This window comes from Stutzerimonas stutzeri (assembly GCF_009789555.1).
Lineage (GTDB): Bacteria > Pseudomonadota > Gammaproteobacteria > Pseudomonadales > Pseudomonadaceae > Stutzerimonas > Stutzerimonas stutzeri_R.
The window spans coordinates 3,723,413-3,835,502 of record NZ_CP046902.1; the positions used below are offsets into that span (position 1 = coordinate 3,723,413).

Genomic DNA, 112,090 nt, shown 5'->3' on the forward strand with positions numbered 1-112,090 from the left:
CTTCGACCTGCATGCGTCGCAGCGCTATTGCCGCGACCACCAATTCATGGATGGCCGTGGACGCCGGGCTGAGTGCTGCCGAATCCAGGTCGCCAAGGGCATGTTCAGCCTCATCGAGGCGCCCGGTAAGCACCAGTCGCCGAAGCGCGAGCAAGCGCGCGTGCGCCGCATTCGGCCAATCGCCCCGCGCCTCGAGCGTCGCTCTCGCATCATCGAGCCTTTTCGCTGGCCAGCCCAGGTCGCGCGAGGCCAGCGCGATCTCGGCCTCGGCAACGATGCATCGGGCGCGAGGCACCGCGTCTTCGGCCTCGAAGGTGCAGGCGGCACGCCTCAGCAAAGCCTTCGCCCGAACGAAATCCCCGAGTTGCGCCATGGCAATGCCCCGAAGCGCGAGTGCCGACGGCTCGCCGCGCAACGCGACCCTCTTGAGTGCGCCAAGTGGATCGCCGACGGCAAGTGCCTGCGCCGCGGCGGCCAGCGGCTCGTCCATCCGACTTTCGCCCACGCCGTCACCCCTTGCTTGCCATCGAATGGTCATCGAGGTCGACGGCGGTGCCGCCCGTGTTCGGCCAGCAACCCGACCCATCGACCTGGCAGGTGGTCCTTGAGTGTCCCACCTGATTAACGTCCCGCCATGCCTACCGATTCGATTGCCCCCCGTGCACCCAAGGGTTCCAATCGGTCTCTGCGCGCCTGCCGGTCACCCTGCTATTTGGTTTTTAGCCAACTGCAGGACCGTCTCGGGTGATGGACCGACAATCAGGCGCCGATAAGCGCATCTATGTCCAACGCGTTACGTGGGCATGGCGAAAGCCGAACGGCTAGCCTTTCTTGACGTGGACGGAATCTCGCATGGCTTCGCCCAGGGCCTCACGTCCACGCTCGATCAGGACCGTTGCGGCACTCTGTATATCCTCCGGAGCCTTGTTCTGGCTCAGCTTGAACTTGCCGGTGAGTCGGGTGATTTCGATCTCTATACCGACGATAGCCAGCATCATTGATGCAAGGTATTCCTTCGGCGCGTCAGTCATTTTCCACGGCTTGGGTTCGGAAGCCTCATGGGCACGGGTCAGCTTTGCGACCAGCCCCCTCACATAGCGTTCATCGTCTCGAATCGTGATGCGGCCATGTGCATGCACCACCTTGTAGTTCCAGGTGGGGACCTGCTTGTGGTGCTCGTGCTTGCTCGGATACCAGTTAGGCGAGATATAGGCTTCCTCTCCCCGAAACACGACGAGCACTTCATCACCGTTCTGAACGTCTGTCCAAACCGGATTGTTGCGTGCGACATGGGCATGCAGCGCCCCAAGCGCCCCTTGCTCTGCGGCCAATTCGAAGGGGATGTGATTGGCGTCCAGACCGCTCTCGCCCGCTGTAAAAAGCGTGCCCAACGGGTGCTGCCTGACGAGTTGGAGCATGGCCTCAGTCGAAGGGGCGCTGAAGTGTTCTGGAACGTACATATCACCACCGGATGGTTGCCGAAACCCCGCTATAAGGAGGCGATTGAAAACAAGCGAGGCGCCCCAACCTTATCGGTTAATCATAGTTCCAGATACGAGCATTTCGAATGAACACTCCGATGATGATCCTGTGTGCAGTGCTCAGCGTTGGCATTGTTGCCACAGGCGCGGTGTTGGATCTACGCGCTGCCGAGCGTGACCGCGCAGCCCGATCCACCGACTACGGCAATCCAAACACCCTCCTCACCCTTCGCCACTCGCGGGTCGAGGACGAGGCGAGCGACGCTTGAGTCTTGCCCAACACAAAGCGCTCACCCCTATCGTGCGTCCGGGCAGATCATGGTAAGCGCTGCAGTTCCTGTCCTGGCTGGACGCTCCAGGAAATGGCGGCTGGTTCATGGCGAACGTGCCCGTACCGCGCCCGGCGTTGTCTCGATCCCCACCGGGACCGGATTCCAATGGGCCTTTCGGAGGCTATATCGCTGACGTACTGCCAGCCAGCGATATAGCATCCGACACGTCAGCGGCGAGTCGCTGAATCCCGGCTCTGGATGAGATTGGAATACGCCGGCAGATGCCCCGCAAGTATCCCACCGAAACCCTCGATATCGTTGCGCCAGTCGCGGTGGAGTTCGCCCGCCATGGAGAACCAGTTCATCAGCTGGACGCCCGCCTGAGACATGCGATTCCAGGCCGCGTCGCGCACCGCCGGGCTGAAGGTGCCCGACGCATCGGTGATGACAAAGACATCGTAACCGGCCTCACGTGCCGACAACGCCGGGAATGTGACGCAGACATCGGTCACCACACCGGCAATCAATAATTGTTTCTTGCCCGTATCCCGGACGGCCTGGACGAAATCTTCGTTGTCCCACGCGTTGATCTGACCAGGACGCGCGATATACGGAGCGTTTGGAAAGGCGTCCTTGAGTTCGGGGACGATGGGGCCATTCGGACCGTCTTCGAAGCTGGTCGTGAGAATCGTCGGGATATTGAAGAACTTAGCAATATCGGCTACGGCCAACACATTATTCTTGAACTCGTCCGGACTGAAGTCACGTACCAGCGACAGTAGCCCGGCCTGATGGTCGACCAGCAACAGAGCCACGTCATCTTTGTCGAGACGCTTATAGGTATAAGTCATGATGGGCTTCCTCATATGTACATTGAAATCCGGCAGGCCGGCTGCCGGGCGCTTACGAACGCGGTAATCCCGCTGATCGTTCATTGGCCGATCTTCCCGCCGGGAAGTCGACTAAAGCTTGCTGGAGTTCCGCTTCGGTGGTGAGGAGGAACGGCCCGAGCTTTCCAGCTCGTCAATCTCAAACCCTCGATTGCGGAATGGGCGCGTGGTGCTGATTGAGGCAGCGTAGACAAGAAGCGTTACTGGCAAAAGACGGCATAATCGGACGCATCGTTCTAAAAATAGGACATCGGCATGCAGGATCTCAACGCGCTCTACTATTTCGTCCAGGTGGTGGATCACGGCGGCTTCGCATCGGCAGGTCGCGCGCTGGGCATCCCGAAATCAAAGCTGAGCCGCCATATCGCCCGTCTGGAACAGAGACTGGAGGCCCGTCTCATCAATCGCTCGACACGGCAGTTGTCGGTTACCGAGCTGGGGCTTGGTTATTACCGCCACTGCGTGGCGATGCTCGTGGAGGCGGAAGCGGCGGACGAACTGATCATGCATAACCTTGCTCAGCCTCGCGGAACGGTGAGACTGAGTTGTCCGCCGAGCCTGTTGCATTATCTGATCTCCCCGCTGCTGGTGCGCTTCATGGAACAGTGCCCGGAGGTGGAGGTGCACGTCGAGGCCACCAGCCGAAGGGTGGATGTGATCAAGGAAGGGCTAGACATGGCCATTCGAGTCCGCTTTCCACCGATCGAGGACAGCGACCTCGCCATGAAAGTGTTATCCAACAGCCCGCAGCGCCTGGTTGCGGCACCAGGGCTCTTCGTGGATCGGCCGTTGCCGCGTGGGCCGGCCGATCTGGCGGGTCTGCCCAGCCTGGACTTCGACCAGGCCGATAAGCAGCATGCCTGGCAACTCGACGGGCCTGATGGTGTGACGGCCCATGTGCCCCTTCGGCCGAAGCTCGTGACTGATAATGCAGAAACACTTCACCAAGCGGCGTTGGCGGGCCTGGGAGTGGTAAAGCTGGCGCTGTTGGTGGCCGGCCCGGACCTCCATAACGGCAGATTGATCGACGTCCTACCCGGATGGGTACCCAGAGGCGGCATCCTGCATGCCGTGTTCCCATCCAGACGCGGACTGTTACCTTCGGTGCGAGCATTGCTCGACTTCCTAGGTGACAACATCCAGGAGATTGATTTCAACAGTCGTGCCACGCCGCCTTGAGCGGGGGACATGCACGGAAAATGGGGCTGTAAGAAAGGGGAAAAGGGACGGGACGAATTCAAAGCATGCAGCAGAACGAGATCGACAGTGCGAAGCGTGGACATAACGGGACGCCGATACAGTTACTAATACCCCCATTATGAACCTTCGATATGGCGCATCGCTGGCGCAAGGTAAAGTGAGGCTCTTTTACTACGGAGCCGCTTCATGATCCTCAGCGGGAACAGCACGAATATCCAGTCAGCCCTGGCCAAAATCAGTGAATACTGGTCACCGCAGGTCATCGGTCAGGTCAATGACCAGTACATCAAGGTTGCCAAGCTCAAAGGCGAGCTGATGTGGCATTCCCATGCGGATGAAGACGAGATGTTCTTGGTGGTTTACGGCACGCTCAAGATCCAGCTGGAGGATCGGGACGTGATCCTCCAGCCCGGCGAGTTTTGTGTGATCCCCAAACAAACCCGGCACAACCCTGTCGCCGAGGAAGAGTGCGGGATCGTGCTGATTGAAACGGTCTCCACCCTGCATACCGGGGATGAAATCAGCGCGAGAAGCGTGCCCATCGAAAAGCAGCTGGGCTCTTAGGTTCAGGGAGAGTGTGCCTTGGCCGGTAGCTGTTCCTCGCGACGGCCGTTATCGGGCAGAGCAGCCGCTCGTGCGCGTCCGTATTGAAGGGCTTTCTCGGTTCTCACATAACCGCTTGGGTGAGCTGAACCAGGCGCCTGCAGCAATCCTCGACGCCGTCGTCTGGAACGTTGGTGACGCCCAGCAGTAAGCCGCTTCGGGCCTGTGTAGCGTCGGCGTACCAGATGGATAATGGTAAGGGCGCGAGCCCGACTGCAAGTGCCTGCTGGCTGATAGCGACGTCGTCGGTGCCTTGAGGCAAGTGCAACAGCAAAGCAAGCCCCGCCATCGCCTCGCTTGTGGCTGGAACGCTCAAGGCGCGCTGTAGAGCAGCCAACCGAGCGCTATAGGTGCGCTTCATTCTGCGCAGATGGCGCAGGTAATGACCCTTGCGCATGAACTCGGCGAGCGCCCATTGGCTGGCGATCGACGCCGCAGGTGCCAGCGCAGCCGCTGTGTCTGCGACCCGATTTGCCAAGGATGTCGGCGCCACGACAAACCCTAGACGCAGACCCGGATTGATCGTTTTGCTAAACGTGCCGATATGAACGACCCGGCCTGAACGATCCTGAGATGCAAGCGCAGGCGCTGCCCGACCAGCGAGTTGAAGCTCGCTCAGGTAGTCATCTTCTATGATCCAACTGCCGTTCTTATCCGCCCACTCCAGCAGGCGAAGGCGCCGAGACAGTGACAATGTCACCCCTAGAGGCGCCTGCTGTCCTGCAGTAACGACCACCAACGCCGCATTTGGCGCACGTCGGATACCTTCTTCGACGTTCAAGCCATCTGCATCGACACTGACCGGTACCGACTCGATCCCCGCCATGGAAAGCGCCGTTCGGGTCATTGGATAGCCCGGATCTTCCATCCACGCCGTCTGTCCTCGCAAGCCGAGCGCATGCAGGATCAGCCCAAGACCACCGGAGTAGCCCGAGGTGATGACGATCTGCTCTGGCGCGCAGATGACGCCTCGCGCCACTGAAAGATAGGCGGCGATTTCGGACCGCAAACCGGGCTCGCCGCGAGGGTCCGGGTAGCTGACCGGTGCCATTGCGGCTTGTCGTGCGGCGCCCGCGGCAATGCGTGACCACAGTTTGTAGGGGAAAACGTCCTGCGCGGGTATCCCCGCCTGAAACACCATGGGCGCGTTGCTGAATGGATGCTGGTAGAAGTCCGGCAATGGCGAGCGCAGGCTGCTGGCGTCAATTGGCCGGACCGCAGGCAACGGCTGCGCGACAAAGGTACCCGCAGCGCCGCGGGAGACGATCAACTGTTCGTCGATCAGTCGTTCATAGGCCGCCCGCACGGTGCCACGAGCAACGCCTAGCTGAACACTGAGGTCCCGCCAGGACGGCAAGCGAGCACCCGCGTACAGATGCCCCTCGCCGATCGATCTGCCAATGGCTCCAACAATTTGCTCAACCAGGGAAAGCCCCGCCTCGCGGTTGAGTTCAATGCGCAAATCTTCCATGCAATCTTCACCCGCTGGCATTGACGACAGACGAAAGGAGGCCTGGCGTTCGAAAGCGATATCAGGCGCACCGATGGTACAGCCAGATTTGCCATTCATGGGCCTTTTTATTGAACCTTCAATCCATATGATGAAGCACTACAACGGCCTATTTCATATCCAACCCGGTCCAGGAGCTCCCCTTGCAATCACCGTCTTTCCTCTCATTCATCAAGCAGTTCGCGGCACTGCTCGTGCTCGGTTTCGTGCTCCACTCGGCTCACGCCGACGACAGTCTCGACGATGAGGGTGAGCGGCGGGCACGCACCGCCGGCGCTTCGCTGATCGGGCAGCCTGGGCCGGTTGCTGTGCTGGAAACCATCGAAGGAAAGAAGATCGATCTGGCTGAGCTGTACGGGAAAAAACCGGTTTACCTGAAGTTCTGGGCCACCTGGTGCGTGCCCTGCCGCCAGCAGATGCCCGGCTTCGAGCAATTGCAACAGACGATGGGCGACAGGGTGCAGGTCATCGCGGTAAACACCGGCTTCAGCGACGACATTGAGTCGATCCGCGCTTACCGCAAGGAGCATCAGTTGACCATGCCGATCATGATCGATGACGGCAGCCTGGCGGCGGACCTCAACCTACGGGTCACGCCCCAGCATGTGGTGATCGGCCGAGATGGGCGGATATCCCACATCGGTCACCTTGATGATCAGGCGCTGCATGCCGCGCTGGAGCGTGCAGTATCAGAGCAAACGGCCCCCGCCAGTCGCTCAGAGACCAGCACAGCGCCCGAGACGCCGCAGTTCGCCGTGGGCGACACCGTGACCGACCTGAGCATCGAGACCCTCGACGGCCGTCAGGTGCAGCTGGGTAAGGGCGACAAACCACGTGCGCTGGTGTTCTTCGCGCCCTGGTGCGAGTCCTATCTCGAGGAAAGCCGGCCGGAGACGTCCCAGGCTTGCCTACGGGTACGCAAGGATGTGGACAACCTGATGGGCCAGAGCGACATGGAATGGCTGGGCGTTTCTTCAGGCCTGTGGGTCTCGGCCAGCGATCTGCAGGACTACAAGAACACCACGCCCACAGCCCTGCCGCTAGTGCTCGACGAGCAGGACGAGCTCTTTCGTGCCTTCGCCATTCGGGACATTCCGACAGTGGTGCTCCTGGATGCGCAGGGCCGTGTCGCCAATATCCTCAAGCCGCAGGACAGCAATCTCGTCGCGGCCGTCAAGGCGCTGCGCTGACCCGTTGCGCCCCGCGGTTACGGGAGGAGGCGCCATGATGTCTCCTCCCTGTTATCAACTCGATACTTCAGCAGGAACCGCATGCCACTGCTATCGCTGAAAAGGCTCCTGCTCTGCTTTTGTCTGAGCGTCATCGGTCTGCCTGGCTGGGCCGCCGAGATGCCTGGTCCGGACGATGTATTGATCGCCTCGTCGCTGATCGCTTCAACCGAGGCGCCTTCATCGGGATCGACCACGACATTGGCGATCCTCATGGAACCCCAGGGCGAATGGCACGGCTACTGGAAGCAACCAGGCGATGTCGGCCTCCCAGCCAAGTTCACCTGGCATCTGCCGGACGGTGTAACGGTGGGCGATCCCGCTTATCCGCTGCCGCAAACGCTGCTGATAGAAGGTCTGATGAACCATGTCTACGAGCACCCCTATGCGCTGCTTGTAGACCTGACCCTCGAAGACAACTTGCCAGACGGGACCGCACTGCCGATCCGTGTGGATATGCAGTATCTGGCCTGCCGGTATGACGCCTGCGTCCCTGAGCGCGCCTCATTGGACACAACCTTGCACGTTGGTGACGGCCGTCAGTCTCCAGACGTTGCAGCTCGCTTCGCCAGCTGGCGCCAGGCGCTGCCCAGGCCGCTAGCCGCGCCGGCCAGTTTCAGCGTGGATGGCGATCTTCTACGCCTGCGTGTGCCCCTTCCAGCCAGCGTCTCGATCCAGAATCCCCATCTGTTTTCCGCAACCAAGGGGGCGATCGACAACGCCGCCCCCCAACGCGTCGAGCGACACGACGATGAGCTGATTGTGGAAACCCGCGCGGGTGATCAAATACCCGATGCTTTCCTGGCTACGCTGAAACTGAGCGACAGCCTTGGCTTGGATATAGACGTAAGACGCGGCGGTCCGGCAAGCGCGGCCGGCAGCGGCTTGAACACCATCCTGTTTGCATTGGCCGGGGCGATTGCTGGCGGGCTGTTGCTGAACCTGATGCCGTGCGTCTTTCCTATCCTGAGCCTCAAGGCCATGAGCCTTGCACGCTCTGGCATCAGCCCGGCTATAGCTCGTCGCGACGCCGTGGCCTACACCAGCGGTGTGGTGCTGGTGTGCGTCTTGCTCGGCGCCGTTCTACTCGCCCTGCGTGCTGCTGGCGCCCAGGTCGGCTGGGCCTTCCAGCTGCAGAACGCTAGCGTGATTCTGATCCTGATGTTGCTTACCACCGCCATCGCCTTCAATCTGGCCGGGCTGTTCGAGCTGGCGGCAATTGATGCCGGTACCAAGCTAACCAACCAAAGCGGCGCCAGTGGTGCATTCTGGACTGGCGCGCTCGCTGCTTTCATCGCCACACCTTGCTCCGGCCCTTTCATGGCTGCGGCCCTTGGCGCAGCGCTGGTATTACCGACTGCCGCAGCCATGCTGGTATTCTCCGGGCTCGGCCTGGGCATCGCCTTGCCTTTTCTACTGCTGGGGTTTATCCCCGCGCTGCAGCGGCGCCTGCCCAGACCCGGACCCTGGATGGAAACCTTACGCCGCCTCCTCGCGGTGCCGATGTTCCTAACCGCACTCGCCCTCCTGTGGGTACTCAGCCATCAGGTCCCGGCCGATGCACTGGTCGCATCCCTGGGCTGTGCCATGCTGCTTGCACTTGGGCTCTGGCTGACTGGCCTCTGGCAGCAGAAACTGAAACGCAATGCCTGGTTGCCCTCTGCTCTGGCATTGATTCTGTCGCTCGGCCTAGGCTGGAGCCAGGTCTCTGGACAAACCGCGCCGGCCATCGATGTGCAGCGACGCGCATTCGACGAGCAACAACTCGCTCAACTGCGCGCAGATAAGGTACCGGTGTTTCTCTACTTCACTGCCGATTGGTGCATCACCTGCAAGGTGAACGAGCAAGTCGCCATTAACCGTGAAGCGACCGCGCAGGCTTTTGCCGCTGCCGGGGTTGAAGTGATGCGTGGCGACTGGACCAATGGCGATCCCGTCATCACCGCATTCCTTGAACGCCACGGTCGCTCAGGCGTTCCGCTGTACCTGTGGTACGGAGCGGGTGAAGCCGAGCCACGCCTACTGCCCCAGATCCTCAGACCGGATTCGCTGCCCGAACTGGTGCGAAGGTAATTCTGGATATCGAAAGACCAAGGAGTCGTTCATGGAACAATTGCTCGTCATAAATACCAGCCCGCAGCGCAGTGCCTCGTACAGTCGGCAAATGACAGAACGCTTCGTGCATCTCTGGCGCCTTCGATACCCGAGTGGCGAGATCGTCTACCGCGAGCTGGGTAACCAGCCGATTCCGCACGTCGATGAACGCTGGGTTCAGGCCGCGTTCACCCCGCCCGACGCCCGAAACCATCACCAAAATGACACCCTAGCGCTCAGCGACGAGCTGGTGAGCGAGCTCAAGCAAGCCACTCAGATCGTAATCGGCTGCCCCATGCACAATTTGTCGGTGCCCAGTACGCTAAAAGCCTACATCGACCAGATCATCCGCATGGGAGTGACGACCCGCCTGGTGCCCGGCACACCTGGTAGCCCCTACGCGGGGCTACTGCACGACAAGAAAGCGTACCTGCTGCTTGCGAGAGGCGGCCATGGTTATGAAGAAGGGGAAGCCTACGCACACATGAACTTCCAGGAGCCCTATCTGAGCGCGGTATTGGGCATGCTGGGCATTCACGACATAACAACGGTAAGCCTTGAATACACGGCTATCGGCGGTGCCCAATTCGATGACGCCGTCAAACGGGCCAATTCACGTATCGATGCGCTGATGTTTTAAGCAGATAGCTATTTGCGGTCACCAGCTGCGCATACCGCTTCAGATTCATCTACTGGATCAGCTTGCCATCGTGAGCGTCTGCTTGTGGCCCAGAGTGTGTAAAAACCCTTTCTTATCGTGCGTGCTTCAGCCCATTGCTCCTGAGCATGGCAATTTCCCGATTATTTACCGCGATCAGCGCCGGTAACGCTTCAGAGCGCGTATGAAGCGCTTTGGCACCTCTTGGGGCAGTAAAAGCTGGGCTTTTACGCCGCCATCGCCTTCAACAAGCCTTCGGTGCCGATGATTTTCATCACCCGCTTCAAGTTGTAGGCGAGCACATTCAAGCTCATTTCTGCGCTCACCCCATTCAGTTTTCGAGTCAGGAAGTGCGTTGCTCCCATCCATTGTTTGAGCGTCCCGAAGGGATGCTCAGCAGTCCGTTTTCGAACCCGCATCATCTCCGGTGCTTGGTTCAGCCGGCGTTGCATTTCCTCCAGCACCGCTTCATGTTCCCAGCGCCTTACTCGACGATTTGTGCTTGGCGTGCACTGGGTTTTCAGCGCGCAACTCTGGCACTTTGAACTCCAGTAACAGTGCATATTCATGCCTTTCTCAACGCTGGAGAATCGCCAAATCAGTGCCTCTCCAGCCGGGCATGTATATTCGTTTTTCGTCGCGTCATAAACGAAGGCATCTTTGTTGAACCGGCCATCAGCCTTGGCGCTTGAAGTCATCGGCTTTGGCACATAAGCGGTGATGTTTGCATCGTGACAGGCGAGGATTTCTTCACCCTTGAAGTAGCCTCGGTCGGCGACTACCGACAATGTTTCTGCGCCAATGGCTTCCCTAGCTTGCTTGGCCATCGAGCTGAGTTGGTCGCGATCAGAACCTCTGTTGGTGACCTCATGAGCAACAATCAAATGGTGCTGCGTATCGACCGCCGTCTGCACGTTGTAGCCGACGATACCGCTGCCGCGCGTCATCATCGAACGGGCATCCGGGTCGGTCAGCGAAACCTGTTTGTCAGGGGAATCGTTGAGCTGAGTTTCGATCCCTTGGAGCTCTTTCATCTGCGATTTGAGCTTGGCGATTTTATCTTCCAGGCTGGCAATGTCTGGCGCGGAGGCGCTAGGAATCTGTCGATCAGCCGCATCGAGCGCAGCCAAATAACGGCCGATGCTCGCCTCGATTTCTTCCATGCGCCGCTTCAGTTTGGCGCTGGTGAAATTGCGGTCACGGTTGTTCACTGCCTTGAATTTGCTGCCGTCGATGGCAACCAGGTTTTCGTCAAACAACCCCAACTGCTGGCAGAGCAAAACGAACTGGCGGCAGACGCCGCGAATGGCCTTGCTGTTGTCTTTTCGGAAGTTGGCGATGGTCTTGAAATCGGGCATCAAACGCCCGGTTAGCCACATGAGTTCGACGTTGCGCTGGGCTTCTCGCTCCAGACGTCGGCTCGATTGAATTCGGTTTAGGTAACCGTAGATGTAGATCTTCAGCAGGATCGCCGGGTGGTAGGCAGGTCTGCCGGTTTCGGCTGGAATGACGCCATCAAAACCTAGATTGGCCAAATCGAGTTCATCGACGAAAACGTCAACCACCCGAACCGGATTGGTATCGCTGACGTAGTCGTCGAGGCTTTCGGGAAGTAAGGTGCTTTGACCTCGATGTTCACCCTGGATAAACCGTTTCATGGGCGTCCCTTGCGATGAGATTCTCGGAAATCATAGCAAGGGTTTACCGGGATGTTTTTACACACTCTGGGCCGGTAGCTGCCGCTCGCGGCAGCCGAGTTCAGATAATTACTGTGCATAAATAATGCGAGGTCGCGGGATGTCGCCGTGCATGGCCCACAGTGATACGTAGTCAACACCCTCTTTCCAGACAGCGCGCAACTTGCTCAGCAGCTTTATTTGTTTACGCTCTTCGATAATTCCGTGAACAACCACCTTCTGATGGGGTGGCATCAATTCGCGGCCCTTATCCGGCCAGGTAACGGCCTGGACAAGCTCCGTCGTCGTGCAGTGGCTTGCGCTGTGGCTGATGCGTCCTGAGTGTCACAGGGGGATGCAGGCGCGCGCGTTCGAGCTGTCCTACCAGAGGCCGAGACAATTTCGCGGCGCGCATCGCAGCGGGGCTGCCCACGCCAAGCTTCCAGCCCGCCTGAGTACCGCCAGCCAGTTTGAATAGCTCGTCCTGTGCGTCATAACCCTGTTCAAGCGTTTCCGGTTTGAGTTCAGCAGGCAGCAGGGTCAACAGCTCGCCACTGCGCCACGCCTTCAACAAAACCGCTGCGGTAGCGTGTTGATCAAAAAGAGAAGTTGGCATATTGATTTTCTGGCTATTGAGCGAGCAGTCGTTGGCAGACGGCGTCAGCAAATTCGAGTGTGGAGGCCTGACCGTTCAGGTCCCAAGTTCGTACATTGTCGATATTCAAGGTTTCAGCGGCGGCGACGCGCAGCCGCAGTGCGTCTTTTTCCAGGCCAACATGAGTCAGCATCATCGCCGCGGCCAGCATCAACGAAATCGGGTTGGCGATACCCATGAACGTCCCAGTCGAATGGGCTTCCCAGCGCGTCCAGAAACCGAACAGTCGCCTCGACCACTTCCGGCCCAATGCCATCACCTGGAATCAGCGTTGCCGGTATTTTCTTTGAAGATGAATTGTCCACGATGGTTCTCTTTGGACGGTGCCGGGGTCACTGAGGATGTAGGGTGGAGCCATCGCCTGACGGGGCTGTGGCGCGAAACTCCACGCTCAGCAGCCGCTCATACACTTTGATCATCGCGCCCTTGTCACTGTCTCCATGGCCCTGGAGTATGGCGGTCTGATAGGTCGCCGTGGCGGCGGATAACACCGGTAGCGGAATGCCCATCTTCGCGCTCAACCCGGCGCCATTGATGAGATCCTTGTAGGCATGTTTAAGCGGGTATCCACTGTTGAACTGGCCAGCCAGAATATGCGGCACGAAAAACTCCGAGGCGTAGCTACGGCCGGTTCCGCTGTTCACGATCGCCGCCACTTTCTCTGCGTTGAGGCCAAGCTTGACAGCCATCGGCAAGATTTCAGCAATCGCCGCGCAGTTGATGTCGAACAACAGCTGATTGATGAGCTTGGCCAGTTGACCCGCACCTGCCGCGCCCATGTAGAGAATATTAGAGGCCATTCTTTCCAGGTGAGGAGCGACCTCGTTGAACATCTGCTCGTTCCCGCCACACATGGCAGTCAACGTCCCGTCAGCGGCGCGGGAAGGCATGCCGGAAACCGGGGCGTCCAGAAAGTGGATACCCAATGCGGCCAATCTCGCTTCGATGCGCACGGTTAGCGCATAACTGATCGTGCTGGTATCGACGACGATGCTGTCGGGACGCATCCATTGCGCGAGACCTTGAACCCCAAACAGAACCTGATCGACCACTTCATCATCGGGCAGTGACAAGAACACAAGGTCGCAGTCAGCCAGGGCGCGGCGATCATCGGTCGCGAACGCTCCCTGCCGTTCTAACTCGGCGTAGGCCCGGCCACTGGCTGTATTGACCAATAAGCCGGGGTGAGAACGCAGCAGGTTGATTGCCATGGGCCTGCCCATCTGGCCAAGCCCGATGAATGCCATTTTCATGTTGTATTCCCTGATTCGGTCAAATACGCGGAACAGCGCCATTGAGGGTCGTCGACTGTAAGAAATCAGAATCCACACCGGTGTCTGCTTGAGTGACCGGTTGCAGGAAAAACGCGTGGTAGCCACGATCGCCGGTCGGTATCACGATCGGCCTGGCTTCGGAACCGCGGCGCATTTCCTCATCCGAGGCCCGAGGTTTCACTCGAACCTTTTGGGTATCGGGAGGCAGGTCATCGTCAAAAGGCGTGGCGTCATATTCCGGTTTGCAGGTAACGCAATGTTGTGAGGCCAATGCTAGGAAGGCTTGCTTATCATGTGAAATATATTGTTATGATCATTTTCATCACAATTTGTGATGAAAATTGGAAACCCGGGCGCCTCCACCATGAATTTGAAAGCACTCAAATGCTGTGTCGAAATTGCTCGTCTCGGCAGCTTCACCAAAGCCGCTCAGTCGATGCACATCGCGCAGCCTGCATTGAGCATGGCCGTGACTCGCCTTGAGGAAGAACTGGGCGTCGTCCTGTTCAACCGTGCACCACGACAAATCACGGTCACGGCCGAAGGCCAATGCTTTCTAGCCCGTGTGAAACAGGGTCTATTGGAGCTGGAGATGGCGCGCCAGGAACTGCGCGATATGGCTCAACTGCACAGCGGCGAAATAAAATTGGGCGTGCCGCCGATGTTTGGGATCAACTACGTCCCGGACCTGCTCAGCGCCTTCCGGGACGAATATCCGGGGATCGTGATGACGGTCATGGAAGGCAGCGCCGACGCGATCAGTCAACGCCTCGAAAACCGCGAAATCGACGTGGCGCTGCTCGAGTCGCGGCGCGTGGACAGTGCCTGGGAATCGGTACTGCTTGGCAATGACGAGATGGTGCTGTGCATGAGAGCGGATCATCCACTGGCCAATGAACCCCACCTCGAAGCTCATCAGCTGCAAGGCATAGAAATGGTGGTGTTCGATCAGACATTTCTGCAACGCCATCTGCTCGACGCCTTCTGCAGGACCGCCGGCAGCACCTATAGGATCGCATTGCAAAGCAATTTCGTGTCGCTGGTGACAAAGGCGACATCCGACGGAATGGGGATATCTACGCTGCTTCGCTCAGTGCAGGAGCGCGAGCCGGGAATCGTCGGAGTGCCATTCAAACCCGCCCAGACCATGAGCTTCAGACTATGTTGGCGAGCGAACGAATACCTTTCCCTGGCGAACAAGTGTTTCGTCGACTTTTCCCAGACGGCTGGTTTCTTCAACCGACCGTAAGTTGAATGGTCCCTATTGCCCAGTCTGGCGCGCGGTAACGCGGCCTGGACGGGGGGTGGTGTCGCCTCACCAAGTGCTAGCGGCCGCCGTCAATGTTGCACGCGTGGTCTCGCTTAGCGGCCGAATCCGTTCGTACTCGTCGAGGTGCTGATCGATGATGCCTTTTATCGAAACTGCTTTGTCGTTCACGCGGGCCCGCGCACCTGGCTCGGCCAGTTCGGTCTCGCGTCGCTTGATCCACGTCTGCGCTGTCTGCTTGCGGTCGAAAGCCTGGCTTTCTTGATAAACTACCTTTCCTTCGCGCTTGATCCTGATCTGCGCGGTATACCCAACCCCGCTGCCCTTACGCGGCCGTGCCGTTATCGTCCCCTTCCCTGCGCCGGTGCTCCACGCTGAAAACGCGTCCTCAATGTGGCGCCGAGCATCAGAAAACGGGCAAAAACAGGCGAAAACGTACAGAAATCAGACAGCCATAATGCAGCCGATATCAGCATCAAAGCCCGCAAGCACGCGTCCTTCGCCCTCTCGCCGGTTCTCCGTTGCGCCGATGATGGATTGGACGGACAGGCATTGCCGCTATTTCCTGAGGCAGCTGTCCAGACATGCCTTGCTCTACACCGAAATGGTCACTACCGGTGCGCTGATCAATGGCGATGCCGAGCGTTTTCTGCGTCACGACGAGGCTGAGCATCCCCTTGCGCTGCAACTTGGCGGAAGCGTCCCGGCCGAATTGGCGGCGTGCGCGAAAATGGCGGAATCGGCGAACTACGACGAAGTGAACCTCAACGTCGGCTGCCCCAGTGATCGGGTGCAGAACAACATGATAGGCGCCTGCCTCATGGGACATCCGGCCCTGGTGGCCGATTGCGTGAAGGCGATGCGCGATGCCGTCGAGATCGACGTAACGGTCAAGCACCGCATCGGTATCAACGGTCGCGACAGCTATGCCGAGCTTTGCGACTTCGTCGGCCAGGTACGCGAAGCGGGCTGCGAGAGCTTCACAGTCCATGCACGCATCGCCATTCTCGAAGGGTTGTCGCCCAAGGAAAATCGGGAAGTGCCGCCCTTGCGGCATGACATTGCCGCGCGGCTCAAAGCGGATTTCCCGGACCTGGAAATCATCCTCAACGGCGGTATCAAGACGCTGGACGAATGCGAAGCGCACCTGCAACGCTTCGACGGCGTGATGCTCGGTCGCGAGGCGTATCACAACCCCTACCTGCTCGCGCAGGTGGACAACCGATTGTTCGGCGCCGATACAGCGATCATCAGCCGCGCCGATGCGCTGCACCGGATGCGGCCCTATATCCAGCGGCACCTGGAGGCCGGCGGCTCGATGCATCACGTGACGCGTCACGTATTGGGGCTGGGCCAAGGGTTCCCCGGTGCGCGCCGTTATCGCCAGTTGCTCTCGGTCGATATCCACAAGAGCAAGGAGCCGCTGGCGCTGTTGGATCAGGCCATCCGCCTGCTCGAAGGGCACTGATAACATTCAAGGAACACCCGGGATCATTTTCAATCCAAGTGCTGTCCGCCCGAGCCATCTGCTCATCGAGCGCTCGATGGCCGCGGGTCAAGTCATGCCAACTCACAGGATAGAGCGCCTCCATGACATCCAAGCTGGAACAACTCAAGCAGTTCACCACCGTGGTCGCTGATACCGGCGACCTCGATGCGATCGCTCGTCTGCAGCCGGTAGACGCCACCACCAACCCGTCGCTGTTGCTCAAGGCGGCTGCCCTGCCCCGTTACGAGGAACACCTGAAGTCGGCCATGACGCGCTGCAACGGCGATATCGGGCTGGGCTGCGATCTGTTCGCCGTCGCGGTCGGCCAGGAGATCCTCAAGCTGATTCCGGGCCGCATCTCCACCGAGGTCGACGCGCGGCTGTCATTCGATACCGAGGCGATGGTTCAACGCGGCGAACGCCTGATCGGCCTGTACGAACAGACCGGCGCATCCCGTGATCGCGTCCTGATCAAGCTCGCTGCCACCTGGGAGGGCATCCGCGCCGCCGAGCTCCTGGAAAAGTCCGGTATCCAGACCAATCTGACGTTGTTGTTCAGCTTTACCCAGGCAGTGGCCTGTGCCGAAGCCGGCGTGTTTCTCATTTCGCCGTTCGTGGGTCGTATCTATGACTGGTACAAGAAGCACGAAGGTCGCGACTACGCCGGCAACGAGGACCCGGGTGTGCAGTCCGTCAGCCGTATCTACGATTACTACAAAGCGCACGGCTACCAGACCGTGGTCATGGGGGCGAGCTTCCGCAATGTCGGCCAAATCGAAGCACTGGCAGGCTGCGACCGCCTGACGATCAGCCCCGAACTGCTCGGGCAGCTGGCGCAGGACGAAGGCCGCCTGGAGCGCCAGCTCTCCCCTGGCCGCGACGCCGAGCCGCGCCTCACGCTGGATGAGGGCCGCTTCCGCTGGGGGTTGAACGAGGACCCGATGGCCACCGAGAAACTGGCCGAGGGCATTCGCCAGTTCGCTCGCGATCAGGAGAAGCTCGAAGCGCTGCTCGCCTGAGTCACGGCTCGCCCGGCAATCTGGACGTCGACGGGCATGGCACCGCAACGAGCCATCGTAGGACTCGGGCGAGGCGCGGCAACGCAGCCCGGCGGTAGCATGCGACGGCTGGAGCGAACGGTCGGTTTGCGATTCAGCGCACTTGAGGCCAGCTGCTGGGTCAGGAGCGTTCCAGTGCAGTCACGAGGTCGCGGAAGGCCTCGCGATTGGACTCATTGAGGCTCATCAGGATGCGGTGAGCCTCGAGCACTTTGTTCTTCACGACTTCTTCGGATTGGTCCTGGCTCGGCAGATCGGCCAGTTGCTCGGGCGAGGGCAACGGCTGGTCGACGATGTTGAATACCTGATCGAAGCCCATCGACTGCAACAGGCGGGTGATATCGGCGTGGGTGGTCACCAGCGTGGGCAACATGCCCACCTTCTGCCGCGACAGAATCGAGAGTTTGGCCAGCAGCCCAAGCGTCGTGCTGTCGATGCTGCGGCTCTCGGTGAGATCGATCACGATCGATGAGAAATCCAGCGACGAAAATATCTTTTCGATCGTCGCATCCAACGCCGAGCATAGCGTCAGGCGGATTTCGCCGACGAATTTAAGAACGAACGTACCGTCCTGCTCGGCGAACTGGATCTTACCAGTGCTCATGCAAGGTTCCTGCTCAATACCAGCAACGCGATGTCATCAGGCATATCCTCCAGTTCGGCGAGGCCGAGCACTCGCTGAAGTCCCTCCAGCGTACCGCCTGCCTCACAGATCAGCCCGGGCAGTCCTGCTTCCTTATCTTTGAGGGCCTCGCCCGGCAAAAGGTCCAGAATGCCATCGGAAAGTAGCGTCAGGCTGAACGCCTCGGGCAATTCGATTTCATAGTTATCGTAGGTCGCTTCGACGAACAGACCAACCGGCAAACCCCGCCCCTCCAGATACCTGGCCGCCCCCGCTGTGTAGAGCACCGGCATCGGCAGGTGCCCACCGATGCTGTAGTGCAACAGGTTGCGCTCCTGATCGATGACGCCACCGAGCATGGTGACGTGCTTGCCCAGCTTGCAGTTGATCAGTCCGCGATTGATGTGATCGAGCACTTCGGACGGCTTGAACTCTCGCAGCGCCCTGCCCCGTCGGGACTCGTACAGCAAGCGCGTGGTCATGAACTTCAAGAGAACCGTGACGAACGCAGAAGATGCGCCATGACCCGAAACGTCGGCCAGATAGAAGCCGATGCGGTGTTCGTCGACCCGAAAGTAGTCGACGAAATCCCCCGAGAGATAAAGAGACGGGATGATCTGGTGGGCGAACTGGAAATCGTCGAGGCTGCACGGCGTCACCGGCAGCATGTTCATCTGCACCTGGCGACCGGCGTCCTGATCTTCCTGCAGTAGATGCAAGCTGGCCTGCAGGTCACGGTTGGCCGTCTCGAGCTGCTCTCGATAACGCCGGTTTTCCATGCGCAACCGCGAGCGATCCAGTGCGCGACGAACCGAATGCTCGAGCATCGCCAGGTCTTCGAGCGGCTTGATCAGATAGTCGGCCGCGCCCAGCCGCAGTGCTTCGACTGCATCGCTCATCACACCGGCCCCGGAAACCACGATGACCGGAAGGTCGACCTGGCGCTCGCTGATCAGCCGGATCAGCTCAAGGCCATCCATTTGTGGCATACGCAGGTCGCAGATCACCAGGTCAGGGTGCTCGGCGTCGAACAGCTCCATGCCCTGCCGCCCGTTCGGCGCCTGCAGGACCTTGAAACCGCTGTCATCCAGATAGGCCGCCAGACTGGCTCGTACCACATCGTCGTCATCTATGATCAGCAGCGTCGCGCTTGGGTTATGCATGTTCCTACCAGGCGGTATCGCCAGGATGTTGGCGAAAGCATCGGCCCCGCGCGAACGCTGGGCAAGGGATCTTTTCAAGGCGCAGACGGTACTCCCATACGACCGGCGTTTCAAGCCAGGCACCGCCGCTGCGCCTGTGCTTTACAGCTCGAATTCACGGGCGTTATAAGAACGGGCGCAAGCAGAACTTCGAGGACGAAAACCATGACCCAGCGTGACCGGGACTACAGCGAAAAACGTGACTTCATCCGCATGCAGATCGAGACGACGATCACCCTGACCCACGGCGACCAGCAGCATGAAGCGACCTGTCAGGACCTGTCCAGCACAGGCATGCAGGTCGTGGCGGCGACAAGCCTGCAGATTGGAGACAGGGTGCGGGTGCATATCCCCTCCGAACACACGGCGCTCGAAGGACTGGATGCCGAGACCGAGGTGGTACGGGTCGGCACCCATGAAGATGGCCGGCAGAGCCTCGGGCTGGCCATCCTTTCGATGGACTGAGCGAGGCCGCCCAGCGACGTGGCGATCAGCCCCCGGAGCCGACCGTCGAGGAACCGCTCGTGGCGGGCGGTAACCCGTGGCGATCAGAAATCGTCTTCGACCTCTCCGTCCATCGTGCGGAACTCACGGTTCTGCAGGTAGGCGTTGCGGATGAAGATGTAGCGGTCGCCGGTGATCATCTTCTCGGTCGAAAGCAGGCCGGCCCGCAAGTCGACGACATCCACGGCGCGGGTCACGTTGCGCGTCGGTACGTGATCCATGTACGGATAAGGTCCAAGGAAGGCGTCGGACACGCGCCCGAACGTGTCGCGTACGGTGCTCGGTCCGAGCAACGGCAACACGACATAGGGCCCGCTACCCAGGCCCCAGGCACCCAGGGTCTGTCCGAAATCCTCGTCGTTCTTCTGCAGCCCCATACGGGTTGCGACGTCGAAGAAGCCCAGCACGCCGAACGTGCTGTTGAACAGAATGCGGCTTGTGTCGATCCCGGCGTCGCGGATTTTGCCCTGGAGCAGGTCGTTGGTCAGCACCACGACGTCACCGAGGTTGCTGAACACGTTGCCGATGCCATCTTCGAGAAAATCCGGCGTGATCTTCTGGTAGCCCTGCGCGAGCGGCTTGAGGGTATAGGTATCGACCTTGTCGTTGAAGGTGAACACCGCACGATTGACGCCTTCCCATGGGTCCTCTTCGGCGGCATGCAACGACGAGGCGCCAACGACCGCCACCGCGATGACGAAGGTTCTGAAATATCCGATCCAATCCTTGCTGGTCACTTGCATCGCTGGCGTCTCCTTATTCGAATGGTGGCGTCTGCCCCGTCAAGGCGCAGCAGTATAAATCCTTTCCGGCGGTTTCCGGCAGCCGCTAGACATGCGGAACGGCATCACCGAACTTCATGGCGCCTGCTCTCATCAAACGAAGACAAGCCCCGGGCGCTGGTTTACCCTTCGCCTATCGAGCGTTGGCGAATCGATCGCCGGAACACCACAGAGGGATGAAAACATGCCGGAACATGATCTGCAGTCGCAGCTTCAGGAGCTGCGTAGTCAGCTGGCCCAGGACACGCCGCTGACCGAAGAGGAGCGCGCCTCGCTACACGCCATCGCTCAGGACATCGAGCTTCGCCTGGCTAATCAGGGCGTAGTGGACCAGAACGATTCGCTGGTCGATGGCGTCAACCTGGCGGTGGAGCGTTTCGAAGTCAGTCACCCCAACACAGCCATGACCCTGCGCAACATCATGCAGACGCTGGCGAACATGGGGATCTGAGCGAGCGCCCGTTGACTGCTCCGGAGCCGACGCCGAGCCGGGTCGACCGCGCTCGGCGTTCGCCCATCACTGTCGCACCAAGCGGCCGTTGTGGGGCGAAATGGGCGTGGTGCTGCGGTAGGGGTTGATATCCAGCCCGCCGCGGCGGACATAACGGGCATGAACGCTCAACCACTCCGGCGCAAGCAACCGCTGCACGTCCAGGAAAATGCGTTCCACGCATTGCTCGTGGAAGTCGGCGTGCTGACGGAAGCTCACCAGATAGGCAAGCAGGCTGCCGTGATCCAGCGCAGCCCCCCGATACTCGACCACCACCGTGCCCCAGTCTGGCTGGCCGGTCACGGGACAGTTCGATTTCAGCAGATGGCTGTGGAGGCATTCCTCGACCTGCCGGTCCGGGTCACAGCGCAGGAGATCGGGGCGCGGTGAGTCGTAATGACCGATGCTGACGTCCAGTTCATCGATGCAGCGTCCTCCCGGTGGCGCGATACCTTCCTGGGCGACGTCTTCCAGCGCGCGCAGGCGGACGCCCACGGCCTTGCCCGCCGCCGCCGACAGGTCCTCGACCATGATGTCCCTGAGGGCATCCCGGCTTTCGAACACCGACTGGTTCAGCGAATTCAGATAGAGCTTGAACGACTTGGACTCGATGATGTTCGGCGAATCGGCCGGGATGCTGAACTCGCCAATCGCCACCACGGGCTTGCCGGACGGCAGCAACCAGGACAGCTCGTAGCAATTCCAGATGTCCACGCCGCGATACGGCAACGTGTCGGCCGTCAGCCCCAGCTCAGCCCATTTGGGCGCGCGCGGGATCGGAAACAGCTGCTCGGGACTGTAGGTCGCGACATAGGCGCTGGTCTTGCCCAGCGGTGACAGTTCGGCGGGGTGCTGCATGACGGGAACCTGTACGAAAAACGACCGCAAGTGTATCGGTTCGCGCCCCCTTTATCACCGCGAAATTGTCCGGCGGGCGCGACCGCGCTTCGTCGGTCGTGCCGTCCGTGGGCAATGCGCCGGACGCATCGGGCGCGTCTGCGAACGAGATTCGCCGCGCAGCGCGCCTCCCGCTGCTGGTGGTAACCGGGTCTGCTCAGTTCGATGTTTCGGTTTGCGGCCACTTAGCCCTCGTCGCCGGCCTTCCGCTGCGCGATTACTGACGCATTCCACGGCCGCTCTTGAGCAACCGGATGCACCACAGGTACATCACCACCGCCGCCACGACCATGAAGCTGATGGCGATGCCGATGCGGATGTCCGAGACGCCGAGGATGCCGTAGCGAAACGCATTGACCATGTGCAGGATGGGGTTGGCCAGCGACAACGTCTGCCAGAACGGCGACAACAGGTTGATCGAATAGAACACGCCGCCCAGGTAGGTCAGTGGCGTCAGCACGAAGGTCGGGATGATCGATATGTCATCGAAATTGCGCGCGAAGACCGCGTTGATGAAGCCGCCCAGCGCAAAAATCGTCGAGGTCAGCGTGATGACCAGAAGCGTAACACCCAGATGGTGGACCTGCAGGTTGGTAAAGAACATCGACAGCAGCGTGACGATCAGCGCAACGGCCAACCCCCGCGTGATGCCGCCCAGCGCAAAACCGATGAGGATCACGTGAGGCGACACCGGCGAGACCAGCAGTTCTTCGATGGAGCGCTGGAACTTGCTGCTGAAAAAGCTCGAAACGACGTTGCTGTAGGAGTTGGTGATCACCGACATCATGATCAGCCCGGGCACGATGTACTCCATGTAGGTGAAGCCGCCCATCTCGCCGATTCGCGCGCCGATCAGATTTCCGAAAATGACGAAGTACAACACCATGGTGATGGCCGGGGGCAGCAGCGTCTGCGGCCAGATGCGCGTGTAGCGACGAATTTCGCGATGCACGATGGTCTGCAGGGCGACCAGGTTGGGCCGCAATTCAGCGTTCATTTGGCCACCTTGGGCAGATTGTTCTCCACCATCGAAACGAACAGCTCCTCCAGTCGATTGGTCTTGTTGCGCAGGCTCAGCACCTCGATGCCCTGCGCCGACAGCAGCCGAAACAGGTCTGTGATGCCCTGGCTCTTGTCCACCTGAACTTCCAGCGTGTGGTGATCGACCAGCCGCGCCGGATAGTTGTTGAGCTCCGGCGGCACCAGTTGCGATTCCTTCAGGTCGAGCAGGAAGGTCTCGACATGCAATTGCTTGAGCAGCTCGCGCATGCTCGTGTTCTTGACGATCTGGCCGTGGTCGATGATGCCGATGTTGCGACACAGTTGCTCGGCTTCCTCCAGATAATGCGTGGTGAGGATGATGGTGATGCCCTCACGGTTCAGCTCCGTCAGGAACGACCACATCGAGCGGCGCAGCTCGATATCCACGCCGGCGGTCGGCTCGTCGAGAATCAACAGGCGTGGGCGGTGGATAAGCGCGCGCGCAATCATCAGACGCCGCTTCATGCCGCCAGACAGCATGCGCGAGGACACATCGCGCTTATCCCACAGGCCCAGCTGGTTGAGGTATTGCTCGGCGCGCTCCTTGGCTACCTTGGACGGGATACCGTAGTAGCCGGCCTGCGTGACGAGGATATCGAAGGCCTTTTCGAACTGGTTGAAGTTGAACTCCTGCGGCACCACGCCCAGGCAGCGTTTCAGCCCGGCAGGGTCGCGATCCAGATCATGGCCGAACACCTCGACCGTTCCGCCCGTCTTGTTCACCAGCGTGGACAGGATGCCGATGGTGGTGGATTTGCCGGCCCCGTTGGGGCCCAGCAGCGCAAAGAAATCGCCTTCGGCCACATCCAGATCGATGCCCTTGAGGGCTTCGAAACCGTTTCCGTAGACCTTGGTCAACTGCCGAATGGACAGAGCAGTACTCATAAGAATGCACACAACGCGGAGAGATTCAGACTAGATAAGGGCAGCATCGATCGATTGCAACCGCGACGCGCGTTCGGCGAAGAACAACCGGCCGGAAAGCACCGTGCCGATCGAGTCGGCCGCACCCGAGCGCCGTGCACGCCGGATTGGCAGAATGCGTCGAGCCTCGGGCCGCTCATTGATCGGCCGCCGTCCGGCCCGGTCATCACTTGAAACCAATCGCGTCAACCGGTCCCTTCTCCCGCCTCGCCGCGACAGCCTATGCTCAAGCAGCACGTCACTCGCTCAACAAGGAAACCTCATGACCCTGCTCTGGCTGCTCGTGTTACTGCTTGGCATTGCCGTGATCGCCCACTTACGTCTTTCACCTGTGCCCGCGCTGGCGATAGTCGCGGCGTACCTGGTGCTCATGGGTAGCGCCGACGAAACCCCGACCTGGCTGATGGTGATCCTCTGGCTCGTCCTGATCGCCGTAGCGGTACCGCTGCTGGTCGCCGACCTGCGTATCAAATATTTCAGCGGCCCCATGTTCGACTGGTTCAAGAAGGTCCTGCCGCCCATTTCCGATACCGAACGCGACGCCATCGACGCCGGCAGTGTCTGGTGGGACGGTGAGCTGTTCAGTGGGCGACCGAACTGGGACACCCTCCTCGGCTACCCCAAGGCGACGCTCACCGAAGAAGAGCAGGCGTTCATCGATGGCCCGACAGAGACCTTGTGCGCGATGGTCAGCGACTGGGACATTGGCCAACGCCTGGACCTGCCGCAGGAGGCGTGGGATTACATCAAGGCAGAAGGCTTCTTCGCCCTGATCATCCCCAAGGAATACGGCGGCAAGGGCTTCTCGGCCTATGCCCATTCGCAGATCGTGATGAAGCTGGCCACGCGCAGCGGTGACCTCGCCAGCACCGTGATGGTGCCCAACTCGCTCGGGCCCGCCGAACTGCTGATGCACTACGGTACCGAGCAACAGCGCAACCATTACCTGCCGCGTCTGGCCAACGGCACAGACATTCCCTGCTTCGCCCTGACCGGCCCCTATGCCGGCTCCGACGCCGGCGCGATGAATGACAGCGGTGTGATCTGCAAAGGCCAATGGCAGGGTGAAGAAGTCATCGGTCTGCGCCTGAACTGGGAAAAACGCTACATCACGCTGGGGCCGGTCGCGACCCTGCTGGGCGTCGCGTTCAAGACATACGACCCCGAACACCTGCTCGGCGATCAGGAAGAGCTGGGCATCAGCCTCGCGCTGATCCCCACCGACACGACCGGCGTCGAGATCGGCCGGCGTCACCTTCCCCTGGGCGCCGCGTTCATGAACGGGCCGAACTGGGGCAAGGACGTTTTCGTGCCGCTCGATGCCATCATCGGTGGCAGTGAGATGATCGGCAAAGGCTGGATGATGCTGATGAACTGCCTGTCCGTCGGCCGTTCCATCTCGCTGCCGGCGACCGGCGTCAGCGCCGCGAAAACCTGCAGCTACGTCAGTGGCCGCTACGCGCAAATCCGCGAGCAGTTCAACGTGCCGCTGGCCGCGTTCGAGGGCATTCAGGAACCGCTCGCGCGCATCGGTGGCAATGCCTGGCTGATGGACAGTGCCCGCATCCTCACGGCCAACGCGGTCGACCTGGGCGAGAAACCTTCGGTCCTCTCGGCCATTCTCAAGTATCACCTGACCGAACGTGGCCGGGCCTGTGTCACCGACGCCATGGACATTCACGGCGGCAAGGGCATCATCATGGGCCCGAACAACTACCTGGGCCGTCTGTGGTTATCGGCGCCGATCTCCATCACGGTCGAAGGCGCGAATATCCTCTCGCGCAATCTGATGATCTTCGGGCAGGGCGCGATTCGTTGCCATCCCTTCGTATTGCGCGAGATGGAGCTGGTGCACGAGCCCGACCGCGATGCGGCGGTGAAGAAGTTCGACACCTTGCTGATGCAGCACATCGGTTTCGCTGTCAGCAACACCGCCAGCACGTTGGTACTCGGGCTGACATTCGGCCTCTTTGGCAAAGCCCCAGGCACCGCGCTGACCCAGCCGTACTTCCGTGCGCTGGATCGGATAGCGGCCGCCTTCGCGATGCTCGCGGACCTGTCGATGATGCTGCTCGGTGGCGAACTCAAGCGCCGCGAACGGCTGTCGGCACGCCTCGGCGATGTCCTCAGTCATCTGTATCTGGCCTCCGCCGCGCTCAAGCGCTACCACGACCTTGGCCAACCGGGCGAGCAAGAGCCGCTGCTGCGCTGGGCGCTGGAGGATTGCCTGTGCAAGGCCGAGCAGGCGTTGGCCGGCACCCTGAGCAACTTCCCCAACCGCTGGCTTGGTCACGCGCTACACCTGCTGGTCTTCCCGTTCGGTGCACGACACAAAGGTCCCTCCGATGCGCTGGATGCGGAAGTCGCCGCCATCCTCGGGCGTCCGGAAGGTGACCCGGCGCTGGAGCAGATTCTCGACGGCATTTACCGCCCGGCCAGTGCTGATGAGGCCTTAGGTGCGCTGCGTGAGGCATTCGACACGCTCGCCCTCGCGCAGCCGCTGCACAAGAAGCTGCACAGGGCCCTCAAGGCTGGAGACTTCACACCCGGTGCTGGCGAGAACCCGATCGATGCTGCCCTGGCTGCCGGCGTACTCGATGCGCACGAAGCACAGCAATTGACCGCCGCTGAAGCCGCCCGCCGCAAGGTGATCGACGTCGACGACTTCACCAAGGAGCAGCTGGAACCGAGCCCCGACAAGGTCCGCTGAGCCGACCGCCGGGTTAATTGTCGAACCCCGAGGTTGCCTTCGAGTCAACTGGAGAGGTCCACAATTAACCCGCGCGGCGCTTATACTCCCGCGCCCTAACCCGACACAGGTGAACCATGGGCAATCCCTATCACGATCACAACCTGGCACTTCTGGCCCATCTGCGCGGCATTCTGCTGGCCATGGGGGAAACCGAACAGGTATCCGAAGAAAGCCATGCGCTGTTCCTCGAACGCTTCGATGAACTGATCATGAACCTGCAGAACGTGCCCGAAGAGCGCCATATGGGGCAGGACATGATCTGTCAGGTGTTCCATCGCTACCCGCAAATAGCCCACCTGGTCCCGCGTGACCTGCTGTGGTTTTTCGGCGGCGACTGCCTGCATTTCATGCCGGATGAGGAGATCGAGATTTTCCAGCGGCTGGAAGAGCGTCGCTACGAAGCCGAGCAGAACGAAGAGCCCTTCGACTGGAACATGGAAAAGCAGCTGCTGAGCATGCCGGAAGAGAGTCCGCGGCACTGAGCCTGCGAGCCGACGCCCCGATGCGGTGAGCATTCATCGCTTCGCCCCGAAGTCGGGGCTCCCACGATTGAATAGTGTTCGTTTCGAAGCAGAGCCGCATGCCCCCAGCACGCGGCTCTTTTCGACTTACGGTTGGTTGGCCGCCTCGGCGGCTTTGATCAGATCGGCTCCGATCTCGTTTTCGAACTTCTTCCACACCGGCCGCATGGCCTCGCGCCATTGCGCACGCTGCTCCGGAGTCAATTGAATGCTCTCGGTCTTGCCTGACTCGGCGATGGTGCGCTTGGCCGTCTGGTTGAGCTGATCGGCCTGACGATTCACCTCGGCGGTCACTTCGACCATGATCTGCTCCAGCTCGCTGCGCACGTCGTCGGGCAGGCCTTTCCAGAACGTGGTGTTGGTGATGACCATATAATCGATCAAGCCGTGATCGGACTCGGTGATGTATTTCTGTACTTCATGCACCTTCTGGCTCTCGTAGTTCGACCAGGTGTTCTCGGTACCGTTGACGACGCCCGTCTGCAGGCCTTGATAGACCTCCGCGAAGCTCATCTTGCGTGGGTTCGCGCGCACGGCCTTGAACTGCTCCTCGAGCACCTGCGACGCCTGCACGCGGAACTTGAGGCCCCGAGCATCGCTCGGCTCGCGGAGCGGTTTGTTCGCCGACATCTGTTTGGTGCCGTTGTGCCAATAGGCCAGCCCCGTGATGTTCTTGTCTTCCATCGACGTCAGTAGCGCCTTGCCCTGCGGACTGCTCTGGAAGCGGTCAGCGGCAGCCAGGTCGTCGAACAGGAACGGCAGGTCATAGATCTGGATCGCTTTGGCGTAATGTTCGAACTTCGCCAGCGATGGCGCCAACATGTGCACGTCACCCAGCAGCAGGGCTTCCATTTCCTTGCCGTCGCCGAACAACGAAGAGTTGGGGTAGACCTCGACCTTCACCTTGTCGGGCAAGCGTTCCTCAGCCAGCTTCTTGAACAACAGAGCGCCCTGTCCCTTGGGCGTGTTGTCCGCAACCACGTGGGAGAACTTGATGGTGATCGGCTCCGCCTGGGCAAGGCCGACGAGAGAAAGCGAAAGCGCGCAGGCGAGCGCCTTTAGACTGGTTTTCAACATTTCGGTAGTACCCCTTTTGTTTTTGTCGGTTGGTACGTTTGCCGCGATGGCAGCGATCAGGGAACCGCTTGCCCGGCACGTTGCAACAGGCGGCGGGCGCGGCCGAGCACCGGGGCGTCGACCATCTGTCCGTCCACCACGAAGACCCCATCGCCGGATGCGCCGGCCACGAGGACGCGTTGCGCCCAGGCCAGCTCATCGGCGCTGGGCATCAGCGTTTCGTGCACCACAGCCACCTGGCTGGGGTGAATGCACAGCAGCCCGCCGAAGCCCATGTCTCGGGCGTCGCCGGTCATTCGGGCCAAGCCATGCAAATCCTTGATATCGGGGAACACACTGTCGAGCGGCGGTGCGAGATTCGCCAGTCGCGACTGCAACAACAGCGCGTAGCGAGCCTGGTCGAGCATGCGCTCGGCCCCTGGCGTACCACTGGCCAGCCCGAGGTCCAGGCCCAGGTCCAGCGCGCCGAATGACAACCGCTCGACACCCTCGGCCGCGGCGATTTCAGGTAGCGCAACCAGCCCATGAGCGCTTTCGATGATCGGCCAGACTGGCTTGCCAACGGCCGCAACCATCGCCACCTGGGCCGCATTCTCCACCTTGGGCAACAGCACACCGATCACCCCGGCAAAGGCCGCGCAGACCTTCAGGTCTTCGGCATGCTGCGCGTGCCCGGCTGCGTTGACGCGCACCAGCACACGCGCCGACGGATCGGTGGCGAGAAAGCCTGCCAGATGCCCGCGCGCCTGATCCTTGAGGTTCTCCGCCACGGCATCTTCGAGATCGACGATGACCACGTCGGCGCCGGACGCCAGTGCCTTGGGAATCCGATCCGGGCGCGTGGCGGGAACGAACAATGCGGAACGGATGATGCCTGGATTCATGTCGGTTCTCTTGGTCTGGAGTCTGGTCGTCAGGCGCGCCTACACCGCACCCTGCTCGTGCAGCCGCTGGATATCCGCTGGCGCGTAGCCGAGTTCGGCGAGCAGTGCATCGGTGTGCTGGCCGAGGGCGGGAATCGGGTCCATGCGCGGCGTGAAAGCGGCGTTGCGCCCCGGCGGCAGTAACGCTGGCAGGCGTCCGGACGGGCTGTCCACTTCACTCCAGCGCTGGCGAGCCATGAGTTGCGGGTGCGTCCAGACGCCCGCCATGTCGTTGACGTGAGCATTGGCGATGGAAGCCGCTTCCAGGCGCTCGATCACCTGTTCGGCGGTCAATGACGAAAACGCCTCGACAATGATCGCGCGCAGCGTCGAGCGATTCTCCGACCGCTTGAAGTTGGCGGAAAAACGTTCGTCATCCGCCAGCTCGGGTTGCAGCAGAACCTTCTCGCAGAACATCTGCCACTCGCGTTCATTCTGCAGGCCGAGCATGACCGTACCGCCGCCTCCCGTCGGGAATGGCCCATAGGGGTAGATGGTGGCGTGCGCGGCGCCAGCGCGCGGAGGCGGCGGCGCCCCGTCGTAGGCGTAGTACAGCGGGTAGCCCATCCACTCCACCAGACTTTCGAGCATGCTGACGTCGACGCGGCTGCCCTCTCCGGTCTTGTCGCGCAGCATCAGTGCAGAAAGCACGCCGGTGTAGGCATACATGCCCGCCGCGATGTCGGCAATCGAGCAACCGGCCTTGGCCATTTCGGTTTCACCCGGCCCGCCGGTCACCGACAGAAAACCGCCTTCGCTCTGGATCAGCAGGTCATACGCCTTTTTCTGCTCGTACGGGCCGCCTTCGCCATAGCCTGAAATGTCGCAGACAATCAGCCTTGGAAAGCGCTGGTGCAGCGCTTCGAACGACAACCCCATGCGCGCCGCCGCGCCCGGCGCAAGGTTCTGCACCAGCACATCGGCGTTGCTCAGCAATTGTTCGAGGACCTTGCCGGCAGCATCCTGCTTCACGTCGAGCGTCAGGCTTTCCTTCGAACGGTTGGTCCAGACGAAATGTGAGGCCAGGCCATCGACGCGCTCATCGTAGCCGCGTGCGAAGTCGCCGGAACCGGGCCGTTCGATCTTGATCACCCGAGCCCCGAGGTCCGCCAGTTGGCGCGTACAGAACGGCGCGGCGATGGCGTGTTCGAGGCTGACCACGGTGATGCCATCGAGCGGGCGGGGTTTGGCTGTGGTATCGGTCATATCGGTTCCTGTCAATTCGAATCAGTCGTCAGTCGATGGCGCTTCCTGCATCCCCCGGATGCCGTTCGCTGGATCGCCAGGGTCCAGCAGAGTGGCGTTTCGTCCTTTGCACGCCGCCAGAACAGCCGGCGTTCAGGCCAGTTCATCCAGCTGCTCTGTTTCACGCAGCCGCCAGACCCGGGCGATCAACTCACCGGCTTGCTCGTCGTTGCGTGCTCCCGAAAACCGCACCAGCCGGCGGAACTTGTCTTCCAGTTCGGGACGGCTCAGGGTGTTGCCCGGATCGCCCTTGGGGTCGTCGACCGCAGCGTCCAGGGTCCGGCCGTCGGTGGTCTGCAGCGTGACGCGACCCAGCCAGCGGGCCGGGTAAGCGCCGTCGACCTCGGGATCGAGCACCATCGAGACCTTGTCGCGAAAGGCCGACACCGCGGGGTCGGTGAGCGCCAGCGTATGGAATTCCGGCAGCCCGGCCTTGCCGTGCACGGCGATCAGGCCGAGCACCGTGCCCATCGAGAACTTCGCCTGATGCACGCTCTGCGGCACCGTCACGCGACCTAGCACATCGATGGCGCCCTGATGCACACGCGTCGTGACGCGGGCGATATCGTCTGCGTGCAGACCTTCTCGCTGCATCAGATCCAGCAGCGCATCGGCCGCTGGATGGGTGTGGCGGCACGAGGCATGGTACTTGAAGGAGGTTTCGGCCAGCGCCCAACGGACGCCCAGCCGGTCGGACAGCCGGCTCGGGTCTGCGTCGCTGGACATCCCGGCCGCCATTCCCTGCTCGCCTTCAAGAATGTTCTGTGCGCCGGTCAGGCCGTCGGCGGTCAGATAGGCAGCCAGCAAGCCGTCCGCGGCAGCCTTGGCCGTGTGCAGCTGTTTGGAGTCGGCCGCGTCGCGAAGGAACTCCCAGAGACCTGCGGCCTGGGTGCCGGCGCTGCCCAGCAGGTGGGTGAACTGCCGCTGATCGAAGTCCATCAGCTTGCCCACCGCCACGGCAGCCGCGAGGGTGCCCACCGTGGCAGTGGTATGAAAGATGCGGTAGTGCGATCGACCGAGGAACTCACCGATGCGAATACCCGCTTCGTAGCCTGCGACCGACGCCAGCAGCAGCTCGCGACCGGACTTGCCGAGTTCCTGCGCGGCGGCCAGTGCCGCAGGAAAGACCACCGTCGCCGGGTGCAGCACCGAGCTGTTGTGCAGATCGTCCTGCTCGACCAGATGCGAGCTGGCCCCGTTCACCAGCGCGGCGAAATAGGCCGAGCTGCCGCTGCGATTGACGAGAATGCGTGCCGGACCATCCGCCGGCCCCATCCGGGCGGCATAGCGCTCGAACAAGGGAATCGGATGCGAACCTGCGCTGGCCAGCGCCGAGCCGAGCCAGTCGAGAAAGAGATCTTCGGCGCGCGCCAGCACGGTTTCGGGCACCTGCTCGTAACGCAGGCCAGCGAGGAATTCAGTGAGCGCCTGGGTGTGCTGACTCATGTCGCAGCCTCCAGTGGATGGGCCAATGGGTTGGATAGTTCGATGAGATTGAAGTCGGGATCGCGCACATACACTGAACGGATCGGTCCGGTCGCACCCGTGCGCTGCACCGGCCCCTCGACGATCTCTACGCCGTGGCGCGCCAGCTGCTCGACCACGTCCTCCAGCGCTGTGGCAACGATGAAACACAGATCCGCCGAACCCGGCATGGGCGTCTCGGCCTTGGGTTCGAACGAGTGCCCGGCCCGGTGCAGATTGATCTTCTGCTGGCCGAACGCGAGCGCCTTGCGGCCGTCGCCAAACGCCACCGCCCGCATGCCGAGCACGCGGCAGTAGAAATCCTCGGTCGCGGCCAGGTCGCGGACCGTCAGGACAAGGTGGTCGAGATGGCTGATATGCATGACATCGCTCCTGCGTTGAGGGTGTTGCCGTGGCGCTGGACTCACGCGTTCACAGGGACCCGGCGGCCCCGCGAACCATCAGAATGAACGCGGCAACTCCAGCAGATGCTCGGCCACGTAAGACAGGATCAGATTGGTCGAGATTGGCGCGACCTGGTACAGCCGTGTCTCACGGAACTTGCGCTCGACGTCGTATTCATTGGCGAAGCCGAAACCGCCGTGGGTCTGCAGGCAGGCATTTGCCGCCTCCCAGGACGCTTTTGCCGCCAGGTACTTGGCCATGTTGGCGGCCGCTCCGGCATTCAGACCGGCGTCATACTGCTCGCAAGCCCGCCAGCGCATCAGATCGGCCGCTTCGATCTCGATATGCGCTTCGGCGATCGGAAACTGCACGCCCTGGTTCTGCCCGATGGGCCGTCCAAATACCACGCGGTCGCGGGCGTAGGCCGCCGCCTTCTCGATGAACCAGCGACCGTCGCCGATGCATTCGGCGGCAATCAGCGTGCGTTCGGCATTGAGGCCGTCGAGGATGTAGCGAAACCCTTTGCCTTCCTCGCCGATCAGGCTGCTGGCGGGAATCTCCAGGTTGTCGAAGAACAGCTCGTTGGTTTCATGGTTGACCATGTTGGCGATCGGCTGCACCGTCAGTCCGCTGCCAATGGCTTCGCGCAGGTCGACGAGAAAGATCGACATGCCCTCGGATTTCTTCTTCACCTCGGCCAGCGGCGTGGTGCGTGCCAGCAGGATCATCAGGTCCGAATGCTGGACGCGCGAAATCCAGACCTTCTGCCCGTTGATCACATAGTTGTCGCCACGGCGGACCGCGGTGGTCTTGATCTTGGTGGTATCAGTACCGGTGGTGGGCTCGGTCACGCCCATCGATTGCAAGCGCAGTTCGCCGCTGGCCAGTTTCGGCAGGTAGTAGCGCTTTTGCTCTTCGCTGCCGTTCCTGAGCAGGGTGAACATGTTGTACATCTGCCCATGGACGGTGCCGGAGTTGCCGCCGCACCGGTTCACTTCTTCAAGAATGACCGACGCCTCGGCCAGGCCCAGACCGGAGCCACCGTACGCTTCAGGGATCATCGCCGACAGCCAGCCCGCTTCGGTCAGGGCGGTGACGAAGGCTTCAGGGAATCCCTTCTGCTCGTCGATCCCGCGCCAGTACTCGGCCGGGAACCCGGCGCACAGCGCGCGCACGCCTTCACGGATGAAATTCAGTTCTTCGGTCTTGTTCGGCGTCATGTCGGTTCCTCGATTGTTCCTGTCGTTGCGCGCGCCGCGGGAGGTCGCATTCACTCCCGCCGCAGCGCCAGCGGGGATCGATCAGGCGCGATCCCCCTGCGCGTTTCGCCCTCAGTCGAATTCCAGCTCAGCCTTCTGCGCCAGGCCATTGCGATCGCCGGCCCAGAGCTCTGCCTTGCCCGGTTCGACGATGCGCCCTCCGACCTCGAAAGGGTGCGGCGCAATCAACGGGCGCAGGCCGCGATAGGCGAAGCGCTTGAGGCGAGCCTCGGGATGAGCACGGCAGAACGCACGCAGGCTCAGCGTGGCGATCAGCGGGCCATGGACGACCAGCCCCGAGTAGCCTTCGGCTTCGGTGACGTAAGGCCAGTCGTAATGGATACGGTGGCCATTGAAGGTGACCGCCGAATAGCGAAACAACAAGGTCGGCGTCGGCGTCACTGCCTCGCGCCAATGGCCAGCGACCATCGGCTCGCCGCTGCTGGCCTTGGGCGGGCTGGGCTCGCGATAGACGATGTCCTGCTCTTCGCGGATCGCCAGCCGCCCGTCCTGCAGATAGTCATGTTGTACGGTCACGAACAGCAGCGCGCCGGTCCGGCCGTGCTTTTCCTCGACCCGTTTGATGGTCGACACACGCGTTGCCTCGGCACCTGCCGTGAGGGGCTCGAAGAACTCGACTCGCCCGCCCGCCCACATCCGATTCCGGTCGTCCGCTGGCGGCAGAAATCCACCTCTTGCCGGGTGGCCGTCTTCGCCAAGGCCGCTTTCGTTCACCGGCTCCTGGAAGAAACACCACTGCCACAATGGCGGCAGCGCCTCGCCATGCCCCGGAGTGGTCTCTCCCAACGTCGCGGCGATCCGCATCAGCAGGTTGCGGCTGAGTTGGTCGTGCACTTCTTCGGTACGGCCTATCCAGGCAGTTACGTCCGTCATCGCAGGCTCCGGTTGTCTTGTTTCGCTGTAGCATGCAACCCGTTCGGCGTTCTGGGAATTTGCATTTACCGACACCGGCGTTCGGATATACTGAACGCCATATTTCCGTCGAGGAGCCCGCATGCACTTCGATCTGGCCGATCTGCGCTTGTTCATTCATATCGCCGAGTCACCCAGCCTGACCCAGGGCGCGCGTCGCGCCCACCTGTCACCGGCAGCCGCCAGCGGGCGAATCAAGGCACTGGAACATCAGCTCGAAAGCCGCCTGCTCTACCGCGACAGCCGGGGTGTCGAGCTGACGCCAGCCGGACATAAGCTGTTGCAGCACGCGCGGCTGATCATGCGCCAGGTCGAATACCTCAAAGGCGAATTCACCGAGTACAGCACCGATTCGACCGGGCATATACGCATCTTCGCCAACACAACGGCCGTCACCGAATTTCTTCCCGAGCTGCTGGCAGGCTTCCTTTCGCAACGTCCCGGCGTGACCGTCGACCTCCAGGAACGCCTGAGTCGTGACATCGTTCGCGGCGTGCTCGACGGCAGTACGGACATGGGAATCATAGCCGGGCCGGTACAGGCCGAGGGCCTGCAGATCCTGCATTTCAGCACCGACCGTCTGTTGCTGGCAGTGCCGCTCGGTCACCCGCTGGCAGCTGAAAAGCACGTCACCCTGCGCCAGACGCTGAGCTATCAGCACATCGGCCTGCATGAAGGCAGCACCCTGCTGACCTTTCTTCGGGATCAGGTAGAAAAACTGGGTGCCACCTTGTCGCTGCGTATCCAGCTCTCCAGTTTCGAAGCGGTATGCCGGATGATCGAGGCAGGCGTCGGCATCGGCATCATTCCAGAATCGGCGGCACGCCGGCATAGCCGTACCATGCAGTTGGCCATGATCGAGCTGGACGAGCCCTGGGCGATTCGCGAGCGCAGCATTCTGGTCCGCGACCTGGATGCGCTACCCGGCAGTGTACGGGCCTTGATCGGAATCCTTGTTCCGGGACAAATCTGAACGATTAGGCCAAGCTGGAGGAATGGACGGCGCGCCGCGATTCGCTGCCCCCAGGATCAACCACGGCGATGCCGGGACCACAGGGCCCCCGGACGAACGCCACAAAATGGACGATACAATGGCTCGGAGCGCTTCGCTGGAAATTACGTTTCGTTTTGAATCCTCGGACAAATGTGCTGCCCAAGCTGCATGCGCTGAAGCCATTGCCAAAAGATTCCTGAATGCTTTCAGTAACTTGAACGACAGGCGCCCCCGGCCGGGCAGCCTGCCATCACGGACTTACTAGCTTAGGGTTGTTTGCCATGACGTCGTTACTAGCCCCCATCAGCTCGCTGCTGGGTGGCGTTGCATTACTTCTGCTCGGCCACGGATTGCTGAACACGCTGCTGACGCTGCGGGGCATCGCCGAGGGCTACTCCACCGGAATGATCGGCCTGCTGATGTCGGGATACTTCGCCGGCTTTCTCGTGGGCACCTGGCTGGCGCCCTCGCTGATCCGCCGTGTAGGCCACATCCGCACCTTCGCCTTCTATGCCGCCCTGGCCTCGGTCGCCGCGCTGATGCACGTGCTGATCGTCAATCCCTGGGTGTGGCTGGTGCTGCGCGTGCTCTATGGCGTCGCCCTGGTCACTTTGTACATGGTCATCGAGAGCTGGCTCAACGCGCAGGTGAGCGGCGAGAAACGCGGCCAGGTATTCGCCTTGTACATGGCCGTGAACCTCGGTGCGCTGGCCGCCGCCCAGCAGTTGCTGAGCCTCGACAGCCCAATGAATTTCACGCTGTTCGCCCTGGCCGCCATACTGGTTTGCGCTGCGCTGATGCCGATCACCCTCACCCGGCAGGCGCAGCCCGCCCAACCGGACATGCCGGCGACGGATTTGCTGCAACTGGCGCGAATCGCCCCGCTTCCTCTGATGGCCGCAGGGATTTCCGGCCTCACGCTCGGCGGTTTCTGGGGCCTGGCGCCGGTCTATGCCTCGCAGAGCGGCTTCGATGCGTCCGGGGTGGGTCTGCTGATGAGTGTGACCATTCTCGGTGGCGCCGTTCTGCAATGGCCGATCGGGCTGTTCTCCGACAAGCATGACCGTCGGCTGGTGCTGCTCTGGGTCGTGGCCATCGCTGCGGTGCTGGGTGCGCTGATCACTCCCCTGACCTCCGGCCCGTTGCTGCTGGCCATGATGTTCCTCTGGGGTGGCCTGGCGTTTTCGATCTATTCGATCGCCGTGGCGAAGATGGTCGACCAGTTGCACCCGGACGAAATCCTCTCAGGCTCCAGCGGCCTGCTACTGGCCAACGGCTTCGGCGCCGCCTTCGGTCCCGTGATCGCCGGTGGACTGATGAGCCTGTTCGGACCCAAAGCGCTGCCTGTGTTCTTCGCCGTGACGCTGGCCTTCCTGGCGATCTACGCCTATTTCCGCTCACGCCGCGTGTTCGATCTGGTCACCGAGCCACATGGCCACTTCACGCCGATGCTGCGAACCAGCCACACCGTTCTTGAACTGATGCCCGATACGCCTGAAGGCGACTCGACCGAGACGCACGTCACCGAGCCGGACGAGGATCTGGTCGAGGAAACGGTCGTCGAGCCTCGCACCGGCACCCATTGAGGCACCGCGCGCACCAGCGCTGCCGCCAGCGTTGGTCGCGTCCGGCACGAGCCAGCAATGCGGCCGTTCGCGCAACCGGCTAGAAATCCACCTTGCCGCGCCCGGCCTTGATCGCACCGCGCTTGCTCTTGCCTTCGAGGCGGCGCTTTTTCGAGCCCAGCGTCGGGCGCGTCGGGCGTCGGGCCTTTTCCACCCTGGCAACGCTGCGAATCAGTTCGACCAGCCGATCGAGCGCATCGGCGCGGTTCTGCTCCTGGGTTCGGTACTGCTGTGCCTTGATGACGATGACGCCGTCGCCGGTGATGCGGTTGTCACGCAACGCCAGCAGGCGCTCCTTGTAGAACGAGGGCAATGACGATGCATTGATATCGAAGCGAAGGTGCATCGCGCTCGACACCTTGTTGACGTTCTGCCCGCCGGCACCCTGGGCGCGAATGGCGTTCAGCTCGATTTCGCCGTCCGGCAGTTGCACGCTGTTCGATATTTCCAGCATCGGGCCCTTCGTAAGCAATGGTCGTGCGACATTGTCCATGACCCTCATCGCTCGGACACGTTTTATATGAAATTCGCCGGTTCACCTGTCCGCCGCTTCAGCTAAGGTAGTCTCCCCGCGCGAATACGGATGCACTCATGGACTCGATTACCCAGGCCCTGCTCGGCGCCAGCGTTCAAGCCGCCGTACTGGGCCGCTGGCAGGGCCGCAAGGCACTGTTGTACGGCGCATTACTCGGCACCTTGCCCGATCTGGATGTGGTGATCGACTATGGCGACGCGGTCGCCAACATGACGTATCACCGGGGCTTCAGTCACTCCCTGTTCGTGCTCAGCCTGGTCGCCATCGGGCTGACCTGGTTAACCCGACGAATACGGCCAGATCCAGGCTATACCCCCCTGCGGCTGTTTCTCGCGATCTGGCTGGTGCTGGTGACCCACGTCCTGCTGGATGCCTTCACCAGCTACGGCACCCAACTGTTCTGGCCGCTCAGCACGCCGCCAGTGGCCTGGTCCAGCATCTTCATCATCGATCCGTTGTACAGCGTGCCCCTGCTGCTGGCGGTGCTGGCCGGCGCGCTGTTCGGCCTGCAAGGGCGCTGTCGCAACGGGCCACTGCTGGCCTTGCTCCTGTCGTCGCTGTACCTGGGATTCACCGTGGCGGGCAAGCAGATGGCCGAACGGCAGGTCGAGGCGGCAATGGCCAGCAACGGCATCGAGGATGCGCGGGTATTCAGCACCCCGACGCCGTTCAACAGCTTTTTATGGCGGGTCATTCTGGTGGAGGGCGACGTCTATTACGAAACCCTGATCAGCTGGTTCGACGATGCGCCTGCGCATCTGGTACGCATCCCCCGCAGCGAGCGACTGGCTTCGCACCTCGCCGCATCACCGCAGCACGCCCGCTTGCAATGGTTCACCGCGGGTGTACTGCGCTACGACGAGGTCGACGACCAGATCCTGGTCACTGACCTGCGGCTCGGCATGACGGGCTTCCACCCGTTCCGTTTCGCCCTGGCCGAGCGCACCGCGCAAGGGTGGCAACTGATCCCGCACGTCGAACGGCTGCCCGCCGAGCGCGGCGACATGGAGCGCCTGAAACAGATCTGGGGGCGCATCTGGCACCAGCAGCCGGACCTGCCGCTGGCTGAATGGGCGGCAGACCTCAGCGGGCGCTAGCCCGCGCGCTGCATGCAGCCTACGGGCGGCGTCGCTGCTTCTGCGGCGCCCCCGTAGCGGATTAATCCCGTTCAGCTTCGCTTCAGACAAACGCCCTAGAATCACCTCACCACGTTGAACAAAGGGATGAGGTTGACCATGAAAACCAAAACATTAGCCGCACTTCTGATCGCTTCGGCCATGACAGCGTCTGCTTTCGCCGCTGACTACAAAGGCCCTTCTGCGCCCGCGGGAGGCTACAGTGGCCCAGGCGCCGGCACGATCTCGACTGTCGCCCAAGCCAAGGACGCCTACGATGATGCGCATGTGGTGCTGGTCGGCAACATCACCAAGCGGCTCGATCGGGACGACCGTTATGAATTCACCGATGCCTCGGGGTCCATTACCGTGGACATCGACGAAGATCAATGGCCCGTCGGTCAGGCGGTCGACGAGAACACTCGGGTGCGCTTGTATGGAGAAGTCGACAAGGAAATGTTCAGCGTAGAGGTCGACGTCGATCGCGTTGAGGTCCTGCGATAGCCCCGGATCTCACCCCTTACAGCGGCCTACGGTCGAGCGAAGCGAGGCGCTCGTTGCGCGAGACGAGTCAGTTCCGCCCAAAGCAGCCGACCGTTCGGGCCAGCCTGTGGAGGGGACCCGGGATCAATTGCCTGAAACGCCTGGACGCGACCGGGCGCTCGGTTCTGCCACCCCGCTTGCGCGACCGGTGTCCGCCACCGCGTCGCGCAAGGTGAGTCATCAGGTGCGGAATCTGGCGACCAGGCCCTGCAACTCGACACCCAGGCGCGCCAGCTCGGCACTGGCACCTGCGGTCTGCTCACTGCCGCTGGCGCTTTGTTCACCGATGTCGCGCACACGGGTTACGCTTTCCGAGATGTTTTCCGCCACCGCGCTCTGCTGCTCGGCAGCCGCGGCGATCTGCTGGTTCATCTGCTCGATGGTGGATACCGACTCGGTGATACGACCGAGCGCAATGCCGGCTTCGCTGGCCAAATCAACGGTACGCTGGGTCAGGTCACGACTGGTCTGCATCTGCTCGACGGCTTTCTGCGCAACCCGCTGCAGGTTGCCGATCAGGCCTTCGATCTCCTCGGTGGAGTCATGGGTGCGGCGAGCCAGCGCACGCACCTCATCAGCCACCACGGCAAATCCCCGTCCCTGCTCGCCGGCGCGCGCGGCTTCGATCGCTGCGTTCAGCGCCAACAGGTTGGTCTGCTCGGCCACCGCCCGAATCACTTCAAGCACGCTGCCGATGCGACCACTTTCGGTGTTCAGCTCTTCGATGGCATGGGCGGAGTGCTCCACTTCGCCGGACAGGCTGTCGATCTGGCCGATGGCCTCCTGTACCACCAGATCGCCCTGGCGGGCCTGCTGGTCAGCCTGACGAGCCGCGAGCGACGCCTGCTCGGCGTTCTGCGCGACCTCCTGCACCGTGGCGGCCATCTCATGCATGGCGGTGGCGACCTGGTCCGTCTCCTCTCGCTGTTTCTGCACGCCGATGCTGGTTTGCGCGGTGACGGCCGACAATTGCTCCGCTGCAGCGGCGATCTGCCCAACGCTTCCACCGATACGGCCGATCAGCGTGCGCAGGCTTTCCGTCATGCCAGACATGGCCTGCTGCAACTGCCCAAGCTCATCACGACGCGTGACCGTCGGGGACTGGGTCAGGTCACCCTCGGCTACCCGCTGCGCCAGCTGCACCGTATACCGCAGAGGCACGACGACCATGCGTGAAATGACAATGGCCGCGGCCAGCCCGATGATCACAGCCAAAGCGGTAATCACCGTAAGCAGCAGATACGCACTGCTGCGCTGGCTCTGCATGGCGTCGTTGGCACCCGCCAGCGCCTGGCTGGCGACATCCAGCACGCGCTGCGCCTGTGCGACCATGGCGCCCTCCAGCGCAATGCGTTCGGAACGGTTGCGGCGCAGCTCGACGAAGGCTCGTTCATAAGCGGCAAGCGCGGCGAGCGCGCCGTCCATCGTGGCTTTCTGCTCGTCGTTGAGCCACGTCTTGAGGCTGGTGCCGATCGTGGTCACATCGTTGTAGGCCTCGTTCCAGCTATCGACGGCTTCCTGCGCGTTGTTGTTGAGAAAAATGTTTTCGAACGTACGCAGATCGAGAATGCGCTTGGTGAGGCCCGACGCTGCTTCAGCGATCGTCAACGGGTCGCTGCCCTTCAGATGGTCACCCTCCAGGCGCAGCACCCGGACCGCGTCGTACATGTCCAGTTCGATGTATTCGAACTCCTCACGACTCTTCTGCGCCGCCTCGCCCATGTTCCCGCGCAGCTCGACGCCCTTGCCAATCAGCGCCCGATACTGATCGAACTGTCGCGCGTAGTCGGTTGCGTCGCTGCGAATCTGTTGCAGCAGCGTCTGCTCCTCGGTGCTGGAAATCGCTGAAAGCGCATCCAGCCCTTGATCGAGCTGGTCCAGCCTGGCACGCAATGCCGCACCGGAAGCGTCGCTGCGGGTCAGGGCGAAGTCGCGCTCCTGGCCGCGGGCATCGAGAATCGCGGCGTTGATGGCCGACAGCTGATCGGTCTGGGACGAGCGGGTCACGATCGAATCCACTGCGAAGAAGCCGGTAGCAGCGACGCCCAGCGTCAGCAACAGCACCATGGCAAAGCCGAACAGCAGCTTCTTGCCCACGGAAAGGTTGGCGAACATATCGACAGACTGCATCAGAGAATCCCTAGAAAAATAAGCGCACGACATGAAATCGGCCGGAAGCGACCAAAGTTGAGCGATAAAAAGGATGCGATTTAATCAGGATCTCATGTCAAATTGCCATCTAGCGATCCATAGCATCGGACACTCGCAGCGGCATGCACCGGTTCAATGCTGCTGCAGATGCCCGTATAGCTTGGCGTAGAGCCCGCCGTCGGCGATCAGCTGTTGATGGTCGCCCTGCTCGGCGATACGCCCTCCATCGAACACCAGGACCCGATCGGCCTGCTTCACGGCCGACAGGCGGTGGGCAATGATCAGGGTCGTGCGTCCGTGCAGGAAGCGGTTCAACGCCTGGTGCAGCGCGTATTCGGTGGCAGCGTCGAGTGCCGAGGTCGCCTCGTCGAGGATCACCACCTTGGGCTCGGCCAGTACCATCCGGGCCACGGCCAGTCGCTGGCGTTGCCCGCCTGACAAGCGCACCCCGGCGCGACCGACCACGCTGTCGAGCCCGGCCGGCAACTGGCGGATGGTGTCGGCCAACTGCGCGATCTCCAGCGCCTGCCAACATGCCTGGTCGTCGCGTTCGCGCCCCATCAGCAGGTTGGCGCGCACCGTATCGTTGAACAGCGCCGGATGCTGCAACACCACCGCCACGTTGTCGCGGACCGTGTTCAGGCCGATATCCTGGATATCGACCCCACCGAAGCGAAGTTGCCCGGCTTGCGGCTGGTACAGGCCCAGCAACAGCTGCACCAGGGTGCTTTTTCCGCCACCACTGGCGCCCACGATGGCGACCTTCTCACCGGCCGCAATCGACAGGTCCAGCCCTTCCAGCACGGGCTCGTCCTGATAGGAAAAGGACAGTCCTCGCACTTCGATATCCAGGGTATCGCGTCCCGCGAAGGGGTCCTGTCCGCCGACGTACTGGGGTTCATCGGCACGTGCCAGCAGTTGGTTGATGCGGCTCAGCGCGCCGCCGGCGGCATAGAACGCGTACTGCAGATTGAGCAATTGTTCCACCGGCCCGATCATGAACCACAGGTAGCTGAACACCGCCAGCATCTGGCCGATCGAGAGGTCGGAGAGCAGTACCGTGAGCATCGCCGCGGCGCGGAAGATGTCGATGCCGAACTGGAACAGCAGCCCGCTGGCGCGGTTGGACGCATCGGTTTTCCATTGCGAGGCCACGGCATAGTCACGCACTTCCCGCGCGCGCACACCGAGGCGACCGAGGAAGAATCCCTGGCGGTTCCCGGCACGCACTTCCTGAATGGCATCGAGGGTTTCGGTAAGGGCCTGGGTGAACAGCGAGGTGCTGTCATTTTCCAGCTTCTTCAGGTGTTTGACGCGTTTGCCCAACTGCACCGTGGCGTAGATCACCAACGGGTTGAACAACAGGATCAACAACGCCAGTTGCCAATGCATCCAGACCAGGATGGCGGCCGTACCGGCTATCGACAGCAGTGCCACCAGCAGCCGGCTCAGCGTTTCGCCGATGAATTTGTCGATGGTCTCAAGGTCGGTGACCAGATGCGCCGCGACCGTACCGCCGCCGAGGCTTTCATATTCACTCAGTGCGATGCGCTTCAGCCGTTCGATCAGCCGTATCCGAATGCGATAGACCAGGTCCTTCGACAGCCGTGCGAACAGCCGTGCCTGCAGCACGTTGAAAACCAAGGCGCAGGCTCGCAGCAGCAACGTCGCGCCGAGCATCAGGCCGATGTAGCCGAACGCCGTTTGCCAGCCCGCCGGCAGCACACGGTTCATCATCTGCAATGCGGTATCGCCCTGCCCCAATAACACTTCGTCGACCAGCAACGGCAGCAGCAACGGGATCGGCACGCTGCACAGCGTGGCGAGCACCGCCACAAGATTCGCGAGGATCAGTGCCTTGCGATGATGCAGCGCGAGGCGACGAATTTCCGCCCAGCTGAGCTGATCAGGCAGGGACATTGTGTTCCAGCCAGCGATCCAGCAAAGGCGAGAGCGCTTCGAACGGCTGGTAACCGTTGGTCAACAGGGCAAGCTGACCGTCGTGTTCGGCCAGCAGCGTCGGAAAACCCGCAATGCCCAGGTTGCGGGCCCAGTCGAAATCCGCCGCGGTGGCATCGCGCACGGCCTGCGAGTCGAAACGGTCGGCGAACGCGGTGCGAGGCAGGCCTGCCTGTTCGGCCAGATCGAGCAATTGCGGCGCCCGTGTGACGTCATGTCCCTGCACGTAGAAGGCGCGCTGGATCAAGCCAGCCAGGGTCCAGCTCGCTTGTGCATCGAGGTCTCGCGCCGCCACCAGTGCCCGGCAGGCAGGCTCGGTGTCGTAGACCAGACCTTCCGGCAGGCCGGCATCGAAGTTGAACGGTTGACCGGTCGCATCGTGCACCGCGTGCCAATAGGATGCGGTGCGCTCCCGCCCGGCCCGATCCATGACGATGCGCTCCCGGCGCAGACCGCCGACCACCAGATCGGACCCGACCCCACGGGCCTGCGCCCGCGCGGCCAGCGCCTGTACCACTGGTGCGAATCCCCAGCACCAGGAGCACATCGGGTCCATCACATAGATCAATCGGGTGCGCATCGGAACTCCGGTTCTATCGAGTGGAACGCAAAACGCGCACCGTCATCGGTCAGGTGCCTTTCGCTACGCGCCCTGCTTTCGGTAGTTATGGCCGATGGGGTGCGGCTGATTGCGCTTGAGCGCCAGTTCGATCTGCTTCTGCCGTTCGCGCGCACTGGTGCGGGTCTTCTCGCTCAGGCTATTCCAGCAGTGCGGGCAACTGATACCTGGAGCGTAGTGCTCCGATTGCCGGTCCTCCAGCGAGATCGGCGTGCGGCACGCGTGGCATTGGTCGAAATCACCCTCGGTGAGGTCGTGGCGAACGGTCACGCGGTTGTCGAACACGAAGCAGTCACCGCGCCAGCGGGTCTGTTCCTGCGGCACTTCCTCGAGGTATTTGAGAATGCCACCCTTGAGGTGATAGACCTCTTCGAATCCCTCGCCGAGCATGAAGCTCGAGGCCTTTTCGCAGCGAATGCCGCCCGTGCAGAACATCGCGACTTTCTTGTGCTTGGCCGGATCGTAGTGCGCCTTGATGTAGTCGGGGAACTCACGAAAGGATTTGGTCCGAGGATCGATCGCACCTTCGAAGGTGCCGATGGCCACCTCGTAGTCATTGCGGGTATCGATCAGCAGGACCTCGGGGTCATCGATCAGCGCGTTCCAGTCCTGCGGCTCGACGTAGGTACCGACGCGCTGGTTAGGATCGACACCCGGCACGCCCAGGGTGACGATCTCCTTCTTCAGCTTGACCTTGGTGCGATAGAACGGCTGCTCCTGGCAATAGGATTCCTTATGATCGATGTCAGCCAGGCGCGCGTCGCTGCGAAACCAGGCCAGTAGCGCATCGATGCCTTCGCGGCTGCCCGAAACCGTACCGTTGATGCCTTCTTCAGCGAGCAGCAACGTGCCCTTGATACCGTTGGCATCGAGGGTTTCGAGCAGAGGCTCACGCAAGGCGACGTAGTCCGGCAGCGAGACGAACTTGTACAGCGCCGCGACGACGATATTCTGGGTCATGCGGGTATATCCCTCCAGTGGTCAGCCAACAGACCGTCGAAAACCTGCCTGCGTCGGCAGCCTGCCTCGCCTGGGTACTTCGACGGCCCCGTCAAGGGCGGACCGGGAATGCGGAAACGACAACGCCGGCGGGAGCCGGCGCGGGGCGCATTCTATCAACAAACCAGCGGCAGGCTTCAAGCGCCAGCCCAATGGCTCACTTGTGGCCGCCGGCGCAGACCGGCGAGTCGGGCGCCGCCCCCTGCCTGGCCCATTCCTCGGGGGTGTAGGTATGCAGTGCGAGGGCATGAATCTGCTGCATCAGCTCGCCCATCGCGGCGTAGGCCTTCTGATGACGCTTGACCGCATTGAGCCCGGCGAATTGTTCGCTGACGATCACCGCCTTGTAGTGGGTCTCCTGTCCTCGGCTGTGCATGTGGCTTTCATCGAGCACTTGTAGATACACAGGCTGCAGGGCTGCCTGCAGGGCGTTTTCGATCAAAAACAATCTGGACATGCGTGGCACGCTCCTCAAGGCTTCAAGGCTTCTTCTGGGTATCGAGTTCGGCCGTCATCTCGGCCAGTAGCTTGTTCACCTGAGGCACGGCGCTTTCCAGCTTGGCCTGCGTCACCTGGGCCGAGCGCGCGTTCAGCTGCGGCAGTTGAGCGAGCATCTTCTTGCCCAGGGCAGACTCGTAGAATTCATTGAGACGATCGAGTTCCTGTTCGCTGAACGCCTCGGTGTACAACACCACGAGGTCGGGCTTGACCTGCTCCCAGCCAATCGCCTTATCGAGCGCCGCGTCGGCCCTTGACTGGTAACTCTCCAGCAGCGCTCGCTTGCTCTCAGGCGCCTGGGTCTGGGCAAACCGCTCGGCAAACATCTGCTGCACCTGGGCATATACCGGTACTGCGATGCGGTCGGCATTGACCAGCTCAAGGAAGCGTTCGGCCTGGGCCTCGTGGCTGCTGTCGGCGTTGGCAGGCGCTGCCAGCATCACCATCGACAAAGCGCCGCAGAGACCGATTGCACGTAGCCTGGAGGAACTGAGAAAAGCCATTGTAGGATCCTTGCCGAGCGATTGATGAGCCTCAATGGACACATTCTGCGCGCTGAGTTCCAATCGCTCAAGGAACAACAAGCGAGAGCATACCGCGCCACGAAACGGCACTTCTCGGCGGGACCGCCGCGATTGATCGGTTTTGCGGCACGACGAAAGCTCGACGATCCGGTCGATTGAACCAGTCCCGACGGCTGACGACCTAACAGGAAGACCTCATTGAATGGAGCACGGCATGACACGCACCGAAACCGATAGCCTGGGCCCAGTGGAAGTGCCCGAACAGGCTTACTGGGGCGCGCAGACCCAGCGCTCGCTGGTCAACTTCGCCATTGGCGATCAACGCATGCCGCTCGCCGTATGCCATGCATTGGCCCTTATCAAGAAAGCCGCGGCCCGAGTCAACGACCGTATCGGCGACTTGCCGCCCGACATTGCACGATTGATCGAGCAGGCCGCCGATGAAATCCTCCATGGTCAGCACGACGACCAGTTCCCGCTGGTGGTCTGGCAGACCGGCAGCGGGACCCAGAGCAACATGAACGTCAATGAGGTGATCGCCGGACGTGCCAACGAACTGGCCGGCGGCGCTCGCGGCGGCAAAAGCCCCGTGCATCCCAACGACCACGTCAACCGCGCGCAGAGCTCCAACGATTGCTTCCCGACGGCGATGCACATTGCCATCGCCCGCGCCGTGCATCACGACCTGCTGCCAGCCATTGCCGAGCTGTCCGGCGGCATCGCCGAGCAGGCGGCGCGGCACGGCCAACTGGTCAAGACCGGCCGTACCCACATGATGGACGCGACACCGGTAACCTTCGGCCAGGAGCTTTCGGCCTTCGTCGCCCAGTTGGACATCGCCGAACAGGCGATTCGCCATACCCTGCCTGCGATATTCGAGTTGGCCCAGGGCGGTACGGCGGTCGGCACCGGCCTTAATGCGCCCCACGGGTTCGCCGAAGCGATCGCCGCCGAGCTCGCGGCGCTGTCCGGCCTGCCGTTCGTTTCCGCACCGAACAAGTTCGCAGCGCTGTCCGGGCATGAACCGCTGGTCGCCCTTTCCGGTGCGCTGAAAGCCCTCGCCACGGCACTGATGAAAATCGCCAATGACCTGCGCCTGCTGGGTTCCGGGCCGCGCGGCGGGTTCGCCGAAGTACGCCTGCCCGCCAACGAGCCGGGCAGCTCGATCATGCCGGGCAAGGTCAACCCGACCCAGTGCGAGGCGTTGTCGATGCTCGCGTGCCAGGTGATGGGCAACGACGTGACCGTGGGCTTCGCCGCCAGCCAGGGGCATTTGCAGCTCAACGTGTTCAAACCGGTGATCGTGCATAACCTGCTGGAGTCGATCCGGTTGTTGGCCGACGGCTGCCGCAATTTCAACAGCCACTGCATCGTCGGCCTGGAGCCTGACGCCGCACGCATGGCCGAACATCTCGAACGTGGCCTTATGCTGGTGACCGCGCTCAATCCCCATATCGGCTATGACAAGGCGGCGGAGATTGCCAAGAAGGCCTACGCGCAGGGCAGTACCTTGCGTGAGGCGGCACTGGAACTGGGCTATCTGACCGACGAGCAGTTCGATCAGTGGGTGCGACCCGAAACCATGCTCGAATCCAGTCGCAGTTGAACGGCCGCCACCGCGCCCATGCTCGTCGCAAAAAAAAAAGACCCGCGTCTGAGCGCGGGTCTTTCATTTCAGTACGAAGACGGGATGCGCTTTAGCGTACCGCCTCGAACAAGCCCGACGCCCCCATGCCGCCACCCACGCACATGGTCACCACGCCGTAACGCAGGTTGCGCCGCTGCAGCTCACGAATGATGTGGCCTGCCGTACGCGATCCGGTCATGCCGAACGGGTGACCGATGGAAATCGAGCCGCCGTTGACGTTGAACTTTTCGTTATCGATCTGCAGGGTGTCGCGGCAGTACAGGCACTGCGAAGCGAAGGCCTCGTTGAGCTCCCACAGATCGATATCGCTGACCTGCAGGCCCTTGGCCTTGAGCAGACGCGGTACCGAGAAGACCGGACCGATGCCCATTTCCTCCGGCTCGCAGCCTGCGACGGTGAACCCCCTGAAGAACGCACGTGGCGTGAGGCCCAGCTCCAGGGCCTTGTCCAGGCTCATCACCAGCGTCATCGAGGCGCCATCGGACAACTGCGAGGCGTTGCCGGCGGTGACCGAGCCGTCTTCAGCGAAGACCGGCTTGAGACCCGACAGGCTTTCGAGCGTGGTGTCGGGACGATTGCAATCGTCACGATCGACCACGCCTTCATGCTCGGTGCGCTCGCCGGTGTTCTTGTCCTCAGTGAAATAGCGGACGTTCATCGGCACGATTTCGTCCTGGAACAGCCCTTCGGCCTGCGCGCGCGCGGTGCGTTGCTGGCTCTGCAGTGAGTAGAGGTCCTGTTGCTCGCGCGTCACGTTGTAGCGGCGGGCCACCAGCTCCGCGGTCTGGCCCATGCTGTGATAGAGCCCAGGCACCCGCTCCTGCAGGATGGGGTTGTAAAGGTTGTCGGTGTTCTTGCTCTTGGCGGTCATGGTGATCGATTCGACACCGCCTGCGACGATGATGTCGCTACAACCGGATGCGATCTGGTTGGCGGCGATGGCGATCGATTGCAGACCGGACGAGCAGAATCGGTTGAGCGTCATGCCTGCGCACTGGATGCCGAGATTCGACAGCACCGCGACGTTACGGCCGATGTTGTACCCCTGTGCCCCTTCGTTGGAGCCGGCACCTACGATGCAGTCCTCCACGAGCTTGGGGTCCAGGTTGTTGCGCGACAGCAGCGCATTGACGCAATGGGCCGCCATGTCATCCGGCCGGGTCATGTTGAACTTGCCGCGGAAGGACTTGGCCAGGCCGGTCCGTACGCTGTCGACGATCACTACTTCACGCATGGCATACCTCGAATTGTTGGGCGGGTCATGGCGACTGCGACCCACCTGTTGACGATGGTTCGAGCATAGTTCCAGGCCTTCGCCAAAGGCGACGACCATTCAGCGGGGATATGGTCGACCATCGTCCGCCTTGCCTGCCCGCTCAACCGATGGCGGCTTCCAGCGCGTCGTTGAGGGTGCGCAGGACCTTGACCCTGGCGAAGCGCTTGTCATTGGCCTCGACCAGTGTCCAGGGCGCCAGCCCGGTACTCGTACGGTCGACCATGTCGGCCACCGCATGGCCGTAATCGTCCCATCTGGCACGGTTGCGCCAGTCCTCGTCGGTAATCTTGAATCGCTTGTGGGGCGTATCTTCACGTTCCTTGAAACGCTCGAGCTGTGTGTTCTGGTCGATCGACAACCAGAACTTGACCACCACCACGCCGGCCTCCACGAGCTGCTCCTCGAAATCGTTGATTTCGCTGTAGGCGCGCAGCCACTCGTCGGGGCTGCAGAAACCCTCGACCCGTTCGACCAGCACGCGGCCGTACCAGGAGCGGTCGAAAATGGTGAATTCGCCGCGCGCCGGCACGTTACGCCAGAAACGCCACAACCAGGGCTGGGCCCGTTCGTCCTCGCTGGGCGCGGCAACCTGCACGGTGCGATAAAGACGTGGGTCCAGCGCGCCGGTGACGCGACGGATGGCGCTGCCCTTGCCGGCCGCATCGTGGCCTTCGAACAGGGCCACTACGCCACGCTTGCGCAGACGGTGGTCGCGCAACAGTCGCGATAAACGCGCCTGCTCCTGCACCAGCTGATCCTTGTAGGCGTCCTTGTCCAGCTTCTGGTCGAGATCGAGGCTACCGAGCAGGCTCATGCGGTCCGTGTGCAGCTCGACCGGCGCGGCGTGCGGTTGTAGCGGCTGCTCATCGCCGGCCTCCAGTGCGGCGTTGAGCCCTTCGAGCAACAGCCGCCCGGCGGTCAGGCTGCGATAGCGCTCGTCACTTCCCTCGATAACGTACCAGGGGGCGAAGTCCCGGCTGCTGCGTCGCAGGATCAGTTCCCCGTATTTGACGAACCGATCGTAGGTCTTCGATTGCTGCCAATCCAACGGGCTGATCCGCCAACTGTGCAAGGGATCGTCCCGCAGCGAATCCAGGCGTTTCATCATCTGTTTCTTGGACAGGTGGAACCAGAATTTGAAGATCAGCATGCCTTCCTTGCAGAACATCCGCTCCAGGCGCTGGGCGCGATCAATGGCCAGTTCCAGCTCGGATTTACCCGTCCGCCCATGAACCCGGTCCTCGAGCATCTTGCTGTACCAGTTACCGAAGAAAATCCCGGTCTGGCCCTTGGGCGGCAAGCGGCGCCAATAGCGCCAGGCCAGCGGGTGGGATAATTCCTCATCGGTAGGCACATCGAAGCTGTCGACGCGGATCAGCCGTGGGTCCATCCACTCATTGAGCAGTTTGATCGTCTCGCCCTTGCCTGCGCCTTCGATGCCGTTGATGAGGATCAACACCGGAAAACGCGCCTGCTCTCTCAGCCGATACTGCGCTTCGAGCAACGCTTCGCGCAGCACAGGAACCTCGGCGTCGTAGGTCGCCTTGTCGATCGTATGGCCGATTTCCGCGGATTCGAACATGGTGTTCTCCAGAACAGAGGGCGGCGGCACGACTGGCAAGACGCTTGCCCCGGCTAGCGGCACGCCACGACCAGCGGCCACCCCGCCGCATAAAGAATACGCCCATGTCGATGCGACAAAGCGTATCCGCAGCAGGTTTCCCCGCCGCTGGTAGAATCGCTCCCTTTCGTCCCTTTCGCCCAGGAAGCGCCTGATGCCCGCCCACGTTACCACCGGATTCCAGCACGCCGAACTCGACTGGGACGAGAACGGCCAGCCGCAATCACGACTGTATGGCGATGTGTATTTCTCACGCGTTTCCGGTATGGCGGAAACCGCGCATGTGTTCCTGCAACCGAACCGACTCGCCGAGCGTTTCGCCGCGTTGCGCGGTGCGGCGGACTTCGTCATCGGCGAAACGGGCTTTGGCACCGGGCTGAATTTCCTCAGCGCCTGGGCGCTGTTCGAACGTAGCGCTCCGGCGGGCGCCAGGCTGCAGTTCATCAGCGTCGAGAAGCACCCGCTGACCCGAGAGGATCTTCAACGCGCGTTGGCCTTGTGGCCTGAGTTGGACGCCCAGTCAGCGCAGTTGCTGGACCAGTACGTGGCGATCAATCCCGGCTTCCAGCAGCTTCGCTTCGGCCGCGTGGTGCTCACGCTGTTGGTGGGCGATGCGCTCGAATGCCTGGCCAGCCTGGATGCCAGGATCGACGCCTGGTTCCTCGACGGCTTCGCCCCGGCCAAAAATCCGGACATGTGGCAACCCTCGCTTTTTGCGCACCTGGCGCGCCTGTCCGCCTCCGGCACGACCTTGGCGACCTTCACCAGCGCCGGCAGCGTGCGCCGAGGCCTGACGGACGCAGGTTTCGAAATCAAGCGAATCCCGGGCTTCGGCGACAAATGGGAGAGCTTGCAGGGGCGGCTGCTCCGTGCGCCGGAGGCCTTCGCCATGCCGTGGTACGCACGCCCCGCGCATAGGCCGACGCAACGCAAGGCGCTGGTGATCGGCGCCGGGCTGGCGGGTTGCGCAAGTGCCGCAAGCCTGGCGGCTCGTGGCTGGCAGGTGACCGTGTTGGAGCGCCACGGCGACGTCGCTCAGGAAGGCTCCGGCAACCCGCAGGGCGTGCTCTACCTGAAGCTGTCGGCGCACGGCACGGCGCTCTCGCAACTGGTGGTCAGTGGCTTCGGCTATACGCGCCGCTTGCTGCAGAACCTGCAGCGGGGGCGGGACTGGGACGCGTGCGGCGTATTGCAGATTGCCTTCGACGACAAGGAATCCACGCGACAAATGGCCCTCGCCGATGCCTTTTCGCCCAGCCTGCTGCGCGCCGTGAAGCGCCAGGAAGCCGAGCAGTTGGCCGGGGTGACACTGGACGACGGTGGCCTGTTCTACCCGGACGCCGGCTGGGTCCATCCGCCGGCCCTGTGCAGGTGGATGCTCGAAGGGCCCGGCATCGAATTGCTCAGGCATCGACAAGCCCTCGAGCTACGCCGCGTCGGCGACTGCTGGCAGGCATTGAATGGCACGCGAGTGCTGGCCGAAGCGCCGGTGGTTGTGCTGGCGGGCGCCGCCGATGTGGCGAATTTCAGCCACAGCGCGTGGCTACCGCTCAAGCGCATCCGCGGCCAGATCAGCGGGCTTCCGGCCACCGAGCGAAGCGGCGCCTTGCGCACCGTGCTCTGCGCCAAAGGCTACGTCGCCCCTTCGCGCGATGGGCTGCATACCCTTGGCGCAAGCTTCAATTTCGCCGACGGCGACCCGTCGCCCAGCGCAGCTGAACATCAGGCGAATCTGGACATGCTGATGGAGATATCGGCCGATCTGTTTCAGCGGTTGCAGGCCGGTGCGCGTTCGACCGATCAGTTGCAGGGCCGCGTCGCCTTTCGCTGCACCAGCCCGGACTACCTGCCGATCGTCGGTCCTTTGGCCGACGCCGTGCCGTTCGCCGAGGCCTATGCCGTGCTCGGCAAGGACGCTCGCCAAGTACCCGATACGCCCTGCCCCTGGCTGGACGGGCTTTACGTCAATACCGCCCATGGTTCGCGTGGCGTGATCACCGCCCCGCTGTGCGGCGAGTTGCTGGCCGCCTGGATCGATGGCGAGCCATTACCCGTGCCACGCGCCATCGCCGAGGCGTGCCATCCGAATCGGTTCCTGTTGCGCAAGATCATTCGCCGAGCGGACTGACTCCGGATCTGCACAACCACGCTCGGCTGGCGCGAGCCCACCGGACGTCCTACTCACCCGTCCCGCCGCGGGTCGTCCCAGAACGGCCGGCTCGCTTCCGTTTCGATATCCGCACGGCTCAGTCCGAGATCCTCGAGCATTTCATCGCTCAGGGCGGCGAGCTGCCGGCGTTGCCGGTACAGCGCGTGCCAGCGGCCGACTCGCTGCCAGCAGGCCCGTAAAAAAGCGGCCATCGCTGTCCTGCGGTTGGCGGCGAGATGAAGGGAATCGAGAACCTGAGCATGGCTTTTCATGGTGCACCTCCGGGTGGATGGCATCAGTGTCGAGCCGGGGTTATGATCAATCCAACGAATGTTGTTGATACAACCCATCTCGGAGATTGATGAATGGCCAACTATCCCAGTATCGATGCGGAGCTGCTGCGCAGCTTCGTCGCCATTGCCGACCATGGTGGGTTCACCCGCGCAGCCGATGCGGTCAATCGCACCCAGTCGGCTATCAGCATGCAAATGAAACGGCTCGAGGAAGATGTCCTGCAGCGCGCGCTGTTCGAGCGCAATGGGCGGCAGGTCCGCCTGACCGCGGAGGGTCAAGTGCTGCTTGGCTACGCCCGGCGCATCCTCAAGCTGCACGGCGAAGTGCTGACCACGTTCCGCGAGCCGCACATGGTTGGATCGGTGCGCATCGGCACCCCGGACGACTATGTCATGCGCTTTCTACCCGGCATTCTGTCGCGCTTCGCCCAGGCCTACCCGCTGGTGCAGGTCGAACTGCATTGCGAGCCGTCGTTTCAACTGCTGCAGCGCAGCGATCTGGATCTGACCATCGTCACCCGCGAGCCGGGTGCCGAGATCGGTCAACTGCTGCGCCGTGAGCGTGTGGTCTGGGCCGAGGCGCCGGGCTTCAATATCCACGAGCAACGGCCCGTGCCGCTGGCCGTGTTCAATGCCGAGTGCTTCTGCCGAGCCTGGGCCTGCAACGCACTGGACAGTCTGGAGATTCCCTATCGAGTCGCCTACACCAGTCCGAGCCTGTCGGCCTTGATGGCGGTGGTCAATGCCGGCCTGGCGGTCACGGCACAGATGCAAAGCCTGCTGGCACCCGACATGCGTCAGCTGGGTGAGGCCGAGGGGTTTCCAGAGTTGCCGATAAGCAGCATCGTACTGCTGCGCAACGAGCACAGGCGGTCGCAGGTCAGCGAGACATTGGCCGAGCATATCGTCGAAGGTTTCCGCCTCTGACCGCAATGTCCGCGGCCGTCGAGGCGCCGCGCCGCGCCGCGCAAACGCAGCGTCCGGCGCTCGAAAAACAGGGGCCATGCCTGATCGCCTCGATGACCTTCAAACGAACCTGAGCCACCGCCTGCGCGCCGCGGCATTACCGGTCTGACGGTTTGACCTGAGCCGATTTGTCTGTTTGGGTATAGGACCGGACTGACCGGACGGGACCCGATTCAGCCCGGGCCGCAAGCCCCGCCGCGTTGCGCACGCAGCGGTTCAGAGCGGTACGCACTGGTCCGAAAACCTGAACTTCGCGCTCCGCACGTCAGTCACACTCCCCAACGGCAAAACCGGTAAGGATCTTATGTGTGGCATAGCTGGCGAACTTCGCTTCGATAATCAGGCGGCCGATCTGGCCGCCGTTGAACGCATCACCCAACACCTCGCTTCGCGCGGCCCCGACGCGTGCGGCTTCAATAGCCAGGGGCCTCTGGCATTCGGCCACCGTCGCCTGAAAATCATGGATCTGTGCGAGGCCTCTGGCCAGCCGATGATCGACTCCGCGCTGGGCCTTTCGATGGTCTTCAACGGCGCCATCTACAACTACCCCGAACTGCGCGCTGAACTGGAAGCGCTGGGCTACAGCTTCTTCTCCAGCGGCGACACCGAAGTGCTGCTCAAGGGCTTTCATGCCTGGGGCGAGGCCCTGCTACCGCGCCTGAACGGCATGTTTGCCTTCGCCATCTGGCAGCGCGACACGCAGGAGCTCTTCATCGCCCGCGACCGTCTGGGCATCAAGCCGCTGTATTTCTCCAGGACCGCCGAGCGCCTGCGCTTCGCCTCCGCGCTGCCAGCCCTGCTCAAGGGCGGCGATATCGCCGGTGTGCTGAACCCGGTGGCGCTCAACCATTACATGAGTTTTCACGCCGTGGTTCCGGCGCCGGACACGCTGATCGCCGGCATCGAGAAACTGCCGCCAGGCACTTACATGCGCGTCGATGCCAGCGGCAAGACCCACCAGCATCGCTGGTGGCAACTGGAATTCGGCGCGCGTGAGGAAGAACGGCAATACACGTTCGAGGACTGGCAGGAGCGCACGCTGGCAGCGTTGCGCGAGTCGGTGGCGCTGCGTCAGCGGGCCGCGGTCGATGTCGGCGTCCTGCTCTCCGGGGGCGTCGATTCCAGCCTGCTGGTTGGCTTGCTCCGGGAAGCGGGTGCAGCGGACAACCTGTTGACCTTCTCCATCGGCTTCGAGGATGCCGGCGGCGAACGCGGTGACGAGTTCAAGTATTCCGACCTGATCGCCGAGCATTACCAGACACGCCACCATCAGTTGCGCATTCAGGAAAAGGAAATCCTCGAACGGCTGCCCGCGGCATTCCAGGCGATGAGCGAACCGATGGTCAGCCATGACTGCATCGCCTTCTACTTGTTGTCGCGCGAGGTCTCCAAGCACTGCAAGGTGGTGCAGAGCGGCCAGGGCGCCGATGAGCTGTTCGCCGGTTACCACTGGTATCCGCAGGTCGACGGCGCGCAGGACCCGGCTGCCGCCTATCTCGCGGCCTTTCGCGACCGCAGCTATGAGGAGTACGCCGAGACCCTGCAACAACAGTGGGTCAAGGGCGACTTCTCCGGCGACTTCGTGCGTCAGCACTTCGCACAGCCTGGCGCTGACGCGGCGGTGGACAAGGCGCTGCGTATCGATAGCACCGTGATGCTGGTGGACGACCCGGTCAAGCGCGTCGACAACATGACCATGGCTTGGGGCCTTGAGGCACGAGTGCCGTTCCTCGATCACAACGTCGCCGAGCTGTCTGCGCGCATCCCGGCCAAGTACAAACTGCCCGACGGCGGCAAGTACGTGCTCAAGGAAGCCGCGCGCAAGGTGATTCCCGCTGCGGTGATCGACCGGCCGAAAGGCTACTTCCCAGTCCCCGGACTCAAGCACCTGCAAGGCGAAACGCTCAATTGGGTGCGCGAACTGCTGACCGACCCGAGCCAGGATCGCGGCCTGTACAACCCGGCGATGCTCGACAGGCTGTTCAACGACCCCGAAGGCCAGTTGACGCCGCTACGCGGATCGAAACTCTGGCAACTGGCGGCACTCAACCTATGGTTGAGCGAACAAGGCCTATGACCCTCCGCTCCTGACGGCGCGTCATCGCAGGCAGGGATGACCGTCCCGCCTGCGATCCGTGGCGTCATGGCAAGCCCTAAGGAACGCACCATGCAGAAGTCTCAAGCTTACGGACAGCGATTGTTGCGCGGACAGGCCCCGACCTATGAGCGGCTGCAAGCGCGCCTTGCCGAGGACGGCCAGGAAGAACCCCGGGGCCCGGTAACGCTGCACTGCGGTTGGGGCCGGATACTGGTCGGCCATACCTACTCCGACCCGGCTGATCTGGCCGCCGACCTGTTGGATGAGCAAGCGGGCGAACGCGATATTGCACTGTATGTCGCCGCACCGCATCAGGTGCTGGCCTACGCGCCGCAACAGCTGTTTCTCGATCCATCCGACACCTTGCGTATCTGGTTCACCGACTACCGCCCCGCACGCCGCAGTTTTCGAGGTTTCAGTATTCGTCGCGCACAATGCGAGGCCGACTGGAAAGCGATCAACTGCCTGTATCAGTCTCGCGGCATGCTGCCGGTCAACCCGGAACTGTGCACCCCGCGCGAAAAAGGCGGACCGGTGTACTGGCTGGCCGAAGATGACGATTCCGGGCAGATCATCGGCAGCGTGATGGGCATCAATCACCAGACAGCCTTCAACGATCCCGAAAACGGCTCCAGCCTCTGGTGCCTGGCGGTCGCCCCGAGCTGCACCCGTCCCGGCGTCGGCGAAGCACTGGTGCGTCACCTGATCGAACAGTACATGGGGCGTGGCCTGGCCTATCTCGACCTGTCGGTGCTGCACGACAACAAGCAGGCCAAGGCGCTCTACGCCAAGCTCGGCTTCCGTGACCTGCAAACCTTCACCGTCAAGCGCAAGAACACCTTCAACCAGCCTCTGTTTCTCGGCCCTGGGCCGGAAGCCGAGCTGAACCCCTACGCCAGAATCATCGTCGACGAAGCCCGTCGCCGCGGCATCGAAATCACCATCGACGACGCCGAAGCCGGGCTGTTCACTCTCACCCAGGGCGGCCGAAAGGTGCGCTGCCGCGAATCGCTGTCGGACTTGACCTCGGCTGTCAGCATGACGCTGTGCCAGGACAAATGCCTGACCCACCGCACCCTCGCCCGGGCAGGGCTCAAGTTGCCGGCGCAGTGCCTGGCGGGCCCGGCGGAAAGCAATGCGGCGTTTCTGAAAGAGCATGGCAGCGTGGTGGTCAAGCCGGTCGATGGCGAACAGGGCCATGGGGTCTCGGTGGACCTGCGCAACATCGAGGATCTCGAACAAGCCATCGCCCGGGCCCGCCAGTTCGACCAGCGAGTGCTGATCGAGAGCTATCATTCGGGGCTCGATCTGCGCATCGTAGTCATCGGCTACGAAGTGGTGGCCGCCGCGATCCGCCGGCCCGCCGAGGTCGTGGGCGACGGCAGCCACAGCATTCGCGAACTGATCGAAGCCCAGAGCCGCCGACGCCAGGCTGCGACCAGCGGCGAAAGCCGCATTCCAATGGACGAGGAAACCCGCCGCTGCATCGAAGAAGCCGGTTTCGATTACGACACGGTCTTGCCCCACGGACAGCACCTGGCGGTTCGGCGTACCGCCAACCTGCACACTGGCGGCACCCTCGACGATGTCACCGACCAGTTGCACCCGGAGCTGATCGACGCGGCTGTTCGAGCCGCACGGGCGCTGGATATTCCGGTGGTCGGGCTGGATCTGCTGGTACCGGCCGCCGATCAACCGGATTACGTCTTCATCGAAGCCAACGAGCGTGTCGGGCTGGCCAACCATCATCCCCAGCCAACGGCGGAGCGTTTCATCGACCTGCTGTTTCCGCTCAGCCACAATAGTCACTAGGCACAGCGCCGCCCCGGGCCAGGCGGCGCGGTTCGCAGGCGGCACCACGCGCGCAATCATTCACTGCCTGGCGGCATTCATTCACGGCCCCCACGAGGAGCGAACATGACTGCAAAGCTTCCCGAACCCGATCTGAACTACCTGCAACGTGTATTGCTGGAGACGCTTGCAATCCCCAGCCCAACGGGATTCACCGACACCATCGTGCGTTACGTTGCCGAGCGGCTGAAGGAACTGGGCATTCCTTTCGAACTGACCCGGCGCGGCACGATCCGTGCGACGCTCAAAGGTCGACGCGATAGCCCGGACCGCGCGATTGCCGCCCACCTGGACACCATCGGCGCCAGCGTGCGTGAGATCCACGACACGGGCCGTCTGGGGTTGTCGCCGGTAGGCTGCTGGTCGAGCCGCTTTGCCGAAGGCAGCCGCGTCAGCGTATTCACCGACAGCGGAGTGATCCGCGGAAGCGTCCTGCCGTTGTTGGCCTCAGGGCACGCCTTCAATACCGCGGTCGACGAGATGCCCATCAGTTGGGACCACGTCGAGCTGCGCCTGGACGCGTTTACAACCAGCCGTGCCGATACGGTTGCGCTGGGCGTGCATATCGGCGATTTCGTGGCGTTCGATCCGATGCCCGAGTTCACCGACAGCGGCTATATCAGCGCCCGCCATCTGGATGACAAGGCGGGCGTGGCCGCCCTGCTGGCCGCGCTGAAAGCAGTGGTCGAGAGCGATCAGCAGTTGCCGATCGACTGCCACCCGCTGTTCACCATCACCGAAGAAACCGGCTCCGGCGCGGCCGGCGCACTGCCATGGGACGTGAGCGAATTCGTGGGCATCGACATCGCGCCGACGGCCAAGGGCCAGGCGTCCAGCGAACATGCGGTCACGGTCGCCATGCAGGACTCCGGGGGCCCTTACGACTTCCACCTGTCCCGACACCTGATCAAGCTGGCCGAAGGGCACGACATACCGGTACGCCGCGATCTGTTTCGGTACTACCACAGCGACGCGCAGTCAGCGATCGCGGCCGGACACGATATCCGCACCGCCCTGCTCGCCTTCGGCTGCGACGCCACTCACGGCTATGAACGGACCCATATCGACAGCCTCGCTGCGATGAGCCGCCTGATATGCAGCTACCTGCTGAGCCCGCCGGTCTTCGCCAGCGACGCACACGCCGGCCACGGATCGCTCGAAAGCTTCAGCCATCAACTTGAACACGACGCCCAGATGGAAAACGACACGCGCGTACCGCCGGTCGATTCGATCTTCGACAAGCGAACCGGCGACTCGTCCGATTGAGCGTCGGGTTTCATGATGTGCCGCCAAGTTGAGGCAATTGTCGATTGCGAGGCGGCTTCGATCCGGGCAAAGTCGCAAGTGTCTGAAATATATGGATGCATCAGGCGAACCTGGCTTGCCATTGGCGTTACCGAATGGCCTGATCCGCCTGCGACTTTTGCACGACTCCGGGTCCCACCATGCTGCCGCGTCTTTGCCTGGCCATCTTCCTCTCCTGCCTGTCCGCTCAGCTCTGGGCGTTCACTCCTGTAACGGTGGATTCGGAGGACTTTCGCCAGTCACTCGGCAACTGGACCTATTTCCTGCGCGATCCCGCCGCCGAACTGAACGCAACCGAAGTGCTGGGCCTGCCGGAGAAGACCTTCGAGCAGGTCGACGGCAAGCACGCCAACAAGGGTAAGAACAACGACGTCTGGTGGTTCCGTGTCGATCTGGACAGCCAGCTGAACACCCCCCTCGGGGGCTTTATCGAGATCAACTATCCGCTGCTCGATCATATCGAGCTGTATCTGCGTCACCCCGACGGCCGCATCAGCCGACAACAGTCCGGCGATCGCCATCCGTTCCGTGAACGTTCGGTCAAGGTGACCAACTTCTGGTTTCCGGTCGACCTGGAGCCCGGCACCTCGACGCTGCTACTGCGGCTGCAGAGCACCAGCACCCTGTACGTACCGCTGTATTTCAGCAGCTACGGCGCAAGCGCGGCCACGGCCGAAAACTCGATGGGCCTTGCCGGCGCGTTCTACGGCGTGCTGTTCGCGATGTTCTGCTACAACCTGTTCCTGTTCATGTCGCTTCGCGAGCCGGCGTATTTCTGGTACCTGGTCTACAACCTCAACGTCGGGCTGTTCGCACTCAGCTTCGATGGCCTGCTGGTCAAGTGGCTGAACGACGATGGCGGCCTGGTTGCCCTCGGCATCTATGCGCTGATGCTGAGCCACTGTCTGATCTCGATTCAATTCAGTCGCCATTTCCTGCATACCCGCGAGCACTTTCCGCGACTGGATTTCGCGCTGCGCGTGGCATTTCTGGTGTCGTTCGGCGCGCTGCTGTCCGGGCTGATTCTCGACCTGCAGACCTGGAGCATCCTGGCCAGTGTCATGGTGATTGCCTCCTCGATAGGCCTGTTGCTGACCGGCGCGTTCGTCTGGCGGCGCGGCGTTCGCTACGGTTTCTACTACACCCTGGCCTGGGGTGTACTGCTGGTGACCTTTGCCATCGTCACCGCCGGTTCCCTGGGCTTCAACCTGTTCGGTCTGTATGGCGCATCCATCGTCAAGGTCGGTATCGCCTTCGAGCTGATCACGCTGTCGATCGGGCTGGCCGACCGGATCAATCTGCTCAAGGAAGAAGGGTTCCAGTCACGCCAGGCCGCTGCGCGCGCGGAAAGCGAGAACCAGGCCAAGAGCCGGTTCCTGGCGAAGATGAGCCATGAGATCCGTACCCCCCTCAATGGTGTGCTCGGCATGCTGCAACTGCTGCGCGAAACCTCGCTGGACCGTAACCAGCGGTTCTATCTCGACACCATTTCCAGTTCCAGCGCCTCGCTGATGTCGGTGATCAACGACATCCTCGACTATGCACGAATAGGCGCCGGCAAGCTGGTGCTGGAGGATATCGAGTACGACCTCGAGGCATTGGCATCCGAAACCATCAGCCTGTTCACGGCCCAGGCCCTGGAGAAGGAAGTCCGGCTGCACGTGAGCCTCTCGGCAGACGTACCGCGACGCGTGCGAGGCGATCCGACCCGACTCAAGCAGGTCTTGCTGAACCTGCTCAGCAACGCGTTGAAATTCACCGAAAGCGGCTATGTCGTCCTCGAGATCGGTAGCCAGGGCCGGGGCGACTCACGCAAGCTGGTCTTCTCGGTGACAGACAGCGGCATCGGTATGCGCGCCGAAGTGCTCGCGCAGCTTTTCGTTTCCTTCGCCCAGGGCGATTCGAGCACCACCCGGCGTTATGGCGGCAGCGGGCTGGGACTGGTGATCAGCAAAGAGCTGGTGGAAATGATGGGCGGCCAGATCGACGTGCAAAGCGCACCGGGCAAAGGCAGCCGCTTCAGCTTCGCCATTGCGCTACATGAAGCCGGCGGCAACCATGATCCGCTCACCTCATTGCTGGAGGGCCGCACCGCGGTGATCGCGTCCCAGGATGTGCACGCGCTCGATGCCATGAGCAATCTTCTGATGCGCTGGGGCATGCGAGTGGTGCGCTGCGAGGAACCGCAGCGACTGCCGCGCTACCTGGACGACCACGCTACGACACCTCTGCTTGTCGTCATGGCGCCCTGGCCGGGCAAGCCACAGGACTGGCTGGCAGCGCTGGCCAACCAGCTCGAGCCGAACCAGCGGGTGATGCTGCTATGCCCGCCGCAGAGCGATTGCCTGGTACTGGCGCCAACGCTGCGACTGGTCAACTTGCCGCTACCGCTCCTGCTCGGCCCGCTGCGCGATGCGCTCCACCGGTTCTATCAACCGGTGGGCAGCCCGGCGACCGATGCAGGGATGTGTGACCACAAGGCGACGGCGCCGCGCTCGTGCATCCTCATCGCCGAAGACAATCCGGTCAGCCAGATGGTGGTTTCGGGACTGCTGCGCAAACGTGGCTATGACGTGCTGGTCGCCGAGAATGGCCGGCGGGCCGTAACGGCCTATCGCGACAATCCATCGGCCGCGCAGCTGATTCTGATGGATTGCGAAATGCCTGAACTCGACGGTTTCGAGGCAAGCCGGCAGATTCGCCGTATCGAAGCGGAACAGGGGCTCGCACCGGTGCCGATCATTGCCCTCACCGCCCATGTGCTTGACGACCACCGGCAACAGGGGCGTGACGCCGGGATGGATGACTTCATTGGCAAACCATTGGACACCGAGCAGTTGTATGCTTGCCTGGACCGCTTTCTCAAGCCGCTCGACCTATCACAGCCTCGACGCTGGCCTGTCTGAGCCAGCACTCGGGCACTCAGGCCGCCGCCCCACCCTTCTTTGAATTGAATCCATGCTCATTCCTCACGACCAACTCGAACCCGACACCCTGACCCGCCTGATCGAGGATTTCGTCACCCGCCAGGGCACCGACAACGGTGACGAGACACCGCTGCACACCCGGGTCGAGCGGGTACGGCAGGCGTTGATCAAAGGAACGGCGGTGATCGTTTTCGATGCGGATCACCAGCAGTGCCAGTTGGCGCTCAAGCGCGACGTGCCCAGGCAATGGCTGGAAGACGATTGAGCCTCAGCCGAGCACGCCGCCATCACGCTCCCACGCGCAGCGCATGCGCAGATCGCTTTGGTGAGGACTGTGCGAGCCGCTTTCGGTTTCCCAACGAAACGTGTGCGTGCCGTTGAGCTCGGTTTCCAGGTGCACCACCGCACTGGTCCAATAGAGTTCGTTGAGCAATGCCTCGAAGTTGCGCACCCACAGGGCCCATTCGTATTCGACCGCTCGATAACTGGCGCCGAAGTGAATCACCTGGGTCTGATACACGCCCTCCTGCGTGCAGCAGGCGAACATCTCCCGCCCAATGAATGGCCAGCCCTCACCCTGCGGCAGACGGTCCAGCGCACGCCGGTTTGCCGCTCGGCGCTGACGGCACTGCTCGGCATCCGCCGAGGGCCAGTCGCGAATGCTGCCATAGACGATGGATTCGGGCTCCACAGAGTCACTCCAGACGAAAGTCCGACATGTTCAACCAAATCCGCGCGACGTTCCAGCATGCCAGGCGGGTACGGTGCCTTCGTATTTCGCAGGGGTGACGCAGGCCACACCTCGCTGGGCCATCGGCGTATCAGCTCGTCTCGATAGCCGCCGCCAGGTCAGACCGTGGCGCGAGGCGCAAGGCGAGCACGACCATCAACGCCGCCATGCCCGCCAGTACGAGGAACGGCCCGCGATAGTCACCGGCGATGTCGCGTCCCAGCCCGGTCAGGACCGGCGTGAAACACGCCAGGCAATAGCCGGTGCAGAGCATCATCGCGGTCAGGCGGCTCACCGCCAGCGGGGTGCTTGCCTCGTACATCGGCAGCACCAGCGACATCGAAAACGTGCCGTTCAGGGCCACACCCAACAGCATGCAGACCACCAGCGGCTGGACCTGTGGCACCCAGGCGATGACCAGCAGACACACCGCAGCCAGCACACCGCAGCCGGCCATGAGCAGGTGCCGCTTGCCAAAACGTTGCGCCAGCCAAGGCATGGCGAAAGCGCTCGGCAGGCCGATCAGCATGAAACCGCTGAAAAACGCATTGCTCTGCAACAGGCTGAAGCCGGCTTCGTGGTAGCGCGCCACCAGCCAGGTCGCCAGGGCGTAGAACAATCCGGCCTGCAAGGCGAAATAGAGACTGAGCAGCCAGGCGCGCGGCTCGCCCCACGGCAACCCGGCGCGTTGCTCCACAGCCGCCTCCGGCTGGTTGGGCAAACGCAACCAGATAATCAGCGCCAATATCGCTGGGATCGCCCACAGCGCCAGCCCCCACGTCCAGCGGTGACCCAGCCATTGCGCCGCGGGTGCGGTCAGAACCACGCCGATGGTGCCGCCGATAGCCATACTCAGCGAGTAGAAGGCAGCGGTTTTACCCATGTGGTCGAGAAAGTAGCGCTTGATGAAGCCGGACAGCAGCGGGCCGGCCACAGCGATGCCGGCTCCGACCATCGCCGCCGTGCCGATCAGTACCGCCGCGTTTTCCCCGAACAGACGCAACAGCAATGCCACGCCGATGAGCCCCAGGCACAGACTGATGGTCCGTTCCAGCCCGAAACGCACGGCCAGGCGCGGCGCAAGCGGCGCCAGCAAGCCCATCAGCAGCACCGGCAATGCCGTGGTCAGGCTGATCAGGCCGCGGCTGAGGCTCAGCTCTTCGGCGATGCGTTCGATCAGCGGCGCGAAGGAGGTAATGGCAGGGCGTAGATTGATGGCGCCAAGCACCAGGGCCAGCATGAGCAGCCAGCGAGATGGGTTTTTCACAGTGAATCCAGAGGTCGGTCAGGCATCGGACAGGCAACCCTACTCCCGACCTCCGACCTCGGCAAGCAAAACGGACCGAACAGTCAGGTTCTGCTTTTGTTGCGTTTCTTCTCTGCCAGCGCAGCCATCTCGTCGTAGATGGCCTGCGGATTCTGCTGTTTGATTTTCCAGGCCATGCGGCCTTCATCGTGGGGCAGAATCATGAACACGCCTTCGGCTACCTGTCGGTATATGTAGTCGGCGATATCGGCTGCCGTGATCGGCGAGGCTTCGAGCAGCTTGCTGATCTGCGCCTTCATGTTCGGCGTCGGCCCACGGTAAGAGTCCATCAGGTTGGTCTGGAAGAACGACGGACATACGACGTGAACGCCCACTTCCTGCTGCTTCAATTCGACCAGCAGACTCTCCGACAGCGCAACCACGCCAGCCTTGGCCACGTTGTAGTTGCTCATGCCCGGCGCCTGCATCAGTGCAGCCATCGAGGCGATGTTGATGAACTTGCCGCGACTGCTCTGCACCAGCGGCAGGAACGCCTTGCAGCCCTTGACCACACCCATCAGATTGATCGCGATCTGCCAGTCCCAATCTTCGAGCGACAGTTCGTCGAAGAAACCGCCAGAGGCGACACCGGCATTGTTGACCACCACGTCGATACCGCCGAGCTTGGTCTCGCAGGCCTGCGCCAGCGCCGTCAACTGGCTGTAGTCGCGCACGTCGCAGCGCTGAGTGAACCCGTCGCCGCCGGCTTCGCGGACCATTCCGAGGGTCTCGGCCAGTCCGGCTTCGTTGACGTCCGAGAGCGCCAGTTGCCAGCCCTCACGTGCCCAGCGTAGCGCGATCTCGCGACCCAGACCGGAACCCGCGCCAGTGACCATCATGCGATTTTGCATCGTTTTGCTGCCTTTGTTGTGCGTTGAGTTGCAACGAGTCTAGCGAATGCAGACGCCCCCTCCGGCCTCGATCGAAATGCTGAATGACGGCCATGTTCCGAGCCCGATTGATACCATCGACACAACTGCAGATGCCGTTTGCCCAGGTCGCAAATGACAAGGGCAGCCCGAGGGCTGCCCTTGTTCAACGCACATCCGGCAATCAGTGGGCGACGGCGCCACTGGAGCCCAGACCGGTCTGCGAACGGACGAACTGCGAGAAGAAGCGCTCGCGCTCGAGACCCGCCGACTTGGACTTGTCGGTGACCGAGAAGAACCAGATCCCAACGAACGCGACGATCATCGAGAACAGCGCCGGGTATTTGTAGGGGAAGATGGCCTCGGCGTAGCCGAACACATCGACCCATACGGTGGGGCTGATGATGGTGAGGATCAACGCAGTCGCCAGGCCCAGCGAACCGCCGACCAGCGCGCCGCGCGTACTCAGGCCCTTCCAGTACATGGAGAGGAACAGCACCGGGAAATTGCAGCTGGCCGCGATGGAGAATGCCAGGCCCACCATGAACGCGATGTTCTGCTTCTCGAAGATGATGCCCAGCAGGATCGCCACGACGCCGAGGGTCAGGGTCGTGATCTTGGTGACGCGCATCTCATCTTCTTCCCTGGCCTTGCCCTTCTTGATCACGCAGGCATACAGGTCATGGGAAACGGCAGACGCGCCGGCCAGGGTCAGCCCGGCTACGACCGCGAGGATCGTTGCGAACGCTACCGCGGAAATGAAGCCCAGGAACAGGTTGCCTCCCACGGCGTTGGCCAGGTGGATGGCGACCATGTTGGTGCCTCCGATAATGGCGCCCGTTGCGTCCTTGAATTCCGGGTTGGTGCTGACCAGCAGGATCGCGCCGAAGCCGATGGTAAAGGTCAGGATGTAGAAGTAGCCGATGAAGCCCGTGGCGTAGAACACGCTCTTGCGCGCTTCCTTGGCGTCGGCGACGGTGAAGAAACGCATCAGGATGTGCGGCAGACCGGCGGTACCGAACATCAACGCCAGCCCCAGCGAAATCGCGGAGATCGGGTCCGATACCAGGCCACCGGGGCTCATGATCGCAGCGCCCTTCTCATGGATGCTGACCGCTTCGGCGAACAGGCTGCCGAAATCGAAGTTGACCGCCTTCATCACCATGACGGCCATGAAGGTGGCGCCCGACAGCAGCAGGACCGCTTTGATGATCTGCACCCAGGTGGTCGCCAACATGCCACCGAACAACACGTACATGACCATCAGCACGCCGACCAGGACCACCGCGACGTAATAGTCGAGACCGAACAACAACTGGATCAGCTTGCCGGCGCCGACCATCTGCGCGATCAGGTAGAACGCCACCACGATCAGCGAACCGAAGGCCGAGAGGATGCGGATCTGCGTCTGGCCGAGGCGATAGGACGCCACGTCGGAAAAGGTGAACTTGCCCAGATTGCGCAGGCGCTCGGCCATCAGGAACAGGATGATCGGCCAGCCGACCAGGAAGCCGATGGAGTAGATCAGGCCATCGTAGCCGCTGGTGTACACCAATGCGGATATGCCCAGGAACGACGCCGCGGACATGAAATCGCCGGCGATCGCCAGCCCGTTCTGAAAGCCGGTGATGCTTCCGCCGGCCGTATAGTAGTCGGACGTGGACGTGTTGCGTTTGGCGGCCCACTTGGTGATGCCCATGGTGAACACGATGAACACAACGAACATCGCGATCGCCGTATAGTTGACCGACTGCTTCTGCACTTCGCCAGTAATGGCATCGGCCATCAGCAAAGGCGAGGCAGCCAGCAGAACCGCTGCCATCAATAAACGCACGAACATTATTGTTGAGCCTCGTTGAGGATTTCCTGGTTGAGTCGATCGAACTCGCCATTGGCACGCTGGACGTAGACGCCCGTGAGGATGAATGCCATGAAGATGACGCCGACGCCCACTGGGATGCCCCAGGTGGTCACCGTATTGGCGGCGAGTGGAATGCCGAGCACGGCTGGCTCGAACGCAATCAACAGGATAAAGGCCAGATAAGCACCGAGCATGACGGCCGACAGCAGCCAGGCGAAGCGGCCGCGCTTGGCAACCAGTTCCTGGAAACGCGGATTGGCATGGATGCGCCGGTAGATTTCTTCGTTCTGCATTGTTATGGCTCCGATCTCAGCCCACTGATGAGGGCAAGCGGGCTACTTTAGAGCCAGGCGGTGCGAACGCCACTCGACCATGGTCTGGTTTTTATTTTCGCCAAAGCGCCGGAATAGAGCCCTCGCGACCCTTTCCGGGCCCGATATAGTCCCCGTCTATGCCGCCTATCGAGCAGCATGATTTTCAATGAGGCCAGCACGGAGCGAGACTGGATCTCAATAGAGAACAGTTCTCGAACGCATTCCGGAGACACGCCATGACCAAGACCGTTACGTTCACACTGATGCACTTCTGCATCGCCTTTTCGGTGACCTATGCCTTGACCGGAAGCCTTGCCGCTGGCGGGCTCGTGGCCGCCATCGAACCGCTGTGCAATTCGGTGGGCTTTTATTTTCACGAGAAAATCTGGCAGCGATTGGAAAAGCCCCGGCCAACGCGCCGTGAAATACCGGCTCACGCCTGGCTGCATCACCAGGCTTGACGCGCCGCGCGCGTCAGCGCCGCCGTTGACCACGCAGCGGACGCGAGCCGTCGTCGACCGGCATCGCAGGCGTGCGCAAGGGCATGGTCCGGAAGCTGCGGCGTAAGCCCGCCCCCCCCAATCCAACAGGCGTAACGCAACCCGCGGGATTAATCGCGGTCAATGGCTTACGCGCTGCGCTTCATCGACCGGAAGCATCGAGACAGGACCTGCAGCACCCATCATCGTCCGCAGAGGCTCGATACAGGATGTTCAATGCCCTCGACACCACATCGCCACGGAACCGGACGCTCGGCGCGCAGCCCAAACCCGATTCATCTACCCATCAGCGTACCGGAACGGCATCGGCGTCGGACGCGGCGGCGGTTTCTATGGCAGCATCATTGCCCCGTGGCGCACGCCCGGCCGTCTGGCGTATGCCGCCCACTCGTCTCAGGAGAGCCCCTTACATGCAATTGTTGCTGTGCCTGACCGCGCTGCTCGCGCTGGTCGTCGCGCCTGCTCACGCCGCGGATATCAGCGTCGAGCAGTATGGCTATCCCTTGAGCAATCCGTTCGAGGCGACAATCGCCACGACACCTGCGGCGTTGCGCGCAGAAGTCCCCAGCGACGATGACATCGACCAGGCCGACTATCACCTGCGGCTGCGCCCCGAACGCGAGTTCACGTTGCCGGATAACTTCTGGGCGGTGAAACGACTGACCTATCGCCTGGCCCGACAGCCCGGCCCCGCCCCGCTGATATTCATCATCTCCGGTACCGGCGCGAGTTATGCGGCCGGCAAGACCGAGTCGCTGAAACGACTGTTCTACGGAGCGGGCTATCACGTGGTGCAGCTGTCCTCGCCCACCAGCTTCGACTTCATCGCCGCCGCCTCGCGCTACGCCACGCCGGGTTACAGCCCAGACGATGCGAAGGATCTGTACCGCGTGATGCAGGCGGTCCGGGCGCAACAGCATGAACTGCCCGTGACCGAATTTCATCTCACCGGGTACAGCCTCGGTGCACTCAACGCCGCCTTTGTCAGCAAGCTCGACGAGACGCGCCAGAGCTTCAATTTCAAGCGCGTGCTGTTGCTCAACCCGCCGGTCAACCTGTACACGTCGATCGGCAATCTGGACAAGCTGGTGCAGACGCGGGTCGAGGCGATCGACAGCACCACCACCTTCTACCAACTGATCCTGGAAAAACTCACGCGCTACTATCGACTGCACGGCTCGATCAACCTCGACGAGGCCATGCTGTTCGACTTCCAGCGCTCGGACTTCGCGCTGAGCGATGAGCAAATGGCGATGCTGGTGGGCTCGGTATTCCGCTTTTCGGCAGCCGACATCGTGTTCACCTCCGATCTGATCAACCGTCGCGGCTTGATCGTGCCGCCCGACTACCCGATCGACGAGGGCACCAGCCTCGAGCCATTCTTCCGGCGCGCCCTGCTGTGCGATTTCGATTGCTATATCACCGAGCAGCTCATCCCCATGTGGCGTGCTCAGCAGGACGGTGGCAGCCTGGCGCAGCTGGTGCAGCAGGTCAGCCTCTACGCGCTGGAGGATTATCTGCGCGACAGTCAGAAGATCGCGGTGATGCACAACGCCGATGACATCATCCTTGGCGCCGGCGACCTGGGCTTTCTGCGCCGGACCTTCGGTGACCGGATGACGCTGTACCCGCGCGGAGGCCATTGCGGCAACCTCGACTACCGGGTCAACGCTCAACACATGCTGGAGTTCTTCCGTGGCTAGACGTCATCTTTTCGCACTGCTGCTGTTGGCCAGCGGTCTCGCCAGTGCCCAGACGCCGGTTCCCGACGAGGACGGTTTCACCCACCCGCTGCGTAACCTGCAATTCAACCCGGGGCTGGATCAGCGCGAGTTCGAGCGCGCCACCTTCGATGCGCTGGATATCTACGACCCCTGGGAGTCACTGAACCGACGCATGTATTACTTCAACTACCGCCTCGATCAGTGGGTCATGTTGCCGGCGGTGCGCGGCTACCGTTATGTCACCCCGCGGATCGTACGCACCGGCGTGAGCAATTTTTTCAACAACCTCGGCGAAATACCGACGCTCTTCAACAGCGTGGCGCAGTTCAAGGGCAAGCGCGCCATGAATACCACCGCTCGCCTGCTGTTCAACACGATCCTGGGCGTCGGCGGGATCTGGGACCCGGCCACACGCATGGGGCTGCCCCGCCTCAACGAGGACTTCGGCCAGACACTGGGCTATTACGGCGTCCCGCACGGCCCCTACCTGATCCTGCCGGCCCTCGGCCCGTCGAACCTGCGCGATACCGCGGGCCAGGCCATGGACTTCGGCGTCGAACGGCAGATCGACTATTTCAGCTACGCCGAGGCCAGCGGCGGCGAGTTCGGCCTGACCGCGTTGCGGCTGATCGACCTGCGGCATAGCACCAGCCTTCGCTACGGCCAACTGAATTCCCCGTTCGAGTACGAGAAAGTCCGTTACGTGTATACCCGGGCGCGGGAGCTGCAAATCGAGGAATGATTCAATCATTCGATTGGAAGCAGAGGAATTTCGCATCCTTCCATCGACAGGACGGCCGTAAGCTTCGCTCAGTTCGCACCGAGGTCACTTGCCATGTCCACCCGTGAAATTCTTTCCATCAGCACCGGCCGCGCCACTTCCGATGGCGCCGGTGTCCGCCTGACCCGCCTGTTCGGCGGCGCCGCGCCAGAGCGTTTCGATCCTTTCCTGATGCTCGACGAATTCGGCTCGGACAACCCCGACGAATACATCGCCGGCTTTCCGCCACACCCGCACCGCGGCTTCGAAACGATCACCTACATGATCGAGGGTCGCATGCGCCATGAGGATCATCTGGGCAATGTCGGCCTGCTCGAAAGCGGTGGCGTGCAATGGATGACCGCTGCTCGCGGGGTCATCCACAGTGAAATGCCGCAGCAGGAACGTGGCGTGATGCGTGGGTTCCAGCTGTGGCTGAACCTGCCGGCGAAAAGCAAGATGGGCGATCCGGGCTATCGTGACTTCGCACCTGCTCAGATTCCGCGTCTCCGGCTGCCGAACGGCATCGAAGCGGTGGTCATCGCCGGACGCTTGCAGGCCGAAGGCGTCGATCAGCCGGGTGCCGTACAACGACCCGACACCGAACCGCAGCTGTTCGATCTGATGCTGCCCGCCGGCAGCCGCATCGATCCGCAACTGGCGAACGGTCACCGAGCCATGCTCTATGTATTCGAGGGCGAGCTTTCGGTGGCCGGAAAGCCGCTCGGCAAGAACCAGCTGGCCCGTCTGTCCGAACAGGGCAGCCTGCCATTGGCGTCCGACGCTGGCGCTCGGGTTCTATTACTGGCCGGACGCCCGCTTGGCGAGCCGATCGTCCAGTACGGTCCGTTCGTGATGAACAGCCGCGCGGAAATCGAGCAGGCCCTGCGCGACTTTCGCGACGGCGTCCTTACGGCTTGACCGGCTTCTTGGGCAGTTTGCGATAGAGGCTCGGCTCCCCGGCGGGGCGCGTCTTGAAGCGGCGGTGCGCCCAGAGGTATTGCTCGGGATGCCGCCGTACCGCGTCTTCCACCCACTCGTTGATGCGCAGGCAATCGGCCTCCTCGCTTTCCCCGGGGAAATCCGCCAACGGCGCGTGGATCACCAGTCGGTAGCCGGCGCCACCGGCGAGGCGTTCCTGCGTATACGGAACGACTCGCGCCCTGCCCAACCGGGCGAACTTGGTCGTGGCCGTCACGGTTGCGGCGCTGATGCCGAACCAGGGCACGAAGAGGCTCTGCTTGCGGCCATAGTCCTGATCCGGCGCGTACCAGATGGCCCGGCCAGCGCGCAGCACCTTGAGCATCGCCCGTACGTCTTCACGCTCGATCGCGCTGGCGTCCAGGTTGTGCCGTTCACGCCCACGCCGCTGCACGAAGTCGAATACCGCATTGCCGTGTTCGCGATACATGCCATCGATGGTGTGCAACTGACTGAGCAGCGCCGCGCCAATCTCCAGCGTGGTGAAATGGAGCGCCATGAGGATGACACCCTGACCCTCGGCCTGAGCCTGTTGCAGATGCTCGAGCCCTTCGACCCTCGCCAGCTTCTGCAGCCGATCCCTGGGCCACCACCAGCTCATCGCCATCTCGAAGAAGGCAATGCCCGTCGAGGCGAAATTCTCACGCAGCAAGCGCTCCCGGTCCTTGTCGCTCAGCTCCGGGAAACAGAGCTGCAGGTTGCGTCGCGCGATGTGCCGTCTCGAGCGGGCAGTCCTGTACATCACCGCACCAAGGGCGCGCCCCAGTAACAGCAGGACCCGATACGGCAGTTGAACCACCAGCCACAACAGACCCAGGCCCAGCCATAGCAGCCAGAAGCGTGGGTGAAAAAAGGATGCGCGAAATCGAGAACGATCCATGGGCAAGCTCGAACCGGTAAAAGCGCGCATTCTAGCGATAAATCAGCCCAAGATGCGGCAGCGTCTCGATGCGCGGCATCTGTCCGATCGCCCCGGCGACACTTGCAGGCTGCGGCCTGCCCCGCTATAAGTCCTCGCCATTTACCGCAGCAGGCAGACCATGAGCCAAGCCGATCTCCCCGACCAAGCCCCCGTATTCCAGCTCAAGGGCAGCATGCTTGCCATCACCGTGCTGGAGCTGACGCAACCCGATCTGGAGCGTCTCGATCAACAACTGGCGGTGAAGGTCGCGCAGGCGCCGGAGTTTTTCAACAACACCCCTCTGGTCCTTGCGCTGGACAAACTGCCCGCCGATTGCGGTCTCGACCTGCCAGCCCTCATCGCGCTGTGCCGCAAGCACGGCCTGCGGACGCTGGCGCTGCGGGCCGGCGATCGATCGATGCTCGACGCGGCGGGCGCGCTCGACCTGCCTGTGTTGCCACCGTCCGGCGCCAGGGAACGCAAGCTGGACCTTTCCGCCAAGGCGCCCGCCGAGCCCACCAAGCCAGCCGCGACCTATCGTCCCACTCGGGTAGTGACCACACCGATCCGCGGCGGCCAGCAGGTCTACGCCCAGGGCGGCGATCTGATCGTGCTGGCCGCCGTCAGTCCGGGTGCGGAACTTCTCGCCGATGGAAACATCCATGTCTACGGTCCGCTTCGCGGGCGCGCCCTGGCGGGCATCCAGGGCGACACCAACGCGCGAATATTCTGCCAGCAGCTCGCCGCCGAGATGGTCTCGATTGCAGGCCATTACAAGGTCGCCGAAGACCTGCGCCGCGACCCGCTGTGGACTGAAGCCGTACAGATGAAGCTATCCGGCGACGTGTTGAACATCACCCGCCTTTAACGGATACTGCCGCGAATTTTCAAGCACCAAAACGGGCCTCCTGACGCCGACTCGGCTGACGGTCCCGACTTCCATATTAGGGTGAATCACCTTGGCCAAGATCCTCGTAGTCACTTCCGGCAAGGGTGGCGTCGGTAAAACCACCACCAGCGCCGCCATCGGTACCGGCCTCGCTCTGCGCGGCCACAAGACCGTCATCGTCGACTTCGACGTTGGCCTGCGTAACCTGGACCTGATCATGGGCTGCGAGCGCCGCGTGGTGTATGACTTCGTCAACGTCATCCAGGGCGACGCCACCCTCACCCAGGCCCTGATCAAGGACAAGCGCCTCGAGAACCTGTACGTGCTGGCCGCCAGCCAGACCCGTGACAAGGACGCCCTGACGCTCGAAGGCGTCGGCAAGGTCATCGATGAACTGGCCAAGACCTTCGAGTTCGTCATTTGCGACTCCCCGGCCGGCATCGAGAAAGGTGCCCACCTGGCCATGTACTTCGCCGACGAAGCCATCGTCGTGACCAACCCCGAGGTGTCCTCGGTGCGTGACTCGGATCGCATGCTGGGCCTGCTGGCCAGCAAGTCGCGCCGTGCCGAGAACGGCGAAGAGCCGATCAAGGAACATCTGCTGTTGACCCGCTACAACCCCGAGCGCGTCGTCAAGGGCGAGATGCTCGGTGTCGAAGACGTCGAGGAAATCCTGTCGATTCGCCTGCTCGGTGTCATTCCCGAATCCCAGGCAGTGCTGAAGGCTTCCAACCAGGGCGTACCGGTCATTCTCGACGACCAGAGCGACGCCGGCCAGGCCTACAGCGACGCCGTGGATCGCCTGCTGGGCAAGGATGTCGACCATCGCTTCCTCGACGTGAAGAAGCAGGGCTTTCTCCAACGATTGTTCGGAGGCCGCGAATGAACCTTCTCGACTTCTTCCGTGAGCGCAAGAAGAAAGAAACGCCGGCCAATATCGCCAAGGAGCGTTTGCAGATCATCGTCGCCCATGAGCGCGGCCAGCGCACGCAACCGGATTATCTGCCGGCCCTGCAGAAAGAGCTGGTCGAGGTGATTCGCAAATACGTCAACATCGACAGCGAACAGGTCCAGGTCGCCCTGGAAGACCAGGGCAGCTGTTCGATACTCGAGCTGAACATCACCCTGCCGGATCGCTGATCGACCGCAGTGGCCCGCTCGCTTGTGCAGCGACAGCATCATCGGCGACTTCGGTCGCCGATTGCGTTTCCGGAATCCAACGATGCCCCTGAGCAACATCCAGATCGTCCATCAGGACGCCGCCCTGCTGGTAATCAACAAACCCACCCTGCTGCTGTCCGTGCCGGGCCGTGCCGATGACAACAAGGACTGCCTGGTCACACGCCTGCAGGAAAACGGCTATCGCGAGGCACGTATCGTTCATCGACTGGACTGGGAAACCTCCGGTCTGATCGTGCTCGCACGCGACGCGGACAGCCACCGCGAGCTGTCGAGGCAGTTTCATGATCGCGAAACGGAAAAGGCCTATACCGCCTTGTGCTGGGGCGAGCCGGCGCAACAGAGCGGCAGCATCGACCTGCCGCTGCGCTATGACCCGCCAACCAAACCGCGACACGTGGTCGACCATGACCTGGGCAAGCACGCATTGACTTACTGGCGGGTGTTGGAACGCTGCGGTCACTACAGCCGGGTCGAACTGACGCCGATTACCGGACGCTCGCATCAGTTGCGTGTGCACATGCTGTCGATCGGCCATCCGCTGCTTGGCGATCGGCTCTATGCCCACGAACAGGCGCTGGCGGCCCATGATCGGCTTTGCCTGCACGCCAGCATGCTCGCACTGACGCATCCCCAGACGGGCCTGCGCATGCGCTTCGATTGCCCCGCTCCCTTCTGAATGTGCACGCGCCGGTCGGCCGGTGACCGTGAGGCTGTGGCCGCCAATACGGTAAACTCCGTGACCTTGCAGTCAGGAGCTCGTCATGCGCGAAGAACTCAATCAGGGTCTGATCGATTACCTAAAAGCGTCCCCAACACACTTCCATGCCACTCGCAGCCTCGCTCAGCGGCTTCAGGCTGCCGGTTTCAAGGCGCTGGACGAGCGAGAGACGTGGCGTACCGAGCCCGGCGGACGCTACTACGTCATCCGTAACGACTCGGCGATCATCGCTTTCCAACTGGGCAGCAAATCGCTCATCGAACATGGCATGCGCATGGTTGGCGCCCATACCGACAGCCCCTGCCTGCGTGTCAAACCCCAACCGGAACTGCAGCGCCAGGGCTTCTGGCAATTGGGCGTTGAAGTCTACGGCGGCGCCTTGCTGGCGCCCTGGTTCGATCGTGATCTCTCCCTGGCCGGCCGCGTCACCTACAGCCGTGACGGACGCATCGAAAGCCAGCTTATCGACTTCAAGCTGCCCATCGCGGTCATTCCGAGCCTGGCGATCCATCTCAATCGTGAAGCCAACCAGGGCTGGGCGATCAATCCGCAGAATGAACTGCCGCCCATTCTGGCGCAGATCGCCAGCGAAGACAGGCCGGACTTCCGCGTCCTGCTGGCCGATCAACTCAGCCGCGAGCATGGGCTGGTCGCCGACGTGGTACTGGATTTCGAGTTGAGCTTTTACGATACCCAGAGCGCTGCCGTGATCGGCCTGAATGGCGATTTCATTGCCGGGGCTCGCCTGGACAACCTGCTGTCGTGCTTCGCTGGGCTGCAAGCCCTGCTGCGTGCCGACCGCGAGGAGACCTGCGTCCTGGTCTGTACCGATCACGAGGAAGTCGGCTCGGCCTCGATGTGCGGTGCGGACGGGCCGTTCCTCGAGCAGGTGCTGCGGCGTTTGCTACCCGAGGGCGAAGCCTTCCAGCGCAGCATCAATCGCTCGCTGCTGATCTCGGCCGACAACGCCCACGCCGTGCATCCCAACTATGCCGACAAGCACGACGGCAATCATGGTCCGAAGCTCAATGCCGGCCCCGTCATCAAGGTCAACAGCAACCAGCGTTATGCCACCAGCAGTGAAACCGCGGGTTTCTTCCGCCATCTGTGTCTGGAAAACGAAGTCTCGGTGCAGAGCTTCGTCACCCGCAGCGACATGGGCTGCGGGTCGACGATCGGTCCAATCACCGCCAGCCAGCTCGGTGTCCGAACGGTCGACATCGGCCTACCGACGTTCGGCATGCATTCGATTCGCGAACTGGCTGGCAGCCAGGACCTGGCGCATCTGGTCAAGGTGCTCAGCGCGTTCTACTCCAGCGCCGAGCTGCCCTGACATGGCCGCCGGGCGCTGCGTGTGCCCGGCGCGCTCACACTAGACTGTCGTCGATCACCAGCACCGCCTTCCCGGAGACCTGATTGCTGGCCAGCGCAGCGAACGCGGTCTCCACGTCGCGGATCGGGAAGCTTCGCTCCAGGCGGGGCGAGAGGGTCTTGTCGGCGAACAACGGCCAGATCCTTCTGTGCATGTCAGCCAGCAGCTCGGCCTTGTCATCGGCGTTGCGGCTGCGCAGCGTCGAGCCGACCAACTGAATGCGCTTGGCCAACAGGGCAGCCAGGTCCATCTCGGCCTTGCGCCCGCCCATCAGACCGATGATTACCCAGCGTCCACCCGTTGCGAGCAGTTGGGTGTTGAGTGCCGCATATTTGGCACCGACCGGGTCGAGAATCATGTCGAAGGGGCCGAAGTCGCGCAGAGCCTCCAGCGAATCGCCACGCAGCACGCCGCCCTCGGCCCCCAGCGACTCGCAATAGGCCAGACGCTCTGCCGAGCCCACACTGACCCAACAGGGATTGCCAAAGGCCTTGCACAGCTGGATCGCCGCCGAACCGACACCACTGGCACCGGCGTGCAACAGGACCTTTTCACCCGTCCGTAGCGCACCGAGCCGGAACAGGTTCAACCATGCCGTTGCATACACCTCGGGGATCACGGCCGCTTCTGCCAGCGACAGGCCCGAAGGTATCGCCAGGGCATGGCGGGCGTCGACCACCACTTCCTCGGCCATCCCGCCACCGGCCAGCAGCGCGCAGACCCGGTCACCGACACGGTGGGACACGCCAGCACCGGCTTCGCTGACGATGCCCGAGCACTCCAGGCCAAGGACATCGGTCACGCCTGGCGGCGGCGGATAATGCCCTGCGCGCTGCAGCAGGTCAGCCCGGTTCAGCCCAGCGGCCGCCACACGGATCCTGATTTGCCCTTCGCCACACGCCGGAGCAGCGCGCTCCGTCCATTCGAGCTGGCCCTCGATGCCTTGCAATGCCTTCATGCTACCTCCATAGTGGTTCAGACCTGCGCCCGCTCAACCGTTACTCGCTGGCAGTGCAGGCCGCTGATAAAGTTCTGTCTCAGGTCACACAGCGATACACCGTATGCAACCATCGCTCGCCGATTCGGTATGGTGCGGTGCGTGGGTCTCGCCCTGTCATCCTGATGCGATTTCTGTCACGGCGTGCTAGCCGCCAGGTACCATCGGGCTGTTGTTATGTTCCGCCGGGCAGATCCCGCCCCGGCGCCTGATTTGATGGCCTAATATGCGTTATTACCCAGCCTCGCGTCGCCCCCTCGAAATGAAACGATCATTGACCGCGGGCTTTCTAGCCCTGCTGCTAGGCTTCCAGGCCAGCATCGCCTCGGCCAAGCCTGCCGATGGACAAAACTGGGACTATCTTCAGCCTGACCGCGATCAGGTGATCGCCAGCCTCAACGTCGTCGAGCTGCTCAAGCGCCATCACTACAACAAGCCACCGCTCAACGACGCCCGATCGGCGAAGATCTTCGATGGCTACATCAAGATGCTGGACCCGTCGCGCAGCTATTTCACCGCAGGTGATCTGGCCGAATTCGGCGCCTGGCGCAACGAGTTCGACAACTTCCTCAAGAACGGCAACCTCGAGCCCGGCTTCGCGATCTATAAGGTGCACCTGCAACGGCTGCAGAGCCGGCTTCAATACGCGCTTGGCCTGTTGGAAAAAGGCGTCGACAGTTTCGATTTCACGCTCGACGAGCAATTGCTGTTCGACCGCGAAAACGCTGCCTGGCCCAAGGATGAACAGGAACTGGATGATCTCTGGCGCAAGCGCGTCAAGGATGAGGTGTTGCGGCTGAAAATCGCGGGCAAGGAGCCGAAAGCCATCGAGGAACTGCTCACCAAGCGCTACAAGAATCAGTTGTCACGCCTTGAACAGACCCGCGGCGAAGACGTCTTCCAGACCTACATCAACGCTTTCGCACAGTCTTACGATCCGCACACGCAGTACCTGTCGCCGGACAATGCGGAAAACTTCGACATCAACATGAGCCTTTCACTCGAAGGCATCGGCGCTGTCCTGCAGAGCGACAACGAGTACGTCAAGGTCGTGCGCCTGGTCCCCGCGGGCCCCGCGGAGAAAAGCAAGCAGATTGCCCCGGCGGACAAGATCGTCGGCGTAGGCCAGGATGACGAGGACATGGTTGACGTGATCGGCTGGCGCCTCGACGAGGTCGTCAAGCTGATCCGCGGTCCCAAGGGATCGGTCGTTCGTCTGGAAGTCATTCCGGCAAGCAACGCGCCAAACGACCAGAGCAGCAAGATCGTCCCCATCACCCGTGAAGCGGTCAAGCTCGAGGAGCAGGCTGCGAAGAAGTCCGTGCTCAATCTCGAGCAGGACGGTCGCGATTACAAACTCGGCGTCATCGAGATCCCGGCGTTCTACCTGGACTTCAAAGCCCTGCGCGCCGGTGACAAGGACTACAAGAGCACCACCCGTGACGTGAAGAAACTGCTGACAGAGCTGAAGCAGGAAAACGTCGACGGCGTCGTTATCGATCTGCGCAACAACGGTGGCGGTTCGCTACAAGAGGCGACCGAGCTGACGGGCCTGTTCATCGACCAGGGCCCGACCGTCCTGGTGCGCAACAGCGACGGTCGCGTCGACGTGCTCGCCGATGAGCAATCCGGCGCCTTTTACAAGGGACCGTTGGCGGTGCTGGTCAATCGGCTGTCGGCCTCGGCCTCGGAAATTTTCGCCGGCGCGATGCAGGACTACCATCGGGCACTGATCCTGGGCGGGCAAACGTTCGGCAAGGGCACGGTGCAAACCGTCCAGCCGCTCAACCACGGCGAGCTCAAACTGACGCTGGCCAAGTTCTATCGCGTGTCCGGGCAGAGCACGCAACACCAGGGCGTGATTCCGGACATCGCCTACCCGGCGGAGGTCGATACCAAGGAGATCGGCGAAAGCGCGTTGCCTGAAGCGCTGCCGTGGGACAGCATCCGCGCGGCGATCAACCCGGACATGAATCCTTTCAAGCCGTTCCTCGAGGAACTCAAGGCGCGCCATGAAGCGCGGACCCACGAGAATCCCGATTTCGTCTTCACCCGCGATCGCCTCGCTCTGACGCAGGAACTGGCGCACGAGACGACGATCAGCCTCAACGAGGAAAAACGCCGGGCCCAGCAGGAAGGAATCGAAAAACGCCAGCTGGCTTTGGAGAACAGACTGCGCGAGGCGAAGGGTGAAGAGCCACTGGCCAAGCTCGAGCAGGAGGACGAAACGACGCCTGTGATCGAGGAGAAAAAGGTCAAACCCGAGGATGATGCCTATCTGTCGGAGAGCGGCAGAATCCTGCTGGACTATCTCGGCCTCCAGGAAGCGATGGCCAGGAACAGCTCGAACGGACGGTAGCCGGTGACGGTGTCATCAAAATGACATCATTGCATCGTGAAATACGAAAGGTCGCAATTTGTGCGGCCCTTCGCATTTCATGGCCACCACGAGACCATCATGACCGTCACCGAGCAGTTGAGCACCCTGGATAACATCCTCGCTCACGGCGACATCACCACCCTTTTCCAACCCATCGTTTCGCTTTCCGAACGGTGCGTCATCGGTTACGAAGCCCTGACACGCGGGCCTTCCAATACGTCGCTCCACTCGCCCATCAATCTACTCGCGGCTGCGCGCCACGCCGGGCGACTCAACCAGCTCGAGATGACCTGCCGCGAGAGCGCCTGTCGGCGCTACCGCCAATTGCAGCTGCAGGGCAAGCTGTTCCTCAACGTATCTCCGGAAACCCTGCTGGACACGACGCACAAGCCGGGCCGCACACTGGAGTTGCTGCATGAATACCGCATCCCGGCCGATCGGGTGGTGATCGAGCTGACCGAGCAGACCCCCACCGACGACTTCGAGTTGCTTGACGCGGCGCTGCACCACTACCGCGACATGGGCTTTTCAATCGCGCTGGACGATCTCGGTGCCGGCTACTCCGGGCTGCGCATGTGGTCGGAGCTACGGCCCGATTACGTCAAGATCGACCGTTACTTCATAGACGGCATCCACCGGGACGCGGTCAAACGTGAGTTCGTCGAATCGATCATGAAGATCGCGAGGGCCTCGCGTGCGCAAGTCATCGCAGAGGGCATCGAGCTCGGCGAGGAACTCAGAACGCTCTCGGATATGGGCGTGGATCTGGTCCAGGGCTACCTGCTCGGTCGCCCGGAAGAAGAGCCGGATGTCGACGCGGCCGTTCATCTGCCGAGCGTCGGCAATCGCGACGAGCCGACGGAGGACAACCCCGACCTCTCCGCACTGGTGCTGAAACAAGCGGCCGTGGTCGCGTCGCACCCGGTCGGGAGCGTGCTGGAGCTGTTCCGCCTGCAAGCGAACCTGAATTCCGTCGCCGTGCTCGACGCGATGAACATGCCGGTCGGCATCGTGCATAGAAGCCTGTTGTCCGACGCGTTGCTCAAGCCCTTTGCGACCGATCTGCTGGCGCGAAAACCCATCAGCCGGCTGATGAGCGACGACTTCCTCGCGGTAGAGCTTGGCCAGTCACTGCAGCAGGTCAGTCGGCTGTTGACCAGCCGAGCCCGGCAGCGCATCGACGAGGATTTCGTCATCACCGTCGATGGCCGTTATCACGGACTGGGCCGGGTGATCGACGTGCTCAAGTTGATCACCGAGATGAAGATTCAGCAGGCCCGCCACGCCAACCCGCTGACGCTGTTACCAGGGAACGTGCCAATCCAGCAATGCCTCACGCGACTGCTGCGTCAGGGTCGCGAGGCGGTGGTCTGCTACGTGGATATCGACCATTTCAAGCCATTCAACGACCTTTACGGCTATGCCAAGGGTGACGAGATACTGCTGTGCCTTGCTCACTGCCTGGACGAACAGATCGATTCGAGTTGTGACTTCGTCGGCCATATCGGCGGTGATGACTTCATGCTGGTGATCAATTCGGAGCAATGGCAGCTCAGGATCGCCCGGCTGTTCGAAGCCTTCGAACAGCGTTGCCGGCCGTTCTACCGCAACGAACACCTAGCCGAAGGATGTTTCATTGCCGAGGGCCGGCAAGGCGGGCAGCAGCGCTATCCCCTGCTCTCGCTTTCGGTGGGAGCCGTCCAGCTGAAGCCCAGTTGTACCGCGCAGCTGGATGCGGCCTCTCTCGCCGCCCTGGCGTCGGAAGCCAAGCGCCAGGCCAAGCAAGAAGCCGGCTTCAGCCTGTACGCGATTGACGCGGACCAGCAATCGCTGGGCATTCAGAATCCGAGTCTGGCGGCCAGGGCGCTGTAACGCTCAGCCTGCCGCGGGTCGGCAGCCAGCCCGTGCCCGCCAGCCGCGTAAAGCTGGGCCAGACGGGTCGCGGCCAACGGATGCCCGCCTTCGACGGCCAGCGACCACCAGCGGGCCGCCTGGACGCCGTCCGGCCCCTGGGTGGTGTCCTCCCTCAGGCACTCGACGCCCATCTGATAGGCCGCCTTGGCCTCTCCGTTCTCCGCAGCCAGGCGCAGCAAGCGTATGCCCTCCTGCCGGGCGCCATGTCCCAGCCCCCTGAACAGCAGGATGTGGCCGTAAAAGCTTTGCGCCTTCGGATCGCCGAGAGCAGCCATGCGGGCGAACTGACCTTCCATCCAACGCCACGCCTTCGGCTGCTTGACCGCCCAGCTCATCGCCATCAGCCTTCGTGCCGTCCAATAACCGACTCGCGCCCGGGCCTTGTGCAGCAACATCACGGAACCTCCGGATAATCGAACTCGAATACCCGCGCCACCTCACCCGCATGCCATGAGGCGGCAGCGGCCCCGTCCGCCGGACCTGAGAATCGCCTGAGACGCGTCGCGCACTCAAAGAAACCTGTCCTCGGTAATCGGCTGGCCCCCTGGCTGATGACCAGCGCGCTGCGCAACGGTCGATCGGCGCGGGCATCCAGCGCCGCCAAGTGCTCCAGTGCCGCCGTGAGCGTCTGCATGGCCGGCGGCGGCAGTTGGAGCCGCTCGACCAGGGCGCGATAGGTCACCAGGTGACGCTGGCGCCGGGCCTCGGTCAACTCGTCCAGCAACGCCTGCCAGTGCGGGCGGCTGATACGAATCGACGACGGCGACTCCTTCACGCTTCCGGCTCCCATCCTTCGATCTCCATTGCGCGTGCCAGGGCCCGGCGAATGGCGTCGCCGGGGTCGCGCTCCCCGCTTTCGATGAGTGCCATGTAAACCGGACTGATGCCTACCGAACGCGCCAGCGCCTCCTGACTGATCCCCTTGGCTTGCCGCATCGCGGACAACTCGCCGAAGCTCGGCAGCACAACCGCTTTACCCGCCGCTGCCGGTGCTGACTCGCGCTGCCCGCGCGCATTCAGCAATGCCTGATATTCATCCCACGGCAGCACGGCATACTCCGGCGCACCATCACGCATGATGACCTGGACGCTCATCCGCTACCCCCGTTCGTTTTCCATGAATGAAATCGGATATTAACAGTCTGGCAACGGTTTTTTTGCCTGGAGAAGCCGCACTAAAGAATGAAAGCGGCGTTCAGCGCGACACCCTCCAAAGGATTAATCCCTGTCATGTTCTGCTGCGCGCCGGACTGACGTCATCAGCCATCGGTTCGTCCGGTGAAGGTAATTGATCGATATGCGCCTGCACATCCGCCGACTGGCTGTCCTTCCAGGCCCGGAAGGCCTGCAGCTCACCGGACCATTTGCGCATGACCCAGCCCAGCACCGCCAGATCGTCGATGAAACCAAGCCCTGGAATCCAGTCGGGGATGGCGTCCATCGGCGAGAGGAAATACAGCAGGCCCGCCACTGCAGCGACCAGGGCTGGACGGCTGACGGCTCTGTATTCGCCCCGCCACCAGGCCACGCACAATGCTTGCAACAAGCCGAGGTCTTCACGCAGTCCCTTGACGAGTCCCCCTCGGGCCGAACGCTTTCGGGCAACAGCAAGCAGCACCACCGGTAACCGTCCCCGCGCGAGTACCCGTTGTGCCATAGGCAGGTATTTGAAGAATTTCCAAGGTGCTTTCATCGTCTACCTCCCCTCAAAGCCGCGCTATTGAAGAGCTTCAGGATTATCCACAGATCCTGTGGATAACCTTGTGAACAGATTCTGGATGACTGCCTCAAACGCCCGTCTGGCGCGGCTTACAAACAGATCGATGGGTTTTTGCTCAGCAACGATAAACCCTTTAAAATCAACACGTTACGATTGTCCAGTAGTTTTGATTGCGCGACTGGCGTAAAGCGCGGGCGCCGTCCTTGAAAATGTGCATAACCGTAACATGTCAACGTTTTTCTAAGGCGAATTTGGCTTCAAAACCTCTGGACATCGTGCGCTGATCGTTCTAACAGAGACAACAGGCCGACCCGCAGCGTTCCTGCGAGCCTCGATGAGTCCCTCGTGCGCGAGGTCGCACGGAGGGGGTTGAGAGACATGTCGAAACGGCGCCAACACAAGCGCCTGAAATTGAAAAGCCGGTCAATGGACCGGCTTATTTAACGGACGGGCGTTGCGCCGGTCAGTTCAGGCTCAGTCTGGCTCGGTTCTTTTCCAGCGTTGCCGCCCCGATCCCGTTGACTTCCAGCAGTTCGTCCACCGAAGCGAACGGACCGTGGGCTTTTCGATATGCCACGATCGCCTCGGCTTTGATGGCGCCGATTCCGATGAGCTCGCGGGTCAGGGTTTCAGCATCGGCCGAGTTCAGATCGACCACCGCCGCCTGGGCGACGACGGCCGTTTGTACTGAGCCAGCCGGCTCGGTTTCAGCTGCGTGACCATGAATGGAAATGCCGGTGAGCAGTGCGAAGGTCGTCGCACAGACGAAAGACTTAATCATTGTTCACTTCCCTATGAGTGTCGGACGAGCGACGCGGGACTCCATGCGCCGCACGCACACTTTTAAGCGGCGCCAGAGGCAAGTCAAATCGGGACGACCGTTCTGTGACCCATTGCCGACCGGACGGCTCAGCGCATGACGTTGAACAAGCTCAGACCGGCAATCTTCACGTAGCTCTGCTGCGCCGCCTCGAGGACCACCGTTTGCATCGATAACCGGGACAGCGCTTCGGCGTAGTCAAGCTCGCGCAATTCGGCCTGGACGCCCTTGTTGACCAGCGCCACGTCCTCGTTATCCGTTTGGGTGGTTTCGATGACGTTCAGACGCGCCCCGATGTTCCCACGCGCCTCGTCGACACTGACGATGCCGTGGTCCAGGTTGGTCAGCGCGACAGCGACGGCATCGCGCACGCCCGTGCTCCCGGTTCCGGGGTTCTCCAACGACATGCGAAGGTTCGCGATGGTGTCCAGGATGCCCTGTTTTTCCTGTCCGTTACGCTCGAGGGTGAAGGTTTCCGTACCCGTCGGTACGCCATCGATATGGATCGTCATGCCGTTGAAGACGAGCTTGTCGCTCGCATCGTCCTTGTCATCCAGACGGCCGTTGCCCAGCGCAACCGTTCCGCCCACCTCATAGATCTCATACGCCTTCGGGTCGGCGGAGTCCGAAAAGCGGACCTCGATTCCGTCAGCCGGGAAGTCGAAAGCGGCGAACGCCACCTCGTCCTCGATCAGCGGCGCTGACAACCTGACCGCGGGGGCCGTGATTGTCTCCGCAGCCGGGGTGGTCGACAGCCTGCCCGCGTTCGTTACGGCCTGGAAGACGGACTTGCCGTTATCGCTGATGGGAATGTTCAGCGAGCTGGCGATCTGCAGCTTGCGCTGGCCTTCATCTCCCGCGTAGCTGTAGCTTCCGTCCGCCGCGCGTACAAAAGGCTGCGTTTTGCCTTGAAACCCCGAAAACAGGTACTCACCCCGCGCGTTGCGCGTATTCATCAAGGACAGGAGTTCGTCCTCTCGCTCCGCCAGCTCGGCTGCGATGGCCTTGCGATCCTGCGGATCGAGCGAGCCATTGCCGGCACGCACGGCCAGTTCGCGGACGCGCTGAAGCACGGTGTTGACCGAGTTCAGCGTCACTTCCTCCTGGGTCAGGCTGTTTTTCGCGGCCGTCAGGTTGGAGTTGTACTGCCCCAGCACATTCTGCTGCTGTTCAAGTTGCAGCAGGCGTACCGAGGCAACCGGATCGTCCGCGGGGGTCAGGATGCGGTTTCCGGTACTGATCTGCTCCTGGGTACGCGTCGCATTGGCATAGTTTCGCTGGATGCCGGTCACGCCATTATTGAAGGCTTGCAAGGTCGAAATGCGCATGGGCGGGCCTGTTACCTGAAGGTGCTGATCAATGTATCGAACAAAGAGCGGGCAACTTGAATGATCTGTGCCGAGGCGTTGTAGTACTGCTCGAACTTGATCAGGTTGGCTGCTTCCTCATCGAGGTTGACGGCTGACAGCGAATCGCGGTTGTCGGTCGCCTGCTTCAGAATCGCACCGGTCGCATCGCTGTCCATTCGCGCCTGGGCCGTCAAGGTCCCGACACGCTCGACGAGTTCGCCATAGCCGTCGGTGAAGCTCTTGCCCGAACCTGGCACGTTCGGGTCGGCCCCGAGCGTCTGTTTTGTCTGCAGGTCCACCATTTTCAGTGCGTTTCGGTTATCCGAAACGCCATTCTGGTTGAACCCGATCGTGAAGGTGTCGCCTTGCTGAGGCCGGCCACTGACAGTGAACGTGAAGCTGTGGCCGTCGATGGTGATGGCCAGCTCGTTGGTCTGCCCCGGCGTAAACACCGTCGGGTCGATCTGCGTCACCCCGGGACCGCTGATGGTGGGCGGACTTCCGCTGTTGTAGGTCAGGGTGATGTCGCCCGGTAGCGCGGCCTTGAGCGCATTCATGTCCACCGAATCGGACGTGTCCGGCTGACTGATGACGCCCGTACCGATGTTCTGTAGCCCGCTCTGCGCCCGGACCGGCGCGGCGAAGGCAAGCTGGTCAGCCTGGTCGAGCACGGTTTTGATGTCAGTCGCACCGCGCCTAGTCGGTTGCAGGGAGAACTTGTCGCCCGCCTGCGCCGTGCCGCTGATCTCGACAGTAAAGCCCTGATCCTTGCCAGCGTTGTCGGCAAAGCTCAAATACGCGGGAGGACCCGCATGGGACGTGACGGTGATGGGCGCGGAGTCGCTCAAGCGCCTCGCGGTGTAATTGACGCCGTCGAACTCCAGCCGGTAATCACTGGCCGACAGGCTCGCGGTATCGGTGATCCTGAGCGACGCGTCGGCCGAGGAGGCATTGCCACTGAACGGCGTGGCCCGCAAGGCCATCAAGGCGGCCGTGTTGTAGTCACCGAAGAGCGCCGCACCGACCTCACCCTTCAGGTCGAGCCCCTGCGTCTGCTGTGCGTTGATCTGATCGCTTACCGCAAGCGCCAGCCTGCCGAGCGAATTCATGGTCGAATCCAGGACTTCTTCGCGGTAACGGATCAGGCCGCCCAGCTCGCCACCCGAGATCTGCGAGGTGATGCCCTGGCGGGACCCTCCGCTGACGAACTGTATTTCATGTCGATTGGGATCGCTCTGTCCCGGCACGACTTCCAGCCGGCTGACGCTGTTACCCACCACCAGCGGCTGTCCGGTGCCTACCGAGATATTGAAACTGTTGTCGTCCTGCGGGACCACGGTCACGCCGATATAGGTGGAAAGCTGACGCACCGCCTCATCGCGCGCATCGAGCAGGTCATTGGGCTGCTTGCCGTTCGCGGATGCCGTTGCGATCGCCTGGTTGAGGCTGCCGATGGTGCCGGCCAGACGGTTGATCTGATCGGTCACCGCCGCCATCTGCTTGTTGGTGAAACTGTTCTGTTCGGTCAACCGGTCGGAAACCGTATTGAAACGACGCGCCAGCCCTTCCGCTTCGGCCAGCACCAACTGGCGCGCCGGTATATTGGATGGATCTTCCGCAGCCGTTTGCAGTGCCGAAAAGAACTTCTGCAGCGAAGGCGTGATGCCCGTGGTGCTGCCGGCGAGCAGGGAGTCCAACTGGTCGATCTGACTTTTGTAGGCTTCGACATCGCTGCTCAGCGACGTGCTGCTGCGCAATTGGCTGGTCAGGAACTCACTGTAGGTCCGGCGAATCTCTACCAGCGTCGTGCCCGAGCCCACGTAACCTGCGCCGCTGAATTGCGGCACCCGGGTCGCCTGGGAGGCATCCTGCCGGCTGAAACCGGGCGTATTGACGTTGCTGATGTTATGGCCGGTGATCGATAGCTGGCTCTTGCTCGCGCTCAGGCCCGACAGGCCGATATTCAGTAGGTCAGCCATGATTAGCCTCTCGTCCGCATGGCGGGCGCCGAACTGGCGTCGGCGATGGTTTGATAGGTCTGCACTTTGCGAGCGATCTGGTTGATCTTGCGCGCATACTGCGGATCGGTTGCATAGCCGGCCCGCTGCAGTTCGTTGACGAAGCGCTCCGAATCGCCAGACACGCTCGCCACCTGGATGGCCGACTGGTAACGGTCGTTGTTTTCCAGCAGCCGGACGTAATCGTTGAAGCTCTGCTCGAACGAGTCGTAGGCGCGAAAGCCCGCCACCTGTTTGGTCGCTTTGCCATCGACATATTCTGTGGTGGTGACTTTGGCGGACTCACCGCTCCAGCCATTGGCCTTGATGCCGAACAGGTTGTGACTGTTGCTGCCATCCTTCTGCCGAATCATCGACTTGCCCCAGCCGGTTTCCAGGGCGGCCTGCGCCACCAGGAACCGCGGTTCAACACCAAGACGCTTCGCGGCTTTTTCTGCCATCGGCAACATGGTCGCGATAAATTCGGCCGGCGAGCTGAAACGTGTCTTGCTCGGTGCGGTCGGCTTCGTCGCCTCGACGCCATTGACGATGAGCGGTGCATCCGTGGGCGCGGCGAAAGCCGTTGCGGGCTTCCAGTCGATATTGACCAATGGTTGCACGCCATCTGCGCTCGCTTGGCTAGCCGCTTGACCAGCCTGAGGGCTCGCTGGCGTGATATTCGCCTGCGCGCGCTCGGCAACCTTGCCTGGAAATGCCAATCGACGCTGATTGAGCAACTGAGCATCGTTGCGAGCCGGATCGACTTTGGCAACCGCCGCATTGGGATTGCTCGACCATTTGGCCCCGTCGGTCTGTGCAACCTGAGCGAACGGATTCGGCTTCTCGCTGGGCGCCTGTTGCTTGCTCAACTGACGAATCAGGACATCGGCCAGGCCAATCCCGCCACCTTCCTTGGACAACGTGACGGAAAGCTGCTGGTCGTGCATGTCCTGGTATTGCTTGCTGGCCGGGCTGTTGAGCGGATTATCCTGGGACAGGACTTCGGTGGCCGCGCGCATCGATTTGAGCATCTCGTTCATAAACAAGGACTCGAACTCCTGCGCGACCTTGCGCACGTTTTCCGCGCCGTCACGGTCCTTGCCCACCTTGAGCTGATTCAAGCGATTCAGATCCGAGTAGCTGCCGCTGTCGGGCGTGCGCCGACCCTGTCCCAGACGATTTTCCATGTCCCGTTCCTCAGATCACGATCAGGTCGGCTTGTAACGCGCCGGCCTGCTTGAGCGCTTCGAGGATGGCCATCAGGTCGCTGGGCGCGGCGCCCACCTGATTCACCGCTCGCACGATCTCATCCAGCGTGGTGCCCGGGCCGAACTTGAACATCGGCTTGGCTTCCTGCTCCGCCTTGACCCGCGAGTTGGGTACGACCACCGTCTGGCCGTCGGACAGCGGATTTGGCTGGCTGACCTGCGGGTCTTCTGAAATGGTCACCGTCAGGCTGCCATGGGTGACGGCAGCCGGCTGTACACGCACGTTCTGGCCGATCACGATGGTGCCGGTCCGCGAGTTGATGATCACCTTGGCGACCGCCTGGCCCACGTCGACTTCGAGGTTTTCCAGGATCGACAGGTAATCGACGCGCTGGCTCGGGTCCAGCGGCGCGGTGATGCTGATCGAGCCACCGTCCAACGCCTGGGCGACGCCTGGACCGAGCAGCTCGTTGATGTGATCGACGATGTTCTTGGCGGTGGTGAAGTCCGGTCGATTGAGGTTCATCGTCAGGGTCGTGCCCTGGTTGAACGCGCTCGGCACCGGCCGCTCGACAGTCGCCCCGTTCGGAATCCGGCCCGCCGATGGAATGTTGACGGTGATTCGCGACCCGTCCGCCCCGCCAGCGTCGAATCCACCCACCACCAAGTTGCCCTGGGCGATCGCATAGACGTTGCCGTCGATCCCCTTGAGCGGCGCCATCAGCAGGCTGCCGCCACGCAGGCTTTTCGCGTTACCGATCGAGGAGACGGTGATGTCGATGGTCTGGCCGGGCTTGGCGAACGGCGGCAGTTCAGCGTGAATCGAAACCGCCGCGACGTTCTTCAACTGCACGTTGCCACCCGCCGGCACCTTGATGCCGAACTGGGCCATCATGTTGTTGAAGGTCTGCACGGTGAACGGCGTCTGGGTGGTCTGGTCGCCGCTGCCATTGAGCCCCACCACCAGCCCGTAGCCGATCAACTGGTTGCTACGGACCCCCTGGATGGTGGCGATGTCCTTGAGCCGCTCGGCATGCGCCGGAAAGGCTGCCAGGCAGAGCACGGCAATCATGATCGAGTTGAACAGTTTCATTGCCTGCACCTTAGAACGGCCACAACGGGCTGATGAAGAAACGGTCCAACCACCCCGGCTGGCTGGCGTCGGCGAAGGCGCCGGTGCCTGAGTATGTGATGCGGGCGTCAGCGATACGGGTCGAGGGAACCGTGTTATCGGTGGCGATATCGTCCGAACGCACCAGTCCGGCAATGCGCACCAGCTCATCGCCGGTATTGAGCGTCATCCACTTCTCACCACGCACAGCCAGAATGCCGTTCGGCAGTACATCAGACACGGTGACGGTGATCGAACCGGACAGGCTGTTGCTCTGCCCCGCCTGGCCGGAACCGGCGGTATCGCGTGACGCGTCGTACTCGGCGCCCAGGCTCATGCTGTTGCCGGTCAGCGGATTGGCCATCGACACAGCCCCGCCGAACAAGGACCCCAATCCGATGTTGGCGCTACTGTCCTTGGAAATCTTCGAATTGGAATTCTTGCTCGCCTGCGTCCTTTCGTTGAGCGTGATGGTGATGATGTCGCCGACGCGATAGGCCTTCCGGTCATCGTAGAGATTGGTCTCGAAACCCGCCTGGTAGATCGCACCGTTATTCTGCGCGGCCGGCAACGGCGTGCGTGGCAACACCGGCGCGTAGTAGGGATCGTTGGGCTTGGGCGCAGGCGCCACGCAGCCAACCAGGATCACCGCGGGGATCAGTGCAAGGACGTTCAGCAAGCGACGCATATTCACCTCAATCCAGCCGCTTCACTTACAGCTGCTGGGTAACGAAGGACAGCATCTGGTCGGCCGTGGAGATGACTTTCGAGTTCATCTCGTAGGCGCGCTGGGTGGTGATCATGTTCACCAGCTCCTCGACCACGCTGACGTTGGAGTTTTCCAGGGTGTTCTGCAGCACCGTGCCCAGTCCGTTCAGGCCGGGTGTACTGACCTGCGGCGCACCGCTCGCGGCGGTTTCCAGGAACAGGTTGCTGCCCATCGCCTGAAGGCCCGCCGGGTTGACGAAGTCCGCGGTCTGCAGGTTGCCGATAATCTGCGGCGCGGGATTGCCGAGCGTGGTCACCGATACGGTGCCATCTTCGCCGACAGTAAAGGTCTGGGTTTCCGGCGGCACGACGATGGCCGGCTCCAGCGCGTAGCCATTGGAGGTCACGATCTGGCCGTCAGCGTTCAGATGGAAACTGCCGTCCCGGGAATAGGAAACGGTGCCATCGGGCAGCAGAACCTGAAAGAACCCGCGGCCGTTGATTGCCATGTCGAGCGGCTGCTCGGTGGTCTGCAGGCTGCCGGCGGTGAACTGCTTCTGCGTTCCGACGATACGCACACCGGTACCCAGCTGTAGCCCGGAAGGCAACTCGCTGTCCTGAGTGGATTGGCCGCCCGGCTGCCGGCGGATCTGGTAAAGCAGATCCTGGAATTCGGCACGGTCCTTCTTGAAGCCCGTGGTGGATACGTTGGCCAGGTTGTTCGAAATGGTCGTCAGGTTCATGTCCTGGGCGGACAAACCGGTCTTACTTACCCACAGTGCTGGAAGCATGTTCTTCTCCTCGTACGCCGGTATTCGGGCGCGACGCGTTGTTTACTAGCTGATCTGCAAGACTCGGGCCGCAGCGGCACCGTCTTCTTCGGCGGTGCGCATCATTTTCACGTGCAGTTCGAACTGCCGGGACAAGGCCAGCATCGAGGTCATCTCGGCCACCGCATTGACGTTACTCGCCTCGAGAAAGCCCGACGTCACACGCACGGCGGCATCGGCTTCGACGGGCTGACCGTCTTTCATCCGGATAAGCCCGTCCGTGCCTTTCTCGAGCTGCTTCGGATCAGGGTTGACCAGCTTGAGCCGGTCGACCGTCACCACCACGTTGGGGCCTTCGCCAAGCGCACGGATGCTGATCGACCCGTCGGCACCGATCTCGACCTTCTCTTCTGGCGGCACGGCAATCGGCCCGGCATTGCCGAGCACCGGCAAGCCGTCGCCGGTGCGGAGCATGCCGAGGGTGTCGATATTGAGGCTGCCGGTTCGCGCATAGGCCTCGCTGCCATCCGGCGCTTGCACCGCGATCCAGCCGTCACCCTCGACGGCCACGTCCAGGTCACGCCCGGTCTCCTGTAGCGTGCCGGCGCTGAAATCGGTGCCGGGGCGCTCCGTCATGGCGTAGACGCGCGCCGGAAAACTGTCGCCGAAGACCTGCATCGATCGCGCCTGCTCGAAGTCGCGTCGAAAGCCGGTGGTCGAGATATTCGCCAGATTGTTGGCATGGGCCTGCTGGGCACGAGCGTTCTGGCTCGCCCCGGTCATGGCCACGTAGAGCATCTTGTCCATCGAACCTCCGAGACACGGGAATTGACGCTTACTGTTCTATTGCAGCTAGCTAGCAATGCGTGTGCCAAGGCGGCAAACCCTGATCAACCTGTTGATTTATAAGAAATAAACAAAACAAAAAAAGGCCCCGAAGGGCCTTCTGAATATCGAAGCGGCAGATTCCCGCCGTCGGCGGTGCCGCCGCGATCAACGCAGATTGATGATCGTCTGGGTGATCGCGCTTTCGGTTTCGATGGTCTTTGCGTTGGCCTGGTAGTTACGCTGCGCCACGATCAGATTGACCAACTGGTCCGACAGCTCGACGTTGGAATCCTCGAGCGCGCCGGCCTGCAACGAACCCAGCGTGCCGCTGCCCGGTGGGTTACGCACCGGCTCGCCCGAGTCGAAGGACTGCACCCATTGGGTCTTGCCGACCGGCGTCAAGCCCTGGACGTTGGCGAAATTGGCCAGGATGATCTGGCCCTGCACCTTGGACTGGCCGTTGGTGTAGCGAGCGAAGATTTCACCGGTCTCGCTGATCTCAAGACCTGCCAGCTCGCCAGTGGTGTAGCCGTCCTGGCTGACGCTATTGACTGCGAACGCGCTGGCGTACTGGGTCGAGCCGCGCATGTCGAGCGTCATGTTCAAGCCACCTGCCGGCGCTGCATTGTTCAGCGACCAGGTACCGTCGCTGTTCTGCATCGCAGGCTGCCAGCCGGCAATCGCCATGCTGCCGCCGGCGGGCGTCAGCAGACTTCCCGATGGGCTGAACTCGAGCGTGATCGAGCTTGGCGAGGTGCCGTTCACAGGGTCCGTAGGTGTCTGCGGATTCCGGCCGTCGATGAGGACGTTCATCTGCCAGGTGTTGGAAGTGGGCGACTTCACGAAGTACTGGGTCATGACGTGGGCGTTACCCTGCTCGTCATAGATGTTGGTAGATGTCGACGAGTTATAGCTCAGCGGATCGGCAGGATCGAACGGTGTATTGACCGGCTGCGTGTTGGTCGAATTGAGGTTGAATCCCTGCGTGACGCTGGTCGTCGCCCTCGGCTCCTGACTGGCGGTCTGGATCTTCAGATTGCTGACCTGACCGGTCTGGATATTGCCGTTGCCATCGACGGAATATCCCTGAAGGTTATAGCCGAAGTTGTCGACCAGGTTACCTTCCTTGTCCGTGCCGAAATAACCGGCACGGGTATAGCTCAAGGCACCATTGTTGCTGACCTGGAAGAAGCCGTTGCCATTGATCGCCAGGTCGAGCGCGTTTTGCGTGTAGTTGATGTTGCCCTGGTTGAACTGCTGCGACACGTTGGCCAGCAGGACACCACTGCCCTGGGGGTTCTTGCCCGTACCCAGCACAGAGGAAGCATAGACATCGGCGAATTCCGCACGCGACTGCTTGAAGCCTGCGGTGCCCGCGTTGGCGATGTTGTTACCTGTTACGTTGAGGTCTTTGCTGGCGGCACGCATGCCGCTGAGGCCGATATTGAACGACATCAATTGCTCCTGTTACCGGACGCGCCGGTAGTTACTGACCGATGACCTGGACCTGTGACAGCCCGATGCTGCCGATGCCGGCCAGGTTGAGCATCAGCTCCCCGCCGTTCTGTCCGAGCGTGACGCTGTCTACGTTGGCGGGCAGCAGGGTATACAGACCCTTGGTCTCGCCTTGGTAGGTGGCTTGTGCTTCGAATCGGTAGGTTCCCGGCGGCAGGGTCTTGCCGCTCGAGTCCTTGCCGTCCCACATGAACGAAACGTTGCCGGCTTCCTGCGGGCCCATGTTGATTCGGTTCACCACAGTGCCAGCGCTGTCGTAGACATTGACCGCGACGTTACTGCTCGAGGTGGGCAGTACCAGGCTGGCCTTGAACGTCTCGCTGGTGTCGACCACGGCCTTGTCCGTCGGCACGATCACCTTGCGACCGACCAGCGACGACGCCTGCAACGCCTGGGACGACTGATACCCCGACAGGATGGTTTCCATGCTCGAGTTCAGCTTCTCGACCCCCTCGACCGTGCTGAACTGGGCCAGCTGGGCAATGAATTCGCCGTTTTCCTGGGGCTCCAGCGGGTTCTGGTTGTTCAATTGAGTCACCAGCAACTCGAGGAACTCGTTCTTGCCGAGATCGTTGCTTTTTACTTCCCGATCCCGAACCTGATATTGGTCGAGTACCGAACCGGTACCGCCGACGCCGCCTGTTGTGCTCATGGCAATCTCTCGTAAGGGTTACTGGCCCAGGGTCAATACTTTCTGCAACATGGTCTTGGCCGTGTTCATCAGCTCGGCGTTGGTCTGGAACGAGCGGCTGGCCGAGATCATGTCAGCCATCTCCTCCACCACGTTGACGTTCGGGTAATAGACGTAGCCTTCGGCATTGGCAGCCGGGTGATTGGGCTCGTAGCGGGCCTGAAGCTCACTCTGATCCTCCACCACGCCAAGCACCTGAACGCCCGCGCCGGCCTGGTCCTGCTCGGCGAACAGGGATGAGTTCGGCGTGCCATTGGCCTGCTGCAGAACAGTGGCGAAAACCGGATGACGCGCACGGTAGGTCTGATCGACGCTGGAAGAGACCGTCTCGGCGTTGGCGATATTGCTCGAGATGGTGTTCAGGCGAGTGCTCTGGGCACTCATGCCGCTGCCGGCAATGTTGAATACGCTGCTAAGAGACATGAGTTGCGCTCCTTTTATTCGCCGCGCAGGGCGCTCATGAGCCCCCTGAACTTACTGTTGAGCAAGGTGAAGCTTGCCTGGAAATCGATGGCGTTTTCGGCATAGGCGGCTTGTTCGACCTGCGCATCGACCGTGTTCTGGTCCAGCGATGCATGCGCGGGCGTGCGGAAGCGCAATCCCGGGTCGGCGATTTCCATGCCTTGGACGGCAATGTGCTTGCTACTGGTGACCGCAACGCCGAACCCGTCCTCGGGCTGGCCCTTCTGGGCCGCGAGAACGGCACCGAACTCCAGATCACGCGCCTTGTAGTTAGGCGTATCGGCGTTGGCGATGTTGTTGGCCAACACCTCGGCACGCTGGGCGCGAAACCCGAGCGCTTTCTCGTGGATACCCAGTGCCTTATCGAAACTGATGCTCATGATCTGGCCCTCTGCCGGATACAAGTCTGCTTGGCAAACTATGAGCAAAGGCCGTGCCAGTTACATAAGTCGTTGATTAATAAGGACTTTCTAAAGGACAACCAAGTGGCAAGTGTCAAAAGCGGCAAGGCTTTTCCAGCCTGTTGCCGCTTATTCTCGCCTGAGCGACAGATTTCTGCCGCTACCGCATGCGCGCCTGGACGCGTTATTTGGCTTTATAGATGATGCCTGGGCTGCACTGGATCATCTGGTACAGCTCGGGAAGGCCGTTCAACGCCTCGGAAGCGCCCAGAAACAGGTAACCGCCTGGCTTGAGGGTGGCATGGATGCGCTTGAGGATGTCCTTTTTCACGTCGGCCGAGAAATAGATCAGGACGTTGCGGCAGAACACCACATCGAATTTTCCAAGCACTGCGTAGCTGTCGAGCAAGTTCTGGACGCGGAACTCGACGCGGCTTCGAATGGCCGGCTTGACCACCCAGCGCCCGGGCGTCTTGACATCGAAGTAGCGTTGCAGGCGCTCGCCGGACAGGCCGCGCGCAATGGCGAGGCTGTCGTACTCGGCCGCCTTGGAAGCCGCCAGCATCGTCCCGGACAACTCGGTCGCCACGATCTGCACCGCAGTTTTCGGCTGGCCAGGGCTGCTGCGTTCGTACTCATCGACTGTCATCGATAGCGAGTAAGGCTCCTGGCCCGAAGAACAGGCTGCCGACCAGATACGCAAGCGTTGCCCCGGCGCGTTTTTGAGCAGCTCCGGCAGAATGCGTGTCCTGAGCACCTCGAACGGATAACTGTCGCGAAACCACAGCGTCTCGTTGGTCGTCATCGCATCCACGACCTGCTCACGCAGGCCACTGCGCGGCTGGGCCTGGATCTTCCTGACCAAATCGCCAAGGCTCTTGAGCCCCTGCTGCTCCATCAGCTTGTTCAGCCGGCTGGACACCAGATACTGCTTGTTGCCGCCTAGCAGGATGCCGCAGGTCTTCTCGAGGAATATTCGGAACTGATCAAAATCCGGATCACCTGACACTAATAATGCCCACCAGTCTTATTGGAGAGGACCACGCCTCAATTTCCATCCGTTGCCCGGATTCGTTCTATCACTCGGTTGGCCAGATCGTCCGCCTGGAACTTGGCGAGAAAATCATCGGCGCCGACCCGCTTGACCATTCCCTGGTTGAACACGCCTGAAAGCGAAGTATGCAGCAGAACGTGCAGGTCGCGCATGGCAGGGTCCTGACGGACCTCGGTGGTCAGGGTATATCCATCCATCTCTGGCATCTCGATGTCGGAAATCATCATCACGAACTCGTCGGAGGGTTTCTTGCCTTCGGCCACCAGCTTTCGCAAGTAGGTCAGCGCCTGGCGGCCATCGTTCTGCGCGACCACCTCGATTCCCAGGTTCTGTAGACAACGAATAATCTGCTTTCGCGCAACGGAGGAATCATCGACGATAAGCACCCGACTGGACGACGCTTTACTGCTGGTTGCTTCGTCCGAGATGCGGACCGAAAGCAGCTCGGACACCGGCGCGACTTCGGCCAGCACCTTTTCGACGTCGATGATCTCGACCATCTGACCATCCACATGGGTTACAGCCGTCAGATAATGGTCGTGTCCGACACCCTTGGGTGGCGGCAGGATCGCCTCCCAGTTCATGTTGACGATCCGCTCCACCGAGCGCACGAGAAACCCCAGCACCTTGGTGTTGTATTCGACAATGATGGCAAAACTGTTAGACAGATCCTGCAGCGCCGGCTTTCCGGTAGCCAGAGACAGATCAAGGATCGAAAGCGTGCTGCCGCGTATGTTCGCAACGCCGCGAACAACCGGGCTGGACCGAGGCATGACGGTCAGCCGAGGGCATTGCAACACCTCTTTGACCTTGAACACATTGATGCCATAAAGCTGTTTGTCATCGAGCCGGAATAACAGCAACTCCAGACGATTCTGCCCGACCAGCTGAGTGCGCTGGTTAACCGAATCCAATACACCGGCCATGCCAGTTTCCTCTTGCTTGCGAAATGGGCGTTCAGATGCCACATCGCTCCGATTCGGCACGTCACTTGCTTGTGACATGCCATGAGCGAACACATGACTTTTTTCCGGCGTCCTTGCAGCACGCTGTGCCACGCAATCCTGTTAACGGTGCTATGCGGGCTGAGCCCGTTTGCTGATTCGGCAAGCGTGACACGGCCTGAACAGCTTATCGACGCGACCCGCAGTTTTCTTGAGCGTGAAGTGACCGACTATTTGCAGCGTAGCCAAATTCAGGCGCGCCACGAAATCGAGATCAACAGACTCGATCCACGGCTGCGTCTGGCGCACTGCAATCGTCCCTTGACCACGAAACTGGAAAGCCCCGCCCAACCGGTTGGTCGCGCGACCGTACGGGTCAGTTGTGAAGGTGCTTCGCCCTGGTCCGTTTTCGTTCCCGCCCAGGTCCACCTGTATCGCGCGGTGGTTGTCGCACGGCGTCCGCTTGCGCGTGAAAGCATTGTCCAGATAGATGATGTCACCCTGGCCGAGCGCGACGTCAGCCTGCTGACCCAGGGCTATCTGACCGCGTTCGATCAGGTGGTGGGCAACAAGGTCACCCGCAGCGCCCTCCCCGATCAGGTGCTCGCCCCTGGTTATGTGTCTGCCGCCGAGATCGTGCGCAAGGGCGACCAGGTCATAATCAGCGCGAACAATTCGACGATAAATGTGAGAATGCCGGGCGAAGCCCTGTCAGACGGCGCACTCAATAGTCAGATCCGGGTCCGGAACCTGCGTTCCGGGCGAACGATCAAGGCACGCGTCGTCGGGCCTGGGCAGGTGGAAGTCGCTATGTAGGCAAGGATTTCACTCCTTGCCACATTCAACCGTCAAAAAAAGCTAAAGTTTTGTGCAGCGTTGCCGAAAAGCAGGCAAGCGTCCTGACTTATTCGAGGTTTCGATCATGGCTATCGATTTCAATCGGCCCAACAGTGCCGTCAATCCACCCAGCGGTGGACGCAGTAACGGTGTCCAGAACACCGAGCGCCCGGCCCCCCAGCAGGTGCCCGCTGATGAAGTGAAGCGCACCAGCAACGCATCGGTGTCCGGTGAGAGCGTTCAGCTGAGCCCGGAAGCGCAGCGTCTTCAGCAAACCACGGAAAAGCTGGGTCAGCAGCCCGAGGTGGATGAGGCACGTGTCGCTCGGATCAAGCAGGCCATTGCCGATGGCAGCTATCAGGTCGACAACCAGCGAGTAGCGTCGAAGCTGCTAACGTTCGAAAGCCAGCGTTGAACCCTCGGCAGCCGGCGTAGCCAGGCGTCATCGCGTTAGAGGTCACCATGCAAGATACAGAATTGCTCCAGCAGCTCGTTGACGATATCGGCTCCGCCCGGACGCTTCTTGAGTTGACCAATGCCGAATACCAGGCACTGGCCGAACGTGACCTTGCAAAACTGGAACAACTGCTTACGCAGAAGCAGGCGCAGCTAGCGCTGCTCAGCCAACATGGCACGCTGCGCAGCCGGGCGCTCGCCGGGGCGGGGCTCAGAGCCGACAGGTCCGGCCTGTCCGCCTTCGCCGCAGGATCGCCATTGGCCAGCGAAATTCTCGACCAGGCACAGCAACTCGACGACCTGCTTGACGCCTGCCGAACCGCCAACGAGCGCAACGGCAAGATGATCCGCGCCAATCAGCACGTCGTCGGAAGCATGTTGCAGGTCTTGCAGGGCGGCAATCAGACGCCTGATCTCTACGACCGTCGGGGCGCCGCCGCCAGAAGCGCGAACCATCGCCCGCTGAGCCAGGCCTGAAACAGACACAGCCACGTCAAGGCAAAGTGCTATCATGGCACGGACGTTGTTAAATGCCGGAGAGCAGAGCTAAGTGTCCAATCCCTTCGCCGACAATGAAGGTCCCCAGCCACCTCAACTACTGAAAACCGCCGTTGAGGTCCATGCGAACCTGCGACTCCTGCTGGACAGCCACACGCCCCTGCTGGTCCGTTTCGCCGAACGTAACCAGCGATACCAGACCTATCTGGTCGAGATAAATCGCGAAAAGGGCTGGATTGCGCTGGACGAGCTGATACCCAGCGACGGCGAGCGCATGATGGCCTCGGGAGAACCCTTCCAGATCGAGGGCTCCTACGAGGGCGTGCGCATCGCCTGGGACAACGATCACCCTGTACACCCCAGCGAGCTGGCGGGCGCTCCCTGCTACTGGGCCGCCCTCCCCGTGCAGATCCTTTACCATCAACGGCGCAACGCCTATCGCGCCCCGCTGAGTGGGCAACCTATTGCGGTCGAGCTGAGCGGCAGGTCGATCAAGCGGCCGCTGGCCGGCAAAGTACTGGACATGTCCGCCACTGGCTGCAAATTGAGCTTCCCAGGCAACGTGCAAAGCGGCCTGCAAGCGGGCCAAGTCTATGAACAACTCTGCGCCAAACTTCCCTTCGGCACCATCACGACCGCAGCCGAGCTGCGCCATGTGATCTTCGATGAAAAGCTCGATATGACGTTCTGCGGGATGCGTTTCCATCGCGTCAGTGGGCTGACGCAGCGGCAGATCGAACGGTTCGTCTATCAGCTTCAGCGCGAAGCACGACGGGATCAGGCAAACGATCGCTTCAGCTGAGACCCACGCTGCATCAGGACGGCCCTCGTATCGAGCATCAGCAAGCCCAACGCCACACCGGCCGGGTAGCGCTGCGTTGCGCGCCCTTCACGCCCGGTGGCGTCTGGTGCGGGACGCGGGGCATTCGGAAACTGGCGTCCCAGGCGAGGTTCGAACTCACAACCTTCCCCTTAGGAGGGGGATGCTCTATCCAATTGAGCTACTGGGACGCATGAGGCGGCAGCATGTTAGCGAGACCTGACCCATTTGTCATGCCCGCCGCACCCTCCACCCCAATTGCGACGAATGCGCGCCACGACCTGTGAACTTGCGACCCGCAAAGCCCGCATTGCAATCTGCACGGCCTCGTTTTGCAGCATCATGCAAAGCGCATGACCCACTTACGGGGACGCAACATAAGCCATTGAAATATATAGGTTTTTTTAATCGAAATACTGGCACGCCGAATGCTTAAGTCTCCTGACCATCCCATGCGAAGGAGACGCCGATGCTACGCCCAGCCTACTTGTTCAGCACTGCGGTCCTCGCCGCCGTTGCCTCGATCCAGCTACAGGGTATGACGCCGGCCGTGGATCATTCACCTGCGGTATCGAAACAGCCTCACACCGTGACCGTGCCAAGACCCTCAACTTCGGCGCAGACCATCAGTAACACAGTCAGCAAACCCACACAGCCTCAGCGCTGGGTCTTTTAAAGACCCCCACGTGCGCCCATGGGTTCTATCGGAGGTACAAAATGTCTATTTACGCTTGTGTGTTCCTGGTGCTGAGCGTTGCGTGTGGTGGCCTGAGCATCGGCGCCAACCTTCCTGAAATCTGGAGTACCGTCGCCGCCGCGGGCGCGCTGCTGTTCGGCACGCTGTTCGTGATATGCCTGGTGCTTGGGCGGCGAATCAAGTTCGATCCGATACTCAGATAGCGGACCTTTCCGGGCAGAAGATCAGCGCTAGATCACAGTAAAGGCGATTTGCCACCACCTGGACCTTTACTCCTCTTCATGTCGTCGTATAATTGACGTCATTAAGCCGTCTAGTATCTTTTTTTCGGGTCGCGGAACAGCCTGTGCTGTTTGGTGTCAGACCGGTGACTAGAACGGCAATAAGCCACCATCGCCCACCTGACTAACCGGTTTACTATGCGCCCAATGAAGCAGGCAGTTTACTCCAGCCGCACGGCTGACAAATTCGTGGTTCGGCTACCAGACGGAATGCGTGAGCGTATCGCCGAGGTTGCGCGCAATCATCATCGCAGCATGAACTCGGAGATCATCGCCCGTCTGGAGCAAAGCCTTCTTCAGGAAGGCGCGCTCGATGACGACTCGACGATGCGCCTGGACAGCCCCGAACTGACGCTTCACGAGCGCGAACTGCTCCAGCGCTTTCGCCAGCTCGCCCATCGCCAGCAGAACGCGCTGATCGCCTTGATCGCTCAAGATACCGAAGCGGCAAAAGACGAAGACTGACCCTCGACGGCAGCCTGCGCTCCGATCCAACGCCTCGACACTGTCGGGGCGTTTGTCGTTTGCCGGCGTTGTCCCAGGCGGCTCCAGCGCGCCATGCACGTTGCAAGCGGGACCGGCTGCCCGGTGTGTTCTCCAATGCAAAAAAATGCCTGTATCTCATCGATACAGGCATTGGTCGTCAGTGACAATCAGCGAAGCGTGTCTCGCCTCGACTGATCTAGCCCACGAAACTCAGCAGTATCCCCGCAGCGACCGCCGAGCCAATCACCCCCGCTACGTTCGGCCCCATCGCGTGCATCAGCAGGAAGTTCTGCGGATTCGCCTCCAGGCCGACCTTGTTCGACACCCGCGCGGCCATCGGCACCGCCGATACGCCAGCCGAGCCAATCAGCGGATTGATCTTGTTGGCGCTGAACATGTTCATCACCTTGGCCATCAATACACCGGCAGCGGTACCGCCGCAGAACGCGACCATTCCCAGCAGAAGGATCCCAAGCGTTTTCAGCTGCAGGAAGGCCTCAGCGGACAGCTTGGAGCCCACCGTCAGCCCCAAGGCGATCGTCACGATGTTGATCAGCGCATTGCGAGAGGTATCGGCCAGGCGATCGACCACGCCGCACTCACGCAACAGGTTGCCAAAGGCAAACATGCCCACCAGCGGAGCAGCGTCAGGCAACAACAAGCCCACCAGCAATGCCAGCATGAGCGGAAAGACTATCTTTTCCGCCTGACCGACGTGGCGCAACTGCGTCATGACGATGGCGCGCTCTTCCTTTGTCGTCAGCGCGCGCATGATGGGTGGCTGGATCAACGGAACAAGCGCCATGTACGAGTAAGCCGCGACGGCGATCGGCCCCAGCAGATGCGGCGCGAGCTTCGCGGTGACGAAGATCGACGTCGGGCCGTCGGCGCCCCCGATGATGGCGATCGAAGCCGCTTCGCGCAGGGTGAACTCCATACCCGGCATGCCCACCGCCGCCAGGGCCAGGGCGCCGAGCAATGTAGCGAAGATGCCGAACTGCGCCGCCGCGCCCAGTAACAGTGTCTTGGGGTTGGCCAGCATCGGACCGAAGTCCGTCATGGCACCCACACCCATGAAGATCAGCAACGGGAATACGCTGGTCGGCAGGCCAACTTCGTAGAACAGATGGAGGATGCCGGCCCCTTCGCCCATGTTGGCGACCGGAATGTTGGCGAGCAGGCCACCAAAACCGATGGGGATCAACAGCAGGGGTTCGAATCCCTTGCGAATCGCCAGATAGATCAACCCCAGGCACACCACGATCATCAACAACTGACCGGGCTCCAGGTGATACAAGCCGGTGCTTTGCCACAGCTTGAGCAACTTATCCATGCGACACTCCTTAAGCGATGGTCAGCAGGCTGTCGCCCACCGACACCGCGTCGCCGACCTTGACGTTCACACCGGAGACGGTGCCGGCCTTGAATGCACGGATTTCGGTTTCCATCTTCATGGCTTCGAGGATGATCACAAGATCGCCTTCCTGAACCGACTGACCGGGCTGCACCAGTACTTTGAAGATGTTGCCAGCCAGGGGCGCAGGCTGCGGCTCACCAGAGCCGGCGGCCGGTGCGTGAGCCTCGGCAGGCGCTGCGCCTGGTGCGCCGCCGATCGGCTTGAGGCCCGCGATATCGCCACCTTCATTGACCTGGACCACGAAGGACTTGCCATTGACCTCGACGGTGTAGACTTCGGCACCGCCTGGCTCGCGAGGCGCCTGCTCCTTGCCCGTCGGCATCGGCTCGAAGGCGCCGGCGTTGCCACGGTTTTCGAGGAACTTCAGGCCGATCTGCGGAAACAATGCATAGGTCAGGACGTCGTCGATCTCGTCGCTGGCCAGCTTGATGCCTTTCTCCTGCGCCAGACCTCTGAGTTCAGTGGTCAGCTTGTCCATCTCCGGCTGCAGCAGGTCGGCAGGCCGACAGGTGATCACCTCGGCCCCATCGAGCACGCGCTGTTGCAATTCGGCATTGAAGGGTGCAGGTGCGGCACCATACTCGCCCTTCAGGATTCCGGCGGTTTCCTTGGTGATGGATTTGTAACGTTCGCCGGTGAGCACGTTGATGACCGCCTGGGTGCCGACGATCTGAGAGGTCGGAGTCACCAGCGGGATGAAGCCGAGGTCCTCGCGCACGCGGGGGATTTCCGCCAGCACCTGGTCGAACTTGTCGAGGGCGCCCTGTTCCTTCAACTGCCCTTCCATGTTGGTCAGCATGCCACCCGGCACCTGAGCCACGAGAATGCGCGAGTCGACGCCCTTGAGCGTTCCCTCGAATTTTGCGTACTTCTTGCGTACCTCGCGGAAGTACGCCGCGATCTCTTCCAACAACTCCAGATCCAGGCCCGTGTCGCGCTCGGTGCCCTGGAAGATCGCCACCACCGACTCGGTCGGCGAATGCCCGTAAGTCATCGAGAGCGAAGAAATGGCGGTATCGACGTTATCGATGCCGGCCTCGACGGCTTTGAGAATCGCGGCGGTCGACAGGCCGGCCGTCGCGTGGCACTGCATATGGATTGGAATGGACAGGCTCGCCTTCAAGCGCGACACCAACTCGAACGCCGTATAAGGCGTGAGGATACCGGCCATGTCCTTGATGGCGACCGAGTCGGCCCCCATGTCTTCGATCTGCTTGGCCAGATCGACCCACATCTGCAACGTATGGACCGGGCTGGTGGTATAGGAAATGGTGCCCTGGGCATGCTTGCCTTGCTGCTTGACGGCTCGCAGCGCGGTTGCCAGGTTACGCGGATCGTTCATTGCGTCGAACACGCGGAACACATCGACCCCGTTGACCGCCGCCCGCTCGACGAACTTCTCCACCACGTCGTCGGCATAATGCCGATAGCCCAGGAGGTTCTGACCCCGCAGCAGCATCTGCTGACGGGTATTGGGCATCGCCTTTTTCAGTTCCCGGATGCGCTCCCAGGGGTCTTCGCCGAGATAGCGGATGCAGGCATCGAAGGTTGCGCCGCCCCAGGACTCGACCGACCAGAAGCCCACCTGGTCGAGCTTGCCGGCAATCGGCAGCATGTCTTCAAGGCGAACGCGGGTCGCGAGAATGGATTGGTGGGCATCACGTAGCACCACGTCGGTGATGCCGAGCGGCTGTTTGACAGAAGTCATGAGGGAAACTCCCAGTTCTGAATCAACCGCGACGTGCGCGGTGCTGATGAATGGCGGCCTGGATGGCTGCGAGAAGGTCGGCGTCCACCTCGGGCGCGGCCACGGCCGACCTGGCGGGGACCGGCTGGGCTGTCGGCGCGGTGTCGAAGCGGCCGATCACGGAAGACATCAGGCGAATGCAGACAATCAACAAAACAAGGAAGATGAAGACAGAACCTAGGCCGAACAGCATAAGTTCCACACCTTCGAGCAGGAGTTCGCTGGGGGTCATCGGGTTTCCCTTTCAATCAGCGGCTCGGGCCGCCTGTTATTCGCTTCGGGTTCGAGGCTTCGCCAGAGCGAAACCCGCGAACAGTAGCCCGAATAACAGGCGCAAGGCAAACGCCAAGTCGCCGCAGTTGGAAGGGATTAGAGCAGAAAAAGAGTCGCCAACCCGAGAAAAATGAAGAAACCGCCGCTGTCGGTCACAGCGGTGATCATGACGCTGGAACCCAGGGCCGGGTCCCGCCCCATGCGCGCCAGCGTCACGGGGATAAGCACGCCCATCAAGGCCGCCAGCAGCAGATTGAGGGTCATCGCAGCGGTCATCACCACACCCAGCGACCAGCTGCCGTACAGCCAATAGACGACGATGCCGATCACTCCGCCCCATATCAGACCATTCAGCATGCCGACGCCTGCTTCCTTGCGCAGCAGGCGGGCGCTGTTACCCGTGCCCATCTGGTCCAGCGCCATCGCCCGAACGATCATGGTGATGGTCTGATTACCCGAATTACCACCGATACCGGCGACGATCGGCATCAACGCGGCCAACGCGACCAGCTTCTCGATGGAGCCATCGAAAAGACCGATGACGCGAGAGGCTATGAATGCCGTGATCAGATTGACCGCCAGCCAGGCCCAACGGTTGCGCAGCGACTTCCAGACTGACGCGAAGATATCTTCTTCTTCGCGCAGACCCGCCATGTTGAGCACTTCGCTTTCGCTTTCCTCGCGGATCAGGTCGACCATTTCGTCAATGGTCAGACGCCCGATGAGCTTGCCGCTTTTATCCACCACCGGCGTGGATACCAGGTCGTAGCGCTCGAATGCCTGAGCCGCCTCGTAGGCGTCTTCGTCAGGATGAAAGGTCACCGGATCGCTGGCCATCACCTCGGACACCTGCCGATCCGGATCATTGACCAGCAAGCGCTTGATCGGCAGGACGCCCTTGAGCACCCCGTCATAATCGACGACGAAGAGTTTGTCAGTGTGTCCGGGCAACTCTTTCAGGCGCCGCAGGTAACGCAGAACCACTTCGAGACTCACGTCCTCGCGGATCGTGACCATCTCGAAGTCCATCAAGGCACCGACCTGATCCTCCTCGTAGGACAGCGCTGAACGCACCCGCTCGCGCTGTTGTGCATCCAGGGTTTCCATCAGCTCGTGCACGACGTCGCGGGGCAGCTCGGCGGCCAGATCCGCCAGCTCGTCGGCGTCCATTTCCTTGGCTGCCGCGAGCAGTTCGTGATCATCCATGTCAGCGATCAGGGTCTCGCGGACGGCGTCGGAAACCTCGAGCAGGATGTCACCGTCGCGGTCCGACTTGACCAGTTGCCAGACCGTCAGACGATCATCGAGCGGCAACGCTTCGAGAATGTGAGCGATATCGGCCGGGTGCAACGCCTCCAGTTTGCGCTGCAACTCGACGAGGTTCTGGCGATGCACCAGATTCTCGACGACAGCCTGATGCTGTCCGTCCTGGCTCTGACGATGCGCCAGGTCTTCGACGATTTTGTGGCGATGAAGCAGCTCGACGACTTGCGCCAGACGATCCTGGAGGCTTTCTTGCGGCTTTTTTGCTTCTACTTCGGTCATGGCGCACTCCACCCCCAGCGGTCGGAGCGCACCAGGGGATCAATCATTCGAAACGTGATTGGCAAGCGAAAGTTCTGTACGACTACTGGGCGAATCCATGAAAGGAATCCAGGAGCCCGAAGGGGCGGACCGCGCGATAATACACCGCAACCCTAACGCCAGACCATGAAATGCAGGCAATACAACCGCTTGCGCCTCTGCCCCCGAGAGGGCCGCGTGCTATCAGTGTCGACGCATTCACGTTGCGGGAAGGCACGGCTGCGGCCCAATAAATTATTGGTTAGGCTGGTCTTCAATCGTCAAGGAGGACGACCATGCGCAAACCATTGGCTGCAGGCTGCTGCGCCCTGCTTCTTGCCAGCACTTCGCTACTCGCCGCAAACGTCTACCGCTGTACGGACGAAAACGGCAATCTCACCTTCACCCGACAAGGCTGCCCTGCGGATCAGGCCGTCCGGGTCCAGCAAGTTCGCAACCCGACGCCAGGTTCAGGCAAAGCCGTTCCCCTGGCCAAGCCTGACACGCGACGCCAGGGCTCCAGCGAACCGAGCGTCAAGCCCTTGACCGTCGTGGGCGAACCGGACGATGGGTGCGGCAACCGCATCACCGGTAGCGTCAGGCGCAATGCGATGATCAGTCAGCAAATCCGGGCGGGCATGAGCCGCGACGACATCGAAAGCATCTTCGGCACCCCAGACACCGTCACCACTCGCGATGGACAGGTTCAGTATCGCTACACGCGCGACAAGGGCAACACGCGCACCATCAGCTTCGACGAACACGGCTGCGTCCGGGGAAAGCGCTGACCCGTAGAACGAAAAAAGGGCCTGCATCGCTGCAGGCCCTTTTCGATTTGGTGCACTCAGGAGGATTCGAACCTCCGACCGCTCGGTTCGTAGCCGAGTACTCTATCCAGCTGAGCTATGAGTGCAAAGGCGCTTGTTAAACCAGATCACCGCTGGTTACCGCTACGAACCACATTTCTGTCGTTCGTTTAAATGGTGCACTCAGGAGGATTCGAACCTCCGACCGCTCGGTTCGTAGCCGAGTACTCTATCCAGCTGAGCTATGAGTGCACTGAGGGTGCGCATTATAAGTTTGTGAATGTGTTGGTCAAGCGCTTTGATTCAATGATTTTTCACTAAAACTCAACGCTAAAACAGACCCACAACCTAACCATGCAAAATGGCGGAGAGGGGGGGATTCGAACCCCCGACACCCTTTTGAGATGTACTCCCTTAGCAGGGGAGCGCCTTCGGCCACTCGGCCACCTCTCCGCAACACGGGGCGCATGATACCCATCTTCGCCCCGCTTGCAAAGCCAAAAATCACATAAATATTAATGGCTTGGTTCTTGATCTTTTTCTTTCTGGATCCGCTGATAAATCTCCTCGCGATGCACCGCTACCTCCTTAGGTGCATTCACTCCTATACGCACTTGATTTCCTTTGACACCCAGCACGGTGACAGTCACATCGTCACCCACCATCAGGGTCTCTCCGACCCGGCGAGTCAGAATCAGCATTCCTTTCTCCTTAAAAACGGATTCATTTCAGTAAACAGTCTGCAAAGATAAAAACGGATAATGTTCCGTGAAACATCGACCCTAGAGCCTTTCACCAGCTATTGACCAGTGAGAGCGACTCTAAAGTTCCTTTTAGCCCGCCGAAATCGACGGAAGGTGCGAATTAGTCGCAATTCTGCCGGGTCACTCACCCTTACCGGCAGGCGCATCCAGTTCGAACGCGGTGTGCAGGGCCCGCACCGCCAGCTCGAGGTATTTCTCCTCGATCACCACCGAAACCTTGATCTCAGAGGTCGAGATCATCTGGATGTTTATATTTTCCTTCGCCAGCGCTTCGAACATTCGGCTGGCGACACCTGCGTGCGAGCGCATGCCAACGCCGACGATCGATACCTTGGCGATGTCGACGTCACCGATGACCTCGCGAGCGCCCATGTCTCGAGCGATGCTTTCGAGTACCTGCAAGGCGTTATGGTAGTCGTTCCGGTGAACCGTGAAGGTAAAATCAGTGGTGTTATCGTGCGCGACGTTCTGCACGATCATGTCGACCTCGACGTTAGCGGCACTGATCGGGCCGAGAATCTTGAAGGCCACCCCGGGCGTATCCGGCACACCACGAATGGTCAGCTTGGCTTCGTCACGATTGAAAGCGATGCCGGAAATGATGGGCTGTTCCATGGATTCCTCTTCGTCAAGGGTAATGAGGGTTCCAGGACCCTCCTGAAAACTGTGCAACACGCGCAACGGCACGCTGTATTTGCCGGCGAACTCCACGGCGCGGATCTGCAATACCTTCGAACCGAGGCTCGCCATCTCGAGCATTTCCTCGAAGGTGATCTTGTCGAGGCGCTGCGCCTTGGCCACGACGCGCGGATCGGTCGTGTAGACACCGTCGACATCGGTGTAGATCTGGCACTCGTCCGCCTTCAGCGCAGCGGCCAGTGCCACACCGGTGGTATCCGAGCCGCCACGCCCGAGCGTGGTGATGTTGCCGTCTTCGTCCACACCCTGGAATCCGGCCACCACAACGACACGGCCGGCCTTGAGCTCCTTGTGGATGTGCTGCGAATCGATCTGGAGGATGCGCGCCTTGGTATGAGCGCTGTCGGTCAGGATACGAACCTGGCTGCCGGTGTAGGACACCGCCGGTACGCCAATCTTGATCAGCGCCATGGCCAGCAGGGCGATGGTGACCTGCTCACCGGTCGACACCATGACGTCCAGCTCGCGCGCCACGGGCTGCTCGCTGATCTGTTTGGCCAGATCGATCAGACGATTGGTTTCACCGCTCATGGCCGAAACCACGACGACGATATCGTCGCCCTTGTCCCGGAATTTCTTGACCTTCGCCGCCACCTGCTCGATGCGCTCGACGGAGCCCACCGAGGTACCTCCAAACTTCTGTACGATCAAAGCCATTTCATAGCCGCCTAAGCCCGTCATGGGCGCTCATTAAACATACTACCCAAGCACCACGAACCGCAGCCTGCCCGGCTCGCGATCGATCATCGAAACGCCTGCGCCTGCCCTGCACCGAACGGTCCGCTGCCGCACTCGTTACGCGCCCTGCTCGACAAACGCCTGAGCCAGGGCCAGCGCCTCATCGAGTCGGCCCGCATCGCTCCCGCCGCCTTGCGCCATGTCCGGGCGACCGCCGCCCTTGCCGCCAACAGCCGCTGCGGCTTGCTTCATCAGGTCACCCGCCTTCAGGCGAGCGGTGAGGTCCTGCGTCACACCGGCCACCAGCACGACCTTATCGTCCTGCACGCCGCCGAGCAGGATCACGCCACTGCCGAGCTTGTTCTTCAACTGATCGACCAGCGCCAGCAATGCCTTGCCATCGAGGCCATCTACACGAGCCGCCAGCGTTTTCACGCCCTTGACATCGACAGCGGAGCCTGCGAGATCGTTGCCGGTAGCACTGGCGGCCTTGGCCTTGAGCTGCTCGAGTTCCTTTTCCAGCTGGCGGTTGCGCTCAAGCATCGCGCCCAGCTTGTCCAGCAGGTTTTCGCGACTGCCCTTGACCAACGCTGCCGCTTCTTTCAATTGCTCCTCGGCGCCATTGAGATAGGCCAGTGCCTGTTCGCCGGTAACCGCCTCGATACGACGCACCCCGGCCGCCACGCCACCTTCGCTGATGATCTTGAACAGACCGATATCACCGGTACGCTTGACGTGAGTACCGCCACAAAGCTCGACCGAGAAGCCGCCGCCCATGGTCAGTACCCGTACCTGGTCACCGTATTTCTCACCGAACAAGGCCATGGCGCCTTTGCTCTTGGCGGTCTCGATATCGGTTTCCTCGATTTCCACCGGCGAATTGCCGCGAATCTCGGCGTTGACCTTGTCTTCCAGCGCTTTCAGTTGCTCAGGCTTGATCGCCTCGAAGTGACTGAAATCGAAGCGTAGCCGCTGACTGTCGACCAGCGAACCTTTCTGGCTGACGTGCTCACCGAGAATCTGCCGCAACGCCGCGTGCAACAGGTGCGTCGCCGAATGATTCAACGCAGTGGCCTGACGAACCGAAGCATCGACGGTGGCGTCGACCGTCGCCCCCACCTTCAGGCTGCCGCTGTCGAGGATACCGTGGTGCAGGAACGCCCCGCCCGCCTTGCTGGTGTCGCGAACGTCGAAGCGCGTCCCTTCCGAGGACAGGTAGCCGCAATCGCCGATCTGCCCGCCGGATTCGGCATAGAACGGCGTTTCGTCGAGCACGACCACGCCCTCCTCGCCAGCCGACAGGCTCTGCACCGCCATGCCCTCCTTGAACAACGCCAGCACCTTGCCGCTGCCCGAGGTGCCGAGGTAGCCGGTAAAGCGCGTCTCGCCCTCGACCTTGACCAGGCTGTTGTAATCCATACCGAAGGCGCTGGCCGAACGCGCACGCTCTCGCTGGGCCTCCATTTCGCGCTCGAAGCCCTCTTCATCCAGCGTCAGCTCGCGCTCACGCGCGATGTCACCCGTGAGGTCGACGGGGAAGCCGTAGGTGTCGTAGAGCTTGAAGATCACGTCACCGGGAATGACGCCGCCTTTCAGCTCGGCCAGATCCTGCTCGAGAATCTTCAGGCCCTGCTCGAGCGTCTTGGCGAACTGCTCTTCTTCCGTCTTGAGCACGCGCTCGATATGCGCCTGCTGCGTTTTCAACTCGCTGAACGCATCGCCCATTTCCGCGACCAGCGCCGCGACGATCCTGTGGAAGAAGCTGCCTTTCGCGCCCAGCTTGTTGCCGTGGCGACAGGCGCGACGGATGATGCGCCGCAGCACATAACCGCGGCCCTCGTTCGATGGCGTCACGCCGTCGGCAATCAGGAAGCCGCAGGACCGGATGTGGTCGGCAACGACCTTCAGCGAAGCTTGACCTTCGTTATTGCAGCCAATGGCCTGAGCGGACGCATCGAGCAGGCTCTGGAACAGGTCGATCTCATAGTTCGAGTTCACGTGCTGCAGGACGGCACTGATACGTTCCAGTCCCATGCCGGTGTCCACGCTGGGCGCTGGCAAGGGATGCATGACACCGTCGGCCGTTCGGTTGAACTGCATGAAGACGTTGTTCCAGATCTCGATGTAGCGGTCGCCGTCTTCCTCCGGCGAGCCAGGCGGGCCGCCCCAGATATGCTCACCGTGATCGAAGAAGATTTCGGTACACGGCCCGCAGGGACCGGTATCGCCCATTGCCCAGAAATTATCCGAGGCGTAAGGCGCGCCCTTGTTGTCACCGATGCGCACCATGCGCTCGGCCGGCACGCCCACTTCCTTGGTCCAGAGGTCGTAGGCCTCATCGTCGGTGGCGTAGACGGTGACCCAGAGCTTGTCCTTGGGCAGGTTCAGCCATTTTTCGGACGTCAGGAATTCCCAGGCATAGTGGATGGCGTCGCGCTTGAAATAGTCGCCGAAGCTGAAGTTGCCGAGCATCTCGAAGAAAGTGTGGTGCCGCGCGGTGTAGCCGACGTTTTCCAGATCGTTGTGCTTGCCGCCGGCACGGACGCATTTCTGACTGGTCGTGGCGCGGGTATAAGCGCGCTTTTCCAGGCCCAGGAAGCAGTCCTTGAACTGGTTCATGCCGGCATTGGTGAACAACAGCGTCGGGTCGTTCGCCGGGATCAGCGAACTGGAGGCCACACGGGTGTGACCCTTCTCTTCGAAGAAGCGGAGGAAGGCTTCACGGATTTCTGCGCTTTTCATAGATTTCTTCCAGAAGACAGCGGCCGAACGGCTGCAAAACGACACGGCGAGGCGGCACCGGGCGCCGGTTCGCAACTATCCAAACGGATAGCCGGCAAAGGGCCGCATTATATCGGGCCCACGCCGCGCGCATAGAGGATAAATACGATTGAATCAAGCTATTCGACAGCGATTCGGGTTCATGTCCTGGCGAACTCAGCGAAGGTTTCAAGGATCGGCTCGACATGTTCGGGCAGCACATCCAGATGCGTCACCAT

Annotated in this window: 108 protein-coding genes and 4 tRNA genes (2 of these 112 cut by a window edge); 44 read left to right on the top strand and 68 right to left on the bottom strand. The window is 61.6% G+C overall.

The window, feature by feature from the left end; genetic code table 11:
• Positions 1–490, bottom strand: partial view of a helix-turn-helix domain-containing protein gene (locus tag GQA94_RS17065; RefSeq protein ID WP_158190147.1) — the beginning only. Its footprint begins 728 nt before the window's first position; only the first 490 of its 1,218 coding nucleotides appear in the window; its start codon is at positions 488–490; the stop codon falls past the left edge of the window.
• Positions 491–821: 331 nt separating this feature from the next.
• Entirely contained in the window at positions 822–1,460 is a 639-nt protein-coding gene (locus GQA94_RS17070) for an FMN-binding negative transcriptional regulator (protein ID WP_158189133.1), read from the bottom strand.
• 107 nt (positions 1,461–1,567) lie between these two features.
• On the opposite strand from GQA94_RS17070, the gene GQA94_RS17075 reads away from it, so the two are divergent.
• Positions 1,568–1,750 carry a hypothetical protein gene (locus GQA94_RS17075; protein ID WP_158189134.1) on the top strand — a complete coding sequence of 61 codons (183 nt, stop codon included), beginning with the start codon at positions 1,568–1,570 and terminating at the stop codon, positions 1,748–1,750.
• 230 nt (positions 1,751–1,980) lie between these two features.
• On the opposite strand, the gene ycaC is transcribed toward GQA94_RS17075, so the two are convergent.
• On the bottom strand, positions 1,981–2,604 hold the full coding sequence (ycaC, locus tag GQA94_RS17080; protein ID WP_158190148.1) for an isochorismate family cysteine hydrolase YcaC: 624 nt from the start codon (positions 2,602–2,604) through the stop codon (positions 1,981–1,983).
• A 294-nt stretch (positions 2,605–2,898) separates the two neighbouring features.
• Here ycaC and GQA94_RS17085 point away from each other — a divergent pair, with 294 nt between their 5' ends.
• Both GQA94_RS17085 and GQA94_RS17090 read left to right on the top strand, forming a co-directional pair.
• Positions 2,899–3,822 carry a LysR substrate-binding domain-containing protein gene (locus tag GQA94_RS17085; protein ID WP_158189135.1) on the top strand — a complete coding sequence of 308 codons (924 nt, stop codon included), beginning with the start codon at positions 2,899–2,901 and terminating at the stop codon, positions 3,820–3,822.
• 207 nt (positions 3,823–4,029) lie between these two features.
• Positions 4,030–4,407 carry a cupin domain-containing protein gene (locus GQA94_RS17090; protein WP_158189136.1) on the top strand — a complete coding sequence of 126 codons (378 nt, stop codon included), beginning with the start codon at positions 4,030–4,032 and terminating at the stop codon, positions 4,405–4,407.
• Between the two features lie 103 nt (positions 4,408–4,510).
• On the opposite strand, the gene GQA94_RS17095 is transcribed toward GQA94_RS17090, so the two are convergent.
• Positions 4,511–5,917 (bottom strand): PLP-dependent aminotransferase family protein, encoded by a 1,407-nt coding sequence (locus GQA94_RS17095; RefSeq protein WP_158189137.1) that lies wholly within the window; start codon positions 5,915–5,917, stop codon positions 4,511–4,513.
• Between the two features lie 182 nt (positions 5,918–6,099).
• Here GQA94_RS17095 and GQA94_RS17100 point away from each other — a divergent pair, with 182 nt between their 5' ends.
• The 3 genes from GQA94_RS17100 (at position 6,100) to GQA94_RS17110 (ending at position 9,919) form a co-directional block, all read left to right on the top strand.
• The gene (locus GQA94_RS17100) at positions 6,100–7,146 is read left to right on the top strand and encodes a TlpA family protein disulfide reductase (protein WP_233270176.1); all 1,047 of its coding nucleotides are present in this window, start codon (positions 6,100–6,102) and stop codon (positions 7,144–7,146) included.
• Positions 7,147–7,227: 81 nt separating this feature from the next.
• Positions 7,228–9,258 carry a protein-disulfide reductase DsbD family protein gene (locus tag GQA94_RS17105; RefSeq protein ID WP_158189138.1) on the top strand — a complete coding sequence of 677 codons (2,031 nt, stop codon included), beginning with the start codon at positions 7,228–7,230 and terminating at the stop codon, positions 9,256–9,258.
• 31 nt (positions 9,259–9,289) lie between these two features.
• The gene (locus GQA94_RS17110) at positions 9,290–9,919 is read left to right on the top strand and encodes an FMN-dependent NADH-azoreductase (protein WP_158189139.1); all 630 of its coding nucleotides are present in this window, start codon (positions 9,290–9,292) and stop codon (positions 9,917–9,919) included.
• 245 nt (positions 9,920–10,164) lie between these two features.
• On the opposite strand, the gene GQA94_RS17115 is transcribed toward GQA94_RS17110, so the two are convergent.
• The 4 genes from GQA94_RS17115 to GQA94_RS17130 all read right to left on the bottom strand — a co-directional run bounded on the left by GQA94_RS17115 (position 10,165) and on the right by GQA94_RS17130 (position 13,563).
• Entirely contained in the window at positions 10,165–11,595 is a 1,431-nt protein-coding gene (locus GQA94_RS17115) for an IS1182-like element ISPmo1 family transposase (RefSeq protein WP_158187359.1), read from the bottom strand.
• A gap of 286 nt (positions 11,596–11,881) precedes the next feature.
• Positions 11,882–12,229: a hypothetical protein gene (locus tag GQA94_RS17120; protein ID WP_233270177.1), complete on the bottom strand. Its 348-nt coding sequence runs from the start codon at positions 12,227–12,229 to the stop codon at positions 11,882–11,884.
• Positions 12,230–12,242: 13 nt separating this feature from the next.
• Positions 12,243–12,446 (bottom strand): isocitrate/isopropylmalate family dehydrogenase, encoded by a 204-nt coding sequence (locus tag GQA94_RS17125; RefSeq protein ID WP_233270178.1) that lies wholly within the window; start codon positions 12,444–12,446, stop codon positions 12,243–12,245.
• 154 nt (positions 12,447–12,600) lie between these two features.
• Positions 12,601–13,563, bottom strand: a complete 963-nt coding sequence (locus GQA94_RS17130; protein WP_233270179.1) for an NAD(P)-dependent oxidoreductase — start codon at positions 13,561–13,563, stop codon at positions 12,601–12,603.
• A gap of 343 nt (positions 13,564–13,906) precedes the next feature.
• On the opposite strand from GQA94_RS17130, the gene GQA94_RS17135 reads away from it, so the two are divergent.
• From GQA94_RS17135 to tal, 3 genes are all read left to right on the top strand, one after another.
• Positions 13,907–14,791 carry a LysR family transcriptional regulator gene (locus GQA94_RS17135; RefSeq protein WP_158189140.1) on the top strand — a complete coding sequence of 295 codons (885 nt, stop codon included), beginning with the start codon at positions 13,907–13,909 and terminating at the stop codon, positions 14,789–14,791.
• Between the two features lie 475 nt (positions 14,792–15,266).
• Positions 15,267–16,277: a tRNA dihydrouridine(20/20a) synthase DusA gene (gene dusA / locus GQA94_RS17140; RefSeq protein ID WP_158189141.1), complete on the top strand. Its 1,011-nt coding sequence runs from the start codon at positions 15,267–15,269 to the stop codon at positions 16,275–16,277.
• Between the two features lie 122 nt (positions 16,278–16,399).
• Positions 16,400–17,317, top strand: coding sequence for a transaldolase (gene tal, locus GQA94_RS17145; RefSeq protein ID WP_158189142.1), 918 nt, complete (start codon positions 16,400–16,402; stop codon positions 17,315–17,317).
• A gap of 160 nt (positions 17,318–17,477) precedes the next feature.
• Here the strand turns inward: tal and rssC are convergent, their stop codons facing one another.
• Positions 17,478–17,960, bottom strand: a complete 483-nt coding sequence (gene rssC / locus GQA94_RS17150; protein WP_025241276.1) for an anti-sigma factor antagonist RssC — start codon at positions 17,958–17,960, stop codon at positions 17,478–17,480.
• Positions 17,957–19,141: a two-component system response regulator RssB gene (gene rssB / locus GQA94_RS17155; RefSeq protein WP_158189143.1), complete on the bottom strand. Its 1,185-nt coding sequence runs from the start codon at positions 19,139–19,141 to the stop codon at positions 17,957–17,959. Before rssB ends, rssC begins: the two co-directional genes overlap by 4 nt.
• 204 nt (positions 19,142–19,345) lie before the next feature.
• On the opposite strand from rssB, the gene GQA94_RS17160 reads away from it, so the two are divergent.
• On the top strand, positions 19,346–19,645 hold the full coding sequence (locus GQA94_RS17160) for a PilZ domain-containing protein (RefSeq protein WP_158189144.1): 300 nt from the start codon (positions 19,346–19,348) through the stop codon (positions 19,643–19,645).
• Positions 19,646–19,728: 83 nt separating this feature from the next.
• Here GQA94_RS17160 and GQA94_RS17165 read toward each other — a convergent pair whose 3' ends face one another.
• On the bottom strand, positions 19,729–20,427 hold the full coding sequence (locus tag GQA94_RS17165) for an MlaA family lipoprotein (protein ID WP_158189145.1): 699 nt from the start codon (positions 20,425–20,427) through the stop codon (positions 19,729–19,731).
• Positions 20,428–20,650: 223 nt separating this feature from the next.
• On the opposite strand from GQA94_RS17165, the gene GQA94_RS17170 reads away from it, so the two are divergent.
• Entirely contained in the window at positions 20,651–20,917 is a 267-nt protein-coding gene (locus GQA94_RS17170; protein ID WP_158189146.1) for a DUF4404 family protein, read from the top strand.
• A gap of 66 nt (positions 20,918–20,983) precedes the next feature.
• Here the strand turns inward: GQA94_RS17170 and queF are convergent, their stop codons facing one another.
• The 3 genes from queF to GQA94_RS17185 all read right to left on the bottom strand — a co-directional run bounded on the left by queF (position 20,984) and on the right by GQA94_RS17185 (position 23,779).
• A complete protein-coding gene (gene queF, locus GQA94_RS17175) occupies positions 20,984–21,814 on the bottom strand; it encodes an NADPH-dependent 7-cyano-7-deazaguanine reductase QueF (RefSeq protein WP_158189147.1) in 831 nt (276 codons plus the stop codon).
• A 256-nt stretch (positions 21,815–22,070) separates the two neighbouring features.
• On the bottom strand, positions 22,071–22,850 hold the full coding sequence (locus GQA94_RS17180; protein WP_158189148.1) for an ABC transporter permease: 780 nt from the start codon (positions 22,848–22,850) through the stop codon (positions 22,071–22,073).
• Entirely contained in the window at positions 22,847–23,779 is a 933-nt protein-coding gene (locus tag GQA94_RS17185) for an ABC transporter ATP-binding protein (protein WP_158189149.1), read from the bottom strand. Before GQA94_RS17185 ends, GQA94_RS17180 begins: the two co-directional genes overlap by 4 nt.
• 301 nt (positions 23,780–24,080) lie before the next feature.
• Here GQA94_RS17185 and GQA94_RS17190 point away from each other — a divergent pair, with 301 nt between their 5' ends.
• Positions 24,081–26,528 (top strand): acyl-CoA dehydrogenase, encoded by a 2,448-nt coding sequence (locus GQA94_RS17190; protein ID WP_158189150.1) that lies wholly within the window; start codon positions 24,081–24,083, stop codon positions 26,526–26,528.
• A gap of 116 nt (positions 26,529–26,644) precedes the next feature.
• Positions 26,645–27,052: a PA2817 family protein gene (locus GQA94_RS17195; protein WP_158189151.1), complete on the top strand. Its 408-nt coding sequence runs from the start codon at positions 26,645–26,647 to the stop codon at positions 27,050–27,052.
• A gap of 126 nt (positions 27,053–27,178) precedes the next feature.
• Here the strand turns inward: GQA94_RS17195 and GQA94_RS17200 are convergent, their stop codons facing one another.
• The 7 genes from GQA94_RS17200 to GQA94_RS17230 form a co-directional block, all read right to left on the bottom strand.
• Positions 27,179–28,168, bottom strand: a complete 990-nt coding sequence (locus GQA94_RS17200) for a TRAP transporter substrate-binding protein (RefSeq protein ID WP_158189152.1) — start codon at positions 28,166–28,168, stop codon at positions 27,179–27,181.
• 56 nt (positions 28,169–28,224) lie between these two features.
• Positions 28,225–29,052: an HpcH/HpaI aldolase/citrate lyase family protein gene (locus GQA94_RS17205; protein WP_158189153.1), complete on the bottom strand. Its 828-nt coding sequence runs from the start codon at positions 29,050–29,052 to the stop codon at positions 28,225–28,227.
• Positions 29,053–29,091: 39 nt separating this feature from the next.
• Positions 29,092–30,297, bottom strand: coding sequence for a CaiB/BaiF CoA transferase family protein (locus tag GQA94_RS17210; RefSeq protein ID WP_158189154.1), 1,206 nt, complete (start codon positions 30,295–30,297; stop codon positions 29,092–29,094).
• 132 nt (positions 30,298–30,429) lie between these two features.
• Positions 30,430–31,782, bottom strand: a complete 1,353-nt coding sequence (locus GQA94_RS17215) for an MmgE/PrpD family protein (protein WP_158189155.1) — start codon at positions 31,780–31,782, stop codon at positions 30,430–30,432.
• Positions 31,779–32,183 (bottom strand): VOC family protein, encoded by a 405-nt coding sequence (locus GQA94_RS17220; RefSeq protein ID WP_158189156.1) that lies wholly within the window; start codon positions 32,181–32,183, stop codon positions 31,779–31,781. The genes GQA94_RS17215 and GQA94_RS17220 overlap by 4 nt, the downstream gene beginning before the upstream one ends.
• A gap of 78 nt (positions 32,184–32,261) precedes the next feature.
• Positions 32,262–33,425: an acyl-CoA dehydrogenase family protein gene (locus GQA94_RS17225; RefSeq protein WP_158189157.1), complete on the bottom strand. Its 1,164-nt coding sequence runs from the start codon at positions 33,423–33,425 to the stop codon at positions 32,262–32,264.
• Positions 33,426–33,536: 111 nt separating this feature from the next.
• Positions 33,537–34,358: an FAS1-like dehydratase domain-containing protein gene (locus GQA94_RS17230; RefSeq protein ID WP_158189158.1), complete on the bottom strand. Its 822-nt coding sequence runs from the start codon at positions 34,356–34,358 to the stop codon at positions 33,537–33,539.
• Positions 34,359–34,479: 121 nt separating this feature from the next.
• On the opposite strand from GQA94_RS17230, the gene GQA94_RS17235 reads away from it, so the two are divergent.
• Both GQA94_RS17235 and GQA94_RS17240 read left to right on the top strand, forming a co-directional pair.
• Positions 34,480–35,370, top strand: coding sequence for a LysR family transcriptional regulator (locus tag GQA94_RS17235; protein WP_158189159.1), 891 nt, complete (start codon positions 34,480–34,482; stop codon positions 35,368–35,370).
• Positions 35,371–35,672: 302 nt separating this feature from the next.
• Positions 35,673–36,977 carry an MFS transporter gene (locus GQA94_RS17240; protein ID WP_158189160.1) on the top strand — a complete coding sequence of 435 codons (1,305 nt, stop codon included), beginning with the start codon at positions 35,673–35,675 and terminating at the stop codon, positions 36,975–36,977.
• Positions 36,978–37,056: 79 nt separating this feature from the next.
• Here the strand turns inward: GQA94_RS17240 and arfB are convergent, their stop codons facing one another.
• Complete coding sequence (gene arfB / locus GQA94_RS17245; RefSeq protein WP_158189161.1) at positions 37,057–37,470, bottom strand: alternative ribosome rescue aminoacyl-tRNA hydrolase ArfB; 414 nt, start codon at positions 37,468–37,470, stop codon at positions 37,057–37,059.
• Positions 37,471–37,607: 137 nt separating this feature from the next.
• On the opposite strand from arfB, the gene GQA94_RS17250 reads away from it, so the two are divergent.
• The gene (locus GQA94_RS17250) at positions 37,608–38,648 is read left to right on the top strand and encodes a metal-dependent hydrolase (protein WP_158189162.1); all 1,041 of its coding nucleotides are present in this window, start codon (positions 37,608–37,610) and stop codon (positions 38,646–38,648) included.
• A 138-nt stretch (positions 38,649–38,786) separates the two neighbouring features.
• On the top strand, positions 38,787–39,170 hold the full coding sequence (locus GQA94_RS17255) for a YgiW/YdeI family stress tolerance OB fold protein (RefSeq protein WP_158189163.1): 384 nt from the start codon (positions 38,787–38,789) through the stop codon (positions 39,168–39,170).
• 219 nt (positions 39,171–39,389) lie between these two features.
• Here the strand turns inward: GQA94_RS17255 and GQA94_RS17260 are convergent, their stop codons facing one another.
• From GQA94_RS17260 to GQA94_RS17285, 6 genes are all read right to left on the bottom strand, one after another.
• On the bottom strand, positions 39,390–41,339 hold the full coding sequence (locus GQA94_RS17260; RefSeq protein ID WP_158189164.1) for a HAMP domain-containing methyl-accepting chemotaxis protein: 1,950 nt from the start codon (positions 41,337–41,339) through the stop codon (positions 39,390–39,392).
• 153 nt (positions 41,340–41,492) lie between these two features.
• Positions 41,493–43,274 carry an ABC transporter ATP-binding protein gene (locus GQA94_RS17265; protein WP_158190152.1) on the bottom strand — a complete coding sequence of 594 codons (1,782 nt, stop codon included), beginning with the start codon at positions 43,272–43,274 and terminating at the stop codon, positions 41,493–41,495.
• Positions 43,267–43,899 (bottom strand): DsbA family protein, encoded by a 633-nt coding sequence (locus GQA94_RS17270; protein ID WP_158189165.1) that lies wholly within the window; start codon positions 43,897–43,899, stop codon positions 43,267–43,269. The genes GQA94_RS17265 and GQA94_RS17270 overlap by 8 nt, the downstream gene beginning before the upstream one ends.
• Before the next feature lie 63 nt (positions 43,900–43,962).
• Positions 43,963–44,898, bottom strand: a complete 936-nt coding sequence (locus GQA94_RS17275) for a rhodanese-related sulfurtransferase (RefSeq protein ID WP_158189166.1) — start codon at positions 44,896–44,898, stop codon at positions 43,963–43,965.
• Positions 44,899–45,094: 196 nt separating this feature from the next.
• Positions 45,095–45,394, bottom strand: coding sequence for a BolA family protein (locus GQA94_RS17280; protein ID WP_158189167.1), 300 nt, complete (start codon positions 45,392–45,394; stop codon positions 45,095–45,097).
• A gap of 22 nt (positions 45,395–45,416) precedes the next feature.
• Positions 45,417–45,881, bottom strand: a complete 465-nt coding sequence (locus GQA94_RS17285) for a DUF2059 domain-containing protein (protein WP_158190153.1) — start codon at positions 45,879–45,881, stop codon at positions 45,417–45,419.
• A gap of 81 nt (positions 45,882–45,962) precedes the next feature.
• On the opposite strand from GQA94_RS17285, the gene GQA94_RS17290 reads away from it, so the two are divergent.
• Together GQA94_RS17290 and GQA94_RS17295 are read left to right on the top strand one after the other, a co-directional pair.
• Positions 45,963–46,118: a hypothetical protein gene (locus GQA94_RS17290; protein WP_158189168.1), complete on the top strand. Its 156-nt coding sequence runs from the start codon at positions 45,963–45,965 to the stop codon at positions 46,116–46,118.
• A gap of 55 nt (positions 46,119–46,173) precedes the next feature.
• Positions 46,174–47,565, top strand: a complete 1,392-nt coding sequence (locus GQA94_RS17295; protein WP_158189169.1) for a class II fumarate hydratase — start codon at positions 46,174–46,176, stop codon at positions 47,563–47,565.
• Between the two features lie 91 nt (positions 47,566–47,656).
• On the opposite strand, the gene GQA94_RS17300 is transcribed toward GQA94_RS17295, so the two are convergent.
• Together GQA94_RS17300 and pap are read right to left on the bottom strand one after the other, a co-directional pair.
• Positions 47,657–48,841 carry a thiolase family protein gene (locus GQA94_RS17300; protein WP_158189170.1) on the bottom strand — a complete coding sequence of 395 codons (1,185 nt, stop codon included), beginning with the start codon at positions 48,839–48,841 and terminating at the stop codon, positions 47,657–47,659.
• Positions 48,842–48,983: 142 nt separating this feature from the next.
• The gene (gene pap / locus GQA94_RS17305) at positions 48,984–50,465 is read right to left on the bottom strand and encodes a polyphosphate:AMP phosphotransferase (protein WP_158189171.1); all 1,482 of its coding nucleotides are present in this window, start codon (positions 50,463–50,465) and stop codon (positions 48,984–48,986) included.
• A 193-nt stretch (positions 50,466–50,658) separates the two neighbouring features.
• On the opposite strand from pap, the gene mnmC reads away from it, so the two are divergent.
• Positions 50,659–52,632, top strand: a complete 1,974-nt coding sequence (gene mnmC, locus GQA94_RS17310; RefSeq protein WP_158189172.1) for a bifunctional tRNA (5-methylaminomethyl-2-thiouridine)(34)-methyltransferase MnmD/FAD-dependent 5-carboxymethylaminomethyl-2-thiouridine(34) oxidoreductase MnmC — start codon at positions 50,659–50,661, stop codon at positions 52,630–52,632.
• Between the two features lie 53 nt (positions 52,633–52,685).
• On the opposite strand, the gene GQA94_RS23455 is transcribed toward mnmC, so the two are convergent.
• Entirely contained in the window at positions 52,686–52,925 is a 240-nt protein-coding gene (locus tag GQA94_RS23455; protein WP_423835325.1) for a DUF1127 domain-containing protein, read from the bottom strand.
• A 93-nt stretch (positions 52,926–53,018) separates the two neighbouring features.
• Here GQA94_RS23455 and GQA94_RS17320 point away from each other — a divergent pair, with 93 nt between their 5' ends.
• The 6 genes from GQA94_RS17320 to GQA94_RS17345 all read left to right on the top strand — a co-directional run bounded on the left by GQA94_RS17320 (position 53,019) and on the right by GQA94_RS17345 (position 62,358).
• The gene (locus tag GQA94_RS17320) at positions 53,019–53,873 is read left to right on the top strand and encodes a LysR substrate-binding domain-containing protein (RefSeq protein WP_158189174.1); all 855 of its coding nucleotides are present in this window, start codon (positions 53,019–53,021) and stop codon (positions 53,871–53,873) included.
• A gap of 343 nt (positions 53,874–54,216) precedes the next feature.
• The gene (locus GQA94_RS17325; RefSeq protein ID WP_158189175.1) at positions 54,217–55,989 is read left to right on the top strand and encodes an N-acetylglutaminylglutamine amidotransferase; all 1,773 of its coding nucleotides are present in this window, start codon (positions 54,217–54,219) and stop codon (positions 55,987–55,989) included.
• A 90-nt stretch (positions 55,990–56,079) separates the two neighbouring features.
• Positions 56,080–57,822 carry an N-acetylglutaminylglutamine synthetase gene (ngg, locus tag GQA94_RS17330; protein ID WP_158189176.1) on the top strand — a complete coding sequence of 581 codons (1,743 nt, stop codon included), beginning with the start codon at positions 56,080–56,082 and terminating at the stop codon, positions 57,820–57,822.
• Between the two features lie 105 nt (positions 57,823–57,927).
• Entirely contained in the window at positions 57,928–59,127 is a 1,200-nt protein-coding gene (locus tag GQA94_RS17335; RefSeq protein WP_158189177.1) for an osmoprotectant NAGGN system M42 family peptidase, read from the top strand.
• A 179-nt stretch (positions 59,128–59,306) separates the two neighbouring features.
• Complete coding sequence (locus GQA94_RS17340) at positions 59,307–62,072, top strand: hybrid sensor histidine kinase/response regulator (RefSeq protein WP_158189178.1); 2,766 nt, start codon at positions 59,307–59,309, stop codon at positions 62,070–62,072.
• Between the two features lie 52 nt (positions 62,073–62,124).
• Positions 62,125–62,358, top strand: a complete 234-nt coding sequence (locus tag GQA94_RS17345) for a YheU family protein (protein WP_158189179.1) — start codon at positions 62,125–62,127, stop codon at positions 62,356–62,358.
• Between the two features lie 3 nt (positions 62,359–62,361).
• Here GQA94_RS17345 and GQA94_RS17350 read toward each other — a convergent pair whose 3' ends face one another.
• The 5 genes from GQA94_RS17350 to GQA94_RS17370 all read right to left on the bottom strand — a co-directional run bounded on the left by GQA94_RS17350 (position 62,362) and on the right by GQA94_RS17370 (position 67,152).
• Positions 62,362–62,784, bottom strand: a complete 423-nt coding sequence (locus GQA94_RS17350; protein WP_158189180.1) for a hypothetical protein — start codon at positions 62,782–62,784, stop codon at positions 62,362–62,364.
• A 130-nt stretch (positions 62,785–62,914) separates the two neighbouring features.
• Positions 62,915–64,063, bottom strand: coding sequence for a CynX/NimT family MFS transporter (locus tag GQA94_RS17355; protein WP_158190154.1), 1,149 nt, complete (start codon positions 64,061–64,063; stop codon positions 62,915–62,917).
• Positions 64,064–64,173: 110 nt separating this feature from the next.
• Positions 64,174–64,980: an SDR family oxidoreductase gene (locus GQA94_RS17360; RefSeq protein ID WP_158189181.1), complete on the bottom strand. Its 807-nt coding sequence runs from the start codon at positions 64,978–64,980 to the stop codon at positions 64,174–64,176.
• A 202-nt stretch (positions 64,981–65,182) separates the two neighbouring features.
• Complete coding sequence (locus tag GQA94_RS17365; RefSeq protein WP_158189182.1) at positions 65,183–66,838, bottom strand: cation acetate symporter; 1,656 nt, start codon at positions 66,836–66,838, stop codon at positions 65,183–65,185.
• Positions 66,838–67,152: a DUF485 domain-containing protein gene (locus GQA94_RS17370; RefSeq protein ID WP_158189183.1), complete on the bottom strand. Its 315-nt coding sequence runs from the start codon at positions 67,150–67,152 to the stop codon at positions 66,838–66,840. The genes GQA94_RS17365 and GQA94_RS17370 overlap by 1 nt, the downstream gene beginning before the upstream one ends.
• 257 nt (positions 67,153–67,409) lie before the next feature.
• Here GQA94_RS17370 and GQA94_RS17375 point away from each other — a divergent pair, with 257 nt between their 5' ends.
• The 4 genes from GQA94_RS17375 (at position 67,410) to GQA94_RS17390 (ending at position 71,078) form a co-directional block, all read left to right on the top strand.
• Positions 67,410–67,634, top strand: coding sequence for a DUF2061 domain-containing protein (locus tag GQA94_RS17375; protein WP_158189184.1), 225 nt, complete (start codon positions 67,410–67,412; stop codon positions 67,632–67,634).
• A gap of 449 nt (positions 67,635–68,083) precedes the next feature.
• Entirely contained in the window at positions 68,084–69,376 is a 1,293-nt protein-coding gene (locus GQA94_RS17380) for a serine/threonine protein kinase (protein WP_158189185.1), read from the top strand.
• A complete protein-coding gene (locus tag GQA94_RS17385) occupies positions 69,369–70,139 on the top strand; it encodes an MlaA family lipoprotein (protein ID WP_158189186.1) in 771 nt (256 codons plus the stop codon). Before GQA94_RS17380 ends, GQA94_RS17385 begins: the two co-directional genes overlap by 8 nt.
• Positions 70,140–70,232: 93 nt before the next feature.
• Positions 70,233–71,078 (top strand): pirin family protein, encoded by an 846-nt coding sequence (locus tag GQA94_RS17390; RefSeq protein WP_158189187.1) that lies wholly within the window; start codon positions 70,233–70,235, stop codon positions 71,076–71,078.
• On the opposite strand, the gene GQA94_RS17395 is transcribed toward GQA94_RS17390, so the two are convergent.
• Complete coding sequence (locus tag GQA94_RS17395; RefSeq protein ID WP_158189188.1) at positions 71,068–72,018, bottom strand: lipid A biosynthesis lauroyl acyltransferase; 951 nt, start codon at positions 72,016–72,018, stop codon at positions 71,068–71,070. The two genes, GQA94_RS17390 and GQA94_RS17395, sit on opposite strands and share 11 nt — an antisense overlap.
• 160 nt (positions 72,019–72,178) lie before the next feature.
• Between GQA94_RS17395 and minC the strand changes: the two genes are divergently transcribed.
• From minC to GQA94_RS17420, 5 genes are all read left to right on the top strand, one after another.
• Positions 72,179–72,907, top strand: coding sequence for a septum site-determining protein MinC (gene minC, locus GQA94_RS17400; protein ID WP_158189189.1), 729 nt, complete (start codon positions 72,179–72,181; stop codon positions 72,905–72,907).
• Positions 72,908–72,998: 91 nt separating this feature from the next.
• Positions 72,999–73,814 (top strand): septum site-determining protein MinD, encoded by an 816-nt coding sequence (gene minD, locus GQA94_RS17405; protein WP_158189190.1) that lies wholly within the window; start codon positions 72,999–73,001, stop codon positions 73,812–73,814.
• Positions 73,811–74,068, top strand: coding sequence for a cell division topological specificity factor MinE (gene minE, locus GQA94_RS17410; protein ID WP_158189191.1), 258 nt, complete (start codon positions 73,811–73,813; stop codon positions 74,066–74,068). Before minD ends, minE begins: the two co-directional genes overlap by 4 nt.
• Positions 74,069–74,150: 82 nt before the next feature.
• Positions 74,151–74,786 (top strand): RluA family pseudouridine synthase, encoded by a 636-nt coding sequence (locus tag GQA94_RS17415; RefSeq protein ID WP_158189192.1) that lies wholly within the window; start codon positions 74,151–74,153, stop codon positions 74,784–74,786.
• Between the two features lie 85 nt (positions 74,787–74,871).
• The gene (locus GQA94_RS17420) at positions 74,872–76,161 is read left to right on the top strand and encodes a M18 family aminopeptidase (RefSeq protein WP_158189193.1); all 1,290 of its coding nucleotides are present in this window, start codon (positions 74,872–74,874) and stop codon (positions 76,159–76,161) included.
• A 34-nt stretch (positions 76,162–76,195) separates the two neighbouring features.
• Here the strand turns inward: GQA94_RS17420 and GQA94_RS17425 are convergent, their stop codons facing one another.
• Positions 76,196–77,158 (bottom strand): NAD(P)H-quinone oxidoreductase, encoded by a 963-nt coding sequence (locus tag GQA94_RS17425; RefSeq protein WP_158189194.1) that lies wholly within the window; start codon positions 77,156–77,158, stop codon positions 76,196–76,198.
• Positions 77,159–77,459: 301 nt separating this feature from the next.
• On the opposite strand from GQA94_RS17425, the gene GQA94_RS17430 reads away from it, so the two are divergent.
• Together GQA94_RS17430 and GQA94_RS17435 are read left to right on the top strand one after the other, a co-directional pair.
• Positions 77,460–79,556, top strand: a complete 2,097-nt coding sequence (locus GQA94_RS17430; protein ID WP_158189195.1) for a carboxy terminal-processing peptidase — start codon at positions 77,460–77,462, stop codon at positions 79,554–79,556.
• A 99-nt stretch (positions 79,557–79,655) separates the two neighbouring features.
• A complete protein-coding gene (locus GQA94_RS17435; protein ID WP_158189196.1) occupies positions 79,656–81,449 on the top strand; it encodes a bifunctional diguanylate cyclase/phosphodiesterase in 1,794 nt (597 codons plus the stop codon).
• Here the strand turns inward: GQA94_RS17435 and GQA94_RS17440 are convergent.
• The 18 genes from GQA94_RS17440 to GQA94_RS17525 all read right to left on the bottom strand — a co-directional run bounded on the left by GQA94_RS17440 (position 81,416) and on the right by GQA94_RS17525 (position 97,051).
• On the bottom strand, positions 81,416–81,883 hold the full coding sequence (locus GQA94_RS17440; protein ID WP_158190155.1) for a tetratricopeptide repeat protein: 468 nt from the start codon (positions 81,881–81,883) through the stop codon (positions 81,416–81,418). The genes GQA94_RS17435 and GQA94_RS17440 overlap by 34 nt on opposite strands.
• A gap of 2 nt (positions 81,884–81,885) precedes the next feature.
• Complete coding sequence (locus tag GQA94_RS17445) at positions 81,886–82,281, bottom strand: hypothetical protein (protein WP_158189197.1); 396 nt, start codon at positions 82,279–82,281, stop codon at positions 81,886–81,888.
• Positions 82,263–82,586, bottom strand: coding sequence for a helix-turn-helix domain-containing protein (locus tag GQA94_RS17450; protein ID WP_158189198.1), 324 nt, complete (start codon positions 82,584–82,586; stop codon positions 82,263–82,265). Before GQA94_RS17450 ends, GQA94_RS17445 begins: the two co-directional genes overlap by 19 nt.
• A 133-nt stretch (positions 82,587–82,719) precedes the next feature.
• Positions 82,720–83,184, bottom strand: coding sequence for a YkvA family protein (locus GQA94_RS17455; RefSeq protein WP_158189199.1), 465 nt, complete (start codon positions 83,182–83,184; stop codon positions 82,720–82,722).
• Between the two features lie 490 nt (positions 83,185–83,674).
• A complete protein-coding gene (locus GQA94_RS17460; RefSeq protein ID WP_158189200.1) occupies positions 83,675–83,992 on the bottom strand; it encodes a ComEA family DNA-binding protein in 318 nt (105 codons plus the stop codon).
• Positions 83,993–84,120: 128 nt separating this feature from the next.
• Positions 84,121–85,359: a flagellar hook-associated protein FlgL gene (gene flgL / locus GQA94_RS17465; protein ID WP_158189201.1), complete on the bottom strand. Its 1,239-nt coding sequence runs from the start codon at positions 85,357–85,359 to the stop codon at positions 84,121–84,123.
• Between the two features lie 11 nt (positions 85,360–85,370).
• Positions 85,371–87,359, bottom strand: coding sequence for a flagellar hook-associated protein FlgK (gene flgK / locus GQA94_RS17470; RefSeq protein WP_158189202.1), 1,989 nt, complete (start codon positions 87,357–87,359; stop codon positions 85,371–85,373).
• 2 nt (positions 87,360–87,361) lie between these two features.
• Positions 87,362–88,564 (bottom strand): flagellar assembly peptidoglycan hydrolase FlgJ, encoded by a 1,203-nt coding sequence (flgJ, locus tag GQA94_RS17475; protein ID WP_158189203.1) that lies wholly within the window; start codon positions 88,562–88,564, stop codon positions 87,362–87,364.
• Positions 88,565–88,574: 10 nt separating this feature from the next.
• Complete coding sequence (locus tag GQA94_RS17480) at positions 88,575–89,678, bottom strand: flagellar basal body P-ring protein FlgI (RefSeq protein ID WP_158189204.1); 1,104 nt, start codon at positions 89,676–89,678, stop codon at positions 88,575–88,577.
• 10 nt (positions 89,679–89,688) lie between these two features.
• The gene (gene flgH / locus GQA94_RS17485) at positions 89,689–90,384 is read right to left on the bottom strand and encodes a flagellar basal body L-ring protein FlgH (protein ID WP_158189205.1); all 696 of its coding nucleotides are present in this window, start codon (positions 90,382–90,384) and stop codon (positions 89,689–89,691) included.
• 25 nt (positions 90,385–90,409) lie between these two features.
• Positions 90,410–91,195 (bottom strand): flagellar basal-body rod protein FlgG, encoded by a 786-nt coding sequence (gene flgG, locus GQA94_RS17490; RefSeq protein WP_025241209.1) that lies wholly within the window; start codon positions 91,193–91,195, stop codon positions 90,410–90,412.
• Between the two features lie 45 nt (positions 91,196–91,240).
• Entirely contained in the window at positions 91,241–91,981 is a 741-nt protein-coding gene (gene flgF, locus GQA94_RS17495; RefSeq protein ID WP_158189206.1) for a flagellar basal-body rod protein FlgF, read from the bottom strand.
• A gap of 186 nt (positions 91,982–92,167) precedes the next feature.
• Positions 92,168–93,457 (bottom strand): flagellar hook protein FlgE, encoded by a 1,290-nt coding sequence (flgE, locus tag GQA94_RS17500; RefSeq protein WP_158189207.1) that lies wholly within the window; start codon positions 93,455–93,457, stop codon positions 92,168–92,170.
• A 31-nt stretch (positions 93,458–93,488) separates the two neighbouring features.
• On the bottom strand, positions 93,489–94,169 hold the full coding sequence (gene flgD / locus GQA94_RS17505) for a flagellar hook assembly protein FlgD (protein WP_158189208.1): 681 nt from the start codon (positions 94,167–94,169) through the stop codon (positions 93,489–93,491).
• A gap of 18 nt (positions 94,170–94,187) precedes the next feature.
• A complete protein-coding gene (gene flgC / locus GQA94_RS17510) occupies positions 94,188–94,631 on the bottom strand; it encodes a flagellar basal body rod protein FlgC (RefSeq protein WP_158189209.1) in 444 nt (147 codons plus the stop codon).
• A gap of 14 nt (positions 94,632–94,645) precedes the next feature.
• Complete coding sequence (gene flgB / locus GQA94_RS17515) at positions 94,646–95,050, bottom strand: flagellar basal body rod protein FlgB (protein ID WP_158189210.1); 405 nt, start codon at positions 95,048–95,050, stop codon at positions 94,646–94,648.
• Positions 95,051–95,255: 205 nt separating this feature from the next.
• Positions 95,256–96,080, bottom strand: coding sequence for a protein-glutamate O-methyltransferase CheR (gene cheR, locus GQA94_RS17520; protein WP_158189211.1), 825 nt, complete (start codon positions 96,078–96,080; stop codon positions 95,256–95,258).
• A gap of 38 nt (positions 96,081–96,118) precedes the next feature.
• Complete coding sequence (locus GQA94_RS17525; protein ID WP_158190156.1) at positions 96,119–97,051, bottom strand: chemotaxis protein CheV; 933 nt, start codon at positions 97,049–97,051, stop codon at positions 96,119–96,121.
• 81 nt (positions 97,052–97,132) lie between these two features.
• Here GQA94_RS17525 and flgA point away from each other — a divergent pair, with 81 nt between their 5' ends.
• From flgA to GQA94_RS17545, 4 genes are all read left to right on the top strand, one after another.
• Entirely contained in the window at positions 97,133–97,885 is a 753-nt protein-coding gene (flgA, locus tag GQA94_RS17530) for a flagellar basal body P-ring formation chaperone FlgA (RefSeq protein WP_199270061.1), read from the top strand.
• A 106-nt stretch (positions 97,886–97,991) separates the two neighbouring features.
• Positions 97,992–98,321, top strand: a complete 330-nt coding sequence (gene flgM / locus GQA94_RS17535) for a flagellar biosynthesis anti-sigma factor FlgM (protein ID WP_158189212.1) — start codon at positions 97,992–97,994, stop codon at positions 98,319–98,321.
• Between the two features lie 47 nt (positions 98,322–98,368).
• Positions 98,369–98,839 (top strand): flagellar protein FlgN, encoded by a 471-nt coding sequence (locus GQA94_RS17540; protein ID WP_158189213.1) that lies wholly within the window; start codon positions 98,369–98,371, stop codon positions 98,837–98,839.
• A gap of 73 nt (positions 98,840–98,912) precedes the next feature.
• Positions 98,913–99,662, top strand: a complete 750-nt coding sequence (locus GQA94_RS17545; RefSeq protein WP_158189214.1) for a flagellar brake protein — start codon at positions 98,913–98,915, stop codon at positions 99,660–99,662.
• Positions 99,663–99,794: 132 nt separating this feature from the next.
• Here GQA94_RS17545 and GQA94_RS17550 read toward each other — a convergent pair.
• Positions 99,795–99,871, bottom strand: a tRNA-Arg gene (locus GQA94_RS17550).
• A 526-nt stretch (positions 99,872–100,397) separates the two neighbouring features.
• Here GQA94_RS17550 and GQA94_RS17555 point away from each other — a divergent pair.
• Together GQA94_RS17555 and GQA94_RS17560 are read left to right on the top strand one after the other, a co-directional pair.
• Positions 100,398–100,580, top strand: a complete 183-nt coding sequence (locus GQA94_RS17555; RefSeq protein WP_158189215.1) for a PA3371 family protein — start codon at positions 100,398–100,400, stop codon at positions 100,578–100,580.
• A gap of 216 nt (positions 100,581–100,796) precedes the next feature.
• A complete protein-coding gene (locus tag GQA94_RS17560; protein WP_158189216.1) occupies positions 100,797–101,123 on the top strand; it encodes an Arc family DNA-binding protein in 327 nt (108 codons plus the stop codon).
• Between the two features lie 217 nt (positions 101,124–101,340).
• Here GQA94_RS17560 and GQA94_RS17565 read toward each other — a convergent pair whose 3' ends face one another.
• The 4 genes from GQA94_RS17565 to mgtE all read right to left on the bottom strand — a co-directional run bounded on the left by GQA94_RS17565 (position 101,341) and on the right by mgtE (position 106,126).
• On the bottom strand, positions 101,341–102,477 hold the full coding sequence (locus tag GQA94_RS17565) for a sodium ion-translocating decarboxylase subunit beta (RefSeq protein WP_158189217.1): 1,137 nt from the start codon (positions 102,475–102,477) through the stop codon (positions 101,341–101,343).
• A gap of 10 nt (positions 102,478–102,487) precedes the next feature.
• Positions 102,488–104,269 carry a sodium-extruding oxaloacetate decarboxylase subunit alpha gene (oadA, locus tag GQA94_RS17570; protein ID WP_158189218.1) on the bottom strand — a complete coding sequence of 594 codons (1,782 nt, stop codon included), beginning with the start codon at positions 104,267–104,269 and terminating at the stop codon, positions 102,488–102,490.
• Between the two features lie 22 nt (positions 104,270–104,291).
• Positions 104,292–104,540 carry an OadG family protein gene (locus tag GQA94_RS17575; RefSeq protein ID WP_158189219.1) on the bottom strand — a complete coding sequence of 83 codons (249 nt, stop codon included), beginning with the start codon at positions 104,538–104,540 and terminating at the stop codon, positions 104,292–104,294.
• A gap of 137 nt (positions 104,541–104,677) precedes the next feature.
• A complete protein-coding gene (gene mgtE, locus GQA94_RS17580) occupies positions 104,678–106,126 on the bottom strand; it encodes a magnesium transporter (RefSeq protein ID WP_158189220.1) in 1,449 nt (482 codons plus the stop codon).
• 314 nt (positions 106,127–106,440) lie between these two features.
• Here mgtE and GQA94_RS17585 point away from each other — a divergent pair, with 314 nt between their 5' ends.
• Positions 106,441–106,932, top strand: a complete 492-nt coding sequence (locus GQA94_RS17585) for a DUF4124 domain-containing protein (RefSeq protein ID WP_158189221.1) — start codon at positions 106,441–106,443, stop codon at positions 106,930–106,932.
• 48 nt (positions 106,933–106,980) lie between these two features.
• Here the strand turns inward: GQA94_RS17585 and GQA94_RS17590 are convergent.
• From GQA94_RS17590 to ltaE, 7 genes are all read right to left on the bottom strand, one after another.
• Positions 106,981–107,057, bottom strand: a tRNA-Arg gene (locus GQA94_RS17590).
• Positions 107,058–107,125: 68 nt separating this feature from the next.
• Positions 107,126–107,202, bottom strand: a tRNA-Arg gene (locus tag GQA94_RS17595).
• A 110-nt stretch (positions 107,203–107,312) separates the two neighbouring features.
• Positions 107,313–107,403 (bottom strand) — tRNA-Ser (locus tag GQA94_RS17600).
• Positions 107,404–107,465: 62 nt separating this feature from the next.
• Positions 107,466–107,651, bottom strand: a complete 186-nt coding sequence (gene csrA / locus GQA94_RS17605) for a carbon storage regulator CsrA (protein WP_003283978.1) — start codon at positions 107,649–107,651, stop codon at positions 107,466–107,468.
• A 183-nt stretch (positions 107,652–107,834) separates the two neighbouring features.
• Entirely contained in the window at positions 107,835–109,070 is a 1,236-nt protein-coding gene (locus GQA94_RS17610) for an aspartate kinase (protein ID WP_158189222.1), read from the bottom strand.
• Between the two features lie 138 nt (positions 109,071–109,208).
• Entirely contained in the window at positions 109,209–111,833 is a 2,625-nt protein-coding gene (gene alaS / locus GQA94_RS17615; protein WP_158189223.1) for an alanine--tRNA ligase, read from the bottom strand.
• Positions 111,834–112,012: 179 nt separating this feature from the next.
• Positions 112,013–112,090: the end of a low-specificity L-threonine aldolase gene (ltaE, locus tag GQA94_RS17620; protein WP_158189224.1), read on the bottom strand. Its footprint extends 927 nt past the window's final position; the window shows 78 of its 1,005 coding nt (coding positions 928–1,005); the start codon falls outside the window, past its right edge — the gene reads right to left on this strand; its stop codon occupies positions 112,013–112,015.

What these genes read in the sequence shown, in the direction of transcription:
- GQA94_RS17070 (WP_158189133.1), bottom strand. Translation starts at nt 1,460, where the DNA reads ATGTACGTTCCAGAACACTTCAGCGCCCCTTCGACTGAGGCCATGCTC.
- GQA94_RS17075 (WP_158189134.1), top strand. Translation starts at nt 1,568, where the DNA reads ATGAACACTCCGATGATGATCCTGTGTGCAGTGCTCAGCGTTGGCATT.
- ycaC (WP_158190148.1), bottom strand. Translation starts at nt 2,604, where the DNA reads ATGACTTATACCTATAAGCGTCTCGACAAAGATGACGTGGCTCTGTTG.
- GQA94_RS17085 (WP_158189135.1), top strand. Translation starts at nt 2,899, where the DNA reads ATGCAGGATCTCAACGCGCTCTACTATTTCGTCCAGGTGGTGGATCAC.
- GQA94_RS17090 (WP_158189136.1), top strand. Translation starts at nt 4,030, where the DNA reads ATGATCCTCAGCGGGAACAGCACGAATATCCAGTCAGCCCTGGCCAAA.
- GQA94_RS17095 (WP_158189137.1), bottom strand. Translation starts at nt 5,917, where the DNA reads ATGGAAGATTTGCGCATTGAACTCAACCGCGAGGCGGGGCTTTCCCTG.
- GQA94_RS17105 (WP_158189138.1), top strand. Translation starts at nt 7,228, where the DNA reads ATGCCACTGCTATCGCTGAAAAGGCTCCTGCTCTGCTTTTGTCTGAGC.
- GQA94_RS17110 (WP_158189139.1), top strand. Translation starts at nt 9,290, where the DNA reads ATGGAACAATTGCTCGTCATAAATACCAGCCCGCAGCGCAGTGCCTCG.
- GQA94_RS17115 (WP_158187359.1), bottom strand. Translation starts at nt 11,595, where the DNA reads ATGAAACGGTTTATCCAGGGTGAACATCGAGGTCAAAGCACCTTACTT.
- GQA94_RS17120 (WP_233270177.1), bottom strand. Translation starts at nt 12,229, where the DNA reads ATGCCAACTTCTCTTTTTGATCAACACGCTACCGCAGCGGTTTTGTTG.
- GQA94_RS17125 (WP_233270178.1), bottom strand. Translation starts at nt 12,446, where the DNA reads ATGGGTATCGCCAACCCGATTTCGTTGATGCTGGCCGCGGCGATGATG.
- GQA94_RS17130 (WP_233270179.1), bottom strand. Translation starts at nt 13,563, where the DNA reads ATGGCGCTGTTCCGCGTATTTGACCGAATCAGGGAATACAACATGAAA.
- GQA94_RS17135 (WP_158189140.1), top strand. Translation starts at nt 13,907, where the DNA reads ATGAATTTGAAAGCACTCAAATGCTGTGTCGAAATTGCTCGTCTCGGC.
- dusA (WP_158189141.1), top strand. Translation starts at nt 15,267, where the DNA reads ATGCAGCCGATATCAGCATCAAAGCCCGCAAGCACGCGTCCTTCGCCC.
- tal (WP_158189142.1), top strand. Translation starts at nt 16,400, where the DNA reads ATGACATCCAAGCTGGAACAACTCAAGCAGTTCACCACCGTGGTCGCT.
- rssC (WP_025241276.1), bottom strand. Translation starts at nt 17,960, where the DNA reads ATGAGCACTGGTAAGATCCAGTTCGCCGAGCAGGACGGTACGTTCGTT.
- rssB (WP_158189143.1), bottom strand. Translation starts at nt 19,141, where the DNA reads ATGCATAACCCAAGCGCGACGCTGCTGATCATAGATGACGACGATGTG.
- GQA94_RS17160 (WP_158189144.1), top strand. Translation starts at nt 19,346, where the DNA reads ATGACCCAGCGTGACCGGGACTACAGCGAAAAACGTGACTTCATCCGC.
- GQA94_RS17165 (WP_158189145.1), bottom strand. Translation starts at nt 20,427, where the DNA reads ATGCAAGTGACCAGCAAGGATTGGATCGGATATTTCAGAACCTTCGTC.
- GQA94_RS17170 (WP_158189146.1), top strand. Translation starts at nt 20,651, where the DNA reads ATGCCGGAACATGATCTGCAGTCGCAGCTTCAGGAGCTGCGTAGTCAG.
- queF (WP_158189147.1), bottom strand. Translation starts at nt 21,814, where the DNA reads ATGCAGCACCCCGCCGAACTGTCACCGCTGGGCAAGACCAGCGCCTAT.
- GQA94_RS17180 (WP_158189148.1), bottom strand. Translation starts at nt 22,850, where the DNA reads ATGAACGCTGAATTGCGGCCCAACCTGGTCGCCCTGCAGACCATCGTG.
- GQA94_RS17185 (WP_158189149.1), bottom strand. Translation starts at nt 23,779, where the DNA reads ATGAGTACTGCTCTGTCCATTCGGCAGTTGACCAAGGTCTACGGAAAC.
- GQA94_RS17190 (WP_158189150.1), top strand. Translation starts at nt 24,081, where the DNA reads ATGACCCTGCTCTGGCTGCTCGTGTTACTGCTTGGCATTGCCGTGATC.
- GQA94_RS17195 (WP_158189151.1), top strand. Translation starts at nt 26,645, where the DNA reads ATGGGCAATCCCTATCACGATCACAACCTGGCACTTCTGGCCCATCTG.
- GQA94_RS17200 (WP_158189152.1), bottom strand. Translation starts at nt 28,168, where the DNA reads ATGTTGAAAACCAGTCTAAAGGCGCTCGCCTGCGCGCTTTCGCTTTCT.
- GQA94_RS17205 (WP_158189153.1), bottom strand. Translation starts at nt 29,052, where the DNA reads ATGAATCCAGGCATCATCCGTTCCGCATTGTTCGTTCCCGCCACGCGC.
- GQA94_RS17210 (WP_158189154.1), bottom strand. Translation starts at nt 30,297, where the DNA reads ATGACCGATACCACAGCCAAACCCCGCCCGCTCGATGGCATCACCGTG.
- GQA94_RS17215 (WP_158189155.1), bottom strand. Translation starts at nt 31,782, where the DNA reads ATGAGTCAGCACACCCAGGCGCTCACTGAATTCCTCGCTGGCCTGCGT.
- GQA94_RS17220 (WP_158189156.1), bottom strand. Translation starts at nt 32,183, where the DNA reads ATGCATATCAGCCATCTCGACCACCTTGTCCTGACGGTCCGCGACCTG.
- GQA94_RS17225 (WP_158189157.1), bottom strand. Translation starts at nt 33,425, where the DNA reads ATGACGCCGAACAAGACCGAAGAACTGAATTTCATCCGTGAAGGCGTG.
- GQA94_RS17230 (WP_158189158.1), bottom strand. Translation starts at nt 34,358, where the DNA reads ATGACGGACGTAACTGCCTGGATAGGCCGTACCGAAGAAGTGCACGAC.
- GQA94_RS17235 (WP_158189159.1), top strand. Translation starts at nt 34,480, where the DNA reads ATGCACTTCGATCTGGCCGATCTGCGCTTGTTCATTCATATCGCCGAG.
- GQA94_RS17240 (WP_158189160.1), top strand. Translation starts at nt 35,673, where the DNA reads ATGACGTCGTTACTAGCCCCCATCAGCTCGCTGCTGGGTGGCGTTGCA.
- arfB (WP_158189161.1), bottom strand. Translation starts at nt 37,470, where the DNA reads ATGCTGGAAATATCGAACAGCGTGCAACTGCCGGACGGCGAAATCGAG.
- GQA94_RS17250 (WP_158189162.1), top strand. Translation starts at nt 37,608, where the DNA reads ATGGACTCGATTACCCAGGCCCTGCTCGGCGCCAGCGTTCAAGCCGCC.
- GQA94_RS17255 (WP_158189163.1), top strand. Translation starts at nt 38,787, where the DNA reads ATGAAAACCAAAACATTAGCCGCACTTCTGATCGCTTCGGCCATGACA.
- GQA94_RS17260 (WP_158189164.1), bottom strand. Translation starts at nt 41,339, where the DNA reads ATGCAGTCTGTCGATATGTTCGCCAACCTTTCCGTGGGCAAGAAGCTG.
- GQA94_RS17270 (WP_158189165.1), bottom strand. Translation starts at nt 43,899, where the DNA reads ATGCGCACCCGATTGATCTATGTGATGGACCCGATGTGCTCCTGGTGC.
- GQA94_RS17275 (WP_158189166.1), bottom strand. Translation starts at nt 44,898, where the DNA reads ATGACCCAGAATATCGTCGTCGCGGCGCTGTACAAGTTCGTCTCGCTG.
- GQA94_RS17280 (WP_158189167.1), bottom strand. Translation starts at nt 45,394, where the DNA reads ATGTCCAGATTGTTTTTGATCGAAAACGCCCTGCAGGCAGCCCTGCAG.
- GQA94_RS17285 (WP_158190153.1), bottom strand. Translation starts at nt 45,881, where the DNA reads ATGGTGATGCTGGCAGCGCCTGCCAACGCCGACAGCAGCCACGAGGCC.
- GQA94_RS17290 (WP_158189168.1), top strand. Translation starts at nt 45,963, where the DNA reads ATGAGCCTCAATGGACACATTCTGCGCGCTGAGTTCCAATCGCTCAAG.
- GQA94_RS17295 (WP_158189169.1), top strand. Translation starts at nt 46,174, where the DNA reads ATGACACGCACCGAAACCGATAGCCTGGGCCCAGTGGAAGTGCCCGAA.
- GQA94_RS17300 (WP_158189170.1), bottom strand. Translation starts at nt 48,841, where the DNA reads ATGCGTGAAGTAGTGATCGTCGACAGCGTACGGACCGGCCTGGCCAAG.
- pap (WP_158189171.1), bottom strand. Translation starts at nt 50,465, where the DNA reads ATGTTCGAATCCGCGGAAATCGGCCATACGATCGACAAGGCGACCTAC.
- mnmC (WP_158189172.1), top strand. Translation starts at nt 50,659, where the DNA reads ATGCCCGCCCACGTTACCACCGGATTCCAGCACGCCGAACTCGACTGG.
- GQA94_RS23455 (WP_423835325.1), bottom strand. Translation starts at nt 52,925, where the DNA reads ATGAAAAGCCATGCTCAGGTTCTCGATTCCCTTCATCTCGCCGCCAAC.
- GQA94_RS17320 (WP_158189174.1), top strand. Translation starts at nt 53,019, where the DNA reads ATGGCCAACTATCCCAGTATCGATGCGGAGCTGCTGCGCAGCTTCGTC.
- GQA94_RS17325 (WP_158189175.1), top strand. Translation starts at nt 54,217, where the DNA reads ATGTGTGGCATAGCTGGCGAACTTCGCTTCGATAATCAGGCGGCCGAT.
- ngg (WP_158189176.1), top strand. Translation starts at nt 56,080, where the DNA reads ATGCAGAAGTCTCAAGCTTACGGACAGCGATTGTTGCGCGGACAGGCC.
- GQA94_RS17335 (WP_158189177.1), top strand. Translation starts at nt 57,928, where the DNA reads ATGACTGCAAAGCTTCCCGAACCCGATCTGAACTACCTGCAACGTGTA.
- GQA94_RS17340 (WP_158189178.1), top strand. Translation starts at nt 59,307, where the DNA reads ATGCTGCCGCGTCTTTGCCTGGCCATCTTCCTCTCCTGCCTGTCCGCT.
- GQA94_RS17345 (WP_158189179.1), top strand. Translation starts at nt 62,125, where the DNA reads ATGCTCATTCCTCACGACCAACTCGAACCCGACACCCTGACCCGCCTG.
- GQA94_RS17355 (WP_158190154.1), bottom strand. Translation starts at nt 64,063, where the DNA reads ATGCTGGCCCTGGTGCTTGGCGCCATCAATCTACGCCCTGCCATTACC.
- GQA94_RS17360 (WP_158189181.1), bottom strand. Translation starts at nt 64,980, where the DNA reads ATGCAAAATCGCATGATGGTCACTGGCGCGGGTTCCGGTCTGGGTCGC.
- GQA94_RS17365 (WP_158189182.1), bottom strand. Translation starts at nt 66,838, where the DNA reads ATGTTCGTGCGTTTATTGATGGCAGCGGTTCTGCTGGCTGCCTCGCCT.
- GQA94_RS17370 (WP_158189183.1), bottom strand. Translation starts at nt 67,152, where the DNA reads ATGCAGAACGAAGAAATCTACCGGCGCATCCATGCCAATCCGCGTTTC.
- GQA94_RS17375 (WP_158189184.1), top strand. Translation starts at nt 67,410, where the DNA reads ATGACCAAGACCGTTACGTTCACACTGATGCACTTCTGCATCGCCTTT.
- GQA94_RS17380 (WP_158189185.1), top strand. Translation starts at nt 68,084, where the DNA reads ATGCAATTGTTGCTGTGCCTGACCGCGCTGCTCGCGCTGGTCGTCGCG.
- GQA94_RS17390 (WP_158189187.1), top strand. Translation starts at nt 70,233, where the DNA reads ATGTCCACCCGTGAAATTCTTTCCATCAGCACCGGCCGCGCCACTTCC.
- GQA94_RS17395 (WP_158189188.1), bottom strand. Translation starts at nt 72,018, where the DNA reads ATGGATCGTTCTCGATTTCGCGCATCCTTTTTTCACCCACGCTTCTGG.
- minC (WP_158189189.1), top strand. Translation starts at nt 72,179, where the DNA reads ATGAGCCAAGCCGATCTCCCCGACCAAGCCCCCGTATTCCAGCTCAAG.
- minE (WP_158189191.1), top strand. Translation starts at nt 73,811, where the DNA reads ATGAACCTTCTCGACTTCTTCCGTGAGCGCAAGAAGAAAGAAACGCCG.
- GQA94_RS17415 (WP_158189192.1), top strand. Translation starts at nt 74,151, where the DNA reads ATGCCCCTGAGCAACATCCAGATCGTCCATCAGGACGCCGCCCTGCTG.
- GQA94_RS17420 (WP_158189193.1), top strand. Translation starts at nt 74,872, where the DNA reads ATGCGCGAAGAACTCAATCAGGGTCTGATCGATTACCTAAAAGCGTCC.
- GQA94_RS17425 (WP_158189194.1), bottom strand. Translation starts at nt 77,158, where the DNA reads ATGAAGGCATTGCAAGGCATCGAGGGCCAGCTCGAATGGACGGAGCGC.
- GQA94_RS17430 (WP_158189195.1), top strand. Translation starts at nt 77,460, where the DNA reads ATGAAACGATCATTGACCGCGGGCTTTCTAGCCCTGCTGCTAGGCTTC.
- GQA94_RS17435 (WP_158189196.1), top strand. Translation starts at nt 79,656, where the DNA reads ATGACCGTCACCGAGCAGTTGAGCACCCTGGATAACATCCTCGCTCAC.
- GQA94_RS17445 (WP_158189197.1), bottom strand. Translation starts at nt 82,281, where the DNA reads ATGGGAGCCGGAAGCGTGAAGGAGTCGCCGTCGTCGATTCGTATCAGC.
- GQA94_RS17450 (WP_158189198.1), bottom strand. Translation starts at nt 82,586, where the DNA reads ATGAGCGTCCAGGTCATCATGCGTGATGGTGCGCCGGAGTATGCCGTG.
- GQA94_RS17455 (WP_158189199.1), bottom strand. Translation starts at nt 83,184, where the DNA reads ATGAAAGCACCTTGGAAATTCTTCAAATACCTGCCTATGGCACAACGG.
- GQA94_RS17460 (WP_158189200.1), bottom strand. Translation starts at nt 83,992, where the DNA reads ATGATTAAGTCTTTCGTCTGTGCGACGACCTTCGCACTGCTCACCGGC.
- flgL (WP_158189201.1), bottom strand. Translation starts at nt 85,359, where the DNA reads ATGCGCATTTCGACCTTGCAAGCCTTCAATAATGGCGTGACCGGCATC.
- flgK (WP_158189202.1), bottom strand. Translation starts at nt 87,359, where the DNA reads ATGGCTGACCTACTGAATATCGGCCTGTCGGGCCTGAGCGCGAGCAAG.
- flgJ (WP_158189203.1), bottom strand. Translation starts at nt 88,564, where the DNA reads ATGGAAAATCGTCTGGGACAGGGTCGGCGCACGCCCGACAGCGGCAGC.
- GQA94_RS17480 (WP_158189204.1), bottom strand. Translation starts at nt 89,678, where the DNA reads ATGAAACTGTTCAACTCGATCATGATTGCCGTGCTCTGCCTGGCAGCC.
- flgH (WP_158189205.1), bottom strand. Translation starts at nt 90,384, where the DNA reads ATGCGTCGCTTGCTGAACGTCCTTGCACTGATCCCCGCGGTGATCCTG.
- flgG (WP_025241209.1), bottom strand. Translation starts at nt 91,195, where the DNA reads ATGCTTCCAGCACTGTGGGTAAGTAAGACCGGTTTGTCCGCCCAGGAC.
- flgF (WP_158189206.1), bottom strand. Translation starts at nt 91,981, where the DNA reads ATGGACAAGATGCTCTACGTGGCCATGACCGGGGCGAGCCAGAACGCT.
- flgE (WP_158189207.1), bottom strand. Translation starts at nt 93,457, where the DNA reads ATGTCGTTCAATATCGGCCTCAGCGGCATGCGTGCCGCCAGCAAAGAC.
- flgD (WP_158189208.1), bottom strand. Translation starts at nt 94,169, where the DNA reads ATGAGCACAACAGGCGGCGTCGGCGGTACCGGTTCGGTACTCGACCAA.
- flgC (WP_158189209.1), bottom strand. Translation starts at nt 94,631, where the DNA reads ATGTCTCTTAGCAGCGTATTCAACATTGCCGGCAGCGGCATGAGTGCC.
- flgB (WP_158189210.1), bottom strand. Translation starts at nt 95,050, where the DNA reads ATGAGCATCAGTTTCGATAAGGCACTGGGTATCCACGAGAAAGCGCTC.
- GQA94_RS17525 (WP_158190156.1), bottom strand. Translation starts at nt 97,051, where the DNA reads ATGGCCGGTGTATTGGATTCGGTTAACCAGCGCACTCAGCTGGTCGGG.
- flgA (WP_199270061.1), top strand. Translation starts at nt 97,133, where the DNA reads ATGAGCGAACACATGACTTTTTTCCGGCGTCCTTGCAGCACGCTGTGC.
- flgM (WP_158189212.1), top strand. Translation starts at nt 97,992, where the DNA reads ATGGCTATCGATTTCAATCGGCCCAACAGTGCCGTCAATCCACCCAGC.
- GQA94_RS17540 (WP_158189213.1), top strand. Translation starts at nt 98,369, where the DNA reads ATGCAAGATACAGAATTGCTCCAGCAGCTCGTTGACGATATCGGCTCC.
- GQA94_RS17555 (WP_158189215.1), top strand. Translation starts at nt 100,398, where the DNA reads ATGTCTATTTACGCTTGTGTGTTCCTGGTGCTGAGCGTTGCGTGTGGT.
- GQA94_RS17560 (WP_158189216.1), top strand. Translation starts at nt 100,797, where the DNA reads ATGCGCCCAATGAAGCAGGCAGTTTACTCCAGCCGCACGGCTGACAAA.
- GQA94_RS17565 (WP_158189217.1), bottom strand. Translation starts at nt 102,477, where the DNA reads ATGGATAAGTTGCTCAAGCTGTGGCAAAGCACCGGCTTGTATCACCTG.
- oadA (WP_158189218.1), bottom strand. Translation starts at nt 104,269, where the DNA reads ATGACTTCTGTCAAACAGCCGCTCGGCATCACCGACGTGGTGCTACGT.
- GQA94_RS17575 (WP_158189219.1), bottom strand. Translation starts at nt 104,540, where the DNA reads ATGACCCCCAGCGAACTCCTGCTCGAAGGTGTGGAACTTATGCTGTTC.
- mgtE (WP_158189220.1), bottom strand. Translation starts at nt 106,126, where the DNA reads ATGACCGAAGTAGAAGCAAAAAAGCCGCAAGAAAGCCTCCAGGATCGT.
- GQA94_RS17585 (WP_158189221.1), top strand. Translation starts at nt 106,441, where the DNA reads ATGCGCAAACCATTGGCTGCAGGCTGCTGCGCCCTGCTTCTTGCCAGC.
- csrA (WP_003283978.1), bottom strand. Translation starts at nt 107,651, where the DNA reads ATGCTGATTCTGACTCGCCGGGTCGGAGAGACCCTGATGGTGGGTGAC.
- GQA94_RS17610 (WP_158189222.1), bottom strand. Translation starts at nt 109,070, where the DNA reads ATGGCTTTGATCGTACAGAAGTTTGGAGGTACCTCGGTGGGCTCCGTC.
- alaS (WP_158189223.1), bottom strand. Translation starts at nt 111,833, where the DNA reads ATGAAAAGCGCAGAAATCCGTGAAGCCTTCCTCCGCTTCTTCGAAGAG.